This window comes from Clostridium vitabionis (assembly GCF_015351765.1).
GTDB classification, from domain to species: domain Bacteria; phylum Bacillota; class Clostridia; order Lachnospirales; family Lachnospiraceae; genus Clostridium_R; species Clostridium_R vitabionis.
On sequence record NZ_JADKQA010000003.1, the window covers coordinates 57,672 to 173,014 of the forward strand.

Consider the following 115,343-nt stretch of genomic DNA (forward strand, 5'->3'; position numbering starts at 1 on the left):
GCATCGGGCGGCCGGACAGGGAGAAGATCAATTATGATGAAAGATGTGATTGGCGACAATATGGGCCACATCATGGATGTGGTGATGAATGATTATCGGAAGGGACGGGACATCGACCGCATGGATATCGGCAATGTGCCTGACCGGGATGCGGTGATTGATATCCTGCAGAAGATGCTCCGGATTGTCTTCCCGGGGTATTACCGGGAGCACTCCTACCGCAGCTTCAACGCGGAACGCCAGATCTCTGTTGTGGTTGAGGATGTCAGCTACAACCTGGCCAAGCAGATCATCGTTGCCTTGCGCTGCCAGAAGGGCAACGAGGACAGGACGTACGACGAGCTCTCCGACCAGGCGGCAGACATCGTGGTCCGCTTCTTCGACCGCGTGCCGGTGATCCGGGAGTATCTGGACACCGACCTGCAGGCGACCTTCGACGGCGACCCGGCGGCGGACAGCAAGGATGATATCGTCCTCTCCTATCCGGGGCTTCTGGCGATCACGGTGAACCGGATCGCGCATGAGCTGTGGCTGCTGAAGGTGCCGCTGATCCCGCGAATGATGACGGAGTATGTCCATGGGCAGACGGGCATCGACATTCACCCGGGGGCGACGATCGGCAAATATTTCTGCATTGACCACGGCACCGGCATCGTCGTGGGTTCCACCTCGGTGATCGGCAACCATGTGAAGCTCTATCAGGGCGTGACCATCGGCGCCCTGTCCACGAAGCTGGGGCACAAGCTTCACGGACACAAGCGTCACCCCACCATCGAGGACAATGTGACCATCTATTCCAATGCGTCCATTCTCGGCGGGGAGACGGTGATCGGCCACGATTCCGTGATCGGCGGAAGCTCCTTTATCACGGCTTCCGTGGCGCCGAACAGCCGGGTGAGCTTCAAGTGCGCCGGCGGCAGCCTCAGCAGCGATTGAGCGGTCATCAAGCGGAAGGGAGGCGGCCATTCTGACCCCGGGAGAATATCGGGCGCGGGCAGCCCTCGTTTTCGCCAGTCTGTCCGTCCTGACGATCATTTTGTTTCTGTTCAGCGTGGGATCCGGCAGCGTCGCGATTGCCCCCGCGGAGATTATCCGGATCCTGTCCGCGGGCGGGGACAGCACGGAGGCAGGCATCATCTGGAAAATCCGCCTGCCGCGCACGGTCATGGCGCTGATTCTGGGCGGGGGGCTCTCCGTCTCCGGCTTCCTTTTGCAGACGTATTTTGATAATCCCATCGCCGGGCCGTACATTCTCGGCATTTCCTCGGGAGCGAAGCTCGCGGTGGCGCTGGTGCTGATTTTCTATGTGGACCGCTTCCACCGGTCTTCCTCCGCCCTGCTGATTTTCGCTGCCTTTCTGGGGGCACTCTTGGTCACCGGGTTTATCCTCCTGATCTCCCGGAGCATCCGGAGCATGGCGGCACTCCTCGTCGCCGGCGTCATGGCCGGCTATATCAGCTCGGCGCTCACAGAGCTCGTCATCACGTTCGCCGAGGATGCGGAGATCGCCCGCCTGCACGGCTGGTCGCAGGGCAGCTTTTCCGGGGTAACCTGGGAAAATATCCGTGCCGCGGCGATCATCGTGGGCATCTCGATGGTGCTGGCGATGCTGCTCGTGAAGCCGATGGGGGCGATGCGGCTCGGTGAAAACTATGCCCGGAGCATGGGCGTGAATGTCGGGCGTTTCCGGATTTCCCTGATCCTGATCTCCAGCCTCCTCTCCGCCTGCGTCACGGCCTTCGCCGGACCGGTCTCCTTCGTGGGCATTGCCGTGCCGTTCCTGATGCGCCGGCTGTGCGGGACAGACCGGCCGCTCGTCCTCGTGCCCGCCTGCTTTGCCGGCGGGGCGGCTTTCTGCCTGTTCTGCGATATGATCGCGAGAACGCTCTGCGCGCCCACGGAGCTCAGCATCAGCACGGTGACTGCCATGTTCGGCGCGCCTGTGGTGATCTGGATGATGATCCGCCGGAGCGGGAGAGGCGGAAACGATGGCTGATGGGGAGGAGAAAACGATGGCGGATCCGGCCAAAAATGCGTCCCGGGCGCCGGTGGCTGCCGGCAGGGTGGAACTCAGCTTCCGCGGAATGACTTGCGGATACCGGGGTGTGCCCCTGACCTCCGCGCTGACCTGTGATGTCCGGGCGGGGGAGATCACGGTGCTCGCCGGCCCGAACGGGGCAGGGAAATCCACAATCCTCCGGACGGTTATCGGCGGCCTCAGGCCGACCGGGGGAACCATGCTGATCGAGGGCAGGCCGCGGGGGGCGTACTCCCGCCGGGAGCTGGCATGCCGCCTCTCCGCCGTGTTCACCGACCGTGTGCGCCCGGAGATGATGACCTGCCGCGAGGTGGCGGCCGCAGGGCGCTATCCGTACACCGGATTTCTGGGGCGGCTTGACCGGGAGGACGAAAATAAGGTGGATGAGGTGCTTCGGGAGGTGCACGGGGAGGAGATCGCGGACCGCCCCTTCTCCCGGGCAAGCGACGGCGAGCGACAGAGGATCCTGCTCGCGAGAGCCCTCTGCCAGGAGCCGCGGATTCTTGTTCTGGATGAGCCGACCTCATTTCTGGACATCCGGTACAAACTGGAATTTTTGACCATTCTCCGGCGCCTTGCCCGGGAAAAAGGCCTTGCCGTCCTTCTCTCCCTTCACGAGATCGATCTCGCCGGGAAGATCGCAGACCAGGTGATCGCCGTCGGCGCGGATCACCAAGTTACCGTCGGGCCGCCGGAGGAGATTTTCCAGGAGGAAAGGGTGAATGCCCTCTTTTCCATCCGGACCGGGAGCTTTGACCCGCTGCTCGGGAGTGCGGAGTTTGCCAGGGCGGAAGGAAAACCGGAGATCCTGGTCATTTCCTCCGGGGGAGCCGGGATTCCGGTTTACCGGAGCCTCAGCCGGAAGGGGATTCCCTTCGCGGCGGGGATTCTCGCGGACAATGATGTCGATTACCGGGCGGCGCGGAAAATGGCTGCGGTGGTCCTCGGGGCGGAGGCATTTGCCCCCGTGTCCCCGGAGGTCATGGAGAACGCAGTGCAGGTCGAGCGGGAGGTTCGCCGGGTGATCTACGCCGGCGGGCGCCTGCTCCCGGAAAACCGGGAGCTCATGCGAATGGCTGACGGGGAGAGCAAGCTGGAAACTCCGCCGGATGGCGGCGGGGAGAAATAAGCCGCAAACCCCTTCGGATGGCGGCGGGGAGAATAAGCCGCAAACTTCGCCGGATGGCGGCGGAACAGAAAACGAAAGAACACAGGAGGAGGCAAACCATGCAGAGTACTTTTGTACTGGCACAGCTCCATTCGGACGGGATGCCGGAGGTGAACCTGAAAAAAGCTGAGGACGCCGTGGAGAGGGCGGTCTCCCTGTATCATCCCGGGCTCATGTTGTTCCCGGAATGCTTTATGAGCCTCTTCCCGGGAAAGACAGACCGGAAAACCCGGCTGGGGACTGCCCAGGCGCTGGATGGGCCATTTGTCACCGGGATGCGGACGCTCGCGAAAAAGTACGGCATCTGGCTGGTTTTCGGCATGAACGAGAAGGTCGAAGACCCCGCGGACGACAGGAACTACAACTGCTCGGTGATGATTGACGGAAATGGGGAGATCGTCCGCACGTATCGGAAGACCCATCTCTACGATGCCTTCGGCTATCGGGAGTCGGATGAGTATAAGCCGGGGGATGCCCTGTTTGAGCCGATCGACACGCCGTTCGGGCGGGTCGGCCTTTTTGTCTGCTATGAGGTGCGTTTCCCCGAGGTGGCGCGCTTTGAGCGGGCGCGGGGAGCGGACATTCTCCTTGTGCCTACCTCGTGGGTGAAGGGAGACCTCAAGAGCCATCAGTTCCGGACGCTGGTCACCTCCCGCGCGGTGGAGAACGGCGTCTATGTCGCCGCGTGCGACCAGTGCGGCGGTGCGCAGATGGGGGAAAGCGTTGTCGTCGATCCCATGGGGGTTCCCGTGTCCACGGCCGGGGAGGCGGAAATCCTGCTCCCGGCGTACATTGACACGGACCGCATTGCCCAGGTGAGAAAAAAGGTCGCATCCTACGAGGGAAGAAGGCCGGAGCTGTACGGGGAATAACCCGCAGGCTGTCGACGTTTGAACCCAACCGGTCGTCTGACAGGTAAGCATGCCAATTGTTTGGCCGACGATTGATTAACGCTGTCTCTTAAAGGGACAGCGTTTTTATTGGCTTAAAATGAAACGAGGTGGTATGCGTGAAGAAAAAGAAATGAGCAGATCATGAAGCTGCTCACCTGACTGCGGTTTTCTGATGGATAAAAACAGAAAAAAGACCGAAAAGAAACGTAATTGATTTCCTCTCGGCCTTTTTTTGACAGTTAGTTTATTCCCAAGCGCCTTAAGCGCTTAAGGGAGTTCAGATTACAGCTGCGAGAACAGCATATCCTCGTAGGTCGGATACGGCAGGTACTTGTTCGGGATGACTGCCTCGGCGGTGTCCACAGCTGCGCGCAGCGCGGACATATCGGCAAGGACGATGTCGTGATAGAAGCGGGCGCTGGCGAGATCGTCGGTGATCGTCTCCGCCTTCTTCGTGTCCTCGTCGAGCTTGGCAAGATATGTCTCGATGGCATCCGCTGCGCCGGAGAGCTTCTTCACGATATCGGTCTCATAGGAGAGGCTGACGTCGGGCATCAGGGCTTTCTTCGCGGCGGCCTCGTCCTCGACGGACTTCATGTAATCGAAGAGTGCCGGGGTGAAGGCCTTGCGGATCATGTCGGACATGGTCACAGCCTCGATGTGGATGGACTTCGAGTAGTTCTCCAGGCGGATGTAGTAGCGGCTGGTCAGCTCCTCCTTGGAATATACGCCCTGCTTGGCGAAGAGCTCGAAGCTCTTGTCGGAGATCAGGGACGGCAGGGCATCCGGAACGGACTTCAGGTTCGGAAGGCCGCGTTTCTCCGCCTCGACAATCCAGTCGTCGGTGTAGCCGTTGCCGTTGAAGATGACCTTCTTGTGCTTGCGGATCAGATCCTTGATCAGGCCGTGAACCGCATCCGGGAGCTTCTCCTCCGGAACATCCGCGAGGGCATCGTAGATCCGGGTGAAGGACTCGGCAACCGCCGCGTTCAGCGTGATGTTCGGATCCGCCACGGACAGGGAGCTGCCCGGCATACGGAACTCGAACTTGTTGCCGGTGAAGGCGAACGGGCTCGTCCTGTTGCGGTCAGTGTTGTCTCTCACGAAGGTCGGCAGCACGTGGGCGATCTCCATCAGCGTTTTGCCGGAGGTCTTGGCGCTGTCATCGTTCTCGATGGCCTCGAGGACATTTTCCAGCTCATCGCCGACGAAGACGGAGACGATGGCCGGCGGCGCCTCATTGGCGCCAAGACGGTGGTCGTTGCCCGCACTCGCGACGGACACGCGCATCAGGTCGGCGTATTCGTCAACCGCGGCGATCACGCCCATCAGGATGACCAGGAACTGTGTATTTTCCGCCGGTGTGGATCCCGGATCCAGCAGGTTCTCCCCCTCGTTGGTCATCAGGGACCAGTTGTTGTGCTTGCCGGAGCCGTTGACCTTCTCAAACGGCTTTTCATGAAGCAGGCAGGCGAAGCCGTGGCGGTCGGCGACCTTCTTCATCATTTCCATGGTCAGCTGGTTGTGGTCCACGGCGATATTCAGCGTCTCGAAGAGTGGAGCCAGCTCATGCTGCGCAGGGGCGACCTCGTTGTGCTTGGTCTTTGCCGGGACGCCGAGCTTCCAGAGCTCCTCATCCAGATCGTGCATGAAATCGGCGATCCTCGGCTTCAGGACGCCGAAGTAGTGATCCTCCATCTCCTGGCCCTTCGGCGACGGGGCGCCAAAGAGGGTTCTTCCGCAGAACACGAGATCTTTTCTGGCCTTGTACATTTCCTTGTCGATCAGGAAATACTCCTGCTCGGAGCCCATCGTGATGTCCACGCGGCGGACGGTCTTATTGCCCAGAAGATGAAGCAGCTTCACCGTCGCGTTGCTCACCGCCTCCATGGAGCGCAGGAGCGGGGTCTTGTGGTCAAGCGCCTCGCCGCCGTAGGAGCAGAACGCGGTCGGGATGTATAGGGTGTGATCCTTCACAAATGCCGGTGAGCTCGGATCCCAGGCGGTATAGCCTCTCGCCTCAAAGGTGGCGCGCAGGCCGCCGGACGGGAAGCTGGAGGCGTCCGGCTCGCCCTTCACGAGCTCCTTGCCCGAAAAATCCATCAGGACGCCGCCGTCCGGTGCGGGGGAAATGAAGCTATCATGTTTTTCCGCGGTGAGGCCGGTCATCGGCTGGAACCAGTGGGTAAAATGGGTCGCTCCGAGTCCGATCGCCCATTCCTTCATTGCTGCAGCAACGGTATTGGCCACGCTGAGGTCAAGCCCCTTGCCCTCACTGACGGCCTTCTTCAGAGCGTTGTAGGTGCTCTTCGGGAGGCGCTCATGCATGACACGGTCGCTGAATACCATGCTCCCGTAGATTTCGGTAACCGGTAGCTCTTTCGTCTCTGCCATATTTGCACTCCTTTCCTCATACACCGCTGTTTCCGTAGTTCGAGAGAACTCGGGCAGACGGGTCGTTCACATTGCAGCCCACCCAGGACTTGTTGGGCATCCAGAAATCGACAACCATCTGGGACTGTCCAGGGTAGTATTTTTCAAAGAGCTCTCGATAGAGGAGAGATTCTTTGGTAAATGGTTTCGCGTGCGTGTACTTTGCCGCTTTTTCCGCGAATTCCTCGTCGGTGTAGAGGGAGTTTGCGTAATCCTGCAGGTCATCGCGCAGCGAGTGGCCGACGGCGTCGGAGAATGCCGCCTTCTCCCGCATCAGGATGTCCCGGGGGAGAATGTTGTCGGCCTCAAAGGCGTGGCGGAGAAGATATTTTCCGATGCCGTAGCGGTTCATCTTCTTCTCCGGATCGATGTGCATGACGTAATCCACAAAGGCCAGGTCGCCGAAGGGAACCCTGGCCTCAATGCTGTTGACGGCGATGCAGCGGTCGGCGCGGAGAACGTCATACATGTGGAGCTCGCGGACGCGCTTCTCGGCTTCCTTCTGGAATTCCGCGGCGTTCGGGGCAAAATCGGTGTATTTGTAGCCGAAGAGCTCGTCGGAAATCTCCCCGGTCAGGAGGACGCGCACATCGGAGGTCTCATGGATGGACTTGCAGATGAGGTACATGCCGATGGACGCGCGGATCGTGGTGATGTCGTAGGTTCCCAGCGCGGCGACCACCGGCTCCAGGGCACTGATGACATCGTCCCGGTCGATGATGACCTCGTGATGCTCGCTCCCGATGAAGTCAGCGACCTCGCGGGCATACTTGAGGTCGATGGCGTCCTTGTCCATGCCGATGGACCAGGTGCGGATCTTCCTGCCCGGAAGGAGCTTCGCGGAGATGGCGCAGACCAGCGAGGAATCGAGGCCGCCGGAGAGCAGGAAGCCCAGCGGGGCGTCGGCGTCAAGGCGCTTCTCCACGCCCTTTACCAGAAGATCGTGGATATTTCTCGAGATCGCGTCCATGTCGTCCTCGCAGTAGGAGCGGACATCGGACATGTCGCGGTAGGAGACGAACTTGCCGTTCTGATAATAGTGGCCCGGAGGGAATGGATAAACTTTATCGCAGATCCGGATGAGGTTCTTCGGCTCGGAGGCCATGACCATGACGCCGTTCTTGTCCTTACCATAATAGAGCGGGCGGATGCCGATCGGGTCGCGTGCCGCGATGTAGGAATCGGTCTTCTTGTCATAGAGGATCATGGCAAATTCAGCATCGAGCTTGCGGAACATCTCGGTTCCGTATTTCTCCCAGAGGGGAAGAAGCAGCTCGCAGTCACTGTCGCTCGTGAAGGTGTATCCGTCTTCCTCCAGCTCCTTTTTGAGCGGACGGAAGCCGTAGAGCTCACCGTTGCAGACCACATAGCTGCCGTTCCGCTCGAAGGGCTGCATACCGGACGCGGAGAGATCCATGATCGCGAGGCGGTTGAAGCCGACGTAGCCGTTGCCGGTATCGCAGATCCGGGTATCGTCCGGCCCGCGGGAGGTCGTCATCGCGAGCTCCTCCCGGAATGTCTCGTAGGATGCGCTTTTATCGAAGTAACCCATGATTGCACACATAAATTGAACCTCCGTCGGAATATGATCTCTATATTGGAAAGAAAAGGAAAATGTGCAGATTCCCCAGCTTTCGCATAGAACACAAAAAGCGGCAGAGACTCCCTGATTGCTCAGGCGACGTCTTTGCCGCTTTCTTGTTTTATGCAACAAATATAAGCATCTTTTGCCGAATTTGTCAACAGAAATTTCCAAAAAAATTGATTGACAATGCAGAAACATGCCTTTATAAATAGTTCATAGGTAGGAAAATTTGCTTTTTGGCATAGCATGGATTTTGGCATATTTCGCAGATTGAGCAAGGGCGTTCGCTGTCGAGAACCGGGGGGATTTCACCGGCTGTCTCCGGTGAACGTTTTCTTTTGGATACATGTTTTTTTTTCGGACGGCCGGATGCCCCGGAACCTGCCCCGGCGGAGATCTTCCGCCGGCGGGAGCCAGGGCAGCGCGCCGCCCGGACAGAATTACCGCAGCTGGACCTGGAGGAGGGATCATGACTGAACGAACTCTGGAGGATGTGAACGAATTTGTGGAGGAGGAGGACATCAAGTTTCTGAAGCTGACCTTCATTGATGCCTTCGGCGTGCCGAAGAATATCGCGGTGATGCCGGAGGAGCTTCCTCGCGCCTTCCGAGAGGGGATTTCCTTCGATGCCTCAGCGGTTCCCGGCTTCGATGACAGTGTCCGCAGCGACCTGTTTCTCAATCCGGATCCGGATACCCTGACGATTGTGCCGTGGCGCCCGATCGAGGGCCGGGTCGCCCGCATGTTCTGCAGCGTCACCTATCCGGACGGCACGTTGGTGGAGAAAGACAGCAGAAGAATCCTGAAGAATGCTGTTACTGTGGCAGAAAAAGCCGGATTTCACATCAATTTTGGCGCCGAGGTGGAATTCTACCTGTTCAAACGGGATGAGAACGGCAATCCCACCGGCACCCCCCTCGACCACGCGAGATATATGGACACAGCCCCGGATGACCAGGGAGAGAGTATCCGCAGGGATATCTGCTTCGCCCTCATTGATATGGGGATCACGCCGGAGTCATCGCACCATGAGGAGGGGCCGGGGCAGAATGAGGTGGATTTCCGCTACAGCGACCCGCTGACCGCGGCCGACAATACCACCACCTTCAAGTGGATCGTCAAGAGCATTGCCATGCGGGACGGCATGGCGGCGGATTTCTCCCCGAAGCCGATCACGGACGAGCCGGGAAATGGCATGCACATCAATATCTCTGTCCGGAGCGATGACGGGAAGGATTACACCAGGGCGTTCATGGCGGGCATTCTGGGGCGGATCCGCGAGATGACCCTGTTCCTCAACCCGCGCCGGGATTCCTATGACCGGCTCGGGGATATGAAGGCACCGGGGTATGTCAGCTGGTCGGAGCAGAACCGCTCCCAGCTGATCAGGATTCCGGCGGTGAAGAGCGGCGGGACGAGGATCGAGCTCCGCTCCCCGGATCCCATGGCGAATCCGTATCTTGCCTACGCGCTGCTGATTTACGCCGGCCTCGAGGGAATTGAGAAGAAGCTGGAGCCGCCGGCGCCGGTTGATATGAACCTCTACGCGGCAGGCCCCGAGGTGACGGAGAAGATCGACAAGCTTCCGGTCAAGCTGAGCGAGGCGGTGCAGCTGGCGCGGAACAGCGGCTTCCTCCGGGCACATCTTCCGGAACATTTCATCGAGCTCTACGCGCGCCAGGAGGACTGAGCCCGGGCCGGAGCTGCGATTTGCGGGCAAGGATCATGTTCAGCCCCTGCGGCGCTTGACCCCATGCGGAGGGAGAGCCTGCAAGGCCGTCCGGAAGCGGCTGGCTTGCAGGCTCTCCCCCGCATGGGCTGAACAAGAACAGAATGTCAGAAGAATGGCACATTTTCTCCGGAAAAACGGATGCTTCCCGAACAGAATCGCGGTATAATAGACCCATTATGGTGAAAGGAGGCCGGGAGAATGCCGAAAGTGACCACAAGCAGCGTGCTGATTGCGGCACCGGCGGAGAGCATCGCCGCCAAGATACGGACAGCATTTCCCGAGCATATGTCCCCGGTCTCCTTCGCGCCTTCCATGACGGTGGCGAGGCAGAAGCTGGAGAGGGAAAATTATGATCTCCTGCTGATTTACTCGCCGCTGCCGGACGAGAGCGGCGTGCAGACGGCGATCGAGCTGGCCGGGGAGAGGGCCATCGGGATTCTTCTTTTTGTGAAGCCGGAGGTCTATGAGCAGATCAGCTACGCGGCGCGCGATTCTGGAATCTTTGTTCTCAGCCGGCCGGCCAGCCGTACCGTGATCGCGGAGGCGATCCGGATGCTCTGCGCGATGCAGAAGCGGGTGGCCGCGCTCACGGCGATGAACGCCGCGCTGCACCGGAAGCTGGATGACCAGCGCCTGATCAGCCGGGCCAAGTGCCTCCTGATCGAAATCCGCGGCATGAGCGAGACGGAGGCGCACCATTATCTGGAAAAGCTGGCGATGGATGCCTGCATTACCAAGCGGGAGGCTGCCCAGGACATCATCCGGCGGCTTGATGCCGAGACATCGAAAAATGCCGGATAGGCCGGTGCGGGCATTTTCCAGGGAAATACAGAATGAGCACATTGCGGGAGGGCACTATGGCTGCAAAAATCAATGCCAATTTTAACAACATCAGCGAGAGTTATCTTTTCGCCCGGGTAAATCAGCTTGTCCGGGAATTCCAGGAGCAGCATCCGGACCGGGAGATCATCCGGATGGGGATCGGCGACGTCACCCGCCCGCTGGCGGCGAAGGTTGTTGAGGCCCTGAAGGCGGCGTCCGATGAGCAGGGAAAGCAGGAGACCTTCCACGGCTATGGGCCGGAGCAGGGCTATGATTTCCTCAAGGAGGCGGTTCGCGGCTACTATAAGCGCCACGGTGTTGACCTCGAGCTCAATGAAATCTTCATCTCCGACGGCGCGAAGAGCGACTGCGGCAATCTGATGGACCTGTTCAGCATCGACAATACGGTGCTGGTTCCGGATCCGGTTTATCCGGTCTATGTGGACACCAATGTCATGGCGGGGCGGAAGATTATCTACGCGGACGCCAATGAGCAGAATCATTTTCTTCCGCTGCCGGACGAGAGCCAGGATGCGGATATTATCTACATCTGCTCGCCGAACAACCCGACCGGCGCAGCATACAGCCGTGAGCAGCTGAAAGCCTGGGTGGATTACGCGAACCGCCGCGGAAGCATCATTTTCTTCGATGCCGCGTATGAGTGCTTTGTCACCGGCGATATGCCGCGCAGCATCTACGAGATCGAGGGGGCGAAGACCTGCGCGGTCGAGATCTGCTCGTTCTCCAAAAAGGCCGGATTTACCGGAACCCGCTGCGGTTACACGGTGGTTCCGATGGATCTCGTCCGGGACGGCCATGCCATCAACAAGATGTGGCTGCGCCGCCAGACGACGAAGTTCAACGGCACGGCGTATATTATCCAGCGCGGCGCCGCGGCGGTCTTCACCCCGGAGGGCGAGGCCGAGTGCGAGGCTAACCTCGAGTATTACCGCGGCAACGCGAAGGTTATCACGGACACCCTGGACCGGATGGGGATCTTCTACACCGGCGGTGTCTATTCCCCGTATATCTGGCTGAAATGCCCGGGTGACCGCAATTCCTGGGATTTCTTCAGCGATCTCCTCGAGAAGACGGGCGTGGTGGGAACACCGGGCGCGGGCTTCGGAAAGAACGGGGAGAAATTCTTCCGCCTGACCGCATTTTCCACCAGGGAGAACACGGAGAAGGCGATGAAGAAGTTCTACGAGGTTTACGGCAGAAATTGAGCCGATTTTGTGGAAATTCCTTTACTACAGACCGCTTGGGATAGTATTATGGCAGATATTGCCTGAAAGAATAGAACACTGCAGCCTGGCAGAGATGCCGGAAAGGAGAAACAATGGTAAAGTATGTATTCGTCAGCGGAGGCGTGGTATCCGGTCTCGGCAAGGGGATCACGGCAGCGTCTCTCGGCCGTCTGCTCAAGGCAAGAGGGTACAAGGTGACGATGCAGAAATTCGATCCCTATATCAACGTTGACCCGGGGACAATGAACCCGATCCAGCACGGTGAGGTGTTTGTCACGGACGACGGGACGGAGACCGACCTTGACCTCGGCCATTATGAGCGGTTTATTGACGAGAATCTCGGAAAGAATGCCAACGTGACCTCCGGCAAGATCTACTGGTCGGTGATCCAGAAGGAGCGCCACGGGGATTACGGCGGCGGAACGGTCCAGGTTATCCCGCACATCACGAATGAGATCAAGTCGCGCTTCTACCGTCCGGAGGACCCGGAGGACAACCGCATCGCGATCATTGAGATCGGCGGAACGGCCGGCGATATCGAGAGCCAGCCCTTCTTCGAGGCGATCCGCCAATTCCAGCAGGATGTCGGCAGGGAGAACGCGATCATGATCCATGTCACGTTGATCCCCTACCTGCGCGCGTCCCAGGAAATGAAGACAAAGCCCACCCAGGCGAGTGTCCGCGAGCTGATGCGCATGGGAATCCTTCCGGATATCCTGGTCTGCCGCACCGAGGAGGAGCTGACTGACCAGATCCGCGGGAAAATTGCCCTGTTCTGCAATGTTCCGAAGAGCCATGTCCTCCAGAATCTTGACGCGGAATTCCTCTATGAGGTTCCGCTGATGATGGAGAAAGAGCATCTTGCCGAGGTAGTCTGCGAGAGCCTGAATCTCCCCTGCCCGAAGCCGGATCTCGCCGACTGGGAGTCGATGGTGGATGCCCTTCGCCATCCGACCGGTGAGGCGGAGATCGCCATCGTCGGCAAGTATACCCAGCTGCATGACGCCTATCTCAGCGTTGTGGAGGCACTCAAGCACGGCGGCATTGCCAACCACGCGAACGTGAAGATCCGCTGGGTGGATTCCGAGGAGGTTGAGAAGGACGGCGCCGAGAAGTATCTGGGAGGCGTTGACGGCGTCCTGATCCCCGGCGGCTTCGGCAACCGCGGCACAGAGGGCATGATCATGGCGGCGGAGTACGCCAGGGAGAATAAGATCCCGTTCCTCGGCATCTGCCTTGGCATGCAGATGGCGATCGTGGAATTTGCCCGCCACGTACTGCAGTACAGCGATGCCAACAGCTCGGAGCTCGCGCCGGATACGCTTCATCCGGTCATCGACCTGATGCCGGAGCAGCAGGGCGTCGAGAACCTCGGCGGTACGCTTCGTCTGGGCGCTTATCCGTGCGTCCTGGACGAGAACTCCAAGGCTTACCGGCTCTATGGCACGAAGGAGATTTCCGAGCGGCACAGGCACCGCTATGAGGTGAACAACGATTACCGCGATGCCCTCCAGAAGGGCGGCATGGTGCTGTCCGGCATTTCCCCGGATCATCGCATCGTGGAGATGATGGAGCTCCGTGACCACCCGTTCTATCTGGGAACGCAGGCGCATCCGGAACTGAAATCCAGGCCGAACCGCGCTCATCCGCTGTTCAAGGGCCTGATCCGGGCGGCTCTCGATTACCGCGCGGTCAAGACAAACTGATGATGTTCCAGGCAGCTGAATAAGGAAAATGCAATGGCGCATAGTTTTCCCGCGGGAAAAGTATGCGCTGTTCTTTTTCGCAGAGTACGGAAAGAGAACCAGCTGCTTAACGAGGACAAGCGAAGGCGCAGTCCGGGTTTGGTGGAGCGGCTATCCGCAGTGCGGGGCGCCGGGGCAGGAGAAAGGAGATTTGCTATGGGAACAATCTCTGTCTATACTTACGACACGGATAAGAATATCCAGAGGCACCAGCATCCGCACGGCCATATCATCGTGGTGCTGGAAAATGAATTCCAGTTCTCGTTCAGCGGGCGTACCTACCGGATCACCGCGAGCGAGGTGGGCTTCATTCCGCCGGGGGTGCCGCATGAGTATTCCTGCAGCGGGAAAGCGCTGACCCTGAATATTCCCGCGGAGATGATCGAGCCGGGGGATATCGCGCTGCTCAAGGAAAACTGCGTCATGGAGATCACGGAGGATCTGGCGCCGCTCATCGACCTGATCAAGCGCGAGGTCAAGAACAGCGGCCCGCAGGATGACTCGCTGCGCTATCTATTCTACTATCTCTACGACAAATTCGTCAGCTGCCACAGGACGCCGTCCCTGCGCTATATCAACGAGCATTATGCTGAAGACCTCAGCATCGCCCAGCTGGCGGCGATGGAGAATTATAACCCGTCCTATTTCGCGAGCCTTTTCCGGAAGCGCACCGGAACCATGCCGGGCAATTACATCAAGCGGGTCCGGATCGAGAAGGCGAAGGAGATCCTCGGGACCACGCGCTACCGGGTGGTGGACGTGGCGATGCAGGTCGGCTACCGCAACGCGTCCTCATTTACCCGCGCTTTCCGGGCGGTGGTCGGTGTGACGCCGAACCAGTACCGGAGGAATGTCAAGCGGGGGCTGTGAAGCGCTTATGCCCCGGCCGCGGAATTTCGAGAAGTGCAGATCTTCAGAAAAAATTAGCACTCAACGCTTGACAGTGCTAATAATGCATGTTATATTACGCATAGAACAAAAAAGTAAGTTCGCGCCGCACGAAGGGGGGCGTTTTCATGAATATCAGTAAGTTTACACAGAAATCTGTGGAAGCGGTGCAGAAGGCCGAGAAGCTGGCTTATGACTACGGGAACCAGCAGATTGACCAGGAGCACCTGCTTCTTGCGCTGCTTCAGGTGGACGACAGCCTGATCCTGAAGCTGGTCAATATGATGAACATCAACGGGCAGCAGTTCACCGGAGAGGTCGAGGCTGCCATCGAGAAGCTGCCGAAGGTACAGGGCGGCCAGGTCTATGTCTCCCAGGACGCCAATAAGGTTCTGGTGGAGGCTGAGGACGAGGCGAAGGCCATGGGCGACGAGTACGTCTCCGTGGAGCATTTGTTCCTGACGATGCTGAGATACCCGAACCGCGCCGTGAAGGATATTTTCCGCACATATGGCATCACGAGGGAGAAATTCCTGGAAGTCCTGTCCAAGGTGAGAGGCAACCAGCGGGTGGTTTCCGACAACCCGGAGGATACCTACGATACGCTGAACAAATACGGCTATGACCTGGTGGAGAGGGCGCGGGATCACAAGCTCGATCCTGTCATCGGCCGTGACACGGAGATCCGGAACGTGGTCATGATCCTGTCCCGGAAGACCAAGAATAACCCGGTGCTGATCGGCCAGCCCGGCGTCGGCAAAACCGCCGTGGTGGAAGGGCTCGCGGAGCGGATTGTCCGCGGCGATGTTCCGGCCGCGCTGAAGGATAAGAAGATTTTTGCCCTGGATATGGGTGCCCTCATGGCGGGTGCCAAATACCGGGGGGAATTTGAGGAGCGCCTGAAGGCTGTCCTCGATGAGGTGAAAAAGAGCGAGGGGAAGATTATCCTCTTTATCGATGAGCTGCACAATATTGTCGGCGCCGGCAAGGCGGAGGGCTCGATGGATGCGGGCAATATGCTGAAGCCGATGCTGGCGAGAGGCGAGCTGCACTGCATCGGGGCCACGACCCTGGACGAGTACCGGAAGTACATTGAGAAGGATGCCGCCCTGGAGAGACGGTTCCAGCCGGTAATGGTGGATGAGCCGTCGGTGGAGGACACGATCTCCATTCTCCGTGGCTTAAAGGAGCGCTACGAGGTCTTCCATGGGGTGAAAATCACCGACTCTGCCCTTGTATCGGCAGCGGTGCTGTCGAACCGGTACATTTCCGACCGGTTCCTGCCCGATAAGGCCATCGACCTCGTCGATGAGGCCTGCGCGATGATCAAGACCGAGATGGATTCCATGCCGGCCGAGCTCGATGAGCAGCGGCGGAAGATCATGCAGCTGCAGATCGAGGAGACATCGCTTAAGAAGGAGACAGACCGGCTCAGCCAGGAGAGGCTTGCGGATCTGCGCAAAGAGCTCGCTGAACTGAATGATCGGTATGCCGCAGACAAGGCACAGTGGGAAAATGAAAAGGCCCAGGTTCAGAATGTGTCGAAGCTCCGCAGCGAGATTGAGAAGGTCAACGGCGAGATTCAGACCGCGAAGACCAACTACGACCTGAATAAGGCCGCCGAGCTGCAGTACGGCAGGCTGCCGGAGCTGCAGAAACAGCTGGCGTCGGAGGAGCAGAAGGTCAGGGATGAGGATCTCTCCTTTGTCCACGAGAGTGTGACCGAGGATGAAATTGCCAGGGTTGTCTCCAAGTGGACCGGGATTCCGGTGGCCAAGCTGAACGAGAGCGAGCGCGAGAAGACCCTGCATCTGGACGATACGCTGCATAAGCGGGTTGTCGGCCAGGATGAGGCTGTCGAGAAGGTTACCGAGGCCATCATCCGCTCGAAGGCGGGCATCAAGGATCCGACGAAGCCGATCGGCAGCTTCCTGTTCCTCGGCCCCACCGGCGTCGGCAAGACAGAGCTTGCGAAGTCGCTGGCGGCTGCCTTGTTTGACGATGAGAATGCCATGGTGCGTATCGATATGAGCGAGTATATGGAGAAATTCTCCGTGTCGAGACTCATCGGAGCACCTCCGGGGTATGTCGGCTATGATGAGGGCGGCCAGCTGACGGAGGCAGTCCGCCGGAAACCGTACTCGGTTGTCCTCTTCGATGAGGTGGAGAAGGCGCACCCGGATGTGTTCAACATCCTGCTCCAGGTTCTTGATGACGGCCGGATCACGGATTCCATGGGCAAGACCGTGGACTTCAAGAACACGATCCTGATCATGACCTCCAACATCGGCTCCCAGTATCTGCTGGACGGCATCGATGCGGCGGGCAATATCCGCCCGGAGGCCAGAAAACAGGTGATGGACGATCTCCGCGGACACTTCCGTCCGGAGTTCCTGAACCGGCTGGATGAGATCATCATGTTTAAGCCGCTGACGATGGACAATATCGGCCACATCATCGACCTGCAGATGGCTGACCTCAACCGCCGGCTGGAAGACCGCGACCTTCACATTGCCCTGAGCGACGAGGCGAAGAGCTTCATTGTCGAGCACGGCTACGATCCGGTTTACGGCGCAAGACCGCTCAAGCGGTACCTGCAGAAGAACGTTGAGACGATCGCTGCAAAGCTGATCCTGGAAGGCAGCGTCGGTGAGGGCGACACGATCCAGATTGACCTCCTCGGTGGGGAGCTGGTGGCAACCCCGATCCACGCGCAGAGTGAGCCGAAGGCAGTCTGAGCGGACTGCCCGGCAGCGGCCTGGCCGCTGCCGGAAATCATAAAACATATGATTTGTTCAGCACATGGGGGAAAACCGCAAAACGACTGCCTGCAGGCAGTTTAGCGTATTTTCCCCGCATGTGGCCAAGCGCCGCAGGCGCTCAGAACCCCGCATCTTGCGAAGGATCACTTCGTGAGGTGCGGGGTTAAAATTTGCGCGGAATCAATTTCTCTGCCCCGCGGAATCATGTATAATAAAAGCAATAGGAAAACCACGGCTTCTGTAAGCGGAGAAGGAGAGAAAAGCCATGAAGACAGATATCGAGATTGCACAGGAAGCGACACCGCTCAATATCATGGAGATCGCGAAGGCAGAGGGGATTGACCCGAAGTATGTGGAACAGTACGGCAGCAACAAGGCCAAGATCAGCTACAGCCTGCTGAAGGATGAGCCGGACAGGAAAAACGGAAAATTGATCCTGGTGACCGCCATCACCCCGACACCGGCGGGCGAGGGCAAGACGACAACCTCCGTCGGGCTTGCGGACGGCCTGCACCGGATCGGGAAGAAAGTGGCGGCAGCGCTGCGCGAGCCGTCCCTCGGGCCGGTCTTCGGGATCAAGGGCGGCGCGGCCGGCGGGGGCTACGCCCAGGTTATCCCGATGGAGGATATTAACCTTCACTTTACCGGGGATTTCCACGCGATCGGCGCGGCGAACAACCTGCTGGCGGCAATGCTGGACAATCACATTTACCAGGGAAACAAGCTGCGGATCGACCCGAAGAGAATTACCTGGAAGCGCTGCGTGGACATGAATGACCGTCAGCTCCGGAATATCGTGGACGGCCTCGGCCGCCGCGTGGATGGTGTGACGCGCCCGGACGGCTATGATATCACGGTGGCGAGTGAGATCATGGCGGTGTTCTGCCTGGCGACCGACCTCAAGGATCTCAAAGAGCGCCTCTCCCGCATTATTGTCGGCTACAACTATGACAACCTCCCGGTGACTGCCGGCGACCTCAAGGCGGCTGGCGCGATGACAGCCCTGCTGAAGGATGCCCTGAAGCCGAACCTGGTGCAGACCCTGGAGCACACGCCGGCATTTGTCCACGGCGGCCCGTTCGCCAATATCGCGCACGGCTGCAATTCTGTCCTGGCGACGAAGATGGCGCTCAAGCTCAACGATTATGTGGTCACCGAGGCCGGCTTCGGCGCGGATCTCGGTGCCGAGAAGTTCTGCGATATCAAGTGCCGGATGACCGGCCTCAAGCCTGATGCCTGCGTGGTTGTCGCGACGGTGCGCGCGCTCAAGCATCACGGCGGCGTGGCGAAGGCTGATCTCAACACGGAGAACCTCGCGGCGCTCGAGAAGGGGCTTCCGAACCTTCTCCAGCATGTGGAAAATATGACCCAGGTTTACGGCCTGCCCTGCGTGGTCGCGATCAACAAATTCCCGATGGACACCGACGCGGAGCTGAAGCTCATTGAGGATAAGTGCCATGAGCTCGGCGTGAACGTGGTACTCTCCGACGTCTGGGCAAAAGGCGGCGAGGGCGGCGTGGATCTCGCCAATGAGGTGGTCCGCCTCTGTGAATCCGAGAATCATTTCCGCTTCGCGTATGATGCCGGAGAACCGATCGAGCAGAAGATCAATGATATTGTCACGAAGGTCTATCACGGCGACGGCGCGGATTTCAGCGCCGAGGCGAAAAAACAGATCCGCCGCCTCACCGAGCTGGGCTTTGACAACCTTCCGGTCTGCATGGCGAAGACGCAGTACAGCTTCTCCGACGACCAGCACCTTCTCGGGGCTCCGCGGGGATTCCGCGTGACCATCCGCAATGTGAAGGTTTCCGCCGGCGCCGGCTTCATCGTCGCCCTGACCGGGGATATCATGACGATGCCCGGCCTCCCGAAGGTTCCCGCGGCGGAGAATATCGATGTGGACGAGGACGGCAGGATTACCGGGCTCTTCTGATTCTGCTTCCGCGGGACCCCGTTTCCCTGGCTGCGCTGATGGGGAAAACCGCCCGCGGCGGTTGAAAAACGCGCCCTCTGCTGGTATAAATGATAAGTGCAGCCACAGACAGTAGGAGAAGTTCAGGGCATCAGGAGGAGCATCAGATGAAGATTGTCATTGGCAACGATCATGCCGGCGTCGGACTGAAAAATACGATCAAGGCATTTCTGGAGGAAAAAGGATACGAGGTCATCAACGTCGGCACCGATACCACGGAGAGCGTGGATTATCCGGTTTACGGCGAGAAGGTCGGCCGCTGTGTGGCTGACGGGAAGGCGGATCTCGGCATCGCGATCTGCGGGACCGGCCTCGGCATTTCCCTGGCGGCGAACAAGGTGAGGGGAATCCGCGCTTGCGTGTGCAGCGAGCCCTACACCGCGGTGATGTCCCGCCGGCACAACAACTGCAATGTCCTCTGCTTCGGCGCCCGCGTCGTAGGTGAGGATCTGGCGAAAATGATCGTCGAGGAATGGCTGAATGCCAAGTTCGAGGGCGGCCGTCATCAGCGCCGTGTCGACCTCATCATGAAGATTGAGGAGGAAAAAAACTGATGGTCAATGAAGTGATGGACTTTCTCGAGGCGTATGATCCCGAGATTGGCGGGCTGATCAAGAAAGAAGCCGCCCGCCAGAGGAGAAATCTGGAGTTGATTGCTTCGGAGAATATTGTGTCTGAGCAGGTGATGCTTGCCATGGGCACGGTGCTCACCAACAAGTATGCCGAGGGCTACCCGGGCAAACGCTATTACGGCGGCTGCCAGGTGGTGGACGAGATCGAGTCCCTGGCGATTGAGCGCGCGAAGAAGCTGTTCCACTGCACCTACGCGAATGTGCAGCCCCATTCCGGGGCGCAGGCCAATATGGCCGTCTTCATGGCCCTGCTTAAGCCGGGCGATACCGTCATGGGGATGGATCTCTCTGCCGGCGGACATCTTAGCCACGGAAGCCCGGTCAATTTCTCCGGCATGTATTTCCACATCGTTCCCTACGGCGTGGATGACAATGGCTTCATCGATTACAACCAGGTCGAGGAGATCGCGAAGAAGTGCCATCCGAAGATGATCATTGCCGGGGCGAGCGCCTATGCCCGCACGATCGATTTTCAGAAATTCCGTGAGATCGCCGACGAGGTTGGTGCTTATCTGATGGTCGATATGGCGCATATTGCCGGCCTTGTCGCGGCAGGCCTTCATCCGAGCCCGATCCCCTATGCGGATGTGGTAACCACCACGACGCACAAGACGCTGCGCGGCCCGAGGGGCGGCATGATCCTCGCGAGCGAGGAGGCGGCGGAGAAGTTCAAGCTGAACAAGGCGCTCTTCCCGGGAACCCAGGGCGGCCCGCTGGAGCATGTGATCGCGGCCAAGGCGATCTGTCTGGGAGAGGCGCTCAAGCCGTCGTTCATTGCCTACCAGACACAGGTGAAGAATAACGCTGCGGCCCTCGCGAAGGAGCTGATGGGCCAGGGCTTCAAGATCCTGACCGGCGGTACCGACAACCACCTGATGATGGTGGATCTCCGGGGCATGGAGATTTCCGGCAAAGAGTTGCAGAACCGCTGTGATGAGGTGTATATCACCCTGAACAAGAACTCTGTCCCGAACGACCCGAGAAGCATGTTCCAGACTTCCGGCGTCCGCATCGGAACACCGGCGGTAACCTCCCGCGGCCTCACTGAGGCGGAGATGCCGAAGATCGCGGAGTGCATCCGCCTTGCGGCAACCGACTTCGAGAACAGCAGGGAGTACATCCGGGGCGAAGTCACCAAGATCTGCGAAAAGCATCCGATCTACGAATAAACGAAAAGAAACCGCGGAGTGCGGGCACCAGGAAAATGTGCCGGCCTTCGCGGTTTTTCTGTTTTCCATTCCCTGCCTGCGGGACGGGGCCGCAGTTTCTTCGTCGTTGTGATGCGGCTGCAGTTCCTTGACTGCGGGCTGCAGTTACAGCTCCTTCGCCTTCGGGAGGGAGAAGATGAACTCGCTTCCCACACCCTCGGTGCTGATGCAGTCGATATTTTCCCCGTGAGCCTGGATAATCTCCTTCACGATCGCGAGCCCGAGCCCGGTGCCCTTCTTGTCTTTCCCCCGGGAGAGGTCCGTCTTATAGAAGCGCTCCCAAATCTTCGGGATGCTTTTTCTCGGGATGCCGATGCCTGTGTCCTTCACGGAGATAAAGATCTTTTCGCCCTTTTCCTGGGCGGTGATATAGATGACAGACTGGTCGTGGCTGAATTTGATCGCGTTGTCGATCAGGTTGTAGAGAACCTGCTGAATCTTCCCGTAATCCGCCCAGACCATCTGGATTTCCCCGGAGAAGGTCAGGTCAAAGGTGATTCCCCTCGCGCCGCAGGTGCCCTCAAAGGAGGCCGCGGTTTCCTTGATGGTCCGGTTGATGTCAAAATTGGTCCGGTTCAGCGTATTTCTGCCGCTGTCCATGGAGTTCAGCGTCAGCATGCTCTCCGTCAGCTTGGTCAGGCGCTTCGTCTCGGAGATGATGATGCCGAGGTATTTCTGGTAGAGCTCCGGCGGGATCGTGCCGTCCAGGATCGCCTCCAGGTATCCCTTGATCGAGGTCAGCGGGGAGCGGAAATCGTGGGAAATATTGGCGATAAAGTTCTTCTGATACTCCTCCATGTCGTTGATCTCGCCGGACATGTAGTTCAGCGTGCCGGCGAGATAGCCGATCTCATCGTGGCTGTGGATCGGGATATTGTAGGTGAGATTTCCCTCGGCGTACTGCTTTGCCGCATAGTTGATCTCCCGGAGCGGCCGGATGACTGCCCTGGAGACGACCAGCATAATCAGGAAGGAGAGGCCGAACAGCACAAGCCCCGTGATGTAGACCGTGTTGAGATAGCCGTAGGACTGGTCCTCGATGACCGACATCGGCAGATGAATGAGGACGTAGCCGTAGGTATTCATATTTCCGGTGATGGGCGCCGCCACGGTGAGGACATCTCCGGGAAATGTCCCGTAAAAGCGGCTGATCGTGTATAGGCGGTTTCCCCGGTCCGCCGGGTTGAACGCACTGATCGCTGTCCCCGCGCGCGTATGCCCGCTGTCGGCGGAGATCAGCCCGTTCCGGTCAATGATCCACACCTCGGCGCCATGGCAGGAAGCGGCGGTTTCCAGCCTTGGCGTGATCTCCGAGAGATCAGGGCTGGTACCCTGGTAGGCGTCGCTGCACCGGCCGGCGAGGGAGGTGGCCTCGCTGTAGAGCTGGCCGGCATACAGGCTGATCGTGTGCTTCCGCATCATGGCGGAGGAGAACAGGGCAATCACCGCGAACCCCAGGAAAGCAAACAGCAGGTAAGCGGCAATCAATTTCTGGCGAAGGGAATGAAACATGGTGCCTCCCGTTACTGGCGAACCTCAAACTTGTAGCCCACGCCCCAGACCGTGGTCAGAGCCCAGGTAGGATGATCCTTGATCTTTTCCCGCAGGCGTTTGATGTGGACGTCCACGGTCCGGGTATCGCCGGCGTACTCGTAGCCCCAGATGTGGTCGAGGAGCTGTTCCCGGTTGAAGACCTGGTTCGGCTGGGAGGCGAGGAAATAGAGGAGTTCCAGCTCTTTCGGCGGCATGTCCACAGAATGGCCATCATAAATCACCGAGTAGTTGGTCAGGTTGACGACAAGCCCCGGGTATTCGACATATTTTCCGGACTGCCCGGAGGTTCCGGGGAGAGAGGCTGCGGCATTAGCCGCCGCGGTTACCTGGGAGCGCCGGAGGAGCGCCTTGACCCGGGCAACCAGCTCCTTGGAGTCGAACGGCTTGATCATATAGTCGTCTGCGCCGAGCTCCAGGCCGAGCACCTTGTCAAAGACCTCGCCCTTGGCGGAGAGCATGATGATCGGCACCTGGGAGGTGGTCCGGATCGTCCGGCAGACCTGGTAGCCGTCAATGCCCGGGAGCATCAGATCCAGGAGAACCAGGTCCGGCTGGTAAATGGGAAATGCCTTGAGCGCTTCCTCCCCGTCATTCACGATCCGTGTGTCATAGAGCTCTTTCGCCAGATAGAGGGCGATCAGTTCCGCGATATTGTTGTCGTCATCCACGATCAGGATTTTCTGCTTGTCTGCCATTCCATTCACCCCAATTTTCCTGTGCGCTTACTTGAAGGTCAGGGCGGCCGCGCCGTCCCCGCGTTTACTTGAAGGCCAGGGCGGCCGCGCCGTCCCCGTGTTTACTTGAAGGTCACGACGGTCGCGCCGTTTCCGCCCTCGCCGAATTCGCCGTCCCGGAAGCTCTTCACATATTTCAGGCGGCGGAGCTCCCGGTGCACCGCGTTCCGGAGGGCGCCTGTGCCGCGCCCGTGAATCACGCGGACCTCCTCCAGGTGCGCCAGGTACGCGTCATCCAGATATTTGTCCATCGCCGGGATTGCCTCGTCCGTGGTCATTCCGATCAGGTTGACCTCCGGGGAGATGGACATCGACTTTGCCATGCCGATGCTGCCGCCGGAAGAACCGTCCCGGCTGCCGCTGCGGGAGCCGCCGCGGCTTCCCCGCTTTCCGGCGGAGAAACCGCCGGCCTTTTCGCTGTAGCCCGGGCCGGAGACCGTCTGGCTCTGGATGAGCTCGATGTCCTCGATATTGACCCGGGAGCTCAGGATTCCCATCTGGACATCCAGGTCTCCCTTACTGTTCGGGAGAGAGCTCACGGTGCCGGTCATATTCATGGACGGGATCCGCACCGTGTCCCCGAGATGGAGCTCGCCGGCGGCAACCTTCTTCTTCGGCGCTGCCTTCTTCTCCGGGATCGACTTTTCCACATGGTCAATCTTCTCGCGGAGCTTCCCGCGCGCATTTTCCAGCTCCCGGGAAATGCCGGAGTCCTGGGCGATCCGGTTGATGCTGCGGATTGTCCGGTCCGCGGTATCCTTCGCATCCCGCAGGATGTCCCGTGCTTCGGCCTTCGCGGAGGAGAGCATCTGCTCCCGCTGCTTGGCGAGGGAGGATTCCTGCTTCTCCAGGCTGTTCCGGAGCTCCACGATCTCCTTCCGGTAGCGCTCGACCTCCTCCTTCTCCTTTTCCACGATCACGCGGTTTTTCTCCAGCTCGGCGAGCACATCCTCGAACGATTCGTCCTCGGCGCTGATGCGCTTCTTCGCGTCGTCGATAATATAGTCCGGAAGGCCGAGCTTTTTGGAGATCGCGAAGGCGTTGCTCTTGCCGGGAATGCCGATGAGCAGGCGGTAGGTGGGCTGCAGGGTCTCCACGTCGAATTCGCAGCTGGCATTTTCCACGCCCTTTGTCTGCAGGGCGTAGACCTTGAGCTCGCTGTAGTGCGTGGTGGCCATGGTGCGGACCGTCATGTTGTGGAGAAACTGCAGGACGGAGATCGCGAGCGCGGCGCCCTCGGTCGGATCCGTGCCGGCGCCGAGCTCGTCGAACAGGCACAGCGAGTCGGTGTCCGCCCGGTCGAGGATTTCCACGATATTCTTCATGTGGGCGGAAAATGTGCTCAGGTTCTGCTCGATGCTCTGCTCGTCGCCGATGTCGGCGAAAACCTCCCGGAAGACAGCGAGCTCGGAGCCTTCGTCTGCCGGGATATGCAGCCCCGCCTGTCCCATCAGCGTGAACAGCCCGACGGTCTTCAGGGATACGGTCTTGCCGCCGGTGTTCGGCCCGGTGATGATCAGCAGGTCGAAATCCTTCCCCAGGTAAATGTTCGTGGGCACCACCGTTTTCGGGTCCAGAAGGGGATGGCGGCCGCTGCGGATGTTCAGATAGCGGTCGGTATTGAACTTCGGCTCGGTTCCGTGGTACGAGCGGGAGAGCTCCGCCTTGGCGAAGATGAAGTCCAGCTCCGCCAGGAGTTTTTGGTCATTCAGCAGGGTGCCGGACCAGGGAGCAATCTCCGTGGAGAGGGCGGTCAGGACATACTCGATCTCCTTCTTCTCCTTCAGCTGGAGCTCCTTATATTCGTTGTTGAGCCGGATGACGGCCATGGGCTCGATAAACAGGGTGGAGCCGGTGGCGGACTGGTCGTGCACCATCCCGGGCACCTGGGACTTGTATTCGGCGCGGACAGGGAGACAGTAACGCCCCTCGCGCATCGTGATGATCCCGTCCTGCAGCATGGCGCGGTTCCGGTTCAGGATTTCATTGAGCTGGGAGTGGACCTTCCCGTCGATCTGGCGCATTTCCCGGCGAACCTTGGCAAGGCCGGGGCTCGCCTCGTCGGCGACCGTGTCCTCGTCCAGGATGCAGCGGCGGATTTCCTCCGCCAGCGGTTCAATGGGGTCAAGCTCCCGGAACATGGCATCCAGGGAGTCGTCCGGGATTTCCTTGGATTTCTCCCTGGCGCCGTAAGCCCTTGCGCGCCTCGCGACATTGAGGACAGAGCCCACGTTCAGGATCTCCACGATGCCGAGGGAGCCGCCGATCTCCAGCCGCTTCATCGAGGCGGTCAGGTCTTTCAGGCCGGAGAAGGAGAGCGTCCCCTTCATCCGCACCCTGTCCAGGGCATCGGAGGTGTTCGCCTGGTCGCGGCGGATGGTGTCGGGATCCACCGAGGGACGCAGGTTCCGGCAGGCCTTTCTTCCCGGGTCGGTGGTGGCAAATGCCGCGAGCCGGTCGATGATTTTTGTATATTCCAGGGTACGAAGTACTTTTTCGTTCATATTTTCTCCAAAATTCTGTCTTATGATAAAACAGGCAATGCCCGAAGCCCCGTAAGGAGCCGCTTCTATTATAGAGGAAGAAAAGGTTACTGTTCAACCCCCACATCTCGCGAAGCAAAGGGGGTTCCGATCGCCTGCGGCGCTTTGCCGCCTGCTGGGGGCGGGCTTGCATAAAGAGAGCTCGGAAAGTATAATATTCTTTCAGGCATATCATGACTTTTGAACATCGATCAGGAGAACATGGATATGAGTGATCAGAAACAGGAGGACACGCGGGAATTTATCCGGGAGAAGATCGTCCGGCCCCCGCTGACCAGAAGGCAGGTTGCCTGCCATGCCGCGTTTTTTGTCTGTTCCGCGGCGGTTTTCGGCGCCGTGGCGGCAGCGGCATTCGCCGCCGTAAGGCCAGTCGCGGAGCGGCGTTTCTCCGGACAGGCGGAGGAGAGTACCTCCATCGAGTTTGCCGCGGAGGAGACCGATGCCGCCATTTCCCCGGAGGAGAGCCGGGCGGAGGAGACCCAGGAAGCCCAGGTGGAGGCGGAGAAGATTGATGAGGCGGTCAGCCGGGCAATCTCGGACTACACGTTCTCGGCCGCGGATATCGGCAATCTGAACCATGCCCTGTCCGCCGTGGCGGACGGGCTCGACCGTTCGATCGTTACGGTCACCACCGGCGTCCAGCAGACGGATGTCTTCGGCAATGCGGTGGAATCCACCGGGTCGGCGGCGGGATTTGTGATCGCGAAGACGGACAGCGATGCCCTGATCCTGACCTCTGCCCGCTCCGTCCTCGGGGTGGGCAATGTGCAGGTCCAGCTGAAGGACGGCACGAAGACGGAGACCCAGGTGCGCCAAAATGACAGCGTGCTCGGCCTCACGGTGCTGAGTGTCCCGCTGTCGTCACTCTCGGAGAATCAGAACAAAGATCTGGCGGTGATGCCGCTCGGGAGCTCCTACTCGGTGAGCCGGGGCGATCTCCTGGTCGGGGTCGGGGCGCCGGCGGGAAGAACCTGGTCGGTCACCACCGGAAGCGTCGCGATGTCGGATTCCGGCGTCAGCATGCCGGATTTCTCGGGGGTGGTCCTTTACACCGACTGCGGGAGCAGCAGCGCGGGAACCTATTTTGTCAATATGGCCGGCGAACTGATCGGCTGGGCGGACGAGAGCCTGGAAAAGAGCGGGGGGATGACCCCGATCATGGCCATTTCCCCGGTCAAGAAAACCCTCGAGAAGCTGACCAACGGCCAGGAGATCCCCTATTTCGGGGTACGTATGCAGGATGTGACCACGGAGATGAAGAATTCCGGGATCCCGGCGGGCGTCTACGTCGCGGAGGCGGTGGCGGAGAGCCCCGCCTATGCTTCCGGCATACAGAATGGCGACATTATCGTAAAATACGGGGGAGAACCGGTAACCACGGCGTCCGGCCTCCAGGATCAGATCACGGGGAGCCAGCCGGGGACGGCGGTTCCGGTGACGGTCATGCGCGCCGGGAGAAACGGCTATGAGCCCGTCTCCTTCTCCGTGGAGATCCGGAAACGATGAGAAACAGCAAGGACAGGAAGGAAACCAAATGAGATATATTGGACAGTTTACCGAGGGATGCCATGTGGCGGACGTCTACCTCTGCAAGCACAAGCAGTCGGCGATGACCCGCAACGGCAAGGAGTATGTCAATGTCACCCTCCAGGACAAGAGCGGGACGGTGGATTCCAAGATCTGGGATGTCAGCTCCCCGGGCATTATGGATTTCGACGCGCTCGACTATGTCGCTGTCGAGGGCGAGGTGATCACCTACAACGGCAATCTCCAGCTGAATATCCGGCGGATCCGCCGCGCGGACGAGCGGGAGTACAAGCCGGAGGATTATCTCCCGGTCAGCTCGAAGAACCTGAAATCAATGTACCAGGAGATCAAGACCCTGATTGATTCCATCAGCGAGCCGCATTTGAAGAAGCTCTGTGAGAGCTACTACGTGGACGACAAGACATTTCTCCGGAATTTCTGCTACCACTCCGCGGCGAAGAGCGTCCACCACGGTTTTGTCGGCGGCCTGATGGAGCACACGCTCGGCGTCATGAAGCTGTGTGAGTATTTTTCTTCCCAATATCCCCTGATCAACCGGGATCTTCTGCTGACCGCGGCCCTGTTCCACGATATCGGCAAGACCGTGGAGCTCTCGGATTTTCCGGAAAATGACTACACCGACGCGGGCCAGCTTCTTGGCCATATCGTGATCGGCGCGCAGATGGTTCATGACCGGATCCGCGAGATTGACGGCTTCCCGGAGAAGCTGGGACGGGAGCTCGAGCACTGCATCCTTGCCCATCACGGCGAGCTGGAGTACGGCTCCCCGAAGAAGCCGGCGCTTCTCGAGGCTCTCGCGCTCAACCTCGCGGACAATGCGGACGCGAAGCTGGAGACGATGACCGAGGCGCTGAATGGCGGCGGTGCCGGAACCGGACAGGAGGGCTGGCTCGGCTTCAACCGTTTCCTGGACTCCAATATCCGGCGGACGACGGGCAATGAGTACGCGCCGAAGGGGCAGCAGGGCGCTCCGGATGCTGCCGCCCAGGGGAAAGACAGCACGCCGAAGAACAGCCAGAAACCAGCGCCCCGCCGCCGTCCGGAGGGTGACCATTTCGGCAACCGGATCGTGATCCCGGGATTTGAGGGAAATTCCTGACCGCCCGAGGACATTAAGAAGTAATGAAATTGAGCGCCCGGGAACATCAGGGGACGACGGAATTGAGCAGCCCGGGGACATCAGGGATCAAAGGATAGGAAAAGGCAGCCTGCGCGGAAGGACAGGCTGCCTTTTTGTCCCTGTTCAGCACGTGCGGGGTGATCCTCGATTGCATTTCCCGGAGCCGGGCTGCGTCCTGTACGAAAAACGGGATCAGGTGCAGGTACTTTTGGGCTGAGCCGGACCAAGGCTGCCCTGCCATTGCGGCAGGGCATTTTTTCGTGTAGAGTAGTAAGCAGCAATGGGGTAAATCCGGCCAGGAGGGAATTGTGGAGAAGCTGAAAATCTATGCGGAGGATGCGGACATCCTCGTGGTGTATAAGCCGGCGGGCGTGGACGCCCAGGAGAGCCGCGGCCTCGGCGCGGACATGGTGAGCCTATTGAAAAATCATCTGGCGGAGGAAGCCCGCGGTGCCGGAGGAAAGTTATCCACAAAATCCTCCACAGCGGGTGCACCTCCGTATCTGGCAGTTATCCACCGCCTGGACCGCCAGGTTGCCGGCATCATGGTCTACGCGAAGAACCGGAAGGCTGCGGCGGCGCTCTCTGCCGGGCTTTCCGGGGACAGCGCGGGGAAAATCTACCTCGCGGTCCTCTGTGGAAAACCTGTGGATAACTCCGGGGAGCTGGTGGATTTCCTGGTGAAAGACGGGAGGGCAAATCTCACCCGCGCGGTGGATAAAGACACCCCGGGGGCGAAGAAGGCGGTTCTCCGGTTTGAGGTGCTCGGCAGCATCCCGGATCCGGATTCCGGCGTGCTCACCCTTGTCCGGGTTCACCTCGTCACCGGGCGCCATCACCAGATCCGGGTCCAGTTTGCCTCACGCGGGCTTCCTCTCTACGGGGATCCCAAGTACAACCCCGCCTTCCGGGAAAGACGGGGGATCAATCCGGCCCTCTGTGCCGTAGAGCTCACCTTCCGGCATCCCCGGGACGGACGGCAGAGGACATATTCCGCCCGGGCGGAGGGGGAGGCCTTCGACCGCTTCCGGGCGGCAGGAATCCTTAAAGAAAGCGGGGAATGCGGATGATTCGCGAGCATATCTATTTCAGCGGCATGGTGCAGGGCGTCGGTTTCCGCTACCGGGCGAAGTACGCGGCGCGGGATCTGGGGCTGACCGGCTGGGTCACCAACTGCTGGGACGGGCGTGTCGAGATGGAGGTGCAGGGGGAGGAGGAAAATATCCGCCACCTGATCACTGTTCTGGAAAAAGGGACATTTATCCATATCACAAGGGTGGAGCAGAAGAAGATCCCCACCGTCCCGGAAGAGACGGGCTTCCGCGTGGAGGGATACTGAACAGCGGAATATCGGGATATGCCCGGCGCGAATCACCGGATCGGCAGTCATTTTCTGCCGATGGGAGAATTGCGGGAGGCGTCCGGCGCGGAGCCGGTTTGCGGGAAAGGAGCGGGAAAAGCCATGAATAGAGACCTTGTCAGCCGGATGAAGAAAAAGTGGGAGGATCAGCCGTTCCGGCGCATTCCCACTTCGGGAAAGAATGGCGCCGCGGTGATGCTCTGCCTGATTCCCCGCGAGGGGGAATACCGCATTCTCTTCGAGGTTCGGGCGATGGATCTTGACCGGCAGCCCGGGGAGATCTGCTTCCCCGGCGGCGCCATCGAGGACGGGGAGACGCCCCTCATGGCGGCAGTCCGGGAGGCGACAGAGGAGCTCAGGATCACGGAGGGGGAGATCAGCGTGATCGCGCCCCTCTTTGAGATCGAGAGCCCCGGCGGAGGAAATGTCTGGTGCTTCCTCGCGGAGCTCCCGGAGTATGCGGGGACATTTTCCAGGGACGAGGTCGACCATGTGCTGGAAGTGCCGCTCGGCTGGTTCTTTGCCCACCCGGCGAGGCAGGCCGAGACCTTCCTGGTTACCGAGCCGGGAAATGATTACCCCTTTGAGCTCATCCCCGGCGGGCGGAATTACCCGTTCCGGCGGACGAGGCGCATCGGCTATTTCTACGATCTCGCCGAATTCGGGGAGAAGACCTCCCTCTGGGGGATGACCGCCATGCTGGTGCACGCCTTCCTGGTCAGGCTCCGGAGGGACTTCCCGGAATATGCGGAAAATGCCGGTTTCATTGACAAAAACGGCAGTGCAGAGTAAACTCGAACTATTGCAGACAATGCTGAATTTATATAAAGTTAAAGGAGTCTGAGATGGCAAAGGATAAGAAACTCGTGGAAGAGATCACTTCCATGGAGGACGATTTTGCACAGTGGTATACCGACGTCGTCCGCAAGGCGGAGCTGATCGAGTACACCAGCGTCAAGGGATTTATGGCAATCAAGCCTTACGGCTACGCGATCTGGGAGAATATCCAGCGCGAGCTTGACCGCCGCTTCAAGGAGACCGGGGTGGAGAATGTCTACATGCCGCTCCTGATCCCGGAGAGCCTTCTCCAGAAGGAGAAGGATCACGTCGAGGGATTTGCCCCGGAGGTTGCCTGGGTGACCCAGGGAGGGCTTGAGCCGCTGCCGGAGCGCATGTGCATCCGTCCGACGTCGGAGACGCTGTTCTGCGATTTCTATAAGAAGGATGTCCACTCCTACCGGGATCTGCCGAAGGTGTACAACCAGTGGTGCTCTGTCGTCCGCTGGGAGAAGACCACGCGGCCGTTCCTGCGCTCCCGCGAGTTCCTGTGGCAGGAAGGCCACACGGCACACGCGACCTTTGAGGATGCCGAGGCGCGCACACAGCAGATGCTCAATCTCTATGCGGATTTTGCCGAGCAGTTCCTGGCGATCCCCGTTGTCCGCGGACAGAAGACAGACAAGGAAAAATTCGCCGGCGCTGAGGCGACCTACACCATCGAGGCACTCATGCACGACGGCAAGGCCCTGCAGTGCGGCACCAGCCACAACTTCGGCGACGGCTTCGCGAAGGCCTTTGGCGTCCAGTATGTGGATAAGGACAATACCATCAAATATGTGAACCAGACCTCCTGGGGCATGACCACCCGGATGATCGGCGCCATCATCATGGTGCACGGCGACGACGACGGCCTGATTCTCCCGCCGAAGGCCGCTCCGGTTCAGGTGGAGATCGTTCCGATCCAGATGGCCAAGCCGGGCGTCATGGAAGCCGCGGCGAAGATCCAGTCGCTCCTCGCCGGTTACCGGGTGAAGACAGATGATTCCGATCGCACGCCGGGATATAAGTTCGCCGACTGCGAGATGCGCGGCATCCCGCTGAGAGTTGAGATCGGACCGAGAGATGTTGCCGCCGGACAGGCTGTCCTTGTCCGCCGCGATACCCATGAGAAAGTCACGGTGGCTATGGATGAGCTTGCTGCCAAGGTCGGCGGGATGCTGGATCAGATCCAGAAGGATCTCTTTGAGCGCGCCCTGGCCCGCCAGAGGGCGATGACCTTTGACGCCCACAGCCTCGAGGAGCTGAAGGATATTGCCGACAACAAGCCGGGCTTCATCCGCGCGATGTGGTGCGGCTGCCGCGAGTGCGAGGACAAGCTGAAGGAATACGCCGGCGTCACCAGCCGCTGCATCCCGTTCAAGCAGGAGAGCCTCGGAGACCGGTGCGTGGTCTGCGGCAAGCCTGCGAAGAAGATGGTCTACTGGGGCAAGGCGTACTGATCGGAAGCTGCCGCGAAGCGGGCGGTATCCCCGAAATCATACCCTGAGCAAAAAATCGGGCGGTTCTACGTGCACTTCCGGTGAGCGTGGAACCGCCTTTCTGTGTCTTGACCCCACTTTTCAACCGGAGGAACCGGGGATATTTTTCAAAATATTCGCTCAAAAGCCGTCGATATCCCGTATAATAGAAATTGTTCAAGAGCGTTGATGATAGATTGTCCTGATGCCGCCGGCACTTTTCCGAAGACCGGGGCGGGATCAGGGAAAGGAGTATCGTTCTATGAGTTCTGAAACATCGCTGGGCATGAGTATGGAGATGGTTCAGAAGCAGGTTCTCTCCCCGCAGCTGATCCAGTCCGCGCGTATCCTGCAGATGAACGCGCAGGAGCTTTCCGATTACCTGAAGGAGCAGGCGCTCGAAAATCCGGTGATCGACATCCAGGAGAACCCGGCAGCGAAGGACGGGGACGACCGTATTCAGAAGTATGAATGGCTGAACAGCTTCCGCGACCGCGGCTATGTCTCCCTCGCGGACAAGGATCCCGACGATGAGGATTCCCGCGACGCCTTCAATTTCGATGTGAGCCGCGGCGAAAGCCTGGAGGAATATCTGCACGCGCAGCTGATCACCGGGGATTTCACCGACAGGGAGCAGGAGATCCTCCGGTTTATGATCGGGAGCCTGAACTCGGCAGGATATTTTGTGGAAAATACAGACTTTATCGCGAAGCGGTTCGGCGTTCCCGAGACGGAAATCCTCACCATGCTGAAGGTGATCCAGGGGCTTGATCCCGCCGGGGTCGGCGCGCGAAGCCTGAAGGAGTGCCTTACGATCCAGGCGGAGAGAAACGGCTTGCTCACGGACGAGATCCGGCGGGTGATCGAGAACCATCTGGAGGATATCGCCGGGAACCGGCTTCCGGCAATCGGGAAGAGCCTCGGCATTTCCCTGGAGGAAGTGAAGAAGGCCTGTTCCGTGATCCGGCGCCTGAACCCGAAGCCGGGCAACTCTTTTTCCGACCGCCAGCAGCTTCGGTACATCACCCCGGATGTGCTGATCGTGCGCTTTCCTGACCATACGGACATCCTGCTGAACGACAGCCTCTATCCCGGGGTGGGGATCAACAGCTATTACAGCAGTCTTTTCCGGGAGAGCGATGATCCGGAGGTCAGGGGCTACCTGGAAAATAAGATCCGCCAGGCGGAGTGGATCAAGAACAGCATCGCCCGCCGGGATGAGACCCTGCTCCGGATCGCCAGACAGATTTACCTGGAACAGAAAAAATTCTTCACCGTCCCCGGGGCGCCGCTGGTGCCGCTTCGCCTTTCCGACGTGGCGGAAGCGCTGGACATTCATGAGTCCACCGTGAGCCGTGCGGTGCGGGGCAAATATCTCCAGTGCTCCCGCGGCGTCTATCCGCTGCACTATTTCTTCCCCAGCGGGGCAGCTTCCGGACACGCGCCCGGCACAGCTCCGGAAGGGCCGTCCAGCGACGCGGTCAAACAGAAAATCCGCGCGATCATCGGCGGGGAGGACAGAAAGAAACCGCTCAGCGACCAGAAAATCTGCGATCGGCTGGCTGCCGGCGGCATCTGTGTATCCCGCCGGGTGATCGCGAAATACCGGGAGGAGATGGGGATCCCTGCCGCGTCCCGGCGAAAGGAATATTAGTCTATGAAAGAACCGTGGCCTGAGAAAAAAGAAATCGTCATCCAAGTGCCGGAGCCGGTGCGGGAGATCCTGAAAAACCTGGAAAATGCCGGGTTCGAGGCATTTGCCGTCGGCGGCTGCGTCCGGGATTCCCTGCTCGGGCGGACGCCGGAGGACTGGGACATCACGACATCGGCACTGCCTGCCCAGGTGAAAGCCCTGTTCCGACGGACGGTGGACACCGGGATCCAGCATGGAACCGTGACTGTGATGATCGGGAAGACCGGCTATGAGATCACCACCTATCGGGTTGACGGGGATTACGCCGACGGGCGCCATCCGGACAGGGTGTATTTCACCCCGAGCCTCCGGGAAGACCTGAAACGGCGCGATTTCACGATCAATGCCATGGCGTACAGCCCGGCAGCAGGGCTTGTGGATGAGTTTGACGGAATCGGGGACCTGCGGCGGCGGGTGATCCGCTGTGTGGGGGATCCCCGGGAACGGTTCACGGAGGACGCACTCAGGATCCTCCGGGCAATCCGGTTTTCCGCGCAGCTCGGCTTTGCGGTCGAGGAGGAGACCGCGAAAGCACTCGCCGAGATCGCGCCGAACCTCGTCCATGTGAGCCGGGAGCGGATCCAGGTGGAGCTCACCAAAACCCTGCTCTCCGGCCATCCGGACAAAATCCTGGACGTCCACACCTCCGGGATGGACCGGTATATCGGCCCGGAATTTGCCGAGGCCTTCGCCGTCGGGGAGGAGCTCCTCCGGAGCCGCCTCTTTGCGGCGGCAGGCCTTCCCGCGGAAAAATCCCTGCGCTGGTCGGCATTTCTTGCGGGCGCCGGGGCGGAACGCGCCAGGAAGGTTCTCCGCGGGCTGAAAATGGACAATGACACGATACGGGATGTGGAGACGCTCACCGGGGGCTGGACGCTCGGCTTTCTGCCGGAGGAGGCCGGACTTTCGATGGCGTCCGAAACTGTCCGCGGAGCCGCCCCGGGCGGGGCATCAGACCCCGAGGAGGCCGTGGTCCGCCGGGAGATGAGCCGGATGAGCGATGCCCTGTTTGATCGGCTGCTCCTGCTCGGCGGGACCATTTGCCCGGAGCACCGGGACAAGGCGGAACACATCCGGCAGATGGCGGAGGAGATCCGGCGGCGGGGCGACTGCTACCGGATGAAGGACATGGCGGTCACCGGCGGCGACCTGATCCGGGCCGGGCTAAAGCCGGGCAGGAGGATGGGGGAAATCCTTGCCGCCTGCTTTGCGCTCGTCCTCCGTGACCCGGCGGCGAACGAGCGGGGAAAGCTTATGGAATATGCCTTAAATTTCCCCATTCCGTCGGAAAAATGATGTATAATCTTAACTGTAATTCGGAATTTCTCTGCAGGGGGTAAACCATGAAAGATTACAAAAAAATCTATGAGCAGTGGATGAACGACCCGTACTTCGACGAGCAGACGAAGGAGGAACTCCGCTCCATCGCCGGTGATGAAAAAGAGATCGAGGATCGCTTCTACCGCGATCTGGAATTCGGGACCGCCGGGCTCCGCGGCGTGATCGGGGCCGGCATCAACCGCATGAACATCTACACGGTCAGGCGGGCAACCCAGGGCCTTGCCAACTACATCATCAAGCAGGGCGGGCAGGACAAGGGCGTCGCGATCGCCTACGATTCCCGCCATATGTCCCCGGAATTCTCCGATGAGGCGGCAAGAACGCTCGCGGCGAACGGCATCCGGGCATATCGATTTGAGTCCCTCCGCCCGACCCCGGAGCTGTCCTTTGCTGTCCGTGAGCTCGGCTGCATTGCCGGCATCAATGTGACCGCGAGCCACAACCCGGCGAAATATAACGGCTATAAGGTCTACTGGGAGGATGGCGCCCAGTTCACGCCGCCCCACGATGAGGGCGTAACCAGGGAGGTTCTCGCGATCGATGACTGGAACACCGTGAAGACCATGAGCGCGGACGAGGCGAAGGCGAAGGGGCTCTATGTCACGCTCGGCAAGGAGATGGACGACAAGTACATCACCTGCGTTGAAGCCCAGGTGGTCAATAAGGACGCGATCGACAAGATGGCGGATTCCATCACGATCGTCTACACCCCGTTAAACGGCACCGGCAACATCCCTGTCCGCCGTGTGATCACGGATCTCGGCTTCAAGCACCTCTATGTGGTTCCGGAGCAGGAAAATCCGGACGGGGATTTCCCGACCACGCCGTACCCGAACCCGGAGAGCCGCCAGGCCTTTGAGCTCGGCTTAAAGCTCGCGAAGGAGAAGGACGCCGACCTTGTCCTGGCTACCGATCCGGATGCTGACCGCCTCGGTGTCTATGTGAAGGACGCGGAGACTGGGGAATACCACCCGCTGACCGGCAATATGTCCGGATCCCTGATCTGCGAATATGTCCTCAGCCAGAAGCAGAAGAACGGCAAGATCCCGTCCGACGGCGAGGTGGTCAAGTCCATCGTGACGACCAACCTGGTTGATGCGGTCGCGAAGCACTACAACTGCCGTCTCGTGGAAGTCCTGACCGGGTTCAAATGGATCGGCAAGCAGATTCTCCGCGAGGAGCAGACGGGCATCGGCCATTACATGTTCGGCATGGAGGAGAGCTACGGCTGCCTGATCGGCCCGTATGCCCGCGACAAGGATGCCGTCTCCGCCACCGCGGCGCTCTGCGAGGCGGCAGCCTACTACAAGATGCAGGGCAAGACACTCTGGGATGCCATGCTTGACATGTACAGGAAGTACGGGTATTACAAGGATACCGTGAAGTCCCTGGAATTTGACGGCATCGAGGGCGCGGCCAAGATGAAGCGCATCATGGACACGCTCCGGGCAAATGCCCCTGCCGAGTTTGCCGGCCTTAAGGTTCTGTCCGTCCGCGACTACGCGCGGGATACCATCCGCGACGTGAAGACCGGCACAGTCACACCGACCGGCCTCCCGAAGTCCAATGTCCTTTACTATGACCTGGAGGACAATGCCTGGATCTGCGTGAGACCTTCCGGGACAGAGCCGAAGATCAAGTTCTACTACGGGGTCAAGGGAAGCTCCCTGGACGACGCCGACAGAAAATCCGAGGAAGTCGGGAAGGCTGTCGAGAACGCGGTGGAGAGCATCGATTGATCGGCAGTCCGGGTTAGCCTGGACGAGATGCTCCGCCTGTACGGAAAAGCCCCCGGCGAAATGCCGGGGGCTTTTCCAGGGAAATGATTTATGTAAAAGAAAATAATTTTTCAGAGGGGGGGACCGGGCAGTTTTGCCTGCCCGGTTTGAGTATGAAAAAGTTTTCGCTTAAGTATGTTCTCCCGAACAACTTGACTACAGTATACCGGGTAATTGTGTTCCATCTGCGTTGAAAAAATAAAAAAACTGTGAACTTTGTGAATAAAAAAACAAGCTGTAGTACAAGAGAAAGCCTCCGGCGTGCGCCGGAGGCTTTCTCTTTAAAAGGGGAATGGTAGGTATCTAAGGAGCAAACAATAACTTATAAACACAACTAAGAGGGGGGACGGACAGCGTCTGCTGTCCGATAGTTGTTTGAAAAAGTTTTGCCTGCGGTTGATCTATCGATCAACTGTCTATACTATACCGGAAAAATGTGTCTCAAATATGTTACCCCCCTTAAAAAAGTCTAAAATCTCTTAAGAAAAAGGAATGGGTGCCGAAGGAGTCTTTTCGTCAACAATTCCAGATGATACAATGAGCTCGTTACGTTTTTTGGGAGCCTGCTTGATTTTTCCACAATGGGGGTAGAATGTGAAGAGTAATGGATATCCGGTTTTCCGGGCGGAAATAAAATATAATGAGAAAACTGTGCGCCTGCTGGATCAGACGGTAACCAATGTCTTTCACCCGTGGTATCGGCTGGCGTGGTATGCGGTTTCTGTTGCCCTGATTTTGATTGGTATCGCTAACGGGACTTCAACACTCAGCTTTCTGCTGCTTGCTCTGGGGTGTATTCTTTTTGGGATGGCGCCAAAGGCACCAAGCCGCCGCGGCAGCCAGCTGGCGTATGCGATGCGCGGCAAAACATTAGCAATGAATTACTCCTTTTATCCGGAAAAACTGGTATGCAAGACACAGCAGGAGGAAACAGAGTGTGCCTACGAAAAAATTATCCGGCTGGTCAGTTCAAAAAACTATGCGTATCTGTTTGTGGACAAATATCAGGCCTATATGGTTGATTTCGCAACGCTTACACCTGCGGATCAGGAGAAATTCTGTGATTTTATGAATAAAAAAACAGGCCTTGACTGGACACAGCCATTAGGCCTGGGGAGTATCAATATTTATACGATTGTTCGAAATCTTCACAGCGCCGGGAAGAAATAAAAGAGCAAATTCTTCCGCGGAGGCACAGCGTGTGGATAAAGGGTGAACATACCGATCGGTTAATGGTCATCGACATTGCAGAATACATCCGCCAGATTCCCCGCTTCGACCTGGCTGTGGAGGGTGTAATTGATGTTCCGGAAATGCTCAACCAGCATGTCAGACAGACCTTGTTTGTCGTGACGGGTGATGGCGTCGATGATCTTCTGATGCTGCAGGACGATGTTGTGGGTATCATCGAAACGGTGGGTCGAATCATGCTCGATTCCCAGGGCAAATCTTCTTGCGCGGATGTAGTGTACGTCGTAGCGCCCGGTATGTTTCTGGACGAATCCCTTGTCATCGATATGATAGAAAATGTCATGGAAGTCATTGTCCAGCGACGTCAGGTCTTCTAATTCATTAAATTTTATTTTCTCCAGCTGCTGGTGAACCATGGTATTCAGTATCGGGACAAGAGGATCCAGCAGGCCTTTGTCATAATCTTCCAGAACAACATGAGTCTCCAGGATTTCACGCAGATAGCGGGTCTGGGAAACTTGCCGTAAATCGATCCGGGACACAAAGCTTCCCCGCTGCGGATAGACATCCAGAGCCCCCTCCGAGGCCAGCCGTTTAATGGCTTCCCGGACAGGGATGCGGCTGCAGTTCAATTCCCTGGCAATTCCGGCCTCGCTGAGCTTCTCACCGGGCATATATTGCAGTGTGACAATTTTTTCCCACAAGCTGTGATGAATCTTTTCCGAGAGGCTCACCGCGGCTCCTGGATTACTTTGGTTTTCCTTATTCATACTTCCATCCCTCAATTACTGCCATACCAGTGAGATTCACTGCGGACTGGTACAAATATATACGCTTTTATCATACCACAATAAGCAGAGAAATGGAAAACTGACAAAATGCACAATTATGTCAAGAAAATATGTGCATTCACACAAAAATGCCGATGGACGTTTAGAAAGTGTTTATATTTAATTGACAAATTAAAGAGAAGGGACTAACCTAGAATCACAATTACTGGTATACATTTTGCAGATGATCCTGCGGAATGTCATTCATGGGAGGGAGTTATGAACAAAAAGTTAGTTGCAGTCGCAATGTCGGTCATCATGGGCGCTGGCATCCTGGCAGGATGCGGCGGCTCGAGCAGCGCGGGCAAGTCCAGCGGCGCATCCTCTGCCGCTGCTTCTGAAGCAGCGGGTGCCGCGTCCGGATCAACAGCAGCTGCTGCCAGTGACGGCAAGACCTATGAACTCAAGATTTCCACTTCTCAGACCGAGCAGGCGATGATCACCAGGTCTTATCAGAAGCTGGCAGATGAGCTTAATGAGAAGTCGAACGGCAGGCTCAAGGTTACCGTATTCCCGGCAGGACAGCTCGGCGGCGATGAGGATGTTCTGGAGCAGGCGATTCAGGGCGTAAATGTCGCGGTTAACACCGACGCCTCCAGATGCGGCCAGTACGTAAAGGATTTCTCCATCCTGATGATGCCTTACATGTTTGATAACTATGACGAATGCGCGAAGGTGACAGAGACCGATACCTTCAAGGGCTGGGTCGATGAACTGGATAAGAAGCAGGGCATCAAGGTGCTTTCCTTCACGTTCTATGATGGCCCGCGTCATTTCATGACCAACAAAGAGATCAATTCTCCGGACGACCTGAAGGGCCTTCGTATCCGCACCATCGGCCAGGATGTCTGCACAAAGGCGATGAGCTATATGGGCGCTACGCCGGTATCTATGTCCTGGGGCGAAGTATACAACGGAATTCAGTCCAAGGCGCTGGATGGCTGCGAGGTTCAGAACACTTCCTGCTATCCGTCCAGAATCTATGAGGTTTGCAAGAACCAGACCAAGACCGGCCACTTCCAGCTGATGCAGGGCCTGCTCTGCGGATCCCAGTGGTTCAATTCCCTTCCGGAAGACCTGCAGGAGCTCCTGGTAACCACCGCTCAGGAGGTCGGTAAGGAGACCGCGGCAGAAGTTGAGAGTGAGTGCGACAAGGATGAGCAGGAAATGGTAAAGGCCGGCCTGCAGGTGAATACACCTGATCTTCAGCCGTTCAAGGATGCTGTCCAGGGCGAGTATGATGAACTCGGCTTCACAGATCTCAGAGCTCAGCTTTACAAAGAGATCGGCAAGAACTAATCCCTCTTGCGCTGGCCTTTTGCATGCAGACGCGGCTGGATTGATTTGTCAGGACAGACAAATATCTGCATCGTGAAGGACTGTTAAGAAACTTGGAAGGAGGGCTCTGATTTCGTCAGAACCCTCCTTTATCAGATAAGAGGAGAGAAAGTTTATGAAGACACTTTCACACAAGGTTTTGCTGGTAGAGGAAGCGGTGACCAGCTTTTTACTGGTGGTCATTACCACGCTGGTTTTTGCCTCCGCAATTGCCAGGACAATTCATCATCCCATCAACTGGGCGCAGGATGTCTCCCTTCTGGCATTTGGATGGCTTACCTTTATCGGCGCTGACGTTGTCATCCGCAGGGGTGATCTGATCCGGATTGATATGATCGTCAATAAGTTTCCGAAGATTCTCCAGAAGCTGCTGATGGTGGTTTTTGATGTGCTGATGTTGGCATTCCTGGGAATCCTTGTTATCTACGGAGCTACCCTTGTTTCGCAAAGCTGGCTGCGCACCTTTAATACCCTGCCACTGAGTTACGCGTGGTGCACACTGGCTGTGCCGGTGGGCTCATTTTTAATGTTCTTTGGCATTCTTGAGAAATTTATCCATGATATCAAACGGCCGGTTCAGGATTGGGGGGACAAATAAATGTTAAACGCAATAGGATTTTTCCTCGTTTTGCTCTTCCTGGGCATGCCGGTTGCCTTTGCAATCGCGATTTCGGGCTTCGCGTTCTTCTTAATGCGCCCGGAGATCCCGTGGACAATTCTTGTCCAGAAGTCACTTTCCACTACGCAGTCCTTCACGATGCTCGCGATCCCGCTGTTCATCTTCGCGGGCAATCTGATGAATCACACCGGAATCACCTCGAGGCTGGTGCGCCTTTCCAATGTCCTGACCGGGCACATGTGGGGCTCGATCGGCCAGGTTTCGGTTGTTCTTTCCACCCTGATGGGCGGTGTTTCCGGCTCCGCCGTAGCGGATGCCGCGATGGAGTGCCGCATCCTCGGACCGGAAATGACCAAGCGCGGCTATGCCCCCGGATGGGCGGCAGCAGTTAACTGCCTGACCGGCCTTATTGTGGCGACGATCCCACCATCGATGGGCCTGATCCTCTACGGAACCGTCGGGGAGGTCAGTATCGGGCGCCTGTTCTGCGCAGGCTTCGTTCCGGGGTTCATCATGTGCGCGACGATGATGGTGGCAACCTCATGGTCCGCGCATCACTACGGGTATAAGCCGGATCATGATAAGCCGAGCCCGCCAAAGGTTATCCTTGCAGAGTGCGGGCGGAGCATCTGGGCGCTGATGTTCCCGATCCTTCTGATCATCTTCATCCGTTTCGGTGTCATGACACCTTCCGAGTCCGGTGCGTTTGCCTGCTTCTATGCCCTGTTTGTTGGTGTGATTATCTATAAGGAATTGGATTGGCATGAGTTCAAGCAGTGTGTTACCGATTCCGTGAAGGATCTGTCGGTAATCACGATGATCCTTGCCTTTTCTGGCATCTTTTCTTATGGAGTTGTCTATGACCAGCTTCCGCTGACACTGACAGAAATGCTGGTCTCCCTAACCTCCAATAAATATCTCCTGCTTCTGCTGATCATCATCATGCTCACGGTCTTCGGTATGTTCATGGAGACAACGGTCATCACGCTGATTGTCACACCGATTCTGGTTCCGATCATCCAGCGTTATGGCATTGACCCGGTGCACTTCGGCATCATTATGATGACTATCGTCACGATGGGATGCTCGACACCGCCTGTTGGCGTTGCGCTCTATACCTGCTCTGATATCATGCACTGCAAGGTTGAGGAGACCTCCCGGTATGCGGTTCCTTATTTCATCGCGATCGGAATTACGGTTGCAATTACGGTTTTCTTCCCGCAGCTGATTCTTGCAATTCCCAATTTGGTTTACGGCTCCGCGGGAGTTTGATAGACAGACCATTTGATTCCATGAAAACAGCCAGCTCCTTGCTGAGGGGGTGGCTGTTTTTGTAGACAGGTATATGAGAACAGGATAATTGAGGGGGTAGTATGAGAAAAAAACTGATCTTTCTTCCGCCCAACCGGGTTCGCCGGAATTATATGGGCGGCGCGGGAATTGATGCCCTGCATGGCAGGAGAATATGCATGGATAATGATCAGCCTGAGGAATGGATAGGCTCTATGGTGGAAGCGTCTAATCCCGGCCTTCCTCCGGTTCCCCATGAAGGCCTGGTTGCCGTTGAAACACCGGAAGGCAGTCAGTTTCTCCGGAACGTAGTCGATCAGGAGAAAAAATTTTATCTGGGCGATGATCTTCACCCGGACGGATCTTGGCAGCTTAGCTTCCTGTTTAAGATTTTGGATTCCTCCATGCGGCTGCATGTCCAGGCGCACCCATCAACGGAATTTGCCGTCACCAGGCTTCACAAACCCTACGGGAAGCTGGAATGCTACTATATTTTGGGCGTCCGGGAGGGCACCTCGGGATATATCCGGCTGGGATTCCAGCATGCGCCGTCGAAGGATGAGTGGAAAGAGATTATAGAAACCCAGGATATGGCGCGTATGGATGCCTGTTTTGAAAAGATTCCGGTCCATGTGGGAGAGGTCTGGTATATTCCCGGAGGAATGCCTCATGCGATCGGGGAGAATATTACCATGCTGGAAATCATGGAACCGTCGGATCTTGTCGTCCGGTGCGAATTTGAGCGCAACGGCATTGTTGTTCCTCCGGAAGCCAGGTTTATGGGGAGAGGGTTGGATTTTTGCCTGGATCTCTTTGACTATCATCAGTATTCCAGGGAATATATCACCGAACATTGCCAGATTCATCCAAGGACAATGGCAAGCGAAGTGGGATTCTTGCGGCAGGAACTGGTCGGAGAGGACAGAACAAGGTGCTTCTTCGTGCAGAATTTCGAGGTTTCTAAAACGGTGGAAGTACAGCATGACCACAAGTTCACACTGGGTATTGTCTGCGAGGGGAGCTGCAGGATTGAGACGTCCGCAAGCGGCGAGGATGTTTCTCCTGAGTTTATCGCCAGGACACAGAGCAGGCTGTCCGATGCGAATTTGGCGGATCAACGATCTTCTTCTGCTGTCACAGCTGGGATGGATGTTCTACGGCTCACCCGCGGTGATACCTTCGCGATTTCGGCGGATACAGATTCTTACAGGATTGTCCCGGAAGGAAAAGTTAAGCTGGTTGAAGTAGCCCCGGGAGAGGACATGAAACGGAAGCATGTCTGAAGGGAGATGAGAAAGGCCTCCTGGAAGTAGTATACATATTGAGAACTGCTTGTTTGAAAATAATATTCAACAATATCCCCGAAATATGGGCTGATATTTTGTGATGTTCTACATAATCCACAGAAATCGCCGCGAAACACCTTGCTATTTCCGGGTACACATAGTAAGGTAAGGGAGAAAGAACTAGTATACAGTTTATAAGAGGAGAACTTCACTATGGAAATGACACTCCGTTGGTACGGTAAGAACTTTGATACGGTGACTCTGCAGCAGATCCGCCAGATCCCCGGGGTTACCGGCGTGATCACGACGCTGTATGATACGACTCCGGGCGAGGTGTGGAAGCCGGAGAAGATCGCCGCACTGAAGAAGGATGTTGAGGATGCCGGCCTGCATATTTCCGGCATCGAGTCGGTCAATGTCTGCGATTCGATTAAGGTTGCGGATAAGGATCGTGACCACTATATCGACAACTACATCGAGACGCTGGAGAACCTGGGCAAGCAGGACATTCATCTGGTCTGCTACAATTTCATGCCGGTCTTTGACTGGACCAGGACGGAGCTTGCCCGCGTGAAACCGGATGGTTCTACCGGACTTGCGTATAACCAGAAGGCGATCGATGCCATCGACCCGGAGAATCTGGCGGAATCCATGCAGAAAATGTCTAACGGCGCGGTTATGCCCGGATGGGAACCGGAGCGGATGAACCGGATCCAGGAGCTCTTCGCCATGTACAAGGACACCGACGGCGAGAAGCTGTTCCAGAACCTGGTATATTTCCTGAAGGCGATTATGCCGGTCTGCAACAAGTATGACATCAAGATGGCGATCCACCCGGATGATCCGGCATGGTCGGTATTCGGCCTGACCAGAATCATCAATTCCGAGGAAGGCATTCTCCGCCTGATGAAGGCAGTTGATGATCCGCATAACGGCGTGACCTTCTGCTCCGGCTCCTACGGCACCAACATCAATAACGACCTGCCGCACATGATCCGGGTTCTCAAGGGAAGAATCCATTTTGCTCACGTCAGGAACCTGAAGTTCAATGATAAGTCGAGAGAGAACTATGACTTCGAGGAAGCTGCCCATCTTTCCTCGGATGGGAGCTTCGATATGTATGAGATCGTGCGCGCACTCTATGAGACCGGATTTGACGGGCCGATCCGCCCGGATCACGGCAGAATGATCTGGGATGAGGTTGGAAAGCCCGGCGTTATGCCCGGATACGGCCTGTATGACAGAGCCCTCGGCGCTACCTATATCAACGGCCTGTGGGAGGCGATTGACAAGGCGGAGACCCGAGGGGTTCCGTCCGGTGTCCGCGAGGCGAACCTTCATCAGTAATCGAGACACACTGCGATTCTGGAGATGACGACTATGGGCAAAGGCCGCCTGCGGGCTGCGCTTTGCCTGTGATCTGGAAGAAAGAGGAGAGATTATGAAGCTTTCATATGAAGGGTTAAAAGATAAAACCGAGTGGGCAGAAAAGGGCTATCACCTGCCTGCTTATGATGTGCAGAAGGTCGCGGCGGAGACAGCGAAGAATCCTGTCTGGATACATTTCGGCGCCGGCAATATTTTTCGCGCGTTCCAGGCAAACCTTGCGCAGGAGATGCTCGAGAATGGCGACATGACTTCCGGAATCACCGTCTGCGAGGGCTTTGATTACGAAATCATCGAAAAACAGTACCGCCCGCATGACAATCTGTCGGTTCTTGTCACCCTGAAATCCACCGGTGATGTGGAGAAGACGGTTGTGGGCTCGATCGGCGAGTCCGCGATCCTGGACTCCGAGAATACGGCGGAGTTCAAGCGCCTTCAGGAGATCTTCGCGAGCGATACCCTCCAGATGGCTACCTTTACTGTAACTGAGAAGGGTTACAGCCTGGTTAACGGCAGGGGAGAGCAGCTGCCGGCAGTGACTGACGATTTCACAAAAGGGCCGGAGAAGCCGCAGAGCTATATCGGGAAAGTGGCATCCCTCCTGTACAGCCGTTTCAAGGCAGGACAGAAGCCGATCGCCATGGTTTCCACAGACAACTGCTCTCATAATGGCGAGAAACTGTACAATGCCGTGATGGCCTATGCGAAGGCGTGGACGGAAAATGGCCTCGCGGATCAGGGATTTGTCGATTATCTCAATGATGAATCCAAGGTTTCCTTCCCTTGGTCGATGATCGACAAGATCACCCCGAGACCGGATGCCTCCGTGGAGAAGATTCTCCGCGCGGACGGGCTCCAGGATCTGGATCCTGTGGTTACCTCGAAGAAGACCTGGGTTGCCCCGTTCGTCAATGCGGAGGAGACACAGTATCTGGTAATCGAGGATAAGTTCCCGAACGGCAGGCCGGCACTGGAGAAGGTCGGCGTGATCTTCACCGACCGCGACACGGTCAACAAGGTTGAGCGGATGAAGGTGACCACCTGCCTGAACCCGCTGCACACCGCTCTGGCGATCTACGGCTGCCTGCTGGGTTATGAGAGAATTTCCGCGGAGATGAAGGACACCGAGCTGGTAAACATGATCAGGAAGCTTGGCTATCAGGAAGGCCTTCCGGTGGTTACGGATCCGGGTGTTCTTGATCCCAGGGAGTTCATTGACACGGTTGTCGGGGTTCGCCTGCCGAACCCCTTCATGCCGGATACGCCGCAGAGAATTGCCTGCGATACCTCCCAGAAGCTTTCGATCCGGTTTGGCGAGACGATCAAGTCGTATATGGCAGACCCGTCGAGAGACCCTGCTACGCTCAAGATGGTGCCGCTGGTATTTGCCGGCTGGCTCCGCTACCTGATGGCGGTCGATGATTCCGGAAAGGCGTTTGAGCTGTCTCCGGATCCGCTGATCCCCGATGTGCAGAAGTATGTCAAGGATTTCGCCCTGGGCACGGTTCCCTCCGCGGAGGAAGTGAAACAGACGGTTCTTCCATTGCTGACCAACGCGCAGATCTTCGGCGTAGACCTGGAGAAGGTTGGCCTTACTGATACGGTGATCAGCTTCTTCCGCGAGGAGCTTGCGGGAGCAGGCGCGGTGAGAGAGACGCTGAGGAAGTACGCGGATTGAGCAAGGAGAATTCCCGAAAAGCAAATTTGCTAAGTTCGAACTGCGCTCACGCTTGTTCTCACTAAGCAAATTTGCATAGCTCACACTAAACTCGCACTTCGCCCGCTGGGCTCGCGCCCCGCTCCGCGGATAGCCACTCCACTAAACTCGGACTGCGCTTTCGCTTGTCCTCGTTAAGTGGCTGGTTATTGTTAAGTGCTCTGCATAAGCAAATTTGCTAAGTTCGGACTGCGCTTTCGCTTGTCCTCGTTAAGTGGCTGGTTATTGTTAAGTGCTCTGCATAAGCAAATTTGCTAAGTTCGAACTGCGCTCACGCTTGTTCTCACTAAGCAAATTTGCATAGCTCGCACTAAACTCGCACTTCGCCCGCTGGGCTCGCGCGTGTTAAGTGCTCTGCATAAGAAAAGCCCACGGCTTTGCAAAAATAGCAAAGCCGTGGGCTTTCTGCCGCATAACACCCGCGCACGGATCAGGAAGTCTGCCGCAGTTCACACAAAATACTTGATGCAATCCATGATGAATCAGCAGTGGAAATGCATTCCAATAATCCGGTCTGTTCAAATCCGGCAGAACCTTTAGCGGATAAAGTTTGTTTTGCTATATTGTGGCTTGGCCGGCTCTGCGATTCCGGCCATTCTTCCGGCATCGATGCATTTCAGAATCCAGGCCATGTTTTTGCCGAGCTCTTTCATGATGCCGACACCTTCCTCGTCTTTGAGGACATCGTCCGGCGTATTGCCGTGAACCATGGGCCAGTAGGATGAGGAGACAATCGGCATCTCATTGATCGCTGGATATTTTGCCAGAGCGTCCAGCGTGGAAGTGGTCCCTGCCCGTCTCGCGGAGGCGACGACAGCCGCCGGCTTGTGCCGCATCCCGGCCCCTGCTGCGCTGAACAGCCGGTCAAGGATGATCTCGATTTCACCGGTCGGAGAGGCATAATATACCGGTGAGCCGAAGATGAAGCCATCCGCTGATGCAACGCTTGCCTTCAAATTCGCTACGCATGCATCGATATTGCCATTTGTGGCATCTTTTCCAACAAATACAATCTCAGAATCAATTCCCTCCTCCTTGAGAGAATCTGCGACGATCGATAAGGCTGTGTAAGTGCAGCCCTTCTCACGCCGGCTGCCGTTAATCATCAGTACCTTCATGCGTTCTCCTTTCCCAATACTTTTCCGGCCCGTGCTGGCGGAAGCCGCCATCGGGGGCGTCAGATTATTTTGTTTTTCACATGTTTTTTCACCGCTTCGCGGAGCTTTTCTGCCGTTTCCTCATCATGCTCACTTGCACGCTCGTAGCTCAAAATCGCCATGTTGACGATGTTCCGCGAGGATTTCACGAGATGAACCGTCCCCGAGTGCTCCAGAGCGTAGAGAAATTCTCTGGCATTCTGCGCCGTCGGCTCGTTGGCGAGGAGCGTGGCGAAGGACTTGACCAGCACGTGGGGCCGGGAACTTGCCCCGCCGATCACCAGAAAGAGCATGGCAACGGCGGCAAAGATCAGGATGACGGATTTGTATCGGTTTCCGGTCAGCTCATTGATCAGGACGGCGGCAGCAATGCCGGAGATCCCGATTCCCTCGAAAATGTATGCCTGGCGCCGGTACTTATAATAGTAGGTATTTTTGTCGATATTTTTCAGCATATGTCCTGTCCGATCTGCGGTTAACCAAGGCTTTTGACAGATGGAAAACTGCTCTTCCCAGACTGAAGTTAACCTGCGTTTTGTGCAACTGGCAAATTGTTCTGCCTGTCATCCGGATTCCCCAGGGTCGGCCAGATGACGATGACCCGGTAGGCGGCTTCTCTGGAGCGCTGCAGATGGTACATGGCCGCTCTCTCTGCAGACAGCAGATCATCATTGACCAGAGCAATCAGCATGTCGACGTGTTCTTTGTTGGATTCCTTTAAACGTTTCTGTTCCCGCTGCCCGCAGATGGTGGAAATCCTCTCAAACTGATGCTGCAGAGAGGCATAATAGTTGCATAGCAGCCGGTTGTGGGTCTGGGCGACGATTTCCATGTGCATCCGCACGTCAGCTTCATAGAGAACGTCCCGCGTCGTGTCCGGGTGTTGGAACAGTTTCAGGTAATCCAGAAGGTGCTGCTTATTTAACCGGTTTCCGAAATTTTTGATGGCGTAGGGCTCGATCAGCATACGGATGTCATGGATCTCCCGGATGGCCTCCGCATCCAGCGTGGTTACCTGAATTCCCTTCTTGGGAAGAAAGGAGATCAGATTTTCCTGGTTTAAGCGGATGCATGCGGAATGAATCGGGGTCCGGCTGATCCCGAGCTCTGTCACCAGGCCATTTTCATTGAGAATGGTTCCCGGCTCATATTCTATGGAGACAATCCGTTTTAATAGAATCTTATAGGCCTCCGTGCTTAAAGAAGAGTCTTCTGCTGCCATAATGCTCCACCTGAGGAAACTTGTCATGCATACATGATCGGCTCACACTTTGCCGCAGGAAAGTGCGGACGCTATGGTAAAAAAGGGAACGCGGTTGTGTATGCATCTGCCTCAAAACAATGTATGGTTGCTATTTCCTTTACATTATAATTATAGGATATCTGGCAGAAAAAGTAAATATGCCGCCGGGAGAATCCCGGAAAAGCGAGTATAAATGGACGATGCTATGAGCAGAATGCACAAATTTCATGATTGCATTCTGTTGAAATAGTAGAAAATCAAATGGGATGCGGTACTTTTATTGACATCCTTGCTCCTGAAATTATAATCGTAGATGCATGCAATAAGTGAAGGTGCGGTTGTTCCAAACGGGATGCAGCGGGTAATCGCAGCGGCAGGACTGGACGGGAAATACAAAAATTTCCGGCGGAATGCGGAACAATCGGAAAAATGACAATGACGTCAACGAAAATGTATGCAAGATGGAGGAGACATGAAGGCAATTAGAATTGCAAAACCATGCGACTATGATCAGACGAATCCGCGGGTTGTCTCAAAGGGCTATGTGAGCATTGATGAAGTGGAGAAGCCGGTAAGAAAGCCCGGTGAAGCGCTTCTGAAGATCCTTTACGGCGGCATCTGCGGCAGCGACAACGGATCCTTCAAGGGAACATTTGCCTATGCAAATTATCCGCTGATTCCCGGACATGAGTTCTCTGCCCAGGTTGTGGATGTGGATGAGGACAATGCTTACGGCATCAAGAAGGGCATGATTGTCACCTGCAATCCGTATATGAACTGCGGCAAGTGTTATTCGGACAAGCACGGACATGTGAATGCGTGCATGAATAACCAGACGCTGGGCTGCCAGAGAGACGGCGCTTTCCGCGAGTACTTCACCATGCCGGTGGAGAGATGCTATGACGGCAAGGGCATGGATCCGAAGCTGCTTGCAGCCATCGAGCCGTTCTGCATTGCCTATCATGGGGTGAGCCGGGCAAATGTCAAGCCGGGCGAGAAGGTCCTGGTTGTGGGCGCCGGCACCATCGGTGTTCTGGCGGCTACCGCGGCACACGCTCTGGGCGCTGAGGTGTACATCGCTGACACGATGAAGGGCAAGCTTGATCTTGCCAAGAGCATCGGCGTTGTTGATGGAACCATTCTGAACGATATCAAGGATCCGGACAGCTTCATGCGCCAGGTCGGCGAGATCACCGGCTATGAGGATTTTGTTGACGGTGGCGGCAATAAGCAGCATGTGGTCAATGGCTTCGATGTGACTATCGAGGCGGTCGGCCTTCCGTCCACTTTTCAGAACTGCATTGACGCAGCCAGCTTCGGCGGCCGGATGGTTCTGATCGGTGTTGCGAACAAGCCTCTGGATTTCGCGTTCAATATTATTCAGAAGAAAGAGCTCTCCGTGTTCGGTTCCAGAAATGCCCTGAAGAAGGATTTCCTGGAGCTGATTGACCTGGTCAATGCGGGGAAGGCACCGCTGGGCAAGATCATCACGAATTCCTACGAATTTGATGACGCGCCGAAGGCATTCCTGGATTTCGCCAACAATAAGGGCGATATGCTGAAGGTTTCCATCCACATCGGCGATCCGGTGAACCTGGACAGCTTTGATTACGCGAAAGTACAGTAAATCAATCCAGTAAGCATTATGGCGATTGTGCCATATACAGATAGCCACATGAGTGGCGAGGGAGGTATTTATGAGAAGTAAGAAGTTATGGGCAGTTGCTCTTTCGGGCGCTATGGCAGCATCCATGCTGGCTGCTTGCGGCGGTTCCAGCTCCACTAGCACAACCGCGGCTGCTTCCAGTGCTGCGGCAGCACAGGGAGAGACAAAGGCAGCGGCAGCTGACGCACAGAGCGGTGCGGCAGGCTCCTCGAATGCGGATGTGACCGTTCGTGTAGCCTATGAGAACTCCGAGTCTGAGCCTCTGGGCAAGGCCTGGGATGACGCAAAGCAGATCATTTCCGATAAGTCCGGCGGCACCATGGCCATTGAGACCTATCCGGATTCCCAGCTGGGCGATAAGTCCTCCCTGATCGACTCCATGCTCATGGGCGAGAATGTTGTCACCCTGGCAGATGGCGCTTTCTACGCGGATTACGGTCAGAAGGATATGGGAATTCTGTTTGGACCGTTCCTGTTCGATAACTGGGATCAGTGCTGGAAGCTCATCGATTCCGATTGGTACAAGGATCAGTGCAAGCAGCTGGAGTCCCAGGGCCTGCACATCATTGCCTCCAACTGGAAGTACGGAGAGAGAGATATCCTGACCAAGCAGCCGGTACACACGGTTGACGACCTGAAGGGCATGAAGATCCGTGTTCCTTCCAATGAGATTCAGTCCAAGGGCTTTGATGTTCTCGGCGCTACCTCCACAGGTATGGCTCTGAACGATGTATATCAGGCACTGCAGACCGGCACCATCGACGGTGCTGAGAACCCGGTGGCTACCCTGTACGGCAGAAAGCTTCACGAGGTTGCCCCGTATCTGATTCTTGACGGCCATGTGCTGAACTTCACCACCTGGGTATGCTCCAATGATTGGTATCAGGCACTCACCCCGGATCAGCAGCAGTGGCTGACGGAGACCTGCGAGGAAGCCGGCGAGAAGAACAACGGCTATGTCGATTCTTCCTCCGAGGACTATCTGCAGAAGATGAAGGACGAAGGCGTTACGGTTTATGAGCCCACAGATTCCGATCTCCAGACCTTCAAGGACAAGGCTCAGGCCTTCTATGATCTCGGCAGCGATTTCGGCTGGTCCGACGGCCTCTATGATACAGTGAAGAAGGCCATGGGTGACTGATCTGCCAGCCTTTTTGCGGAGAATGTAATTCAGAAGATATGCGGACTGCGGGAATCTCCCACAGTCCGCAGACTGAGGAATTGAATAAGACTATGAAGAATAATAAAGTATTGAAGATTCTTGCCAATCTCGATTTTATTGTTGCTTCCGCTGTCCTGTCGATCCTGATTATCCTCACTTTCCTGGGTGTTATCTGGCGCTATATTTTCAACCAGCCTTTCACCTGGCTTGAGGAAGTGCAGCTGGCCTGCATGGTTTGGATCGTCTTTGCCGGCGGCGGCGCGGCTTTCCGGACAGGCAATCACACTGCCATCGAGATGGTTGTCGATCTTCTGCCGAAAGCGGCACAGAAGGTAGTTCAGGTCCTGATTTCCATCGTTGTCGTGGTGGTTATCGGTTACCTGTTTATCAATACGGTCAGCTTCATTCAGCTGTTCCTGAAGAGCGGGAGATCCACAAGCATGCTGCACATTCCCTATGCCCTGGTCTACGGCATCGCGATCCCTTCTTATATTGATATGATTATCAGCTATTTCTACAGCGTGTATAAGGGCGTCAAATCTGAGGCAAAGGAGGCAATAGCACAAAATGAGTAATGTTCTGGCTATCGCGGCAGTGATTATGCTTGTCCTCCTGTTCTTCAAGGTGCCCGTGTACATCGCTGTCCTGGGCGGCGCCATGGTCTACTTTGTGGCCAACCCGGGAATCAACACAGCGATTTTTGCCCAGCAGGCAATCCGAGGAACAGAGAGTATTTCCCTGATGGCAATTCCGTTCTTCGTCTGCTCCGGTATCGTTATGAACTATACCGGCGTAACAAAGAGAATCATGGATTTCTGCGAGACCATCACCGGCAGACTTCCCGGCGGTCTTGCCCAGGTAAATATCCTTCTTTCGACGATCATGGGCGGCCTCTCCGGTTCCAACATCGCCGATGCGGCCATGGAGTCCAAGATTATGGTTCCCCCGATGGTGGAGAAGGGCTTCTCTTTGGAATTTTCCAGCGTTGTAACCGCAGCCTCGTCCATGATCACTCCGCTGATTCCGCCGGGGATCGCCATGATCCTCTACGGATCCATTGCCAATGTATCCATCGGTAAGCTGTTCGTGTCCGGTATCGGCGTTGGTCTTCTTCTCTGCATTACCATGATGATCCTGACCGGCTATATCTCTTCGAAGAGAGGCTACACCACCCTGACTACGGAGAAGATGACGGGCGCAAAGTTCTGGAAGGCCCTGAAGCCGGCCATTCTCCCGCTTATGCTGCCGATCATCATCATCGGCGGTATCCGCGTGGGTATCTTCACTGCGACGGAGGCCGGTGCCGTGTCCATTATCTACGCCATTTTCCTGGGCGCCATCTTCCGCGAGATTCATATCAGGGATCTGGGAAGATGTCTGAAGGACACCGTGGGAACCACGGCGGCCATCATGCTGATCGTGTCCGCGGCTTCCGTATTCTCCTGGACGCTGACCAATGAGCGGATTCCGCAGATGCTGACCGAGTGGATGATTGCCAGCCTGCACAACAAGTACATTTTCCTGCTGGTTGTCAATATCTTCCTTCTGATCATCGGCATGTTCATTGAGGGAAATGCCTCCATGATCATTCTGGTTCCGCTTCTTGCCCCGATTGCGAAGCAGTTCGGCATCAACGAGATCCAGTTTGCCATGATCTATATCTTCAACAACGCCATTGGCGCGCTTTCTCCGCCGATGGGCACACTGATGTTCGTCACCTGCTCGATCACGAAGTGCAAGACCGCGGCATTTATCAAAGAAGCAGTTCCGTACTATATCCTGCTGGTGATCAACCTCTGCCTGCTGACATGGGTGGAGCCCTTTACCACCTTCCTCGTAAATCTTGTTTATTAAGGTAACTTTTCGGCAGGCCAGTTCCCTGGCCTGCCGAGTTTAAAACGCAGTGTTCTTTTTTTTAATTCGCTATGACGTCTGGGGAGAATAAGAATGGAACAGCTCAATTATGATGTATTAAAGAAAAGTGGTTATCAGGGATATGTTCTTGGCAAGCATGCGGCGCCGGTAAAGGTGCTGCAGTTCGGCGAGGGCAATTTCCTTCGTGCATTTGTGGATTACTGGTTCGATATGGCCAATGAGAAGGCCGGCTGGAACGGCAAGGTCGCCCTTGTGCAGCCGATTCCGCAGGGCCTGACCAAGATGATCAATGAGCAGGAAGGCTTGTACACGCTGTACCTGCGCGGCTCTGAGAACGGGGAGAAGGTCGACAGGAAGAGAGTGATCTCCTCTGTGGATGCCTGCTACAACCCCTATGATGCCGAGGACTGGAAGAAGATCGTCGAGATCGCGAAGAGTGACGATCTCGAGTACATGGCTTCCAATACGACGGAGGCCGGGATTACCTACGATCCCTCCTGCAAGCCAACCGACTGCCCGCCGGTTTCCTTCCCTGCAAAGGCGGCTGTCCTCCTCTATGAGAGATTCAAGGCACACAAGCCGGGCATTGTCTTCCTTTCCTGTGAGCTGATCGACGCTAACGGCCAGGAGCTCAAGAAGGATATTCTTAAGCACATTGAGGACTGGAAACTCGGTGAGGATTTCGCTGATTACATTAAGAATGACTGCCTGTTCTGCTCTACGCTGGTTGACCGCATTGTTCCGGGCCGCATCCGGGATGCCGAGGAGGCAAAAAAGCTCGATGAGGCCAACGGCTATGAGGATAATCTGAAGGACGTCGGCGAGGTCTTCGGCGTATGGTACATCGAGGGGCCGAAGGAGCTGGAGGATAAGCTTCCGTTCAAGAAATGCGGGCTGAATGTCCATGTGGTGCCTGAGGTTGCTCCGTATAAGAAGAGAAAGGTGAGAATCCTGAATGGCGCCCACACCGGCTTCGTTCTTGGCGCCTATCTTGCCGGCAAGGACATTGTCCGTGACTGCATGCACGACGATGTGATCCATGGCTTCATGAACAAGCTGCTGTTTGATGAGGTTATCCCGATCCTTCCGCTTGACAAGAAAGATTGCGAAAACTTTGCCGCGGCAGTGACCGACCGCTTCAATAACCCCTTTGTTGACCATCAGCTGATGAGCATTTCCCTGAATTCTACCTCCAAGTGGAAGGCAAGAGATCTCCCGTCGCTTCTGGAGTATGTGGAGAAGTTCGGTAAGCTTCCGCAGGCGCTGTGCATGGGCTTTGCCGCTTACATCGCCTTTTATTCCACCTGCCTGCAGAGACGCGAGGCGGATGCCCTTGTGGCAAAGAGACCTGCCGGCAATGAGTACAGAATCCAGGACGATGGCTGGGCTCTTGATTTCTATTGGGGACACAAGGATGCCGATGACAAGACTCTGGTTCACGATGTCCTCGCGAACAAGGAGATGTGGGATCAGGATCTGACAAAGGTAGCTGGTCTCGAGGAGACGGTATACAAGGATCTGGAACTCATCCGCAAGGATGGCGCAGAGGCGGCTTTCAAGAGCGTACTCTGATCGATCTTTAAGAGAGAATTACAGGGACAGGCATGCCGCGGGCTAAGACCCCCGACATGCCTGTCGGCAGAATAGGCACAATATTTTTCCAGGATGCGGCGCGCTTGGGCGCGCAGAGGTGAATATGGCGAACATCATTCATATCACAGACAAGGACAATGTCGTCGTTGCGGTAACGCCGATCGCCGAGGGAACACCTGTCGATGTCGACGGAAAAGGCACGACCGTCACAGCCATGCAGGATATCCCCCAGGGGCACAAGATGGCTGTTAAGGATATCGCGAAGGGCAGCCAGATCATCAAGTACGGCTATTCCATCGGGCATGCCATCGAGGATATCCAGGCTGGCCAGTGGGTGCACACCCACAACATGAAGACAAATCTCTCCGGGGAGGTGGAGTATACCTACCACCCGGATTTTGAGGAGCTCCCGAAGAGAGAGCCTGCGGTGTTCAACGGATTCCTCCGGAAGGACGGGAAAGCCGGTGTGCGCAATGAGATCTGGATCATCCCGACGGTCGGCTGCGTGAACGATATCGCGAAGAAGCTGGTGGCTGACAATCAGGATCTGGTTACGGGATCTGTCGAGGGGCTCTACGCCTTCACCCATCCCTTCGGGTGTTCCCAGACGGGCAATGACCATGCGACGACAAGAAAGCTTCTGGCCTCCCTGGTCCGCCATCCGAATGCGGGCGCTGTTCTCGTGCTTAGCCTGGGCTGTGAGAACCTGACCCATGAACAGTTCCTGAACGAGCTTGGGGATTACGATCCGGAGCGGGTGAAGTTCCTGACCTGCCAGGATGTGGAGGACGAATTCCAGGCGGGGCGCGAGCTCCTTAAGGAGTGTGCTGCCTTTGCCGGACAGTTTAAGAGACAGCCGCTCACCGCGGATAAGCTGGTCATCGGTTTAAAGTGCGGCGCATCGGACGGCCTCTCGGGCCTCACTGCCAATCCGACGGTCGGCAGATTTTCCGATCTCCTCGTCTCCCAGGGCGGTACGACGATCCTCACTGAGGTGCCCGAGATGTTCGGCGCGGAGGGGATGCTCATGCACAGATGCCGCTCGAAGGAGGTCTTCGACAAGGCGGTGAAGATGCTGAATGGTTTCAAGGACTATTTCCTCTCCCATCACGAGGTGGTTTACGACAACCCAAGCCCTGGCAACAAGCAGGGCGGCATTACCACCCTCGAGGACAAGAGCTGCGGCTGTGTGCAGAAGGGCGGCACGGCACCGATCTCCGATGTCATCTGGTATGGCGGCCAGGCGGTGACCAAGGGACTCAACATGCTCTACGGCCCCGGCAATGATCTGGTGTCCTCCACGGCCATGACGGCGGCGGGCGCAAATCTGATCCTGTTTACCACGGGCAGAGGGACGCCCTTCGGCGCACCGGCACCGACGGTGAAGATCGCGTCCAACACACAGATTGCGGAGAAGAAGAAAAACTGGATCGACTTCAACGCGGGCACGGTGGCGACAGGCGAATCCCTGGACAGCGCGGGACAGAGGCTGTTCGACTATGTGCTGGAGGTGGCGAGCGGAAAACAGACCAATACGGAGAAGAACGGCTATCGCGAGATCTCGATCTTCAAAGACGGCGTTGTTCTGTGATTTCTCCTTTCGGACCTTTTGACTGATGACGAACCGGGAGTTTCCCGGCTGCAGGGCTGCCCTCTGGCGGGCAGTCCTTTTTGCATTTTCCCGAATCCCCCCTTTAAAAAGCGCCGGGGACTTTGTATAATGTAAAGTGTTTTATTGCGTTCAATGTGCTGATATGCCGCGGCGGAAGCGGTATAGGGGGAGGAATTATCTATGATGATGTCCAATGACATTGGGATCGATCTGGGCACCGCCAGCATCCTTGTCTATATCAAGGGCAAGGGCGTTGTGCTGAAGGAGCCTTCGGTTGTCGCCATTGATCGGGATACCAATAAGATTATGGCCATCGGCGAGGAGGCCAGGCTCATGATTGGCAGGACGCCGGGCAATATTGTCGCTGTCCGTCCGCTCCGCCAGGGTGTCATCTCGGACTATACCGTCACAGAGAAGATGATGAAATACTTCATCAACAAGGCTGTCGGGAAGCGCACGCTCCGGAAGCCGCGCATCTGCGTCTGCATCCCCAGCGGGGCAACCGAGGTGGAGAGAAAGGCCGTCGAGGACGCCACCTTCCAGGCGGGAGCGAGGGATGTCTCTGTCATCGAGGAACCTGTGGCGGCGGCGATCGGCGCGGGCATCGACATCGCGAAGGCATGCGGCAATATGATTGTTGATATCGGCGGCGGCACTTCCGACATCGCGGTCATTTCCCTGGGCGGCACCGTGGTCAGCACATCGATTAAGGTTGCCGGCGATAACTTTGACGAGGCGCTCGTCCGCTACATGCGGAAGAAACACAACCTCCTGATCGGCGAGAGAACCGCCGAGGAGATCAAGATCAATATCGGCGCGGCATCGAAGCGGCCGGAGGTGATCACGATGGAGGTCCGGGGCAGAAATCTGGTGACCGGCCTGCCGAAGACCATCATGGTATCCTCCGACGAGACGCTGGAGGCGCTTCGCGAGCCCGCGATGCAGATCGTGGATGCCGTCCACAATGTCCTTGAGAGGACGCCTCCGGAACTCGCGGCGGATATTTATGAGCGCGGCATCGTGATGACCGGCGGCGGTTCGCTCCTCAGCGGTCTCGATGCGTTGATCCAGGAGAAGACGGGGATCGAGACGGTGATCGCGGACGACCCGCTGACCGCTGTGGCGATTGGAACCGGAAAATATATTGAATTTCTGCACGGGGACGGCCGGCACCAGGAGTTCTAATCCGCCGGCCGCCGGCGCGGCATGACCGGCCGGAGTGAAGCCGGCTGCACGGGAAGCCAGCCGGGCAGCGGGCGGACGCCGGCGCGTGAGAAGGAATTTCTGCCGGATAAGGAAAAAGGTTAATGGCAGTTGTTAAGGGCTATATCGAAAAGATTAAATATCGCAATGAGGAGAACGGTTATACCGTTCTCTCGGTGTCGGGCGCCGAGGACGGCGAGGAATATATCCTGGTGGGGACATTTTCCTGGCTGTCCGAGGGGGAAATGATCGAGGCCGAGGGGCGGGAGACCGTTCATCCTGTCTACGGGGAACAGCTCGCCGTGGAGAAGTATACCCTGAGCGAGCCGGATGACCTGGTCTCCATGGAGCGCTACCTCGGCTCGGGAGCCATCAAGGGCGTCGGCGCGGCGCTCGCCAGGCGGATCATCAAAAAGTTCAAGCAGGATACTTTCCGCGTGATGGAGGAGGAGCCGGAGAAGCTCGCCCAGGTGAAGGGCATCAGCGAGCGGATGGCGATGCAGATTGCCGACCAGGTCGAGGAGAAGCGTGACATGCGCCAGGCAATGATGTTCCTTCAGGGCTATGGGATCTCGATCAGCCTTGCGGTGAAGATTTACAAGGAATACGGGCCGGCGCTCTACTCGATCCTCAAGAAGAACCCCTACCAGCTCGCGGATGACATCAGCGGGATCGGGTTCCGGATGGCGGATGAGATTGCCGCCCGCTCGGGAATCGCCGTGGACTCGGATTTCCGTATCCGCAGCGGAATCTTGTATACGCTTTTCCAGGCGTCTGCGGGGGGCAATACCTGCCTGCCCGGGCTTCTGCTCATCCCCCGGGCAGCCGCCCTGCTCGGCGTGACGGAGGAGGACGTGCAGCGCAACCTGATGAACCTGCAGATTGACGGGAAGATCCAGGTCAGGAAGCGCCCGGACGGGAATAACCTGGTTTATGCTGCGGCATTTTACCATATGGAAGATGCGGTCGCCCACCGTCTTCTCGACCTGAATATCTCCGGCTCCGAGCCGGAGGAGGAAATCCGGAAGAATCTCGATTCCCTCGGTGATGGCGGCATCCGTCTGGATGAGCTGCAGATCCAGGCAGTTGTCCAGGCGGTAAACCGGGGTGTCCTGATCATCACCGGCGGGCCGGGTACCGGCAAGACCACCACGATCAACACGATCATCCGCTACTTTGAGCGCGGGGATCTCAAGATCCTGCTCGCGGCTCCGACCGGACGCGCGGCGAAGCGCATGACGGAGGCCACACACCGGGAGGCGAAGACGATCCACCGCCTTCTGGAGATCAGCGGCATGCCCCGGGAGGACGAGGAGGCGAAGTCAGCCTTCAGCGGCAACGGCGGCGCGGTGTTCGGGAGGAATGAGGACAATCCCCTCGAGGCGGATGTGGTGATTATCGATGAAATGTCCATGGTGGACATTTCCCTGATGAATGCTCTGCTGAAGGCGGTCAGTATCGGCACGCGGCTGATTCTCGTCGGCGATGTGGACCAGCTCCCCAGTGTCGGTCCGGGAAATGTGCTCCGCGACCTGATCCGTTCGGGCTGCTTTCCGGTAGTCCGGCTGACCCGCATTTTCCGGCAGGCGGCGATGAGCGATATCATCGTGAATGCCCACAGGATCAATTCCGGGGAACATCCGGATCTCGCGAAGCCGAGCCGGGATTTCCTTTTTATCCGCCGGGAGGATGCCAACGCGGTGATTAGCTGCATGATTACGCTGGTTTCGAGGAAGCTTCCGGGCTATGTTCACGCGGATCCCTACGATATCCAGATTATGACGCCGATGCGGCGGGGGCCGCTCGGTGTCGAGCGGCTGAACGGAATCCTGCAGCAGTATCTCAACCCGCCGTCTCCGAAACGGCGGGAGAAGGAGCTTTCCGGGCAGATATGGCGCGAGGGCGACAAGGTCATGCAGATCAGGAATAATTACCAGATGCAGTGGACAAAGCAGGGGGCGAAGGGCATCCCCGCGGGGGAAGGCACCGGCGTCTACAACGGGGATATCGGCGTGATCCGGGAGATCAATGATTTCGCGGAGAATGTGACTGTCGAATTTGACGAGGGGCGCCGGGCGGTGTACCCCTTCGACGAGATGGATAACCTCGAGCTTGCCTATGCCATCACGATCCATAAGTCACAGGGGACCGAGTATCCCGCCGTGGTTCTCCCCCTGCTCAGCGGGCCGCGTGTGCTGATGACCCGGAACCTGCTCTACACGGCGGTGACCCGGGCGAAGGCCTGCGTCTGCATAGTCGGCATCGCGGATACGGTTCACCGGATGATTGATAATGAAATGGAGGAGAAGCGGTACTCCGGGCTCGGGGATCTGCTTCGGGAGATTTCCGGAGGCGGGATTTGACGGGGCGCCCTGCACATCCCGCCGGTGAGCGCGCCGTCTCTATCCTGTATCCGCGGCGCTGCCCGGTCTGCGGGGGGATCACGGAGCCGCCCGGGGCGCTGATCTGCGCCAAATGCCGCCCGCTTCTTCGCGAGGTCAGGGAGCCGACCTGCCGGAAGTGCGGCAAGGAGATCGAGGATGAACGGGAGGAATATTGCGCAGACTGCCGCCGTCACAGGAAGAGCTTTGCCGGCGGGGTGTCTCTCTTCAATTATAATGCCGCGGCGTCAGAATCCATGTCAGAGGTCAAGTATAAGAACCGGCGGGAATACCTGGATTTTTATGCTGACGAGGCGGTGCGGCGCCTGGGCGGCCGCCTCCTCGCCATGCATGCAGATGCCCTGGTTCCGGTGCCGGTTCATCCGTCCCGGAGGAGGAAGAGGGGATTTAACCAGGCGGAGATTCTCGCCTGCCGGATCGGGGAGAGGCTTGAGATTCCGGTAGTCAGCGGATTTCTCCAGAGAACCAGGAAGACCGCCCCGCAGAAGGAGCTCGGCCCCGAAGCGCGGCTGAAAAATCTGGAACAGGCATTTACCACTGCGGAGTCTGCGCCGGCTGCCTTCCGGACGGTGATCCTTGTCGATGATATTTACACGACAGGGAGCACGGTCGAGGCCTGCACACGTGTGCTGATGCGGGCGGGCGTGAAAAAAGTCTTCTTTTTTACGGTCTTCATTGGACATGGCATGTGATCTGTGCTATTTTTGTGGGAGACATCGGGGCTGTTCAGAACCCCGCATTTTTGAGATTTTCCATGATTTCTTTCTGCCGGTGCGCCCGGCAGGGGAAATGACCGGAGGGACTTATGAGGGAATACCATTTTGAACTGGTGCCGGATGATTACCACAGCTGGATCCGTTTCCAGATGCGCCGCGGCGGCCAGCAGAAGAAAAAGATGTTCGCCTTTCTTCTCTATGGCGTGCTCGTGGTCATCATGATCTGGCAGCAGCTGAATCCAAAGGGTGGCGCCGCGAGGGATCCTAAGCAGGCGCTGTTCTCCCTCGGGCTGGCGGTGGCTGTCGGCCTGGTGCTGTTCTTCGGGATGTCGGAGAAACATCAGGAGAAGCTCATTTTCCGGAAGAGCGGCGTAGACCGGGCGGCGAGGGAAGGAACGCTTCCGCGGATCACGCTCCAGGTGGATGACGAGTGCCTTAGGGCATCCCAGGAAGGACAGCCGCATGTCCAGCTGATCAGCTACCGGGATATTCTCAGCGTTGAGGATTTCGAGCGGATTCTTCTTTTGTGTTCGGGGAAAGAATACCAGGTGATTCCGAAGTCCGCTTTTCCGGATGAGGATGCCCAGAAGGAGTTCCGGGAGTTTATCGAGGCGAAGATTGCCGATGCGAGGGAGAATCCGGACAAATATAAGACACTCGCCGAGCTGAAAGCCGGGGAGAAGGAAGCCCGGGCGGCGGAGAAGGCCGCGGCGAATGATGCCGTGCAGGATGAGGCTGCGCCGGGGAATGGCGCCTCCACTTCCGGGGCGGATGAGGACGGCGAGATCGGCGCCGATGAGGCGTCGATCACCCGGGTAAATACCAGCGGCATGGGAAAGCTGGGGAAGATCGCCCACATGGTGGCGGCGGACGCCGGGGAGGAACATCAGGAGGCTGCACCGTCAGACGGCGCGCCGCAGGACGGGGAGGAACATCATGGAGAAGATTAAGAGCTTCTGCATCAACCACGACAAGCTGCAGAAGGGCTTCTACGTTTCACGGATCGACGGGGACGTAATCACCTATGACATCCGCATGGTGGTGCCGAACCGCGGGCCGTATCTTGACAATGCCGGCCTGCACACCTTTGAGCATCTCTTCGCGACCTATGTCCGGAGCAGCAGCTATTCCGACAGGATTGTCTATGTCGGGCCGATGGGCTGCCGGACCGGGTTCTACTACCTGACCCGGGATACCATGACAAAGCAGGAGGCGCTTGACCTCTTCCGGGAGACCCTGGACTTTATGATCGGCTATCATGGGCCGGTTCCCGGCGCCGAGGCGCCGAGGGAGTGTGGAAACTGGCTGAACCATGACCTGGAGGAGTGCCGGGAGTACGCGAAGGATATGAAGGAAGTGCTGAAAGACTGGACACCGGAGATGATGGTTTACCCCGAGTGACCGGCAGCAGGATATAGGAGGAAAATGACATGATTGATGGCAAGAAAGTAATTTTCAGCGGGATGCAGCCGTCCGGCGACCTGACCCTGGGCAATTATCTCGGGGCGCTCAAAAACTGGGTGCAGCTGAGTGATGAATATATGACCTTCTTCTGTGTGGTTGACGAGCACGCGATCACTGTCCGCCAGGATCCGGCGACCCTCCGCAAGCGGGTGCGGGAGCTGATGGCGCTCTATATCGCCGCAGGCCTCGATCCGGAGAAAAACTGCATCTATGTGCAGTCCCATGTCTCCTGCCACGCCGAGCTTGCCTGGATTCTCAACTGCTTCACCTATGTCGGTGAGCTCCAGAGAATGACCCAGTTCAAGGATAAGTCCGCGAAGCATGCCGACAATATCAATGCCGGGCTTCTGACCTACCCGGTCCTTATGGCGGCGGACATCCTTCTCTACCAGACAGATGTGGTTCCGGTCGGCATCGACCAGAAGCAGCATCTCGAGATCACCCGCAACATCGCGGAGCGGTTCAACAACATCTATGGCGATGTGTTCACGATACCGGATATTTACCTGGGCAAGGCCGGCACCCGTATCATGAGCCTGCAGGATCCGCTGCACAAGATGAGCAAATCTGACGAGAATGATAACGCCACGATTCACCTGCTGGATGGACGGGATGCCGTGATCCGCAAGTTCAAGCGTGCCATCACGGACAGCGAGGCGCAGATCCGCTATCGCGAGGAGCAGCCGGGCATCCGTAACCTGATCGATATCTACTGCGCATGCACCGGGAAGACCCCGCAGGAGACCGAGAAGGAATTTGACGGCAAGGGCTACGGGGAGTTCAAGATTGCCGTCGGCGAGGCGGTGGCTGACCTGCTGGATCCGCTGCAGAAGCGCTACAAGGAAATCCTGGCGGACAAGAGCTATCTTGAAGGCATCATGAAGACGAACGGCGAGAGGGCTGAGTATTACGCTAGGAAGACCCTGCGGAAAGTGCAGAAGAAGGTTGGCTTCGTCGAGAAAATCCGCTGAGGTTCCCTCGGGGGCTCCGGGAAAATCGGCCAAGATTTCCATTGACGGAAAATACCGGCTATGCTATAATTCACAAGATTTGAAAAGAGGAAGGCTCCGGCCTTCCGCAGCAGATTGACCTGATTGATTTTACTTGCAGATCGGAAAGGAGCGTTCGTGTGTGTCAAAACCATGAACGCTTTATTTTTGGATATCGGCCGCGGCCCGGCAGTTCGCTCGGCCGGGATCACCGTGACGGAAAGGATGGGGAAAATGGCACAGAAGGCATACCTTCTGCTGGAGAATGGAAGATACTTCGAGGGCGTGAATTTCGGGGCTCCGGTTACCGACCATACCGGGGAGCTGGTATTTACCACCGGCGTCGAGGGATATATTGAGACCCTGACCGATCCCAGCTACAGCGGGCAGATTGTTGTCCAGACATTTCCGCTGATCGGCAATTACGGGATCATTCCCGAGGATTTTGAAAGCTCTCGCGTGTGGATGACGGCGTATGTCGTCAAGGAATGGTGTCAGGAGCCCTCGAACTATCGGTGCGCAGGGGATCTTGACACTTTTTTGAAAGCGCAGAATATTCCCGGGATCAGCGGGGTGGACACCCGGACGCTGACGAAGATCATCCGCGAGGCCGGCTCCATGAATGCCATGATCACATCCCGGAAACCGCCCTACACCCCCGCGGAGGTGGAAGCGCTTAGGGAATACCGGGTGACGGGCGCTGTTGAGCGCGTCAGCCCGAAGAAGATGGAGACCTTCCCCGCGGAGGGGGAGAGGAAGTACCGCGTCGCACTCTGGGATTTCGGGGCGAAGACGAACATCCGCCGCGAGCTTCAGAAGAGGGGCTGCGAGGTGATTGACATGCCGGCAGGGACGAAGGCCGAGGAGATCGCCGCGCTCCAGGCGGACGGCCTCATGCTGACCAACGGTCCCGGCGATCCGAGCGACAACGCGGACATTATCCGGGAAATCCGCAAGACGGTGGACACTGGAATCCCGACCTTCGGCATCTGTCTCGGCCACCAGCTGATGGCGCTCGCGATGGGCGGAAAGACCGGAAAGATGAAGTTCGGCCACCGCGGCGGCAACCAGCCAGTGAAGGATCTGAAGACCGGGAGAGTCTATATCTCCAGCCAGAACCACGGCTATGAGGTTTTGGGGGACACGCTGCCGGATACCGCACGGGTTTCCTTTATCAATGTCAACGACGGCACCTGCGAGGGCGTCGATTATCTGGACAGGCCGGCATTTACCGTGCAGTTCCACCCCGAGGCATGCAGCGGACCCCATGATACCCGGTTTATGTTCGGGCGTTTCGCGGACATGATGGACAAACACAAGAGCGGAAAGGAGGACGCGTAATGCCGCTGAACAGGAATCTCAAGAAAGTAATGGTGATTGGCTCCGGACCGATTGTCATCGGCCAGGCGGCGGAGTTCGATTACGCGGGCACGCAGGCCTGCCGCGCGCTGAAGGAGGAGGGCCTGGACGTTGTCCTGGTGAATTCCAACCCGGCGACCATCATGACCGACAGCGCTATCGCGGATCAGGTGTATATTGAGCCCCTGACGCTGGAGACGGCGAAGCGGATCATCCTCAAAGAGAAGCCGGACAGCATCCTGTCCACCCTGGGCGGCCAGACGGGCTTAAACCTCTCGATGGAGCTCGCCAAGAGCGGATTCCTCAGGGAAAACCATGTAACGCTGCTCGGCGCCTCCCCGGAGACGATCGATAAGGCGGAGGACCGCCAGTGCTTCAAGGATACGATGGAGGCCATCGGCGAGCCGGTGGTTCCCTCCGAGGTCGTAACCACGATCGAGGGTGCTGTGAATTTCGCCGCGCGGATCGGATACCCGGTTATCGTCCGCCCTGCCTTCACGCTGGGCGGCACCGGCGGCGGCATTGCCCAGAATGAGGAGGAGCTGCGCCGGATCTCGGAGGCGGGCCTCCGCCTGTCCCCGATTACGCAGATCCTGGTGGAACGCTGCATTTCCGGATGGAAGGAAATCGAGTTTGAGGTGATGCGCGACGGTGTGGGAAATGTTATCACCGTCTGCTCGATGGAGAACCTGGATCCGGTCGGCATCCACACCGGTGATTCCATCGTCATTGCCCCGGCGGTCACGCTGTCGGATAAGGAATACCAGATGCTGCGGACCGCGGCACTCAATATTATTGAGTCGATGGGCATCGAGGGCGGCTGCAACTGCCAGTTCGCCCTGAACGCGGAGAGCAGCGAGTACGCGGTCATCGAGGTCAACCCGAGAGTGTCCCGCTCCTCCGCCCTGGCTTCCAAGGCGACCGGCTACCCGATCGCCCGCGTGGCGACGAAGATCGCCATCGGCTACCGGCTGGACGAGATCCCGAACGAGGTAACCGGGGAGACGAAGGCATGCTTCGAGCCTGCCCTGGACTATGTGGTCGTCAAGTTCCCGAAGTGGCCGTTCGACAAGTTCGTCTACGGGCGCCGGAAGCTCGGCACCCAGATGAAGGCGACCGGCGAGGTGATGGCCATCGGCCGGAACTTCGAGCAGGCGCTTCTCAAGGCCGTGCGGGGCGCGGAGATTTCCCAACACGACATGAACATGAAGTCCGTTCAGAAGATGAACGATGAGGAGCTGAAAAATAAGATCCTTCAGCAGGACGACGAGCGGATCTTCGCGGTCTATGAGGCGCTGAAGCGCGGCACGACGGTGGAGGAGATCCATCGGCTGACCATGATCGACGAGTGGTTCCTGAATAAGCTGCTCCACCTGATCGACATCGAGAACCGCCTCCGCCGCGGGCCGTTCACGGATGAGCTCTACCGCGAGGCGAAGACGTACGGGTTCCCGGACGATGTCATCCGGGAAATTTCCGGAAAGAGCGATTTCCGCCATATCCCCGCCTGCTATCGCATGGTCGATACCTGCGCCGCCGAGTTTGCGGCGAGCACGCCGTACTTCTACAGCACCTTCGGCGAGGAAGACGAGGCGGCGGAATTCATCCGGAAGAAGACGACCGGGAAGCCGGTGGTCATGGTCTTCGGCTCCGGGCCGATCCGCATCGGGCAGGGCATCGAGTTCGATTTTGCCTCGGTGCACTGCGTCTGGTCGCTCAAGAAGGCCGGCTATGAAGTCGTCATTGTCAACAACAACCCGGAGACGGTGTCCACGGACTTCAACGTGGCGGACCGCCTGTATTTTGAACCGCTGACGCCCGAGGACGTGATGGATATCATCCGGATCGAGAAGCCCGTCGGTGCGGTGGTTGCCTTCGGCGGCGGAACCGCCATCAAGCTGACGAAGACGCTGGTGAAATATAACATTCCGGTTCTCGGCACTTCGGCGGATTCGATCGACCTCGCGGAGGACCGCGGCCGCTTCGCGGACCTGTTAAACCGGCTGCACATGAAGCAGGCGCCAGGCGCGACGGTCTTCACCGAGGACGAGGCGATCCAGGCGGCGAACCGGATCGGCTATCCGGTCCTGATGCGCCCGAGCTATGTCCTCGGCGGCCAGAACATGATCATCGCCTACAGCGATTCGGATATCCATGAATACATGAAGATTATCCTTTCCCACAAGATCGAGAACGCGGTACTGATCGACAAGTACCTGATGGGCAAGGAGCTCGAGGTGGACTGCATCAGCGACGGCGAGACGGTCCTGATCCCGGGTATCATGGAGCATGTGGAGCGCGCCGGCGTACACTCCGGCGACTCGATCGCCGTATACCCGAGCTTCCTCCTGACCGAGAGCCAGATCGAGCGGGTGATCGATTATTCCATCCGCCTGGCTTACGCCATGAACACCAAGGGCCTGATCAATATCCAGTATGTGCTTCACAACGACACGGTTTACATCATCGAGGTGAACCCTCGGTCTTCGCGCACCGTGCCCTACATCAGCAAGGTGACCGGCGTCCCGATGGTTGATCTGGCGACCCGCGTCATGATGGGGGAGAAGCTTGCGGATATGGGCTACACAACCGGCCTTTATCCGTACTCCGACTATTACGCGGTCAAGGTTCCGGTCTTCTCCTTCGCGAAGCTGCCGGACGTGGATACGGCGCTCGGCCCGGAAATGAAGTCCACCGGCGAGGTGCTCGGCATTGCCAAGAGCCTCGAGGAGGCTTTCTACAAGGGGCTTGTCGCTGCCGGCTTCAAGATGAAGCACGAGGGCGGCGTCCTGGTTTCTGTCCGGGATGAGGAGAAGAAGGATCTGAAGAACCTGGTGATGGCTTATCTCGCCCTCGGGTTCCGAATCTACGCGACCCGGGGAACAGCATCCTATCTGAACAGCGTCGGCATTTCCTCCAAGGTGGTGGAGAAGATCAGCGAGGCCAAGGAGGGCGAGGAGAGCACGCTGTCCGTCATGGAGGACGGCAAGATCAGCTATGTGATCTCGACCTCCGCCGACGGGCGCCTTCCGCAGCTGGACAGCGTCCGGATGCGCCGGAAGGCGGTCGAGCTGGGCATCCCCTGCCTGACCTCCCTCGACACGGCCGCGGTTCTCGCGCTGGCGCTCGAGGGCAACTATAATGAGGACAATACCGAGCTTGTGGATATCGCGCATATCCGCCACGGGATCGCGGACGCGGAGAGTATGAAGGAGATGGAGGAGCCGAAGATCACCATTCCGGGTTATGTCCTCCAGGAGAGAGATACGTAAAAAGTGCGGGGTTGAACACCTGCAAAAATTTAAAGAAAAAAACTCGTCTTCGGACGAGTTTTTTTCTTTAATATGACGAAAGCCGGAGACCCACGCCCCGGCTTGTCACTCGCCGGCCGGGGCGGTTTCCGCCCCGGAGAGGATCTCCTGCGCGAGGCGGGGGGTCTCCTGCCCGCTCCCGAAATCCGGGTTTTCCGCCTGCGGATTCTCCCGGTACCTGGTGGGGGTGAGCCCGGTGCCCTTCCGGAAAATCCGGGAGAAGTACATGGCATTGCTGATTCCCACGGAGTTCGCGATGGCGCGGATCGAAAGCGGCGTCTCGATGAGGAGTGCCCTGGCCCGGTTCAGGCGGAAGGACTCGAGATATTCCTGCGGCGTCTGGTTCATGTATTTGACGAACTGGCGGTACAGGGTGCTCCGGCTGACGCCGGCGTAGTTGGCGACATCCGTGATGGAGATCTCGTGGGAGTAATTGGCCTTGATGTAGGTGAGCGCCTTGCTGACGCTGTCCCGGAGGGCTTCCTCGGAGGATTTCCGCGGGGCATTGTCCAGCCGTGCGTCGAGAAAGAGGCAGAGGGCGAGGCAGAGCTCGCCGGTCATCCGGATGGAGGCGGCATAGGAGTTGCCGAAGGCGGCTTCGATCCGGCGCAGCTGCACGAGAAGCTCGCTGCCGAAAGGGATCTGCCGCATGACCAGGTTTTTCTTGGAAAATCCGGTCGCGCCCATCATGCTGGCGGCATCCACGCCGGCGAAGCCCACCCACTGATATTCCCAGGGGGTGTCCGTGTCTGCCCGGTAGGTGATCTCCTCCCCGGGGAAGACGCAGAAGACATCTCCTGCCCGGAGCTTCTCGGTGCGCCCCTTAGCTGTGTAGCTCCCTTCGCCAGAGATAATGTAGTGGATCAGGTAGTGGTCCCGGACGCCGGGCCCCCACTGGTAGCCAGGCGGGCATTTCTGCGAACCGACATTATAGACGCTCAGCGACACCAGGGACTTGTCACGCACCTTATTGCTGGACTTGTAAGTTTCTGCCATACAAAACCTCCCAGCATCTGTTCAGCACCCCGCGGGCTGCGGGGCGGCCAGGCGCCTGCACGCCTGGAAAACTTTACCGGCACAGGCGGCAAAAAGCGGCCGGGCTGTGATCATATTGCAACAAAAATCCTGCTTTCTGCGACATTCTTTTATTGATAATTTCTACACTATCAGGCAAAATAAAGTTAGTTACAGAAAACCGTTGTGAACTATCCTGACGATTTTCACGGCGGCATGGCGGAAAAACAGCAGTTTTTCACAGAAATGGGACACCAGGGAAGGCGGGACATTCCTGGCCGGGGAAATGGTCCGGAGAGTATAGTAATGTCAAGAATACTATAGCATATCCGGAACGATTTGTGCAAATTGTCTGTATGGCGGAAGTGACGGAGAGGGCGAAGGCAGGAGAAGGAAGAAAAGGCGCGGATTCTTAAAAGTGACCATATATTTTTCGTTTCCTCTTTCTTCTGTTGAGCATATCCGTCGGATTTGTTATACTGACATTGTTGTTTATGGTGCAAAAACACCAAAATCTTAAGGGAGGTAACAACATGAAGAAACAGATGGCATTACTCATGACTGCAGCGATGGTTGCATCATTAAGTGCATGCGGCGGATCCAGCTCCTCCAGCAGCACGACGGCGGCAGCATCCGGAGAGTCGACGGCAGCGGCCTCCGAGGCAGCCAGCCAGGGTGCCGCAGCAGGCGGCGCTGTGGAGAACAAGGACAAGCCGGTGGTATGGTTTAACCGCCAGCCGTCTAACAGCTCCACCGGTGAGCTGGACATGACCGCACTGAACTTCAACAAGGATACCTACTATGTCGGCTTCGATGCTACCCAGGGTGCTGAGCTGCAGGGCGAGATGGTTAAGGATTACATCGAAAAGAATGCAGACACGATCGACCGCAACGGCGACGGCATCATCGGCTATGTCCTGGCCATCGGCGATGTCGGCCACAACGATTCCGTAGCCCGTACCAGAGGCGTCCGCAAGGCACTCGGGACCGGCGTTGAGAAGGATGGCGCGATTGATTCCTCACCGGCCGGCACAAACGCTGACGGATCCTCCGCCGTTGTCCAGGACGGCACACTTGAGGTTGGCGGCAAGAGCTTCAAGGTTCGTGAGCTTGCTTCCCAGGAGATGAAGAACTCCGCGGGTGCGACCTGGGATGCCGCGACAGCGGGCAATGCCATTGGCACCTGGGCGTCTTCCCTGGGAGACCAGATTGATATTGTTGTTTCCAACAACGACGGCATGGGCATGGCCATGTTTAACGCCTGGTCCGAGTCCGAGAAGGTTCCGACCTTCGGCTATGACGCGAACTCCGACGCGGTTGCCGCAATCGCGAACGGCTACGGCGGCACGATTTCCCAGCACACCGATGTCCAGGCTTACCTGACCCTGCGTGTACTCCGCAATGCCCTGGACGGCGTAGATATCGATACCGGTATCGGCACGGCTGATGATGCCGGAAACAAGCTTCCGGATGATTCCTACAAGTATGTTGCTGACGAGCGCTCCTACTACGCGCTGAATGTTGCCGTAACCGCGGACAACTATCAGGACTTCACGGATGCCACCAAGACCATGGAGGATGTTTCCAAGCAGCTTGATGCTTCCACTCATCCAACAAAGAAGGTATGGCTGGACATCTATAACGCGGCAGACAACTTCCTTGGTTCCACCTATCAGCCGCTGCTCCAGAAGTATGATGACCTGCTGAATCTCGATGTTGAGTACATCGGCGGCGACGGCCAGACCGAGTCCAACATCACCAACAGGCTGGGCAACCCGGGCCAGTATGACGCTTTCGCCATCAACATGGTGAAGACCGACAACGCGGCTTCCTACACTTCCCTTCTTTCCCAGTAATTTCCGGGAAATGGAGAAGTGCTGACAACTTAAGAATGACAGCTTAGTGTTTACATAAGCAGTGGAAAAACGGGATAAGGGAGAAGAAATTCTCCCTTTTCCTTTAAATTTGCGGGACCCGCGGTCATGTGCGGGCAGAATTCCTGTCCGCAGATGAATGCGGGTTCCGGTTTCCGGGCGGCTCCCCCTGGGGCAGCACCGGAAGATAGGATGAATGGAGTACATACATGGCTGAGCAGAAAGATGACATCGTCTTATCGATTCGCGGCATGTGCAAATCCTTCGGGCGCAACCGGGTTCTCGACCACATCAATCTGGATGTGCGCCGGGGAACGGTCATGGGCCTTATGGGGGAGAACGGAGCCGGTAAGTCGACGATGATGAAGTGCCTTTTTGGCACATACCAGAAGGACGAGGGCGAGATTTACCTGAATGGCCGGGACGTCAATTTCTCCGGCCCGAAGGATGCCCTGGAAAATGGTGTGGCCATGGTTCATCAGGAATTGAACCAGTGCCTCGAGAGAAATGTCACCGACAACCTCTTCCTCGGGCGTTATCCGGTCAATCACGGCGTGGTGGACGAGGGAAAGATGAAGAAGGAGGCCCGGGAGCTGTTCCGAAAGCTGGGCATGACCGTTGACCTGGACCAGCCGATGCGGAAGATGTCCGTCTCCCAGCGGCAGATGTGCGAGATCGCCAAGGCAATCTCTTACAATTCCCAGATCATCGTTCTCGACGAGCCGACCTCCTCCCTGACTGTCCGTGAGGTCAGCAAGCTGTTTGACATGATGCGGATGCTCAAGGCACAGGGCATTTCCCTCATCTACATTTCCCACAAGATGGATGAGATATTTGAGATCTGCGATGACGTCGCGGTTCTCCGGGACGGCCACATGGTCATGAGCAAGCCGACGAAGGAGACCAACATGAACGAGCTGGTGGCCGCGATGGTCGGCCGCTCGCTGGACAACCGCTTCCCGCCTGTGGACAATACGCCGGGGGAGCCGATCCTCTCGATCCAGCACCTGTCCACGAAGTTCGCGCCCCATCTGCAGGACATCACCTTCGATGTGAAGAAGGGCGAGATCTTCGGCCTGTACGGGCTGGTCGGCGCCGGGAGGACGGAGCTTCTCGAGACGATCTTCGGCGTGCGCACGAGGGCGTCCGGCCGTGTCTATTTCCGGAACCGGCTGATGAACTTCAACAGCGCGAAGGAAGCGATCGACCACGGCTTCGCCCTGATCACCGAGGAGCGCAAGGCCAACGGCCTCTTCCTCAAGGGCGACCTGACGTTCAACACCACGATTGCCAACATGAACCATTATAAACAGGGCATTGCGCTCTCCGAGCCCAAGATGGTCCGCGCTACGTCCCAGGAGATCAAGACCATGCATACCAAGTGCATGGGGCCGGAAGACATGATTTCCAGCCTTTCCGGCGGAAACCAGCAAAAGGTCATTTTCGGCAAATGGCTGGAGCGCGAACCGGACATTTTCATGATGGATGAGCCGACCCGCGGAATCGACGTCGGCGCAAAGTACGAGATCTATGAGCTGATCATCCAGATGGCGAAGCAGGGCAAGACCATCATCGTCGTCTCCTCGGAGATGCCGGAGATCCTCGGCATCACGAACCGGATCGGCGTCATGTCCAACGGGCGGCTGGCCGGGATTGTCAACACGAAGGAGACCAGCCAGGACGAGCTTCTCCGCCTGAGCGCGAAATACCTGTAAACTGCAGATCTGGAAAAAGGGGAAAAGAAAATGGCTGAACAGATACTGACGACCGAGGAGATGGATGCGCTCCTCAAGCCGATTGACGAGCATGTCGGCGCGATCCAGAAGAAGATTGATGAGCTCCGCAGGGATGGTTCCTCGCAGGCAGCGATCCTCCAGAATGACATCGAGAGAATCAAAAAAGATGCCTTGTTGACGAAGGAGGAAAAGGATCAGGAGATCGGGAAGATTTCCGCGGATCTGGCGAAGGCAAGGGCGGTCGAGGCGAAGAACAAGGGCGAGATCGACAAGCTCATTGGGGAGGCGGAGGCTTACCTCGACCAGCACTACAATAAAGAGTATTTCGACAAGGTCAGGGCGAGCTGCGCTGCCGAGAAGATCCGCGCGAAGCAGAAGTATGACGAGAAAGTTGCCGGGCTGAAAAAGGAAAATGAGAAGAACCTTGCTTCCCTCAAGGATCCGCAGGAGATCAAGGACGAGAAGTACGTCTACAAGAACCGCCTGTTCGATGCCAAGATGGCCTATGACAAGGAAATCTCCGATATTAAGACCAAGGAACACGAGGCATTCACCCATGAGTACCACCTGATTGACCTGCTGCGCAATTCCAGGTTCACTTGGAAGCAGGCGAGGGCGCAGAAGAAGGAAAACCGGAAGTTCACCTTCAACCGCAGGACCTTCCTCCTGCAGAACGGCCTTTATATCGTCATCCTGATCATTTTCGCCATGCTGTGCGTGATCACGCCGGTGGTCAAGGGTGGGCAGCAGCTGCTGACCCCGACGAATATCCTGAACATTCTTCAGCAGGCCTCCCCGCGTATGTTCTTCGCGCTCGGCGTTGCCGGCCTGATCCTGCTCACGGGTACCGACCTTTCCATCGGGCGTATCGTCGGCATGTGCATGACCACGAGCACCATCATCATGCACCAGGGCAAGAACACCGGCGCGGTGTTCGGCAAGGTCTTTGACTTTACCGGCCTTCCGCTCGGGGTCCGCGTAATCATGGCTTTGGTGATTTGCATCATCCTCTGCGTGCTCTTCACCTCCCTGGCCGGCTTCTTCATGGCGAGATTTAAGATGCACCCCTTCATCTCCACGATGTCGAACATGCTGATTATCTTCGGCCTCGTCACCTACGCGACCAAGGGTGTTTCGTTCGGCGCCATCGAGCCGGCCATCCCGAAGATGATCATCCCGAAGCTGAACGGCTTCCCGACCATCATCCTCTGGGCGGTTGTGGCGATCTGCGTGGTATGGTTCATCTGGAACAAGACGACCTTCGGCAAGAACCTCTACGCGGTCGGCGGCAACCCCGAGGCGGCTACGGTTTCCGGTATCTCGGTATTCTGGGTAACGGTCGGCGCATTTGCCATGGCCGGCGTTCTCTACGCCTGCGGCGCGTGGCTTGAGTGCATGCGGATGGTAGGATCCGGCTCCGCCGCTTACGGACAGGGCTGGGATATGGACGCCATCGCTGCCTGCGTTGTCGGCGGCGTATCCTTCACCGGCGGTATCGGTAAGATTTCCGGCGTCGTAGTCGGCGTCCTGATCTTCACCGCCCTGACCTACTCGCTGACGATCCTGGGCATTGATACCAACCTGCAGTTCGTGTTCGAGGGCATCATCATCCTGACCGCCGTAACGCTGGACTGCCTGAAATACGTACAGAAGAAGTAATTGTCCTCGGCAGGATATTCTTAGCGGGGCAGCCGCGCTCTCCTGGAGATCGCGGCTGCCCCATCTGATCATGTCCAGCACATGCTTTGGGAGATCCCGCAGTAACCTCCATGATATTACGCAGAGCGCCCTGTGCGGCCGGATGACCGGTATCGCAGGGCACTTTTGCGTGCCGCCTTTCTTTACGGCCGGCGGGAAATGAATTATAATTTTAACTGTTCAGCATCAACCGTGTGAGGAGCCGCAGGCGCCCGGAACCCCGCATCTCGCGAAGCAAAGCTTTGCGAGGTGTGGAGTCTGAACAGTTATGCTCATTGGACGGCAGCACATACCGGAAAGGGGCCGCAAAACGGCGGAGGATGTGATGATTTCTTCCCAGGTATTCAGGCGCTGGAGGACGGCGCTGGCGATCGGCATGATCGTCGCCTTGTCTTCTGAGATCTATCTTCATTTTTTTGTGGATGACTTCCGGGTATCGCCGGCGGTCATCCTTTTTCCCGTGCTTCTCGTGACGCTTGGCCTGGATACCCCGGTGCTTGCCCAGGCCTCGGTCACCTCCCTCCTGGTGCTGGTGAACCGTTTCCTGGTCCAGAGGATCGGCGGGACAAGCGAGATAGCGCTGATCTTTCCCCGGGTTATTCCCGGGGCGATGTTCTACCTGACCTACGGGCTGGTCTTCCTCGTGCTCGAGGGCGACCGCTGGACGGCAAGGATTCCGCGGACAGCGGCTGCCGCGGCTGCCGCTGACTTTCTCTCCAATGTATTTGAGGTGCTGGTCCGGGAACAGGTTGCCGGCCTGGGCGGGCTGACCCGGGAGACACTGGCCAAGCTGGTGCTGATCGCCGCGGTCCGCGGCGCCCTCGTGGCGGTGATCCTGCTCGCTGAGCGGTGGTACCGCCTCCTGGTGGTCCGGGAAGAACATGAGAAACGCTACCGGCGGCTCTTTATGCTGACCACGAGCCTCAAGGGGGAGATCTACCTGATGCGGAAGAACACCGAGCAGGTGGAGAGCGTGATGGGAAATGCCTATCGGCTGTACGAGGAGCTGAAGAATTACGATCTTCCGCCGGAGGTGAGCGGGAGAAGCCTGGACATTGCCCGCCAGGTGCACGAGATCAAGAAGGATTACTTCCGCATTATCCAGGGCATCGAGGAGGAGATCGGCCAGGATCCGGGGACATTGGAGATGAAGTTCAGCGACCTCACGGAGATTCTCCTCCAGACGGCGAGGACGACGATCGCGGCCAAAAAGCTGGAGATCACCATCCACTGCGAATCTTCCGGGGATTTTCTCGTCACCGAGCACTACGAGCTGATGTCTATCCTGAACAACCTGGTCAATAACGCGATCGAGGCGATCGAGTCCGGCCGGAAGGCGGGGCATATCCTGATCACGGAGGAGATCCGGGACGGAAATCTGCTGCTCAGTGTGCGGGACGACGGGCCGGGCATCTCGGCAAGGCACCTGAAAAATATTTTCCAGATGGGGTATTCCACAAAATTTGACCCGAAGACGGGCAATATCTTCCGGGGGGTCGGCCTCTGCGGGGTGAAAAACCAGGTGGAGGAGCACTTCGGGGGGACGATCACGGTGGAGTCGGAACCGGGGGTGTATACGCTCTTCAGCGTGCGGATTCCGGAAGACCGGATCGTCGCGGGAAAGCAGGACGAGCTTGGAAAGAAGGGAGAAGGGGGATCATGAAAAAGCCGGAGATGGAGATTTATATCGTTGAGGATGACCCGTCGGTCGTCCATGTCCTGGAGGACATTATCGAGGACAATGATCTCGGCACGGTCAGCGGGGTCAGCGGGGAAAATGGCGTGGATGTCGAGGAGATCCTGCTCCGGAGGCCGGATGTGGTGCTGATGGATTTCCTGATGCCGGGCAAGGACGGCGTGCAGGCGGCGGAGGAGCTCCGGGAACGCGGCCTCAGGGCGAAGATCGTCATGATTTCCCAGGTGTCCTCCAAGGAAATGATCGGCAAGGCGTACGCCGCGGGGATCGACTTTTTCATCAGCAAGCCGATCAATCTGCTGGAGGTGAAGACCGTCATCGCCAATGTGGAGAAACAGCTGAAAAATGAGAAAACCATCACGAACCTTAAGCGGATGTTCATGAATGAGATCGACGATATGGCGAAGCCGGAGAAGACGGAGGAGCCGGGAGACAGCGGGTACGAGAGAGAAATCCGCTATGTCCTGAGCCGCGTCGGCATGTCCGGGGAGAAGGGGGCGGACGATATCGTGAAGATCTGCGTGTACCTCCGGAACAGTGGGAAGCGCGCGGGAAATGTCAGCATCGGCCGGCTCTGCGAGATCCTCAGCGATGCCCCGAAGAATATGGAGCAGAGGATCCGCCGGGCGATCGCCGCGGGGATGTCGAACCTGGCGCACCTGGGGGTCGAGGATTATATGAACGAGACCTTCACGGAATACTCCAATACCCTGTTCCCCTTCGAGGAGGTTCGCTGCGAGATGGACTACATCCGGGGAAAACGGCGATACGGCGGCAAGGTGACCATCAAGAAATTTATCGACGCGCTGATGCTGGAGGCGGAGAACCATAGAGAAATTTGATGAAATCGATAAAATTTTCGGATGATATTGTGAGGTATTTCGTAGTATTTTGACGGCCGGGCAGTAGGATAGGATTACAAGAAGACGGAAAATACTGAGCACAAGGAGGTAATCCAGAACATGAGAACTGTGGATTTTAACATGTATCAGGCGCTGGCTGTCGCTGCGGTGATGCTGATTCTCGGGCAGCTGCTGGTCAACCGGATCGATTTTCTCAAGCGATACTGCATCCCCGCCCCGGTGGTCGGCGGCCTGATCTTTGCCATTGCCCACTGCATCCTGCGCAGCGCCGGCATCGTGGAATTTAACATGGACGATACGCTGCAGAAGGTCTTTATGACCGCGTTCTTCTGCTCCGTCGGCTACCAGGCGGCATTCAGCATGTTGAAGAAAGGCGGCATCGGGGTGCTGAAGTTCCTGTTCCTCGCTGTCGCGATGTGCGTGCTCCAGGATCTGGTCGGCGGCTTCGGCGCGAAGCTCTTCGGCCTGGACGCCAGGATGGGCCTCTGCATGGGGTCGATCCCGCTGGTCGGCGGTCACGGGACATCCGGATCCTTTGGACCGTTCCTTGAGGAGAGAGGCGTTGTCGGTGCCACGACGGTTGCCATCGCCTCGGCGACGTACGGCCTGATTTCCGGATGCTTGATCGGCGGCCCGATCGCAGCCGGAAAAATCCGCAAGTATCACCTTCATTCTACCGCGAAGATCACCCAGACCGAGCAGACCGTCGAGAAGGATGAGAACACGGGCATGATCGATTCGAGCAAGATGCTGAACGCGACCCTCTATATCGTCATCGCGGTCGGCCTCGGGACGGTCGTCACCGCGCTCTTTGGCCGTGTGCTGACGGTGCCTGGATATATCGGCGCCATGGTAGTGGCCGCGATTATCCGGAACGTGGCGGATTCGAAGAAGATCGCGGTACCCATGGACGAGATCAACTCCCTGGGAAATGTCTGCCTCTCTCTTTTCCTCGGCATGGCGATGATTTCCCTGAAGCTCTGGCAGCTGATTGACCTGGCGATCCCGATGATCGTCATCCTGCTGATCCAGACCGTCATCATGTACTTTTATGCCTCCTTCGTTGTCTTCGGCGTCATGGGCAGGGATTACGACGCGGCGACCATCGCGTCCGGCTTCTGCGGTTTCGGCATGGGAGCCACGCCGAACGCCATGGCGAATATGCAGGCCGTGACCAGGCAGTTCGGACCCGCGCCGGTCGCCTTCATGATCGTGCCGCTCGTCGGCTCGCTGTTCATCGACTTCTTCAATGCGACGATCATCACGGCATTTGCCAACTTCCTGTGATTTTTCGGCATGATTTCGGCGGATCATGGATATTCGGCGGCGTTATACCTGCTAAGAATTGGCAAAGTATTTTTAAAACTGATGGGCATAAACCGACAATTCGTCAATATAAACAAACTTTAATAACTCATATTCTGGAGTTTCTATTTGATTAGTACAGCACAAAAGGTTATAATGGTTACAGAAGTTGAAAATATTCACAAAAGAAGGAAATGAAATTTATAAAATTTGTGAATGTTTTTCTTCACAACCCAGCACCCTATAAATATTTCATATATTTCAGGAGGTAAGTTTTCATGAACGCGTACATCGAGAGAGTAATCGCTGATGTCAGAAAGAAGAACGCCGGCGAGCCGGAGTTCTGCCAGACCGTTGAGGAGGTTCTTTCTTCCCTCAGCCCGCTCGTTGATGCTCATCCGGAGTACGAAGAGAACGCCATTCTCGAGAGAATGGTTGAGCCGGAGAGAACGGTAATGTTCCGTATTCCGTGGGAGGATGACAAGGGCGTACTTCATGTAAACCGCGGCTACAGAGTTCAGTTCTCGAGTGCGGTTGGCCCGTACAAGGGCGGTATCCGTTTCGCACCGAGCGTAAACATGTCCATCATCAAGTTCCTTGGCTTCGAGCAGACCTTCAAGGATGCCCTGACCACACTGCCGATCGGCGGCGCCAAGGGCGGTTCCGATTTCGACCCGAACGGCAAGTCCGACAAGGAGATTCAGAGATTCTGCCAGTCCTTCATGGAAGGCCTCTACAAGTTCATCGGCCCGGATGTTGACTGCCCGGCAGGCGACCTTGGCTGCGGCGGCCGTGAGATCGGCTACATGTTCGGCGCCTGGAGGAGACTGACCGGCTCCTATGCGAACGGCGCACTCTCCGGCAAGGATCCGCTGTTCGGCGGCTCCGCGTTCCGTCCGGAAGCTACCGGCTTCGGTGCTGTATACTATCTGCAGTCCGTTCTGGAGCATGAGCATGACACGATCGAGGGCAAGAGAGTTGCTCTCGCCGGCTTCGGCAACGTAGCATGGGGCGTATGCACAAAGCTTGCCCAGCTCGGCGCCAAGGCAGTGACGCTGTCCGGCCCGGATGGCTACATCTATGATCCGGATGGCATCTGCACGAAGGAGAAGATCGACTACATGCTCGAGATGAGAGCATCCGGCCGCAACAAGGTTCAGGATTACGCGGACAAGTTCGGCGTACAGTTCTTCCCGGGCCAGAAGCCGTGGGGCCAGAAGGATGTCGATATCATCATGCCGTGCGCGACACAGAATGATGTTGATATGGAGCAGGCAAAGAAGATCGTTGCCAACCACATCAAGTACTATATCGAAGTTGCCAACATGCCGACCACGAACGATGCTCTTCGCTTCCTGATGGAGCAGAAGGACATGATCGTTGCTCCGTCCAAGGCGGTTAACGCCGGCGGCGTATCCGTATCCGCTCTGGAGATGAGCCAGAACTCCGAGAGACTGTTCTGGGACGGCGAGGAAGTTGACAAGTGGCTGCACAAGATCATGAAGGGCATCCACGATGGTTCCGCAGCTGCAGCTGAGAAGTACGGCCTGGGCTACAACCTGGTTGCTGGTGCCAACATCGTCGGCTTCGAGAAGGTTGCCAATGCCATGGTTAAGCAGGGCAGAGCATTCTAATCCGCTTGCTGCAGAATCCGCCTGAAGGTTTCCTGAGAGATCGCAGCTGTTCAGAATCCGCATTTCGCTGGGCTTTGCTTCGGGGATGAGCTGAACAGTTACAGGAATTTTTGAAATCGCTGTGGGGGCTGCCTGAGATCCCAATAGGGGTCTTGGCAGTCCCCATTTTTGAATACTTGCGACTTTACGCCTGTTGTGGTAAAAAGTACAGAGGAGAAAGAGGAGGACAAAGCAATGTCTGAAGAAAATCTGAACAGGAACAACGAGACGGCCGAGGCTCCGGAGAAGCAGGAGTCCATGGCCGATTACGCCGATGAGCTGGAGAAGTCCTTCCGGAAAATCCGTGTCGGCGACATGGTTACCGGCACGGTGGCCGGAGTGACAGACACCCAGGTGATGCTGGATCTCGGCACTTATGTCGGCGGTGTGATCAACAAGGCGGATCTCAGCAATGATCCGGATTTCAATCTGAAGAATGAGGTTCATCCCGGGGACACCATCACCGCGAAGGTCATGGAACGTGACGACGGGAACGGCAATCTCGTGCTTTCCCGCAAGGAGGCCAATGATCAGGAAACGTGGCAGAAGTTCGCGGAGATGATGAGTGAGCGGACGGTGGTTCCCGTGACGGTTCTTGAGGCGGTCAAGGGCGGTGTCACGGCAAAGCTCATGGGCGTCCGTGCCTTTATTCCGGCCTCCCGCATTGCCGCGTCCTATGTGGAGGACACCTCCGAGTGGGTCGGGAAGACGATTGACGCGACCGTGATCGAGGCGGATCCGGACAAGAAGCGCCTTGTCCTTTCGGGCCGCGAAACCGCTCGCGCGAAGGAAGCTGAGGATAAAAAGAAGAGAATCGCGAAGTGCGAGGTCGGCAGCGTGATGTCGGGCACCGTGGAGACCCTGAAGCCCTACGGCGCTTTTATCACCCTGGAAAATGGCCTCTCCGGCCTCTGCCATATCTCCCAGATCAGCCGCAAGCGCATTTCCCATCCGTCGGCGGTCCTGAAGGAAGGCCAGCAGGTCACGGTGAAGATCATCGCCGTCAAGGACGGGAAGCTCAGCCTCTCCATGAAGGATGTGGAGAAGAATGAGGCTCCGGACGATGAGGTTCCGGATTATGAAAACAGCGGCGAGCTGACGACGACCCTGGGCGACCTCTTTAAGGGGCTCAAATTATGAGAGTTGTCCTTCAGGTGGTCCGGAACGCCAGGGTGGATATCGGAGGGGAGACGGTCGGCGCGATCGGGCGAGGCTTTCTCCTGCTGATCGGGATCTGCGAGAGTGATACGGAGGAGACGGTTGACCGGATGGTCGACAAGATCGGCAGGCTGCGCATTTTCCCGGACGAAAATGGCAAGACAAACCTGTCGCTCCAGGCGGTCGGCGGCGAGATCCTCGCGGTCAGCCAGTTCACCCTGTTCGCGGACTGCCGGCACGGCAACCGGCCGAGTTTTATCGGCTCCGGATCACCGGAACATGCGGAGAAGCTCTATCACCGCGCGGTGGAGCGCTGCCGGAGCTATGCGGCGAAGGTGGCGGAAGGACGGTTTGGCGCGGATATGCAGGTGTCGCTCCTGAATGACGGGCCGTTTACCCTCATGCTGGACAGCGACACCCTGTTTCATATGCAGAGCACTTAACGAGGACAAGCGAAAGCGCAGTCCGAGTTTAGTGCGAGCTATGCAAATTTGCTTAGTGAGAACAAGCGCAAGCGCAGTTCGAACTTAGCAAATTTGCTTATGCAGAGCACTTAACAAGCGCGAGCCCAGCGGGCGAAGTGCGAGTTTAGTGCGAGCTATGCAAATTAGCTTAGTGAGAACAAGCGCAAGCGCAGTTCGAACTTAGCAAATTTGCCTGACAGGAGGATGCGAATGACTGCGAAGGAATTGCAGAAAAAACTGACTTTTGACTATGCGGCGGAAGCGCCGGATCCGGAGGAGATGAAGGAGGCGTTTGCCTTTGCCGAGGGGTATAAGAAGTTTCTCGGGGTCTCCAAAACCGAGCGGGAGTTTGTCCACAATTCGATCAATGTCCTGGAGATGGCCGGATATAAGCCGTTTGACGCGTCGAAAACATATCAGGCCGGGGACAAGGTATTCTTCAATAACCGGGGAAAATCGCTAATCATGACGACCTTCGGGAAAAAACCGCTGGAGGAAGGGCTCCGGATGAATGCGGCGCATATCGATTCCCCGCGCCTGGATCTCAAGGCGCACCCGGTTTTTGAGAAGGACGGCCTGGCCTTCTTCAAGCCGCACTATTACGGCGGAATCCGCAAATACCAGTGGACGTCCATCCCGCTGGCGATGCACGGGGTCTTTATCCGTGCCGACGGAACCACGGTTCCGGTGTCGGTGGGCGAGGATGACGCGGATCCGAAGTTCTATATCTCCGACCTGCTTCCGCATCTCTCGGCGAAGCAGGATGAGCGGAAGCTGAAGGACGGGATTCGCGGCGAGGAACTGAACATTATCGCCGGCTCGCTTCCCTACCCGAAGGAGGACGAGGAAAAGCTCTCCGAGGCGGTGAAGCTGAATCTGCTGAACCTTCTCTATGAGAGATTCGGCATCACGGAGAAGGATTTTGTCCGCGCGGAGATAGAGTTTGTTCCGGCGGCAAAGCCCTGCGATGTCGGCTTTGACCGGGCTCTCATCGGCGCCTACGGCCAGGATGACAAGGTTTGCGCTTATCCTGCCCTGCAGGCGGAGATGGATACGAAAAACCCGGAGTACACGACGGTGACCATCTTCGCGGACAAGGAGGAGATCGGCTCCGTGGGCAACACCGGGCTTAACTCGGATTTCCTGCTCCACTATGTGGAGGATCTCGCGGAGATGGCCGGGGCAAATGTCCGGAAGGTCCTGCGCAATTCGATCTGCCTGTCCTCGGATGTCGGGGCGGCGTTTGACCCGACATTTGCCGATGTCTATGAGAAGAACAACAGCTGCTTCCTCGGAAGGGGTGTCGGCCTGTTCAAGTACACCGGTGCCCGGGGCAAATCCGGCAGCAATGACGCCAGCGCCGAGCTGATGGCGAAGGTGGTCGGGATGATGGATCAGGACCGCGTGCACTGGCAGACCGGGGAACTTGGCGCCGTGGATATGGGCGGCGGCGGCACGGTGGCCCTCTTTGTCGCGGGAAAGGACGTCAATGTTGTCGATCTCGGCGTTCCTGTCCTCTCGATGCACTCACCTTTTGAGATTACGTCCAAGCTGGATGTGTACAGCGCCTACTGCGCGTATAAGGCATTTTACAAGAATTGACCCAAATGCTGGGGAGAAGAAAGAAGGATTTTGATGAAAAAGAAGATGATTCGATTAGGCATAGCAGGGGCCGCGGCGGCGGCCATGATCGCCCTCGCCGGCTGCGGCCAGAAGACCGCGGACAGCTCCTCTACGGACAGCAGCGCAGAGTCCACGACGGAGGCCACCCTCGCGGAGACGGAGAGCTATGCTGACGCCAGCAGTGTCACCCTCTGCGATTACAGCAGCATTCCGGTGACCATCTCGAAGCAGGAAGTGACCGACCAGGATGTGGAGGACCAGATCCAGCAGACGCTCGACGCGAACCCGAATTATGTAGAGGTTGACCGTGCGGCACAGAAGGGCGACCGCGTCAACATCGACTACGAGGGGAAGATTGACGGGCAGGATTTCGACGGCGGCAGCGCCACCGGCTATGACCTGGATCTCGGCAGCGGTTCCTTTATCGATGGTTTCGAGGACGGTGTTGTGGGCATGTCCAAGGGCGAGACCAAGGATCTGAACCTGAAATTCCCGGATGACTACAGCAAATCGGATGTTGCCGGCAAGGATGTCGTGTTCACGGTCAAGGTGAACAGCGTGAAGGAGAAGCAGGATGCCGTCCTCGACACCGATTTCCTGAGCCGGATCGGCTCCGATGCCGCTACGGTCGATGAGTACCGCCAGTCTGTCCGCACCTCCCTGGAGCAGCAGGCGGCACAGCAGGAAAAATCCGACACCCAGCAGGCGGTTGTCTCCTATATGGTGAAAAATTCCCAGATTGTCCTCGGCAAGACGGACGTGGACAAGGAGTATAACCTCGGCCTGATCAACCTGACCAATATGGCCGGCAATTACGGCATTGACCTCAATACCTACGCTTCCTATTACGGCACAAGCCTCGCGGGGCTGCACAGCCTGATCCGACAGAACGCGGAGAACACGGTGAAGAGTCGCCTGGTGCTGAACAAGGTTGCGGAGGAGCAGAACCTGACGGTTCAGGACAGCGATCTGGATGCCATTGCCCAGTCCCAGGGCTATGACAGCAAGGACGCGATGATCGACAGCGGAAATGCCACCGAGGATGAACTCCGTGCGGATGCCATCCTGCAGAAGGCCGTGGATTATCTGGTTTCCAAGGCGCAGGTTACCTATAAGGCTGCGGAGACCGAGGCGGACACGACGGCTGAGGAGACCGGCGCCGCGGGGACAAGCGCGGCCGCAGACGCGGAGAGCACGGAAGCTGCCGCTGATGAGAGCCTTGTCAGCGATTCCTCGGCAGCGAACTGATCCCGGGGATCCCGGTGAAGTCCGGTTCTAAGGTTCCGGGCGCCTGTGGCGCCTGGCTACATGCAGAGGGAGAGCCCGCCAAACCGTCCGTGAACGGCCGGTTTGCGGGCTCTCCCTCTGCATGCGCTGAACAGGGATAAAGTTTGCGGCTGTTTTCTGAATAATTAACATTATGCATTCGATTTGTGCTATAATATTTATAAGTATTCGACACGGTTCCGGATTGCCTGCAAAAAGGCAGTTTAAGGGTGGGGTTAAACCAAACAAGGAGGTTATTATGGCAGAGAGCAAAATGATCAAGATCGAGACAGCCGGAATCAACGTTCCCCTGCGCGTCAGGAAGGGGCATTTTGCGACAAATCATGCGCATACGAACTATTATATCGACTTCACGATGATGAAGAGCAGGGCGAGCGAGGCTCATGAGATCGCGGCCAATCTGGCGCAGACCAAGCTGCTCGGCCTGGTGATCGATACGATCGTGTGCATGGAGGGAACCACCGCGATCGGCGCATTCCTCTCGGAGGAGCTGACGAGGAACGGTTATCTGAATGCAAATGCCCACAAGACGATCTATATCGTCCGCCCGGAATTTAACAGCAACAGCCAGATCATTTTCCGGGACAACCTGAAACCGATGATCACCGGCAAGCATGTGCTGATCCTGATGGGGTCGGTGGTGACCGGCAGGTCGCTCAACAAGGCGCTGGAGTCGGTCCAGTATTATGGCGGCGAGCTTGCCGGCGTCGCGGCGCTGTTCAGCGCCCAGGATGAGGTGAACGGCGTTCCGGTGCGCGCGGTGTTCTCCAAGAGGGATCTCCCGGATTACGCCTTCTATGACTACCACAACTGCCAGATGTGCAGGAACGGGGAGAAGATTGATGCCCTGGTCAATGCTTTCGGGATCTCGGCGCTGTGACGCAGGGCAGGAGACATACCGTGCTTTGCCATGTGAGGAAATGAAGAAGGAGCTGCCGGCAATTATCCCGGCAGCTCCCGGAGATAACAAAACCGCCCGGACGACAGGTCCGGGCGGTTTTGTCAGCTGCCGATCGATTATTTCAGATTCAGGGCTTCCTTTACCTTGGCGGTGATCAGTACGCCGATATCGTAGGAGGCGTCAACGCTCTGCGCGCCCAGGTGCGGGGAAACCAGGAAGTTGTCGCAGTCGAACAGCGGGGAGACGAAGGAATTGTCGCCCGGGATGCCGCCGGCAAGCTCATTTTCCATAACGTCGGTGGCATAGCCGCCGATCTCTCCCTTCTGCAGGGCCTCATAAATGTCGTGCTCGTTGACGATGCCGCCGCGGCTCATGTTGAGGACGATGCAGTCGTTCTTCATGTCCGGGATGGACTTCGCGGAGATCAGATCCTTGGTATCCTTGGTCAGCGGAACGTGGATCGTGATGTAATCGGAAACCTTGAGCAGTTCCTCTGTCGAGACACCCTTCGCGTGCTCTTTCTCGAAATCCTCCGGCTTGAGGAACGGGTCGTAAGCGACAACGTTCATCTTGAACGCGCGGGCAAGCTCGCCGACCCTGCGTCCGATGCGTCCGAAGCCCATGATGCCCAGTGTGCGCCCGCGGAGCTCGCGGCCGACGAACTTGTATTTATCCCACTCGTGATTCTTGGTGACATCCAGGTGTGCCGGCACAACGTGGCGGGACATATCCAGCATCTTGGAAATGGTCAGCTCGGCAACAGCGTTGGCGTTCATGCCCGGGGCATTGAAGACCTGGATGCCGGCAGCCTTGGCTGCGTCCATATCGATGTGGTTGAGGCCGACAGAGCATACGCCGATGACTTTCAGGTTCTTTGCGGCATCGATGACTTCCTTGGTAATCTTCGGATCGACGCGCATGATCAGGACGTCATAGTCCGGAATGATCTGTGCCAGCTCCGCTGTGGACGGCAGGAGCTTTGTATCGACAGTCATATACTTGCTGAGTTCCTGACCGATCAGTTCATGAACACGATCAATGATTAAGCATTTCATGATGATAAACCTCCGAATAAATATTAGACAACGCTTTACGTGCTGCTTTGAGTATACCATTTTTCGGGGGCAAATTCTCACTTTCCTCCATGAAAAATATTGATTTTCCATTGATTTTTTGTAATAAGAGTCATAAAGGAAGATAAAAAATTGTGCAAAATAGAGAAAGCTTGCCCTTTTAATGGAAAAGAATTATACTAAATGCATCAATCCTGTTTCCTGCAGGATTCTTTTCGGACGCCGCGGTCGCGGCACTGTCCCGGAGATGATCGGAGTATGTTGACAGAGCAGCATGGGTGCATTCCGCCTTTCGGACGGCGCGTGCGCCCGGGGAGGAGGAGAGATTGAGAAATCAGGTCGCGTGGATGGCGGTACTGGCTGCCGGCATGGCGGTGTGCGCATTTCCGACAGGGCGGGGCATCCCGGACGGGTGCATCCTCACAGCGGAGGCGGCGGAGGAAGGGCAGGAGGATTCCTGGAAAATCTCGCCGGACGGGAAGTCCTGGGAGCTCACGCTGGATCGGGTATTCACGGAGGTTTCGGACGGAAAGATCCCGGAGACCCTGGTCCTGCCGCCGGAGGAGGGAACCCCGGACAGCCCGGGCGGCGGTTCGACAGCTTCGGAAGACAGCGGGCAGGCAGACGGCGCTTCTCCCGGTTCGAGGGGCGGCGGAAGGGCGGGCAGCGCGGAAATCCGCCTCCGGCTCCGCTCCGCCGAGGTTCTCCGCGAGTACTGGAAGGAGGATGTGGAGATCAGCCTGACCCTGCACCGGTACGGGGCAGATTCCTATACCTTCGGCGGCGTTTCCATCCCGGCAGGGGCGGCGGAGCCCGATCCCGCCGGCCTTCTTCCGGCGGCGGGGAAGGCTGTGGGAGCGGATCCGGAGACTCTCCGGCTGCTCACCTGTTCCTGGGCGGGTGAGCCCTATCGGGATGATGAGGGTGTCCTCTGCCGGGATGCCCGCATCCTCGGGGAGAGGAAGCTCACGGATATCCGCGGGGTGTACAGCGGAAACATGAGAAGGGAAAAAGCCGTGGTGGAAACCGCCGCCGCCCCGGAGAGCGTCGAGGCGGAAGAGGAAGCCTCGGCGGAGGAGACAGCGGAGAACGCGGGGCTCTCGCGGGGGGGAACGGAGAGGGGGGCGGCAGCCGGCCCGGCGACGGCGGCTGGGCCGGCGCCCTCGGAGGAAATGACCCAGGATCCTCCGGCGTGCCGGGGATTTCTGGACATGGCCGTGTCGCTCGTGCGGCGCCTTCTGGAGAGCAGGACAGTCCGGGTGAGCCTCTTTGTGCTTTTTCTTGCTGCGGCGGGCACCGTGGTTTTCCTCCGGTGCGGCAGAAAGCTGGGCAGGGCGTGGCATAGGGACAGAAAATAGTGTAAAATGATTATTGTTCAGCACCTGCCGGGAATGTCCCGCAAAATGGCTGCTTGCAGACAGCTTTGCGGGGCGCTCCCGGCAGGCGGCCAAGCGCAGGAGGCGCTCGGAACCCCGCATTGAGCGAAGCGGCGCTTCGCGAGATCAAGGGGGTCTGAACAGCTGCGTAAAATGTATGTAAAATTCAGCAAAACCGCAGAATTTATGAAAAAATCACGCTACAATAGGGAGGTGCCTGATGTCCAGAAGTGTTGTCTTCAAGATGGAGCGCCCCGGCCTGGTGAAGGAGGGGCAGGTTGTCCAGGTGACCGAGTCGGTCACGCCCTTCAATGTCAATTATATCGTCGAGCCGGCGGTCGCCATGTCCGGCCTTTTCCGGCTGAATGACCGGCTGAAAAGTGACCATGGGGTAGTTACAAAGATCGAGCAGAATGACCGCGGCTATTACATCACGGTTGACTTTGACGAGTAAAGGCAGGAGGGCTTCCAGATGTTCAGATTGATTGGGGTACTTATCCTTTTGTTTGGTTTTTTCGCGAAAAATGCGGGAAAACGGAAAATGCTGCAGAAAAAGAATCTCACCGACCCGGCTCTCGCGCAGGGCGAGGCCTGCGACATGGTCAGGGACATTTTCCGGCGCATGCTCAGGGCTGCCGGCGTGGAGGTGACGGTCCGTGGAGCGGAGAATATCCCGCAGGACCAGCCGGTGCTTTTTGTCGGCAATCACCGCAGCTATTTTGATATCCTGGCCGGATACGTTTCCACCCGCGGGCGCCTCGGCTTTGTCGCCAAGATGGAGCTTTCCCGGTTCTCGCTTCTCAAGAACTGGATGGAGCTGATCGACTGCGTCTTTATCGACCGGGAAGACCTCAAGCAGTCCCTGAAAGCAATCCTCGCCGCGATCAAGAACGTGAAGGACGGCATTTCCATGTGGATTTTCCCGGAGGGCACGAGAAATCAGGGCGATATCCTGGACCTTGCCCCCTTCAAGGATGGAAGCTTCAAGATCGCCGAGAAGGCAAAATGCCCGGTCATCCCGGTGGCCATCACCGGGACGGCGGAGATCCTGGAGCAGCATTTCCCATGGATCCGCCCGTCAAAGGTCACCGTTACCTTCGGTAAGCCCGAATACATCGCGGATCTCCCCATCAATGAGCAGAAGCAGCCCGGGGAGCACTTCCGTGAGAGGGTGGCGGCGATGCTCAGGGAGACGGAGGAAAAGGCATGAGGGAGGATTATGAGGAGCGCAGGAGGCGGAAGGCCGGGATGGCTGAGCTGCGGCGCATCGAGGAGCAGGTGGATGCCCTGGATCCCGATATCCGCGAGTTGTTCCTTGCCCGGATGGAGCTTTGCCGCGACGAGGTCGAGGCGAAGAAAAAGATCGGAAAGCCGGTCTACAACCCGGAGCGTGAGGAGAAAAAGCTGGAGCAGCTGACGGACGGCTTGACCAGCGGGGTGTACCGGGAGGCGGTCCGGGAGCTGTTCACCCAGATCGAGACGCTGAGCCGCCGCTACCAGTACCAGTATCTGCGGAATATGCCGGGCACGGACATGTATGACCTGGGCTTCACCCGGGTGGAGGATCTGGACACCCGGGGAAAGAAAATTGCCTACCCGGGGCTTCCGGGCGCTTACAGCCATGCGGCGGCGCTCAGGTTCTTCGGCCGGGACGCGGATCTTCACCACGTCCGCACCTTTGAGAACCTGATGGAGGAACTGGAGAGCGGCGCGGCGGACTATGTGGTCATGCCGATCGAGAATTCCACGGCGGGCACAGTGTCGGGCAATTACGACCTGCTGTGCCGCTACCCGGACAGCATCGTCGCCGAGGTATTTCTCCCCGTGAACCACTGCCTTCTGGCCGTTCCGGGAGCGAAGCTGGAGGATATCCGCCAGGTGAATTCCCACGCCCAGTCGCTCATGCAGTGTGCGGACTATCTCTCCGGGCACCGTTGGAAGCAGAACGCGATGGTGAACAATGCTGTCGCGGCGAAGACGGTCGCGGAGAGCGGCGACAGGACGCAGGCAGCGATCGCCAGCCGGATCGCCGGGGACATCTATCACCTGGACGTCCTGGAGGAGGGCGTCAACGATCAGAAGGACAACACGACCAGATTCCTGATTCTGACGAAATCCCCGATTTTCTGCCGGGATGCGTCGAGAATCAGCCTGTGCTTCGAGGTCGAGCACACGGCGGGTTCCCTCTACAATGCGCTGGGCAACCTGGTCTTCAACAACATCAATATGTCAATGCTCCAGTCCCGGCCGATCCCGGAGATCAGCTGGGAGTACCGGTTTTTCGCTGATATTGACGGCAACCTGGATGATCCGGGCATCCGCTCGGCGCTCGCCGGGCTCTTCCGTGAGGCGAAGAACGTGCGGATTCTCGGCAATTACTGACCGGGGAATCTGCCCGGCAGCCATCCGGTGGCTGCCGGCGGATGGCCGGGGCGTCATGGGGCAGCCGGGAAAGAAGAGGATAGTTTATGGCAGGGAAAATGTTTGCGGCAATCGATGTCGGCTCCTTCGATTCGGAGCTGGTCATTTACGAGATTTCCAGAAAAAACGGCATCCGTGAGGTCGACCATGTCCGCTTCCAGCTGCCGGTCGGCCGGGATACCTATAATACCGGGACAATCAGCCAGGATATGCTCCGGGAGATCTGCGAGCTTCTGGACAAGTTCCGCGGCATCATGGATTCCTACCGCGTTGACGACTACCGCGCCTATGCGTGCAGCGCGCTCCGGGAGGCGCGCAACTGCAGCATTGTCCTTGACCAGATCCGGGTACGGACCGGCCTCCGCGTGCGGACGGCGAACAACTCGGAGCTGCGCCTCCTGAGCCTCAAGGGTGTCGCCTCCCGCGGCGATACCTTCGACAAGATCCTGGCGGAGGATACCGCGGTGCTGGACGTCGGCTTTGGGAGCTCCCAGCTCTCCCTCTACCGCGAGGGGCGGCTGATCTCGACGGAGAACCTCTCCCTCGGTGTTCTCCGGATCAGCGAGATGATGATGCGCTGGAACATCCGCACCGCGGATATCCCGGAGACGATCTGCGAGATGATCAGCAACGAGCTGGGAACCTACAGCAAGATCCATCTGGGACAGGTCCGGATCAGGACACTGATCGCTACCGGCGAGAGCATCAACTATATCATTTTTCGCGGCATGCACGAGAATCCGGATGCCTTCCGGAGGATCACCGTGAGCAGGGACGGCCGGTTCACAGCGTCGGAATTCACTGAACTCTGCGGGAAAATCGGCCACATGACCGCCGAGCAGATGGATGAAATCCTGGATATCTCCAGCACCTACGCGGCGGTTCTCGCGCCGAGTGCCCTGATTTTCGAGAAGGTGATCGCCATGACCGGGGCGGAGAAGGTCTGGACCCCGGGGATCAATCTCTGTGACGGCGTCGCCGCGGATTGGGCGAACGAGAAGAAGCTTGTCCTGATGAACCATGATTTTGAGGAGGATATCCTCTCCACCGCGAGGAACATGGCCATGCGTTACTGCAGCAACATGGATCATGTGCTCCAGGTGGAGCAGATGGCGGCGGCGATTTTCGACGCTTCGAAAGCCTACCACGGGCTTGACCGCAGGACAAGGCTGCTGATCCGGATTGCCGCCATCCTGCACGACTGCGGCAAGTTTGTCAGCATCAGCCGGAGCTCCGAGAATTCCTACCGGCTGATCATGTCCACCGAGCTGATCGGCCTCTCCCACCTGGAGAGGGAGCTGGTGGCCAATGTGGTGCGCTACAACACCCAGCCCTACACCTACGACGATATCCAGTTGGAGTCCTTTGTCAACCGGTGGGCGGCGAAGAGCATTTCCGGCATGGATATCCGGATCACGATCGCCCGCCTGGCGGCGATCCTTCGTGTGGCGAATTCCGCGGACAGGAGCCATTGCCAGAAGCTGAGAAATGCCCATGTCAGCGTCCGCGGAGGGAAGCTCATCATCACCACGGACTATCCGGGCAACCTGATGCTGGAGAAGATTTCCGTGGGGCAGAAGGCGGAGTTTTTCGGGGAGATCTACGGCCTTACGCCGGTTCTCCGGCAGCGAGCGGCAAGACGCTGACGAATAAGCTGGATGACTGGTTTCCAGAATGGGGAGAGGATAGAATCATGGCAGGAAATGCGGAGCAGTACAGTGACCCGTCAAATTTTGAGAACCGCGAGCTCAGCTGGCTGAAATTTAACCAGAGAATTCTCGGCGAGGCGAAGGACAAGACAACGAGGCCGTTCGAGAGGCTGAAATTCCTGAGTATCACCTCGTCCAACCTGGATGAGTTTTTTATGGTTCGGGTGGCTTCGCTCAAGGATATGATCCGCGCGGATGTGAAGAAGCGGGATATCGCCGGCATGACGGCGCAGGAACAGCTGGATGCGGTTGGAAGGGCGACACAGACTTTTGTGAAGGATCAGTACAGTGTCTACAACCGGGCGATCCTGCCGATGCTCAGGCGGCTCGGCCTGGAGGTTGTGACGAAGCATGAGGAACTCACGGCGGCCGAGGCGGCCTGGGCGGACGAATATTTTGACCGGGAGGTCTATCCGGTCCTGACCCCCATGGCTGTGGATGCCACGAGGCCGTTTCCCCTTGTCCGGAACAAGTCGCTAAATATCGCCCTGATTATGCGGAAAAAGCCTAGGAATACCGAAGGCGGGGGAAGCAGCGCCCCGGAGAGCCGCGACATCAAGGACATCATCGACGGCCACCTGCCGGCGAAGAAGACGGACCTGGATTTCGCGATGGTCCGGGTGCCGGACGTGCTCGGCCGCGTCATCGAGATCCCGCAGGAATATGTGGCGGAGGAGGACGGGAGGAAGCCGCGCAGGATCATTTTCCTGGAGGAGGTCATTGAGCGGAACCTGTCGAAGCTCTTCCTGAATTATGATATCGAGTGCAGCGGCATGTTCCGCATCGAGAGGAATGCGGACATGGAGCTGGATGAGGACGAGTCCGAGGACCTGCTCAAGGAGATCCAGCAGAAGCTCAAGGAGAGGCAGTGGGGCGAGGTGATCCGCCTGGAGATCGAGAGCGGCGCCGACGCGCGGCTGCTGACGATTCTCCGGAAGGAATTCCGCGTCGGCGGGGATGAGATTTACCGGATCCCCGGACCGCTCGACCTGACGCTCCTCATGAAGGTGTACAAGCTGGACGGTTTCGAGGCGGAGAAGGCGGATCCCTACACGCCGCAGCCGGTTCCGGCGCTCATGAACGATGACGATCTCTTCACGAATATCCGAAAAGGTGATATTCTATTAAAGCACCCCTATGAAACCTTCGAGCCCGTGGTGAACTTTGTCCGCCTCGCGGCGAGGGATCCCCAGGTTCTGGCGATCAAGCAGACACTCTACCGCGTCAGCGGCGATTCGCCGATCATCAAGGCACTCGCGGAGGCTGCCGATAACGGCAAGCAGGTATCGGTACTGCTTGAGCTGAAGGCGCGCTTCGACGAGGAGAACAACATCGCCTGGGCGAAGATCCTGGAGAAGGCCGGCTGCCACGTCATCTACGGCCTGCAGGGGTTGAAGACCCACTGTAAGATCACCCTGGTCGTGCGCCGGGAGGAGGACGGCATCCGCCGCTATGTCCACCTGGGCACGGGAAATTATAATGATTCGACGGCGCGGCTCTACACGGACAATGGCATCCTGACCTGCAATCCGCAGATCGGGGAGGACGCCACCGCGGTCTTCAACATGCTGTCCGGCTACTCGGAGCCGCTGTTCTGGAACAGCCTCGCCGTGGCGCCGCTCTGGCTGAGGAAGCGGTTCCTCCGCCTGATTGACCGGGAGGCGGAGAACGCGGCTTCGGGGCGGCGCTCGGGGATTGTCGCCAAGATGAACTCGCTCTGCGACAAGGAGATTATCGAGCATCTGTACGCCGCGGGGGCGGCAGGTGTTAAGATTCACCTGATTGTCCGCGGAATCTGCTGCCTTCGGGCTGGTGTCCCGGGGCTTTCGGAAAATATCACCGCCTGTTCCATCGTCGGGAATTTCCTCGAGCACGCCCGCATTTTCCGGTTCGAAAATGACGGCGACCCGCAGTTCTTCATGGGGAGCGCGGACTGGATGCCGCGCAATCTGGACCGGCGCGTGGAGATCCTGTTCCCGGTCTACGATCCGGCAGCCAGAAAAGAGATCCAGCACTATCTGGATGTCCAGATGGCGGACAATGTGAAAGCCCAGTACATGCAGGCGGACGGAACCTATGCGCATCCGGACCGCCGCGGGCGGCAGCCTGTACTGGCGCAGGACGTGTTCTGCGCGGAGGCGGTCCGGGCGGCGAGGGAGATCAGCGACCGGAACGATCCGCAGAAGACGCGCGTATTTGTACCGATGGAAGGAGATACTGATGGCTGAAACCGGCATTCTTGTTGTTGATGATGAGAAAGAGATTGCCGATCTCGTGGAAATTTACCTGGTGAGCGACGGCTATAAGGTGTACAAGGCGTCGAGCGCCGCGGACGGGCTGGACATCCTGTCGAAGGAGAAGATCCACCTGGTCCTCCTCGATATCATGATGCCCGGAATGGACGGCCTGACCATGTGCCGGAAGATCCGGGAGACCAATAATATCCCTATTATCATGCTGAGCGCCAAGTCGACCGATCTGGACAAGATTAAGGGGCTCGGCAACGGCGCGGACGACTATGTGACCAAGCCCTTCAATCCGCTGGAGCTGACGGCCCGGGTGAAGGCGCAGCTGCGCCGGTACACCCAGCTGAATCCGCAGAGCACGGCGGAGAATACCGGCGGCGAGATTTCCCTGCACGGCCTGACCATCAACCGGGAAAACCACCGGGTGACGGTTTACGGGGAGGAAGTCAAGCTGACCCCGATTGAATTCGATATTCTGTACCTGCTCGCGTCCAATCCCGGGCGTGTGTTCAGCACGGACGAGATCTTTGAGCAGGTCTGGCATGAGAAGGTCTATGAGGCCAATAATACCGTCATGGTGCATATCCGGCGCCTCCGCGGAAAGATGAAGGAGGATACCCGGAAAAATAAGATCATTACTACGGTTTGGGGAGTAGGGTACAAGATTGAAAAGTAAACGGGCGGCTCGCCGGAAGGAGAACCGCAGGCGGCAGAGCATGCCGGAAAAAATGAACAGGGAGAATACGGACACAGCCCGGGACCGCCAGAAGGCGGCCCGGGCCGGACGTGTTTCCCGGGAAAATCCCGGAAATCCGGATTCCTCCGGATGGATGCGGCGGGAACCGGAGGATGGGGTAAGAAAGGATCCCGCGGGGCGCTTTCACGACCTTCTCCTCCGGAACATTCTTTTGTGTCTCGCCGCGGCCGGCATCGCGGACACTGCGCTGATGCTTGCGGTTTCCTGCCTGAAAAACTGGCTTCAGGCGAACGCGGACGCCGGCTCGGTGCTGCTCGGGCTTCTGGAAATGGAGACGCTGATGGATCTTTTCTATGTCTTCTTCGGCATCCTCCTTTTTGCCATTTTCTTTGTCCGGCGCCTTTCCGGCGCGGTCAGGAGCCTTGGCGCGATCTCCACGGCGCTGCAGGACATCTCCGAAGGAGACCTTTACACCAGCGTTGAGGTCACCGGCGATGATGAGATCTCTAGGATGGGGGACAGCCTGAACAAGATGGTGAGCGACCTCCGGACGCTGATGGACCGGGAGCGGGAGGCGGAGCGGACAAAAAATGAGCTGATCACTAACGTTGCCCATGATCTCCGCACGCCGCTCACCTCCATCATCGGCTATCTGGAGCTTCTCTCCCAGAATCCGGAGATGCCGGAGGAGACGCGGAAACGGTACGTGGATATCGCATTTTCCAAGGCCAGGCGGCTCCAGCAGCTGATCGAGGATCTGTTCAGCTTCACGAAGCTGGGCAACGGAAAGGTCGCGCTCCGCGTATCCAGGGTGGATGTTGTCCGGCTTCTCAGCCAGCTTCTTGAGGAGTTCTATCCCAGTTTCCTGCAGAACGGAATGACCTATGAGCTGGAGAGCAATGTGCCGGCGAAGGTGATCAGCGCTGACGGGGACCTGCTGGCGCGGCTTTTCGACAACCTGATCAACAACGCGATCAAGTACGGTGCCGACGGGAAGAAGATCTCCGTGGACATCGAGGCGGAGGAGGACTGGGTGACGGTCAGCGTCAGAAACTACGGCTATGTCATCCCGGAGGAGGAGCTGCCGAATATTTTCCGGCGGTTTTACCGGGTGGAACAGTCGAGGTCCAGCAGCACCGGCGGAACCGGCCTCGGCCTTGCCATCGTGAAAAATATTGTGGATATGCACGGCGGCACCGTGGATGTCCGGAGCGACCTGGACGGCACGGTATTCCGGGTGAGGCTCCGCACGGAGCTTCCGGCGGACAGGAAGCCGGAGACGCCTGACGGGGAGAAGGAGAGCTGAGACGGAAAAGCCTGACCGGAATGGGAAAACAAGGCAGGCGCCGGCGGCGGATCCGGCAAGAACCCGGGGAGGCAGCCGGCCGGTTTGGATTTCATGGAGGACAGAGATTTGCGCGGATGGAGACGGTGGAGGAGATATGTCATCACGGCAGCCGCCGCGGTGCTGCTTGCCGCCGCGGGATTAGCTGGCGGCGGGAATGCCCTTGTGGGAGAGGGCACCGCGTGGGGGGCGGCATCGGCCCCGATGCTCGGGCCCGGCGCGGATGCGGATGCCGGGAATCTGAAAATCACCTACGGGTTTGACGGTACAGCCCGGCGGGGGCGGTATCTCTCCGTCCGTGCGGAGACTGCCCTTGGCGCGTCTGCCCTGGGCTCCGGGGACGGGAAAGCGGAGATGCTTTTTCTTGTCCGCGAATCCGGCGGCGAGGCCTGCCGCTACGAGTATCCGATGACCCTCACGGAATCCGGCGGGGAACTCACTGCCTATATCCCCCTTGGGGTCCGGAGCAGCGAGATGCTGGCGGTCCTCCGGGATGACCGGGGGAATATCGCGGCACAGAAGAAAATCGTCTTTCCCCCGGAGGGCGATAAGCCGGCCAGCTACATCGGGATTCTCTCCAACCGTTCCGGAGACCTCTCCTGGCTGGACGGAATATCCGTCGAGGACAACGCATTTACCACGAGGACAGTATCCCTCGACGGTAGTATCCCGGACAATGCCCTCGCCTACGACCAGCTGGATATGATCGTCATCTCCGATTACGACACCGGGAGCCTCACCGATGCTCAGGCGGGAGCGGTCCGGGAGTATGCGGAGAACGGCGGGATCCTGCTTTTTGGCGGCGGCAGCGATTATCTGAAGTCCTTCGGGCCGTTCGCGCAGGAGCTTCTTGAGAAGCCGTATCGGGAGGCCGGGCAGACGCTGGTCAATCTCGGGCCGGAGTATGCTGTCCAGAACCCGGAGGATGCGATGCTGGAGCTCTCCGCGGCGGACATTTCCCTGAAAAATGGCAATACGCTGATCGACGGGGAGCAGTTCCCGCTCGCGGCCGCCGCATCCTGGCACAAGGGGAAGGCGGCGGTTACTGCCTTCTCCCTCTGCGATATCAGCGTATTCTGCGAGGCGCACCCGGATTTCGCGAGCCGCCTGGTCAGCTCTGTGTACGGCAGGCAGAAGGCGGAGGATATCCGGAGCGGCGGTGGCGGGATATCCGGGAGCTACGACAGCGTGGCCGACCTGGTCGGCGCCGGGGATATGAGCCGCCTGCCGGAGCCGTGGCTCTACCTGGCGGTTCTTGCCGCGTATCTCCTTCTCGCGGGGCCGCTGGCTTACCTCTCCCTCCGCCGGCTTGCACGGAGCCGCTATTATCTGGCGGCGGTCAGCCTTCTGTCCTTCCTGTTTCTCGGGGTGATCTATGTCCTGGGCGTGCGCACCCGCTTCCGCGGGCAGTTTTACACGAGTGCGGCGTATGTTGACCTTGCGGATGGGGAGGCGAGGGAGGAGACCTACCTCAATCTCAGGAGCCCATTTTCCCGTGCGAGCCTGGCCAGGCTCTCCGGCGGATATGAGATCTGCCCTGTGACGGATCCGTCCGCGGGAGACGATGGCGCTCCGGTCAGCGGTCCGGAGGACTATCAGATCGCGATCAGTGAGAGCGGGGATCAGCCGGAGATCCGGATCCGGGGAAATGCCCCGTTCACATCGAATTATTTCCGCCTGACGAGAAATCTGCCTGATGCGGGTATCGGAACCCTGGAGGGAAATGTCAGCCTGTTTGAGAATTCCCTTAGCGGGACGCTGACCAGCCGTTTTTCCGAGCCGCTGGAAAACGCGGTGCTCTTTCTCTATGGGAAAATGGTGATTCTCGGCAGGATCGAGCCGGGGGAGAAGCTGGATCTGGCCGGATTCCGGATTCTCAGCATACCGCCGGGCAACGCTTCCGCCGCGGCGGAGGCGGCTGCGGGAGCCTACGAGATGCCGGACGGAAAGGCAAAAATCCAGGCCCAGGAGCGGCTGCGCATGTTCCGGTTCCTTTTGCGGCAGGAACCGCCGGAGGCAGACGGGAGTGTCCGGTTTGCCGCGTTTTTCCCCGGAGAGCAGAATACCGTCTTTCTCCAGGAAGACAGCCGGAACGCGAACCCGGACGGCAGCCCCGTGGTGTCGAACGGCATGACCATGGTTACCACCAGGATGGATGCGGATCAGACGCGCGACGGGGAGATTTACCGATGCTCGCTCGCCACCGAGCCGAGAGTGCTCGCTGGCAACTATGATTTTCCTACCAATACCATGGGATCCGGAAATGGCAGCCAGCTGACACTGGAATATTTCCTGGGGAGTTCCCTGGACATCAGCCGGGTGGACTTCGAGACGCCGGCAGAGCTTTTCTCCGACGGGAGCATTGATGTGGGAACCGATCCGTTCAGCGGAAATCTCTACTTCTATAATTATGATACCGGAACCGAGGACCTGATGCACCGGCAGGATGCCTACAGTGCGGAGGAGCTTGCGCCATACCTGTCGCCCTCGAATACCCTGACCGTCCGCTATGCGGCGGGAGATGCCGGGGACGGGCGCGGCATCAGTCTTCCGGTGCCTTATGCCGTCGGGACGAAGGAGGTGCATCAGGGAAAATGATGATGCTGGAACTCAGAAATCTCCGGAAATCTTACGGCAGCCTGACCGTCCTGGACGGCCTCTGCCTCTCCATTCCCGCCGGCGAGCTCTATGGCTTTATCGGGACGAACGGCGCCGGGAAAACCACGACGCTCCGGATTGCCGCCGGGCTTCTCCGGCCGGACAGCGGCCAGGTGCTGATCGACGGCAGGGATCTGTGGGAGCACAGGAACGATGCGGCCGCCTCATCGGAGACACTCTCCCGGATTGGCTATGTGCCTGACTTTTTCGGCGTCTACGAAAACCTCTATGTCTGGGAATACATGGAATTTTTTGCCGCCTGCTGCGGCATGACCGGGCTTAAGGCGAGGCAGCGGTGCGAGATGCTTCTGGACCAAACCGGCCTCTATGAGCGCCGGGACTATTTTGTCAGCAGTTTGTCCCGCGGCATGAAGCAGCGCCTCTGCCTCGCGCGTGCCCTGATTCATAACCCGAAGCTGCTCATTATGGACGAACCCGCCTCCGGCCTCGACCCGGTCACAAGAAGTGAATATATGCAGATCCTCCGGGAACTCTGCGGCCAGGGCAAGACCATCTTCATCAGCTCCCATATCCTCTCGGAGCTCTCGGACATCTGCACATCGGCGGGGATCATCGAGAGCGGGAAAATGGTTCTCAGCGGCCCGCTCTCGAGCCTCTTTGACAGCGCGCACATTGCCCGCCGCATCCGGATTGTCCTTGCCGGGAGCGCGGAGACCGCGCTCGGCGTCCTGAAGCGGGATCCGAAGGTCAGCAGCATTGCCATCGACGGCCGTGAGATCCGGATTGCGTTCACCGGGCAGGAGGAGGACGCGGAAAAGCTTCTCCGGAACCTGGTGGAGAGCGGTGCCGGCGTGTCCGGCTTCATGCGCGAGAAGGATGACCTGGAAAATGCGTTCATGCAGCTTGCCGGCAGGAAGGGGAGAAAGGCGGTGATTTCCTATGAGATGGAATCCGATTTTCCGGAAGGAGATCGTGACTGACAGCCGGGGCTCCCGGCTTCCGGGCGTGATTTTCCTGTTCAATCTGATTCTCACAATCGCGGCGATGGTGAATCTGTTTCACATGACCGGCCGGGCGCTGGAGACGGCGGAGATCCAGTATTCCTCGATCCTGGAGCTCTATTCGCTGATCAGTTCCCTGGAATTTGTCATGCTGCTCATCATTATGCCGGCGCTGACGGCGTCGGCGGCCTGCGGGGAGAAGGAGAGGCAGACCTTTGACCTGCTGATGACCACGCCGCTCAAGCCGCACAGCTTTATCCTGGGAAAGCTCGCCGCCTCCGAGGCGGAGATCATGGTCCTTCTGTTCTCCGCCCTGCCGGTGCAGTCGCTGGTGTTCATCTTCGGCGGTGTCACCGGGGCGGATTTTCTGCTGCTGTTCCTGGCCTACGCGGCGGCGGTGACCTATATCGGAGCCATCGGCATTTTCTGCTCGGTGATCTTCCGGAGGTCGGTGGCGGCGAACGCGGCGGCCTACGTGGCAACCGCCCTGCTGACGGCCGGGACTGCCGTGCTGTGCCGCTTTCTCAGCGGACTTTCCGGCGGCTCGGCGGGCACGCTTCCCATTCTGCTGCTGAATCCCGCGGTGACCTTCCTCTGCGTGATCAACAGCCTTACCGGCACGGGAAATCCCCAGGCCGTGCTGGCGGTCTTTTTTCCGGCAGTTTCGCAAAGCGTGCTGACCCGGCACTGGGCGCTTCTCAGCATTCTCCTGCAGGGAATCCTGGCCGCGACGCTGATTGCGCTTTCTGTCCGGCTGCTGATCCCGGGAAGGGCAGGGACGCCGGGGCGCGGGAAGCGCAGGCACTGATCCTGCTGCCGGGAACGGTGTGGGATTCGAGCGCGGGAAGCACAGGCAGGTGCCAGGCCAGGGGGAGATCTGTGCGCTATCGCGAGAGATATTCCTTTTGTACCCGGACGAGGGATGCTATAATAGGGGGCAGAATCGGTTCCTGTGCCTTATGCGCGGGAGGCTTATCGAATAAAAAGGGTGAAAAATATGTCCGATAAAGAGAAATGGATATCGGATGAGTGCAGGGAAGGTGCTGACCTCATCTGGAAACAGTGTGACACATCAAAATACGCGGACGGCATCGCCAGGCTGGATGCGGCTGCCCGCGAGGGAGACCGCGAGAGCTGGTATTTTCTCGGGAGATGTTTCAGCCTGGGATACGGCAATGTCAGTGTCAGCCGGGAGAAAGCGTACGACTGCTATCTCCGGGCAGCCCGGGGAGGAAGCAGCATGGCGGTGCTCGGCGCTCTCCAGATGGGGCAGTGGGATTCCTTTTTGCAGAAGGCAGCCGTCCGCACGGTGGCGGAAGCCTGGAAGCGGGTCCGGGAGCTGGCGATCGCCGGGGATCCGTACGCTTCTTTTCAGGCGGCGCAGCTGATTGAGAACGGCGCGTTGCTCCGCGTGCTGCGGGAACAGGAGAGCGGAAAGTACCCGGCAGCCGCGGGTGAGGAACAGCCTGCTGCGGAGGAGGAAAAACCTGCCGCGGGTGAGGAACAGCCTGTTGCGGAGGAGGAAAAACCTGCCGCGGGTGAGGTGCCCCCGGCGGACAGTGCCGAGAAAGACGCGGGGGAAGCCCCGGAGGCGGGGAAAACTGCGGAATCGGAGAACGACACGGAGCCCGAGAAGGCTCCGGAGCCGGAGGAGAGCGCCGCTTCAGGCACCGCCGCGGCACGCGCGGAGGCGAGGAAACAGCAGGCTATGCTGCTCTCGGAGGCGGATGTCCCGCCCGTCGAGATGTGTATCGCCTATTACCAGGCGGCAGCGGCAGGCGGGATCGCCTCTGCGATCGAGAAGCTCGGCCGCTGCTATCAGGAAGGGCAGTACATTCCCGCGGACGAGGAGCAGTATCTCGCCTGCGCGGCGGAGTGCGCGAAGCTCGGAAATGCCTGGGGCCTCTGCGAGCTCGGACAGCGATGCGAGGCGGAGGGCAACGGGGATTTCGCCTTCCAGTATTTCCGCGCCGCGGATATCCAGGGTGACAAGCGGGCTGCCCTGCCGCTCGGCCGCTATTATCTGGCGGGAAAGGTTACCCGCCGCGATGTGAAGGCAGCGGAGGACTGCTTCGAGAAGGCGGCGGAATCCGGCGATCCGGGAAGCTTCCTTGAGCTGGGCAACCTGTTTTACCGGGACGAGCTGGTGGAGCGTGATGACGAGAAGGCGTTCTACTGGTACAGCCTTGCGTACAGCAAGGGTTACCGGGAAGCTGCCCTGCCGCTGGCGAAGCTCTATCTCCGGGATGCGGAGACCAGGAGTGTGCCCAAAGCCGTGAATCTTCTCCAGGAGGCAGCGAAGAGCGGGCAGCAGGAGACAGTCCGGGAGGCAAGCCTTGCGCTCGGCAATATTTACCGGGACGGCATCACCGGGACGGCGGAGCCCATGGAGGCCGTCAGATGGTATGAGAACGGGGCAAAGGCGGGAAGCGCGGAGTGCGCGGAGCTGCTGGGCCTGTTCTATTACCAGGGCGAGGACGGCGTTCCGGCGGACGATGAGAAGGCATTTACCTGGCTTAACCGCTGCTATGAGAAGGGAACCCTGCAGGCGGTCAGCAAGCTGGCAACCCTGTATCTCGAGGGAAGGGGCTGTGATGCCGACGAAAAGAAGGCATTTGCCCTGTTCGAGGAGGCCTCGGGGAAGGAGTACGACGGGTATGCCTTCTATATGCTCGGCGGGCTCTATGAGAAGCGCGGTGGGTCCGACAACCTGGAGAAGGCGGTGGACTGCTATCAGCAGGCCTCGTCGATGGGGTATGAGGGAGCCGCGGCGAAGCTCGGGCATTTCAAAAAGAATCTCTTCGGACGGTGGAAAGTTACCGGCTGATCGGATATACTGGAAAAACCGGAATTTTTCCGGGAGTGACCAAGAAGAGACTGGACCGGCAGGCGGGACGCATATCTCCATCGGGCGGAGCCTGCGGGGCAAAAGGGAAGATCAGGCGGCTGGCGGCCGCGATGCAGGAGGTTAGGATGGATCAGATCAAGTATAACAGCACCAGAGGCGGCGAGAGCGGAATTTCGGCATCCCGGGCGATTCTCGAGGGAATCTCGAAGGACGGCGGCCTGTTCATGCCGGATCATTTTCCGGCGCTGGACAAGAGCCTCAGGGAACTTGCCGATATGGACTACCGCGGCGTCGCCTACGAGGTGATGAAGCTGTTTCTCACGGATTACACGGAGGAGGAGCTGAAAAACTGCATTAACAGCGCCTATGATGAGAAATTCGATACCCCGGAGATCGCGCCTCTCGTTTACGCGGACGGCGTCTACTATCTCGAGCTGTTCCACGGCAGGACGATCGCTTTCAAGGATATGGCACTGTCGATCCTGCCGCATCTCATGACGACAGCCGCAAAGAAGAACGGCGTCACCAACGAGATTGTCATCCTGACGGCGACGAGCGGCGATACGGGGAAGGCGGCTATGGCCGGTTTTGCCGACGTTCCGGGTACCAGGATTATTGTGTTTTATCCGAAGGGCGGCGTCAGCCATGTGCAGGAGCTGCAGATGCTCACCCAGAAGGGGGACAATACCTATGTGGTCGGGGAGACCGGGAATTTTGACGACGCGCAGACCGGGGTCAAAAAAATCTTCGGCGACAGGGCATTTGCCGACAGGCTCGCGAAGGCGGGCTTCCAGCTGTCCTCCGCCAATTCCATCAACATCGGGCGCCTGATTCCCCAGGTGGTTTACTATGTCTACGCATACACGAGGCTTCTCGGAACCCACCGGATCATGCCGGGGGAGAAGGTGAACTTCACCGTTCCGACCGGAAACTTCGGCAATATCCTCGCCGCCTATTTTGCGAAGCGGATCGGGATCCCGGTGAACCGCCTGATCTGCGCCTCCAACGACAACAAGGTTCTCTATGATTTCTTTCAGACCGGGACCTATGACCGGAACCGCGAATTCATCCTCACGACGTCCCCGTCCATGGATATCCTGATTTCCAGCAACCTCGAGAGACTGATCTACCTGGCCTGCGGCGAGGACGCGGAGGAGACGAGGAAGCTGATGGCTGAGCTCGCGGAGACCGGAAAGTATACCGTCACCCCAGAGATGCGGGAGCGGATGAAGGATTTTCTTGGCGGCTATGCTACCCAGGAGGAAAATGCGGCGGAGATCCGCCGGCTCTTCGAGGCTACGCACTACCTGATCGACACCCACACCGGCGTTGCCTCCTGCGTATACCACGCTTACCGGGAAAATACCGGGGATAAGACCGTGACGGTGATTTCCTCCACGGCGAGCCCGTACAAATTCGCCTCCAGCGTCATGAGCGCGATCCGCGGCGACGGGGAGAAAAAGAAGGACGACTTCGCACTGATCGATGAGATGGAGAGAGTTTCCGGCGTCTCGATCCCGCCGGCGATCCGGGAGATCCGGAACGCGGAGATCCGCCACCATCACACCTGCGCGCCGGCGGAGATGGAGAACATGGTGGCAGAGCTTCTTGGCCTCTGAATCTTCAGAGGGCTGTAATCGGTTTGAAAGAAATTTGTGGTATACTGGTTGCAGCATCAGAAGAAGGGAGTTGTCCTATGAAAGCAAAGAATACGATCCGTGCGGCCCTGGCAGCGGCGGCGCTCGGTGTGGTTCTCCTCGGCCCGGCTGGTGGACTTGAGACCCGCGCCGCGCAAACCACGTCGTCAACAACGCTTAAGGAGGGTTGGATCCAGCAGAACGGCCACTGGTACTATCAGAAGAGCGATGGCTTTTTCTACAAGGGCTGGCTGCAGATCGGAGATAAATACTATTACCTCAATACCGACGGGAGCATGAAGACCGGCTGGCTCAAATTTGACAACAGCTGGTATTATCTCGAGGACAGCGGAGTTATGCATACCGGCTGGCTCCAGCTGGACGGCAAGTGGTATTATCTGGGTGCCGACGGCCGCATGTACACCGGCTGGAAGCAGATGAACGGTTCCTGGTATTACTTCCATTCCGCCGGGGATATGCAGACCGGCTGGCGGAAGACCGGGGACACCTGGTACTATCTGAACAGCGACGGCAAGATGGCCGAGGGCTGGAAGCAGATCGATGACAGCTGGCATTATTTCACCAAGGGCGGGGATAAGGCCGGCAAGATGGTTACCGGCTGGCAGACGATCGACAGCCAGGTGTACTACCTCCGCGAGAGTGACGGCGTCATGCTTACCGGCTGGCTCCAGGATTCCAATGGAAAATACTACTATATGAAGACCTCCGGCGCCATGGCCACCGGCTGGCGGCAGATCGATGGTTCCTGGTACTATTTTGCAGATAATGGCCAGATGGCCACCGGCTGGCTCCAGCTGGCCAGCAAGTGGTACTATCTGGATCCGACCTACGGAAAGATGGCGCAGAGCGCGACGCTCACGATCGACGGCAAGAGCTATTCCTTTGACGGAAACGGCGAGTGGACGGGATCGGCGGGAAACTCGTCCGCCTCGGCATCCGCGAAAACATCGTCCGCCCAGACGCCGGCATTTTCCCCGTCAACCTCGTCCTCAGACGGGGCGGGGCCGGGAGGTTCGGATTCTTCGTCCACGTCGACGGAATCTCCGGGCAGTTCCTCCCCGGGAAGTTCCTCCTCTGGCAGTTCCGGCAGCTCGCAGAGCGCCCCGGGAACCGGGTCGTCGAAATGGGGATGACCGGCCGGCAGCCTGCCTTAGACAGCTGCAGGGAGTTCTGCATATTTTGAACCATACAGCAAACGGGACATCCGTTTCCCTCATCGTGAGGGCGGATGTCCCGTTTTTTTAGGCAGAGCACTTAACAATAACCAGCCACTTAACGAGGACAAGCGAAAGCGCAGTTCGAACTTAGCAAATTTGCTTGTTCAGCCCATCTCTTTTGTCCGGAGAAAAGCCTGGTACTGTTCCTTCTCCCGGTCTCCGAGGGAGAAATAGGCGTCGTCGCCGGCCTTTTCGAGAAAACCGGCCATTCTGTCAAATTCGCGGAGCTCCTCTGCGCGGATGAGGCGGGCGATCCCGTGGGTCATCTCCCAGAGCTCGCTCATCGCCCGGGCGGCCTTCTCCCTATCGGAGGATTTCAGGAGGCCGAACCATTTCCGCGAGTAATTCTCACTGTGGCAGGTTTCCAGGTACCGGAGAAAGGTGTTGCGGAGTTCCCAGTAGAGGGCGTCTTCCGCCGCTTCATCCCCTTCGGGAACGACCATAAATCCCAGGAGGTCCAGGCACTCCCGGACTGTCTTCTCCGCCTCGCGCCGGGAGACCAGGGGCTTTTTCCGAAGATCCAGGAGGCGGAGGCAGGCCAGCAGCCCGAGGTCTGCCCGGAAGTGCTTCCCCGCGCGGCGGTAACGATGGTCAAATAGCGCTCTCCTGAGGCTCCTTTCCTCCCCGGAACCGCCATCCGGCAGTCCGCCCAGCAGGGCGAGCCGTTTTGCCGGATCTGTTTCGAGGTAGAAAGGGAGCCATTTTTCGTCAGATGCAAACATTCTGCCCCTCGGTTCCGATTACAGCTCGAACAGCATGTCGCCGTAGCTCGGGAACGGCCACAGATCCTTGTCGCAGAGCATCTCCAGCCGGTCTGCCGGCTCCCGGAGTGCGTGCATTCCCGGAACGACGTGCTGGAGGCAGTAGAAGGCTTTCTGCCGCTCATCGGTGATGGCCGCGGCGATGTCAGTCTGCTTGGCAAGCTCCAGGAGCGCTGCCCGCATATCGGCGAGATTCCGGGAGGTATCCTTCAGCATGTCGGTCTGGGTGGAAATGTCCGCGTCGGGGCAGGCCTCACGAACCGTGTTGATGGATTCGGCGAGCCTTGTCGTGTACTTCACCATCGCCGGGATCAGGCGCTTCCGGGCCAGGTTCATCATTGCCCGGGACTCAATATTGATGGTTTTCGCATAATTCTCATACTCGATCTCCCGGCGGGATTCGAGCTCTGCCCGGGTGTAGACGCCGAGCTCCTCGAACATCCGGACATTTTCCTCACGGACGAGGGCATCGACGGACTCCACGCCGGAGCGGAAGTTCGGAAGGCCGCGCCGTTCCGCCTCCTTCACCCACTCGTCGGAATAGCCGTTGCCGTTGAAGACGATTCTCCGGTGCGCGCTCAGGAGGTTCTTGATCATGTCGTGAACCGCCATCTGGAAGTCGTCCGCCTTCTCCAGCTCGTCCGCGGCGTCGCGGAAGGCCTCAGCCACGATGGTGTTCAGCACCACGTTGGGGGAGGAGATGGAGGCGGAGGAGCCGACCATGCGGAACTCAAATTTATTTCCGGTGAAGGCGAAGGGCGATGTCCGGTTGCGGTCGGTGGCATCCTTGGTGAAATCCGCCAGCGTGGCTACGCCGGTATGCATGGTGCCGCCGCTGCGGGATCCGGTCACCTCGCCGGTGCTGCAGAGTTGTTCGATCACATCCTCCAGCTGGTCGCCGAGGAAGACGGAGACGATCGCCGGCGGCGCCTCCTGCGCGCCGAGGCGGAGGTCATTGCCCGGGACGAAGGCGGACTCCCGGAGAAGGTCAGCGTGCTCATCCACAGCCTTGAGGATCAGGGCAAGGACGAGGAGAAACTGGACATTTTCATGCGGGGTCTTTCCGGGGTCGGTCATGTTGATGCCGTCGTCGGTTGTCAGGGACCAGTTGTTGTGCTTGCCGGACCCGTTGATGCCGTCGAACGGCTTCTCGGCGAGCAGGCACACAAGGTTCTGCTTCTCGGCGGTGCGCCTCATGGTCTCCATGACCAGCTGATTGTGGTCGGCGGCGAGGTTCGCCTCCTCGTATACCTGCGCCAGCTCGTGCTGGGCAGGGGCAACCTCGTTGTGCTGGGTCTTGGCGGGAACGCCGAGCTCCCAGAGGCGCTGGTTCAGCTCATTCATGAACGCGCCGACGCGGGGGCGGATGGCGCCGAAGTAGTGGTCGTCCATCTCCTGGCCCTTCGGCGGCATAGCGCCGAACAGGGTACGCCCGGTGTAGACCAGATCCTTGCGCCTCAGATATTTGTCACGGTCGATGAGGAAATATTCCTGCTCCGGCCCGACCATGGGGATAACCCGGTGGGAGGTTGTGTTGCCGAAGAGGCGGAGAATCCGGAGCGCCTGCTCATTGATGGCCTGCATGGAGCGGAGAAGGGGCGTCTTCTTGTCGAGCGCCTCGCCCTTGTAGGAGCAGAACGCGGTCGGGATGTACAGGGTCACGCCGGTCGAATCCTTCCGGAGAAATGCCGGGGAGGTGCAGTCCCAGGTGGTGTATCCCCTGGCCTCGAAGGTGGAGCGGAGGCCGCCGGAGGGGAAGGAGGAGGCATCGGGCTCGCCCTTGATCAGCTCCTTGCCGGAAAATTCCATGATCACGTGGCCGCGCTCATCCGGCACGGAGATGAAGGAATCGTGCTTTTCCGCGGTAACCTCCGTGAGCGGCTGGAACCAGTGGGAATAGTGGGTGGCGCCGTTCTCGATGGCCCAATCCTTCATGGCGTGCGCGACAGCGTCGGCGATGGAGGGATCCATCTCCTCGCGGTTGTCGATAATCTGGCGGAGCCGGCGGTAGACCGGCTTCGGGAGCCGCTCCCGCATCACGTCGTCGTTAAATACATTTTTGCCAAACATCTCAGGTACATTCATACTGTAGTCTTCCATAACCCTCTTCCCTGCTCTGTCAGGAGCCGTGCGGTGGTTGACAGGTGCCGCGGATCCCGGAGATCCGCAGGCGCTCAGAACTTCCGCGTCCGGCGAAGCGGGGGCGGGGTTCCGAACAGATACCATTATATACGAAAACCGGCGGCCTGTGTGCAGAAAATCGCGTCTCCGGGAAGACGGGTTGGTTATCGCTGTTCGGAACCCCGCATCTTATGAAGCTTTGCTTCCCTCGGTGTGCTGAACAGGGATGAGATTATCAGCACTCACATAAATTGAGTGCTAAATTTTTATTGACTTTGCAATTTCCGGGGATTAGAATATTCTTTGTTGGCAGAACCCCGCCCTGCCGGGCGGGGTTTGCGATAATAGGTATTCTGTCCGCCGCCGGCTCCGAAATTTTCCCGAGGCCGGGCAGCGGGTTACAGGAAAGCACGATAGGATAGAGAGAGACAAGGAGTGAGTGTCATGGAAGAGAAAAAAGGAAATCTCTCAATTAACAGCGAAAATATTTTCCCGATCATCAAGAAGTGGCTGTATTCTGACCACGACATCTTCTACCGTGAGCTGGTCTCCAATGCCTGCGACGCGATCACCAAGCTGAAGAAGCTGGCGCTCATGGGCGAGTACACGGAGCCGGACGACCCGGATTACAAGGTTCTCGTCGAGGTTAATCCGGAGGAGAAGACCATCTCCGTCGAGGATAACGGTGTCGGCATGACCGCGGAGGAGGTGGACAAATATATCAACCAGATCGCCTTCTCCGGCGCGCAGGATTTCCTCACAAAGTACAAGGATAAGGCCAACCAGGACCAGATCATCGGCCATTTCGGCCTGGGCTTCTATTCCGCCTTCATGGTGGCGGACCGCGTGGCCATCGATTCCCTCTCCTGGCAGAAGGATGCGAAGCCGGTGCACTGGGAGTCCGAGTCCGGCATGAGCTATGAGATGAAGGACGGCAGCCGGGACAAGATCGGCACGAAGATTACACTGTGGCTGAATGACGACAGCACGGAGTTCTGCAATGAATACCGGGCGCGGGAAGTCCTCGAGAAATACTGCGGTTTCATGCCGATCCCGATCTTCCTGAAGAATACCGAGGCCAAGCCGGAGTACGAGGAGATCGAGAAAGACCAGCTGACCGCTAAGGATACCGTCATCGAGACGGTGGTCGAGGATGCGAAGACCGAGGAAAAGACGAAGGAGGACGGCACAAAGGAGACCGTGGAGATTTCCCCGCGGAAGGAAAAGTATAAGATCCTGAAGCGGCCGGTTCCCCTGAACGACACAGACCCGCTCTGGAACAAGACGCCGAGCCAGTGCAAGCCGGAGGAATATAAGGAATTTTACCGTAAGACGTTCCACGATTACCGGGAGCCCCTGTTCTGGATCCACCTGAATATGGACTATCCGTTCCGCCTGAAGGGCATCCTCTATTTCCCGAAGATCAACCTGGAGTACGAGAACGCCGAGGGTGTGATCAAGCTGTACAATAACCAGGTCTTCATTGCGGACAATATCAAGGAGGTTATCCCGGAATTCCTGATGCTCTTAAAGGGCGTCATCGACTGCCCGGACCTGCCGCTCAATGTCTCCCGGAGTGCCCTGCAGAACGACGGCTTCGTGAAGAAGATTTCCGACTATATCACGAAGAAGGTGGCCGACAAGCTGACCGGGATGTTCAAGACGGAGCGCGAGGACTACGAGAAGTACTGGGATGACATCGCGCCGTTCATCAAGTACGGCTGCCTGAAGGATGAGAAGTTCGAGGAAAAGATCAGGGACGTGATCATTTTCAAGAACCTGGACGGCAAATACAGGACGCTGGACGACCTGAAGAAGGAGGCCAAGGAGGAGAATCACGAGAACCGGATTTATTACGCCACCGACCTCAGCGAGCAGAGCCAGTATGTGAACATGTTCAAGGCCGCGAAGCAGGAAGCGGTGCTGATGAACCGCAATATCGACGTGCCCTTCATCAGCATGCTGGAGCAGAAGAATGAAAACCTGAAGTTCCAGCGCATCGACGCGGATGTCAACGACACGCTGAAGGGCGAGACCGATGACGCCGAGAAGCGCCTGCTCTCCGCGCAGGAGAGAAAGCTCGGCAAGCTGTTCCAGGATGCCGTCGGCAATAAGCAGCTGCACGTGAAGCTGGAGAAGATGAAGGACAAGAATATCGCATCCATGATCACGGTGTCCGAGGAGACCCGCCGGATGCAGGATATGATGAAGGTGTACAGCCCGAATATGGATCCGTCGATGTTCGGCGGAGACGGCGAGGTTCTCGTCCTCAATTCGGAAAATGCCCTCGTGCAGTTTGTCCTCAATCATTCGAAGAGTGAGCATACTCCGGCGATGTGCGAGCAGCTCTACGATCTGGCGGAGCTCGCGCACGGAAGCCTCACCCCGGAGAGAATGACGAAATTTGTCGCGCGCTCCGGCGAGATCATGGAGGCGATCGCCAAGGCGGATACGACCGAGGCTGACCCGGCGGTTGAGCCGGATCCGGAGCCGGAAAAGAAGGACGAGGCGGCGGAGAAGGCCGGCGAGACTGGCTCGGCGGATGCTGCGGGCAGCGCGGAGAACTTGTCTGCGGATGCTGCCGGCGGCGCGGAGAACCCGTCTGCGGATGCTGCCGGTGATGGGAAGAAAGCATAAGCCGAACAGATACCATAATGCCCCCACATGCCGGGAAGCCATACCCCGCGGCATGTGGGGGTTTTGTCGTTCCGACGCGATTGACGGCGTAGTGGGAAGGGATTATAATAATATCTGGTAATGAAAACTACGTGTTCATTCGGAACACGATGGGAGGCCGTGGATGAAATACAGGATAGTCGGGGACAGCTGCCTTGATCCCACAGAGGAAGTGAAAAGAGATCCGCATTTCCGCGTGGTTCCGCTGACGCTGGAGGTTGGCGAGACCCGTGTGATTGACGATGAGACATTTGACCAGAAAAAGTTCCTGAAACTGGTTGCGGACAGCCCGGCCGGGGCGAAGACCGCCTGCCCGTCTCCGGAGCGCTTTATGCAGGAATTTGATGGAGACGCGGACTGCGTCTTTGTGGTCACCTTGTCCTCCCACCTGAGCGGCTCCTATAATTCTGCCTGCGTCGCGAAGAAAATGTATGAGGAGGAGCACGGCGGGGAGAAGAAGATCGAGGTTATCGATTCCCGTTCTGCCTCCTGCGGCGAGCTGAATATCGCGCTGACGATCCGGGACCTCTGTGAGCGGGAGCTCCCTTTTGAGGAGATCGTGCGGGAGGCCTATGCGTACCGTGACCGGATGCAGACATACTTTGTCCTGGAATCCCTGGATACGCTCCGGAAGAACGGACGCCTGTCCGGCCTTTCCGCGTTTATCGCGACGACCCTGAATATCAAGCCGGTGATGGCCGGGGACAAGGGCGTCATTGTCAAGCTCTCCCAGGAGCGGGGCATCAACAAGGCGCTCACCCGGATGGTGAAGATTGCCCTGGAAAAGGCGGGCGAGACGGCATCCAAGAGGCTGATTATCGCCCATGTGAACAACCCCGCGCGCGCTGAGTTTGTCCGGGATCTGATGTGCCGGGCAAATCAGTTCCGGGAGGTCCTGATCACGAACGCCGCCGGCGTGGCGACCGTGTACGCGGCGGACGGCGGGATTGTCATGACACTGTAAAGATTGGATCCGGAGGGAGGTACGCCATGGAGAAGGGAAATCAGGGATTTACGATCACGATTGAGCGCGAATACGGGAGCGGCGGTCGCATCGTCGGCCGGAAGCTCGGGGAACAGCTGGGGATGCCGTTCTATGACGACGATCTGATCAAAATCGCCTCGGAGAAGAGCGGCGTCGCGGAGCGGTATTTCGGCATGGCCGACGAGAAGGCCGGGAGAAACTGGATTGCCCGGCTCGGCGGGCGCCGGATCGATCTCACCGACCCGGATCCGGACGACGACCTGACTACCCCGGAGAACCTGTTCCGCTTTCAGGCGAAGGTGATCCATGACCTTGCGGTGAAAGAGCCGAGCATCTTTGTCGGGCGGGCGTCGGGCTTCGTTCTGGATCAGTTTGAGGATATGGACCATGTCGTCCGCATTTTCGTCTGCTCGGATTATGTCACGCGCGTTAAGCGGGTGATGGAGGTCGACCAGATCGATGAGGAGAGGGCAAAGAAGCGGATCCGGAAGATTGAGCGGGAGAGGCAGAATTATTACCGCTATTTCACCGACAGCGACTGGTATGATATGCAGAATTATGACCTCACCATCAACACGACCCGTCTTGATCTGGACGAGGCCTGTGCGTTGGTGAAGGATTATCTCGCCCTGCGCTGCGGGGAGAAGTAAGCCCGGCCGGGATCCGGGAAATTCCCGGATATTGGGAAATGTAATATTTGCGGATGAGTTAAAATGCAGACAAAAGATAGGGAACCAGGGAATACGCCTGCAAGGGAGAATGTGCAGGAAAAGGGGAGTGATGTGAAATACCGTCTCGCGAGTGCGATGGGCGAGTGCATGAAAACCTCCCCGGTGGAGGCGATCACGGTCAGGGAAATCACGAATCGCTGCGGTGTGTCGAGACAAACCTTTTACCGCAATTTTCTGGATAAATATGATCTGATCAACTGGTACTTTGACAAACTTCTCACAAGATCCTTTGACCAGATGGGGAAGGGAAGGACAATTACCGAGAGCCTGATTTTGAAATTTAATTATATCCGTGAGGAACGGCTTTTTTTTACAGCAGCTTTCCGGAATGATGATCAGAACAATCTGCGCGAGCACGATTTTGCGATGATTTTTGCCTTTTACAGGAATCTGATCAGGGAAAAAACCGGCGAGTTCCCTGCGCCTGCCATGGAGGAAGTCCTGGAGATGTACTGCTGGGCGCAGATCTACCGCACAGTAAAATGGGTGCTCGGCGGTATGCGGATGAGCTCGCGGGAACTAGCGCAGGTGATGGTCAATGCCATGCCGCAGCCGGTCGAGAGGCTTTTCCGGGCGTTGAACATCTTGGAATGATCCTGGGAGCCATGTGATGTTACTGTTTGGATCCCCGCATCCAGCGAAGCTTTGCTTCACAGGGTGCGGGGATCCGCGTGTCTGCGGCGCTTGGCCCATGTGGGGACAGAACGCGCAAAACTGCCTGCAAGCAGCCATTTTGCGCGTCCTGCCCCCGCATGTGATGAACCGTAAACGCCTGGTCATGCAAGTTACACATCTGGTAAAGTGTAACTTACATTTCCACCTCCGACATGTTATTTTATTAACAGATGGGTAAAGAAATCATTTTCCAGAGGAGGATGGAAACATGGCGAACAGAATTTCCCTTAATGGCACATCATATCATGGAGCCGGTGCAATCCAGGAAATTGTCCCGGAGATGAAAGCGAGAGGCTTTCACAAAGCATTTGTGGCATCTGATCCGGATCTTGTTAAATTTGGCGTCACTGCCAAGGTAACAGATCTTCTGGATGCCGCGCAGATTCCGTTCACGCTGTATTCTGATATTAAGCCAAATCCTACGATCGCTAACGTACAGCACGGTGTGGAAGCATTCAAGGCATCCGGAGCGGACTGCATTATTGCGATCGGCGGCGGATCTTCCATGGATACGTCCAAGGCAATCGGCATTATCATAACCAATCCGGACTTTGCTGATGTGAGAAGCCTGGAGGGCGTCGCGCCGACGAAAAATCCCTGCGTGCCGATTATCGCCGTACCGACAACCGCGGGAACCGCTGCGGAGGTTACCATCAACTATGTCATCACCGATGTCGAAAAAGAGCGGAAGTTTGTCTGCGTAGATACCCACGACATGCCGATTATCGCCGTGGTCGATCCGGAGATGATGTCCTCCATGCCGAAGGGGCTTACCGCCTGCACAGGGATGGATGCCCTGACCCATGCCATCGAGGGCTACACGACGAAGGGCGCCTGGGAAATGACCGATATGTTCCACCTTGAGGCCATCAGGCTGATTGCGGAGAACCTTCGTGATGCTGTAGCCAATACCAAAAAGGGACGTGAAGGCATGGCCCTTGGCCAATATATTGCCGGTATGGGATTTTCCAATGTAGGTCTTGGTATTGACCATTCCATGGCGCATACGCTGTCTGCCCACTATGACACGCCTCATGGTATGGCCTGCGCGATGTTCCTGCCGATCACCATGGAGTTTAACCGGGATTACACCGGCACAAAATACAGAGAGATCGCAAGAGCCATGGGCGTCAAGGGCGTCGACGAGATGACCCAGGAGGAGTATCGCGATGCGGCGATTGCCGCCGTGAAACAGCTCTCCAAGGATGTCGGGATCCCCGAGAAGAATGACCGTATCCGCGAGGAGGATCTCGATCAGCTTGCTACAGATGCCCTGAACGATGCCTGCTATCCGGGAAATCCGCGTGAGGCGACCAAGGAACAGGTCATTGAGATGTTCCGTCAGCTGATGTAATCGACAAAGATACAACAGATAAACATGATTCTC

Annotated in this window: 86 protein-coding genes and 1 pseudogene; 74 read left to right on the top strand and 13 right to left on the bottom strand. The window is 57.8% G+C overall.

The features are described from left to right. The first annotated feature begins 33 nt into the window (after positions 1–33). The 4 genes from ISF27_RS07445 (at position 34) to ISF27_RS07460 (ending at position 4,078) form a co-directional block, all read left to right on the top strand. On the top strand, positions 34–936 hold the full coding sequence (locus ISF27_RS07445) for a serine O-acetyltransferase (RefSeq protein WP_235986103.1): 903 nt from the start codon (positions 34–36) through the stop codon (positions 934–936). A 100-nt stretch (positions 937–1,036) separates the two neighbouring features. Then, positions 1,037–1,996 (top strand): FecCD family ABC transporter permease, encoded by a 960-nt coding sequence (locus ISF27_RS07450; protein WP_235986105.1) that lies wholly within the window; start codon positions 1,037–1,039, stop codon positions 1,994–1,996. Continuing rightward, positions 1,989–3,167 (top strand): ABC transporter ATP-binding protein, encoded by a 1,179-nt coding sequence (locus ISF27_RS07455; protein ID WP_194610743.1) that lies wholly within the window; start codon positions 1,989–1,991, stop codon positions 3,165–3,167. The genes ISF27_RS07450 and ISF27_RS07455 overlap by 8 nt, the downstream gene beginning before the upstream one ends. A gap of 98 nt (positions 3,168–3,265) precedes the next feature. Then, positions 3,266–4,078 carry a carbon-nitrogen hydrolase family protein gene (locus tag ISF27_RS07460; protein WP_194610745.1) on the top strand — a complete coding sequence of 271 codons (813 nt, stop codon included), beginning with the start codon at positions 3,266–3,268 and terminating at the stop codon, positions 4,076–4,078. A gap of 303 nt (positions 4,079–4,381) precedes the next feature. Here ISF27_RS07460 and ISF27_RS07465 read toward each other — a convergent pair whose 3' ends face one another. Both ISF27_RS07465 and asnB read right to left on the bottom strand, forming a co-directional pair. Next, positions 4,382–6,493 (bottom strand): glutamine synthetase III family protein, encoded by a 2,112-nt coding sequence (locus tag ISF27_RS07465; protein ID WP_194610746.1) that lies wholly within the window; start codon positions 6,491–6,493, stop codon positions 4,382–4,384. A 16-nt stretch (positions 6,494–6,509) separates the two neighbouring features. Further along, positions 6,510–8,096: an asparagine synthase B gene (gene asnB / locus ISF27_RS07470; RefSeq protein WP_194610749.1), complete on the bottom strand. Its 1,587-nt coding sequence runs from the start codon at positions 8,094–8,096 to the stop codon at positions 6,510–6,512. Positions 8,097–8,586: 490 nt separating this feature from the next. Between asnB and ISF27_RS07475 the strand changes: the two genes are divergently transcribed. The 9 genes from ISF27_RS07475 (at position 8,587) to ISF27_RS07515 (ending at position 21,089) form a co-directional block, all read left to right on the top strand. Then, a complete protein-coding gene (locus ISF27_RS07475; protein ID WP_194610751.1) occupies positions 8,587–9,807 on the top strand; it encodes a glutamine synthetase family protein in 1,221 nt (406 codons plus the stop codon). A gap of 240 nt (positions 9,808–10,047) precedes the next feature. Next, positions 10,048–10,650 carry an ANTAR domain-containing response regulator gene (locus tag ISF27_RS07480; RefSeq protein ID WP_194610753.1) on the top strand — a complete coding sequence of 201 codons (603 nt, stop codon included), beginning with the start codon at positions 10,048–10,050 and terminating at the stop codon, positions 10,648–10,650. Positions 10,651–10,706: 56 nt separating this feature from the next. Then, positions 10,707–11,897, top strand: a complete 1,191-nt coding sequence (locus ISF27_RS07485; protein ID WP_194610756.1) for an LL-diaminopimelate aminotransferase — start codon at positions 10,707–10,709, stop codon at positions 11,895–11,897. Positions 11,898–12,010: 113 nt separating this feature from the next. Further along, positions 12,011–13,624 carry a CTP synthase gene (locus ISF27_RS07490; RefSeq protein ID WP_194610758.1) on the top strand — a complete coding sequence of 538 codons (1,614 nt, stop codon included), beginning with the start codon at positions 12,011–12,013 and terminating at the stop codon, positions 13,622–13,624. Positions 13,625–13,819: 195 nt separating this feature from the next. After that, the gene (locus ISF27_RS07495; RefSeq protein ID WP_194610760.1) at positions 13,820–14,533 is read left to right on the top strand and encodes a helix-turn-helix domain-containing protein; all 714 of its coding nucleotides are present in this window, start codon (positions 13,820–13,822) and stop codon (positions 14,531–14,533) included. A gap of 146 nt (positions 14,534–14,679) precedes the next feature. Continuing rightward, entirely contained in the window at positions 14,680–17,289 is a 2,610-nt protein-coding gene (gene clpB / locus ISF27_RS07500) for an ATP-dependent chaperone ClpB (RefSeq protein ID WP_194610762.1), read from the top strand. 289 nt (positions 17,290–17,578) lie between these two features. Then, positions 17,579–19,249 carry a formate--tetrahydrofolate ligase gene (locus ISF27_RS07505; protein WP_194610764.1) on the top strand — a complete coding sequence of 557 codons (1,671 nt, stop codon included), beginning with the start codon at positions 17,579–17,581 and terminating at the stop codon, positions 19,247–19,249. 146 nt (positions 19,250–19,395) lie between these two features. Beyond that, positions 19,396–19,842 carry a ribose 5-phosphate isomerase B gene (gene rpiB / locus ISF27_RS07510; protein ID WP_194610766.1) on the top strand — a complete coding sequence of 149 codons (447 nt, stop codon included), beginning with the start codon at positions 19,396–19,398 and terminating at the stop codon, positions 19,840–19,842. Further along, positions 19,842–21,089 (top strand): serine hydroxymethyltransferase, encoded by a 1,248-nt coding sequence (locus ISF27_RS07515; protein WP_194610768.1) that lies wholly within the window; start codon positions 19,842–19,844, stop codon positions 21,087–21,089. Before rpiB ends, ISF27_RS07515 begins: the two co-directional genes overlap by 1 nt. A 144-nt stretch (positions 21,090–21,233) precedes the next feature. On the opposite strand, the gene ISF27_RS07520 is transcribed toward ISF27_RS07515, so the two are convergent. From ISF27_RS07520 to ISF27_RS07530, 3 genes are all read right to left on the bottom strand, one after another. Beyond that, complete coding sequence (locus ISF27_RS07520; protein WP_194610770.1) at positions 21,234–22,640, bottom strand: sensor histidine kinase; 1,407 nt, start codon at positions 22,638–22,640, stop codon at positions 21,234–21,236. Between the two features lie 11 nt (positions 22,641–22,651). Beyond that, positions 22,652–23,377: a response regulator transcription factor gene (locus ISF27_RS07525; protein ID WP_194610773.1), complete on the bottom strand. Its 726-nt coding sequence runs from the start codon at positions 23,375–23,377 to the stop codon at positions 22,652–22,654. 101 nt (positions 23,378–23,478) lie between these two features. Continuing rightward, the gene (locus ISF27_RS07530) at positions 23,479–25,920 is read right to left on the bottom strand and encodes an endonuclease MutS2 (RefSeq protein ID WP_194610775.1); all 2,442 of its coding nucleotides are present in this window, start codon (positions 25,918–25,920) and stop codon (positions 23,479–23,481) included. A 246-nt stretch (positions 25,921–26,166) separates the two neighbouring features. Here ISF27_RS07530 and ISF27_RS07535 point away from each other — a divergent pair, with 246 nt between their 5' ends. From ISF27_RS07535 to ISF27_RS07580, 10 genes and pseudogenes are all read left to right on the top strand, one after another. Next, positions 26,167–27,465, top strand: coding sequence for a S1C family serine protease (locus ISF27_RS07535; protein WP_194610777.1), 1,299 nt, complete (start codon positions 26,167–26,169; stop codon positions 27,463–27,465). Between the two features lie 28 nt (positions 27,466–27,493). Then, positions 27,494–28,441 (top strand): annotated as a pseudogene (locus ISF27_RS07540) (3'-5' exoribonuclease YhaM family protein); the annotation flags it as partial. 494 nt (positions 28,442–28,935) lie between these two features. Next, positions 28,936–29,697, top strand: a complete 762-nt coding sequence (locus ISF27_RS07545; RefSeq protein WP_328701552.1) for an RluA family pseudouridine synthase — start codon at positions 28,936–28,938, stop codon at positions 29,695–29,697. Next, positions 29,688–29,966 (top strand): acylphosphatase, encoded by a 279-nt coding sequence (locus ISF27_RS07550; RefSeq protein ID WP_194610781.1) that lies wholly within the window; start codon positions 29,688–29,690, stop codon positions 29,964–29,966. The genes ISF27_RS07545 and ISF27_RS07550 overlap by 10 nt, the downstream gene beginning before the upstream one ends. A gap of 60 nt (positions 29,967–30,026) precedes the next feature. Beyond that, positions 30,027–30,779 carry an NUDIX hydrolase gene (locus ISF27_RS07555; protein WP_194610783.1) on the top strand — a complete coding sequence of 251 codons (753 nt, stop codon included), beginning with the start codon at positions 30,027–30,029 and terminating at the stop codon, positions 30,777–30,779. Positions 30,780–30,832: 53 nt separating this feature from the next. Beyond that, positions 30,833–32,266 (top strand): proline--tRNA ligase, encoded by a 1,434-nt coding sequence (proS, locus tag ISF27_RS07560; RefSeq protein WP_194610785.1) that lies wholly within the window; start codon positions 30,833–30,835, stop codon positions 32,264–32,266. A gap of 280 nt (positions 32,267–32,546) precedes the next feature. Continuing rightward, entirely contained in the window at positions 32,547–33,938 is a 1,392-nt protein-coding gene (rpoN, locus tag ISF27_RS07565; protein WP_194610787.1) for an RNA polymerase factor sigma-54, read from the top strand. 3 nt (positions 33,939–33,941) lie between these two features. Beyond that, positions 33,942–35,273 (top strand): CCA tRNA nucleotidyltransferase, encoded by a 1,332-nt coding sequence (locus ISF27_RS07570; RefSeq protein ID WP_207727417.1) that lies wholly within the window; start codon positions 33,942–33,944, stop codon positions 35,271–35,273. A 47-nt stretch (positions 35,274–35,320) separates the two neighbouring features. Continuing rightward, on the top strand, positions 35,321–37,057 hold the full coding sequence (locus tag ISF27_RS07575) for a phospho-sugar mutase (RefSeq protein ID WP_194610789.1): 1,737 nt from the start codon (positions 35,321–35,323) through the stop codon (positions 37,055–37,057). Positions 37,058–37,690: 633 nt separating this feature from the next. Then, positions 37,691–38,266, top strand: a complete 576-nt coding sequence (locus ISF27_RS07580; RefSeq protein ID WP_194610791.1) for a YcxB family protein — start codon at positions 37,691–37,693, stop codon at positions 38,264–38,266. Positions 38,267–38,325: 59 nt separating this feature from the next. On the opposite strand, the gene ISF27_RS07585 is transcribed toward ISF27_RS07580, so the two are convergent. Continuing rightward, positions 38,326–39,057, bottom strand: coding sequence for a GntR family transcriptional regulator (locus ISF27_RS07585; protein ID WP_194610793.1), 732 nt, complete (start codon positions 39,055–39,057; stop codon positions 38,326–38,328). Positions 39,058–39,336: 279 nt separating this feature from the next. Here ISF27_RS07585 and ISF27_RS07590 point away from each other — a divergent pair, with 279 nt between their 5' ends. From ISF27_RS07590 to ISF27_RS07615, 6 genes are all read left to right on the top strand, one after another. Then, complete coding sequence (locus ISF27_RS07590) at positions 39,337–40,416, top strand: C4-dicarboxylate TRAP transporter substrate-binding protein (protein ID WP_194610795.1); 1,080 nt, start codon at positions 39,337–39,339, stop codon at positions 40,414–40,416. Positions 40,417–40,570: 154 nt separating this feature from the next. Further along, a complete protein-coding gene (locus ISF27_RS07595; protein ID WP_194610797.1) occupies positions 40,571–41,053 on the top strand; it encodes a TRAP transporter small permease in 483 nt (160 codons plus the stop codon). Next, a complete protein-coding gene (locus ISF27_RS07600; protein WP_194610799.1) occupies positions 41,054–42,346 on the top strand; it encodes a TRAP transporter large permease in 1,293 nt (430 codons plus the stop codon). It begins immediately after the preceding gene. A 101-nt stretch (positions 42,347–42,447) separates the two neighbouring features. Next, positions 42,448–43,647 carry a class I mannose-6-phosphate isomerase gene (locus ISF27_RS07605; protein WP_194610801.1) on the top strand — a complete coding sequence of 400 codons (1,200 nt, stop codon included), beginning with the start codon at positions 42,448–42,450 and terminating at the stop codon, positions 43,645–43,647. Positions 43,648–43,863: 216 nt separating this feature from the next. Then, a complete protein-coding gene (gene uxuA / locus ISF27_RS07610; protein WP_194610804.1) occupies positions 43,864–44,997 on the top strand; it encodes a mannonate dehydratase in 1,134 nt (377 codons plus the stop codon). A gap of 94 nt (positions 44,998–45,091) precedes the next feature. Then, positions 45,092–46,714 (top strand): mannitol dehydrogenase family protein, encoded by a 1,623-nt coding sequence (locus ISF27_RS07615; protein ID WP_194610806.1) that lies wholly within the window; start codon positions 45,092–45,094, stop codon positions 46,712–46,714. Between the two features lie 575 nt (positions 46,715–47,289). Here ISF27_RS07615 and ISF27_RS07620 read toward each other — a convergent pair. The 3 genes from ISF27_RS07620 to ISF27_RS07630 all read right to left on the bottom strand — a co-directional run bounded on the left by ISF27_RS07620 (position 47,290) and on the right by ISF27_RS07630 (position 49,132). Then, positions 47,290–47,871, bottom strand: a complete 582-nt coding sequence (locus ISF27_RS07620) for a flavodoxin family protein (protein ID WP_194610808.1) — start codon at positions 47,869–47,871, stop codon at positions 47,290–47,292. 59 nt (positions 47,872–47,930) lie between these two features. Continuing rightward, positions 47,931–48,365, bottom strand: a complete 435-nt coding sequence (locus ISF27_RS07625) for a hypothetical protein (protein WP_194610810.1) — start codon at positions 48,363–48,365, stop codon at positions 47,931–47,933. A gap of 68 nt (positions 48,366–48,433) precedes the next feature. Next, on the bottom strand, positions 48,434–49,132 hold the full coding sequence (locus tag ISF27_RS07630) for a GntR family transcriptional regulator (protein WP_194610812.1): 699 nt from the start codon (positions 49,130–49,132) through the stop codon (positions 48,434–48,436). Between the two features lie 493 nt (positions 49,133–49,625). On the opposite strand from ISF27_RS07630, the gene ISF27_RS07635 reads away from it, so the two are divergent. From ISF27_RS07635 to carB, 14 genes are all read left to right on the top strand, one after another. Further along, a complete protein-coding gene (locus ISF27_RS07635; RefSeq protein WP_194610815.1) occupies positions 49,626–50,780 on the top strand; it encodes an alcohol dehydrogenase catalytic domain-containing protein in 1,155 nt (384 codons plus the stop codon). A gap of 70 nt (positions 50,781–50,850) precedes the next feature. Then, the gene (locus ISF27_RS07640; protein WP_194610817.1) at positions 50,851–51,960 is read left to right on the top strand and encodes a C4-dicarboxylate TRAP transporter substrate-binding protein; all 1,110 of its coding nucleotides are present in this window, start codon (positions 50,851–50,853) and stop codon (positions 51,958–51,960) included. A gap of 92 nt (positions 51,961–52,052) precedes the next feature. After that, entirely contained in the window at positions 52,053–52,556 is a 504-nt protein-coding gene (locus tag ISF27_RS07645) for a TRAP transporter small permease (protein ID WP_194610819.1), read from the top strand. Then, a complete protein-coding gene (locus tag ISF27_RS07650) occupies positions 52,549–53,835 on the top strand; it encodes a TRAP transporter large permease (protein ID WP_194610821.1) in 1,287 nt (428 codons plus the stop codon). Before ISF27_RS07645 ends, ISF27_RS07650 begins: the two co-directional genes overlap by 8 nt. Before the next feature lie 93 nt (positions 53,836–53,928). Beyond that, entirely contained in the window at positions 53,929–55,428 is a 1,500-nt protein-coding gene (locus ISF27_RS07655) for a tagaturonate reductase (RefSeq protein ID WP_194610823.1), read from the top strand. Positions 55,429–55,552: 124 nt separating this feature from the next. Further along, positions 55,553–57,040, top strand: a complete 1,488-nt coding sequence (locus ISF27_RS07660; protein ID WP_194610824.1) for a UxaA family hydrolase — start codon at positions 55,553–55,555, stop codon at positions 57,038–57,040. Between the two features lie 201 nt (positions 57,041–57,241). Next, positions 57,242–58,246, top strand: coding sequence for a rod shape-determining protein (gene mreB / locus ISF27_RS07665; RefSeq protein ID WP_194610825.1), 1,005 nt, complete (start codon positions 57,242–57,244; stop codon positions 58,244–58,246). 122 nt (positions 58,247–58,368) lie between these two features. Next, on the top strand, positions 58,369–60,627 hold the full coding sequence (gene recD2 / locus ISF27_RS07670; RefSeq protein WP_194610826.1) for an SF1B family DNA helicase RecD2: 2,259 nt from the start codon (positions 58,369–58,371) through the stop codon (positions 60,625–60,627). Beyond that, entirely contained in the window at positions 60,624–61,358 is a 735-nt protein-coding gene (locus ISF27_RS07675; protein WP_194610827.1) for a ComF family protein, read from the top strand. Before recD2 ends, ISF27_RS07675 begins: the two co-directional genes overlap by 4 nt. A gap of 113 nt (positions 61,359–61,471) precedes the next feature. Next, positions 61,472–62,332 (top strand): YcxB family protein, encoded by an 861-nt coding sequence (locus ISF27_RS07680; protein WP_194610828.1) that lies wholly within the window; start codon positions 61,472–61,474, stop codon positions 62,330–62,332. Beyond that, a complete protein-coding gene (locus tag ISF27_RS07685; protein WP_194610829.1) occupies positions 62,319–62,783 on the top strand; it encodes an S-ribosylhomocysteine lyase in 465 nt (154 codons plus the stop codon). The genes ISF27_RS07680 and ISF27_RS07685 overlap by 14 nt, the downstream gene beginning before the upstream one ends. 29 nt (positions 62,784–62,812) lie before the next feature. After that, positions 62,813–63,817, top strand: coding sequence for a tryptophan--tRNA ligase (gene trpS / locus ISF27_RS07690; protein ID WP_194610830.1), 1,005 nt, complete (start codon positions 62,813–62,815; stop codon positions 63,815–63,817). Positions 63,818–64,069: 252 nt separating this feature from the next. Continuing rightward, the gene (locus ISF27_RS07695; RefSeq protein WP_194611073.1) at positions 64,070–65,176 is read left to right on the top strand and encodes a carbamoyl phosphate synthase small subunit; all 1,107 of its coding nucleotides are present in this window, start codon (positions 64,070–64,072) and stop codon (positions 65,174–65,176) included. After that, positions 65,176–68,466 (top strand): carbamoyl-phosphate synthase large subunit, encoded by a 3,291-nt coding sequence (carB, locus tag ISF27_RS07700; RefSeq protein ID WP_194610840.1) that lies wholly within the window; start codon positions 65,176–65,178, stop codon positions 68,464–68,466. Before ISF27_RS07695 ends, carB begins: the two co-directional genes overlap by 1 nt. Before the next feature lie 105 nt (positions 68,467–68,571). On the opposite strand, the gene ISF27_RS07705 is transcribed toward carB, so the two are convergent. Beyond that, on the bottom strand, positions 68,572–69,501 hold the full coding sequence (locus tag ISF27_RS07705) for an AraC family transcriptional regulator (RefSeq protein ID WP_194610842.1): 930 nt from the start codon (positions 69,499–69,501) through the stop codon (positions 68,572–68,574). Positions 69,502–70,052: 551 nt separating this feature from the next. Here ISF27_RS07705 and ISF27_RS07710 point away from each other — a divergent pair. The 12 genes from ISF27_RS07710 (at position 70,053) to ISF27_RS07765 (ending at position 85,776) form a co-directional block, all read left to right on the top strand. Further along, positions 70,053–71,375 (top strand): substrate-binding domain-containing protein, encoded by a 1,323-nt coding sequence (locus ISF27_RS07710; protein ID WP_194610844.1) that lies wholly within the window; start codon positions 70,053–70,055, stop codon positions 71,373–71,375. Between the two features lie 227 nt (positions 71,376–71,602). Then, positions 71,603–73,108, top strand: a complete 1,506-nt coding sequence (locus ISF27_RS07715) for a sugar ABC transporter ATP-binding protein (RefSeq protein ID WP_194610846.1) — start codon at positions 71,603–71,605, stop codon at positions 73,106–73,108. Positions 73,109–73,138: 30 nt separating this feature from the next. Further along, the gene (locus ISF27_RS07720) at positions 73,139–74,788 is read left to right on the top strand and encodes a galactose/methyl galactoside ABC transporter permease MglC (protein ID WP_194610848.1); all 1,650 of its coding nucleotides are present in this window, start codon (positions 73,139–73,141) and stop codon (positions 74,786–74,788) included. Between the two features lie 364 nt (positions 74,789–75,152). Continuing rightward, positions 75,153–76,490 (top strand): ATP-binding protein, encoded by a 1,338-nt coding sequence (locus ISF27_RS07725; protein ID WP_194610850.1) that lies wholly within the window; start codon positions 75,153–75,155, stop codon positions 76,488–76,490. Continuing rightward, positions 76,487–77,365: a DNA-binding domain-containing protein gene (locus tag ISF27_RS07730; RefSeq protein WP_407926075.1), complete on the top strand. Its 879-nt coding sequence runs from the start codon at positions 76,487–76,489 to the stop codon at positions 77,363–77,365. Before ISF27_RS07725 ends, ISF27_RS07730 begins: the two co-directional genes overlap by 4 nt. Before the next feature lie 120 nt (positions 77,366–77,485). After that, entirely contained in the window at positions 77,486–78,673 is a 1,188-nt protein-coding gene (gltS, locus tag ISF27_RS07735; protein ID WP_194610852.1) for a sodium/glutamate symporter, read from the top strand. A 296-nt stretch (positions 78,674–78,969) separates the two neighbouring features. Continuing rightward, positions 78,970–80,325, top strand: coding sequence for an NADP-specific glutamate dehydrogenase (gene gdhA / locus ISF27_RS07740; RefSeq protein WP_194610854.1), 1,356 nt, complete (start codon positions 78,970–78,972; stop codon positions 80,323–80,325). A gap of 234 nt (positions 80,326–80,559) precedes the next feature. Beyond that, positions 80,560–81,504, top strand: a complete 945-nt coding sequence (locus ISF27_RS07745) for a S1 RNA-binding domain-containing protein (protein WP_194610856.1) — start codon at positions 80,560–80,562, stop codon at positions 81,502–81,504. Continuing rightward, positions 81,501–81,965 carry a D-aminoacyl-tRNA deacylase gene (gene dtd / locus ISF27_RS07750; RefSeq protein ID WP_194610858.1) on the top strand — a complete coding sequence of 155 codons (465 nt, stop codon included), beginning with the start codon at positions 81,501–81,503 and terminating at the stop codon, positions 81,963–81,965. Before ISF27_RS07745 ends, dtd begins: the two co-directional genes overlap by 4 nt. Before the next feature lie 231 nt (positions 81,966–82,196). Further along, complete coding sequence (locus ISF27_RS07755) at positions 82,197–83,588, top strand: aminopeptidase (protein ID WP_407926076.1); 1,392 nt, start codon at positions 82,197–82,199, stop codon at positions 83,586–83,588. A gap of 45 nt (positions 83,589–83,633) precedes the next feature. Continuing rightward, the gene (gene tig / locus ISF27_RS07760; RefSeq protein WP_194610861.1) at positions 83,634–84,857 is read left to right on the top strand and encodes a trigger factor; all 1,224 of its coding nucleotides are present in this window, start codon (positions 83,634–83,636) and stop codon (positions 84,855–84,857) included. 277 nt (positions 84,858–85,134) lie between these two features. Then, positions 85,135–85,776 carry a phosphoribosyltransferase gene (locus tag ISF27_RS07765; RefSeq protein ID WP_194610863.1) on the top strand — a complete coding sequence of 214 codons (642 nt, stop codon included), beginning with the start codon at positions 85,135–85,137 and terminating at the stop codon, positions 85,774–85,776. Between the two features lie 137 nt (positions 85,777–85,913). Here ISF27_RS07765 and ISF27_RS07770 read toward each other — a convergent pair whose 3' ends face one another. Then, positions 85,914–86,852: a D-2-hydroxyacid dehydrogenase gene (locus tag ISF27_RS07770; RefSeq protein WP_194610865.1), complete on the bottom strand. Its 939-nt coding sequence runs from the start codon at positions 86,850–86,852 to the stop codon at positions 85,914–85,916. A 344-nt stretch (positions 86,853–87,196) separates the two neighbouring features. Here ISF27_RS07770 and ISF27_RS07775 point away from each other — a divergent pair, with 344 nt between their 5' ends. The 14 genes from ISF27_RS07775 to ISF27_RS13620 all read left to right on the top strand — a co-directional run bounded on the left by ISF27_RS07775 (position 87,197) and on the right by ISF27_RS13620 (position 105,923). Next, positions 87,197–88,228: a hypothetical protein gene (locus ISF27_RS07775; RefSeq protein ID WP_194610867.1), complete on the top strand. Its 1,032-nt coding sequence runs from the start codon at positions 87,197–87,199 to the stop codon at positions 88,226–88,228. Positions 88,229–88,466: 238 nt separating this feature from the next. Then, positions 88,467–88,700, top strand: a complete 234-nt coding sequence (locus ISF27_RS07780; RefSeq protein ID WP_194610869.1) for a hypothetical protein — start codon at positions 88,467–88,469, stop codon at positions 88,698–88,700. 18 nt (positions 88,701–88,718) lie between these two features. After that, positions 88,719–89,456: a lysophospholipid acyltransferase family protein gene (locus ISF27_RS07785; RefSeq protein ID WP_194610871.1), complete on the top strand. Its 738-nt coding sequence runs from the start codon at positions 88,719–88,721 to the stop codon at positions 89,454–89,456. After that, complete coding sequence (locus ISF27_RS07790) at positions 89,453–90,628, top strand: bifunctional chorismate mutase/prephenate dehydratase (RefSeq protein WP_235986108.1); 1,176 nt, start codon at positions 89,453–89,455, stop codon at positions 90,626–90,628. Before ISF27_RS07785 ends, ISF27_RS07790 begins: the two co-directional genes overlap by 4 nt. A gap of 86 nt (positions 90,629–90,714) precedes the next feature. Next, on the top strand, positions 90,715–92,313 hold the full coding sequence (locus ISF27_RS07795; RefSeq protein WP_194610872.1) for a Ppx/GppA phosphatase family protein: 1,599 nt from the start codon (positions 90,715–90,717) through the stop codon (positions 92,311–92,313). A 47-nt stretch (positions 92,314–92,360) separates the two neighbouring features. Continuing rightward, positions 92,361–94,604: an RNA degradosome polyphosphate kinase gene (locus ISF27_RS07800; protein ID WP_194610874.1), complete on the top strand. Its 2,244-nt coding sequence runs from the start codon at positions 92,361–92,363 to the stop codon at positions 94,602–94,604. Then, positions 94,597–95,298 (top strand): response regulator transcription factor, encoded by a 702-nt coding sequence (locus tag ISF27_RS07805; RefSeq protein ID WP_194610876.1) that lies wholly within the window; start codon positions 94,597–94,599, stop codon positions 95,296–95,298. The genes ISF27_RS07800 and ISF27_RS07805 overlap by 8 nt, the downstream gene beginning before the upstream one ends. A 52-nt stretch (positions 95,299–95,350) precedes the next feature. Then, positions 95,351–96,625 (top strand): sensor histidine kinase, encoded by a 1,275-nt coding sequence (locus ISF27_RS07810; protein ID WP_407926077.1) that lies wholly within the window; start codon positions 95,351–95,353, stop codon positions 96,623–96,625. 93 nt (positions 96,626–96,718) lie between these two features. Continuing rightward, positions 96,719–99,262, top strand: a complete 2,544-nt coding sequence (locus ISF27_RS07815; protein ID WP_194610878.1) for a hypothetical protein — start codon at positions 96,719–96,721, stop codon at positions 99,260–99,262. Further along, complete coding sequence (locus ISF27_RS07820) at positions 99,259–100,263, top strand: ABC transporter ATP-binding protein (RefSeq protein WP_407926078.1); 1,005 nt, start codon at positions 99,259–99,261, stop codon at positions 100,261–100,263. The genes ISF27_RS07815 and ISF27_RS07820 overlap by 4 nt, the downstream gene beginning before the upstream one ends. Continuing rightward, a complete protein-coding gene (locus ISF27_RS07825) occupies positions 100,223–101,092 on the top strand; it encodes an ABC transporter permease (protein ID WP_194610880.1) in 870 nt (289 codons plus the stop codon). The genes ISF27_RS07820 and ISF27_RS07825 overlap by 41 nt, the downstream gene beginning before the upstream one ends. Before the next feature lie 189 nt (positions 101,093–101,281). Further along, positions 101,282–103,111, top strand: coding sequence for a tetratricopeptide repeat protein (locus tag ISF27_RS07830; protein WP_194610882.1), 1,830 nt, complete (start codon positions 101,282–101,284; stop codon positions 103,109–103,111). A 146-nt stretch (positions 103,112–103,257) separates the two neighbouring features. Beyond that, a complete protein-coding gene (thrC, locus tag ISF27_RS07835; RefSeq protein WP_194610884.1) occupies positions 103,258–104,751 on the top strand; it encodes a threonine synthase in 1,494 nt (497 codons plus the stop codon). A gap of 77 nt (positions 104,752–104,828) precedes the next feature. Continuing rightward, on the top strand, positions 104,829–105,923 hold the full coding sequence (locus ISF27_RS13620; RefSeq protein WP_194610886.1) for a cell wall-binding protein: 1,095 nt from the start codon (positions 104,829–104,831) through the stop codon (positions 105,921–105,923). Between the two features lie 188 nt (positions 105,924–106,111). Here ISF27_RS13620 and ISF27_RS07845 read toward each other — a convergent pair whose 3' ends face one another. Continuing rightward, complete coding sequence (locus ISF27_RS07845; RefSeq protein WP_194610888.1) at positions 106,112–106,729, bottom strand: DUF6553 family protein; 618 nt, start codon at positions 106,727–106,729, stop codon at positions 106,112–106,114. An 18-nt stretch (positions 106,730–106,747) separates the two neighbouring features. Next, complete coding sequence (locus tag ISF27_RS07850; protein WP_194610890.1) at positions 106,748–108,868, bottom strand: glutamine synthetase III family protein; 2,121 nt, start codon at positions 108,866–108,868, stop codon at positions 106,748–106,750. A gap of 465 nt (positions 108,869–109,333) precedes the next feature. On the opposite strand from ISF27_RS07850, the gene htpG reads away from it, so the two are divergent. The 5 genes from htpG (at position 109,334) to fucO (ending at position 115,310) form a co-directional block, all read left to right on the top strand. Continuing rightward, positions 109,334–111,526 carry a molecular chaperone HtpG gene (htpG, locus tag ISF27_RS07855; protein ID WP_194610892.1) on the top strand — a complete coding sequence of 731 codons (2,193 nt, stop codon included), beginning with the start codon at positions 109,334–109,336 and terminating at the stop codon, positions 111,524–111,526. A gap of 163 nt (positions 111,527–111,689) precedes the next feature. Further along, complete coding sequence (locus tag ISF27_RS07860; RefSeq protein ID WP_194610894.1) at positions 111,690–112,529, top strand: DegV family protein; 840 nt, start codon at positions 111,690–111,692, stop codon at positions 112,527–112,529. A gap of 26 nt (positions 112,530–112,555) precedes the next feature. Continuing rightward, complete coding sequence (locus ISF27_RS07865) at positions 112,556–113,200, top strand: cytidylate kinase-like family protein (RefSeq protein WP_194610895.1); 645 nt, start codon at positions 112,556–112,558, stop codon at positions 113,198–113,200. Positions 113,201–113,263: 63 nt separating this feature from the next. Beyond that, positions 113,264–113,875 carry a TetR/AcrR family transcriptional regulator C-terminal domain-containing protein gene (locus ISF27_RS07870; protein ID WP_194610897.1) on the top strand — a complete coding sequence of 204 codons (612 nt, stop codon included), beginning with the start codon at positions 113,264–113,266 and terminating at the stop codon, positions 113,873–113,875. A gap of 289 nt (positions 113,876–114,164) precedes the next feature. After that, on the top strand, positions 114,165–115,310 hold the full coding sequence (gene fucO / locus ISF27_RS07875; protein ID WP_194610899.1) for a lactaldehyde reductase: 1,146 nt from the start codon (positions 114,165–114,167) through the stop codon (positions 115,308–115,310). Positions 115,311–115,343 lie beyond the last annotated feature (33 nt).

Excerpts from the sequence above, each read along its gene's own strand:
- ISF27_RS07445 (WP_235986103.1), top strand. The coding sequence starts at position 34 with ATGATGAAAGATGTGATTGGCGACAATATGGGCCACATCATGGATGTG.
- ISF27_RS07455 (WP_194610743.1), top strand. The coding sequence starts at position 1,989 with ATGGCTGATGGGGAGGAGAAAACGATGGCGGATCCGGCCAAAAATGCG.
- ISF27_RS07460 (WP_194610745.1), top strand. The coding sequence starts at position 3,266 with ATGCAGAGTACTTTTGTACTGGCACAGCTCCATTCGGACGGGATGCCG.
- ISF27_RS07465 (WP_194610746.1), bottom strand. The coding sequence starts at position 6,493 with ATGGCAGAGACGAAAGAGCTACCGGTTACCGAAATCTACGGGAGCATG.
- asnB (WP_194610749.1), bottom strand. The coding sequence starts at position 8,096 with ATGTGTGCAATCATGGGTTACTTCGATAAAAGCGCATCCTACGAGACA.
- ISF27_RS07475 (WP_194610751.1), top strand. The coding sequence starts at position 8,587 with ATGACTGAACGAACTCTGGAGGATGTGAACGAATTTGTGGAGGAGGAG.
- ISF27_RS07480 (WP_194610753.1), top strand. The coding sequence starts at position 10,048 with ATGCCGAAAGTGACCACAAGCAGCGTGCTGATTGCGGCACCGGCGGAG.
- ISF27_RS07485 (WP_194610756.1), top strand. The coding sequence starts at position 10,707 with ATGGCTGCAAAAATCAATGCCAATTTTAACAACATCAGCGAGAGTTAT.
- ISF27_RS07490 (WP_194610758.1), top strand. The coding sequence starts at position 12,011 with ATGGTAAAGTATGTATTCGTCAGCGGAGGCGTGGTATCCGGTCTCGGC.
- ISF27_RS07495 (WP_194610760.1), top strand. The coding sequence starts at position 13,820 with ATGGGAACAATCTCTGTCTATACTTACGACACGGATAAGAATATCCAG.
- clpB (WP_194610762.1), top strand. The coding sequence starts at position 14,680 with ATGAATATCAGTAAGTTTACACAGAAATCTGTGGAAGCGGTGCAGAAG.
- ISF27_RS07505 (WP_194610764.1), top strand. The coding sequence starts at position 17,579 with ATGAAGACAGATATCGAGATTGCACAGGAAGCGACACCGCTCAATATC.
- rpiB (WP_194610766.1), top strand. The coding sequence starts at position 19,396 with ATGAAGATTGTCATTGGCAACGATCATGCCGGCGTCGGACTGAAAAAT.
- ISF27_RS07515 (WP_194610768.1), top strand. The coding sequence starts at position 19,842 with ATGGTCAATGAAGTGATGGACTTTCTCGAGGCGTATGATCCCGAGATT.
- ISF27_RS07520 (WP_194610770.1), bottom strand. The coding sequence starts at position 22,640 with ATGTTTCATTCCCTTCGCCAGAAATTGATTGCCGCTTACCTGCTGTTT.
- ISF27_RS07525 (WP_194610773.1), bottom strand. The coding sequence starts at position 23,377 with ATGGCAGACAAGCAGAAAATCCTGATCGTGGATGACGACAACAATATC.
- ISF27_RS07530 (WP_194610775.1), bottom strand. The coding sequence starts at position 25,920 with ATGAACGAAAAAGTACTTCGTACCCTGGAATATACAAAAATCATCGAC.
- ISF27_RS07535 (WP_194610777.1), top strand. The coding sequence starts at position 26,167 with ATGAGTGATCAGAAACAGGAGGACACGCGGGAATTTATCCGGGAGAAG.
- ISF27_RS07550 (WP_194610781.1), top strand. The coding sequence starts at position 29,688 with ATGCGGATGATTCGCGAGCATATCTATTTCAGCGGCATGGTGCAGGGC.
- ISF27_RS07555 (WP_194610783.1), top strand. The coding sequence starts at position 30,027 with ATGGGAGAATTGCGGGAGGCGTCCGGCGCGGAGCCGGTTTGCGGGAAA.
- proS (WP_194610785.1), top strand. The coding sequence starts at position 30,833 with ATGGCAAAGGATAAGAAACTCGTGGAAGAGATCACTTCCATGGAGGAC.
- rpoN (WP_194610787.1), top strand. The coding sequence starts at position 32,547 with ATGAGTTCTGAAACATCGCTGGGCATGAGTATGGAGATGGTTCAGAAG.
- ISF27_RS07570 (WP_207727417.1), top strand. The coding sequence starts at position 33,942 with ATGAAAGAACCGTGGCCTGAGAAAAAAGAAATCGTCATCCAAGTGCCG.
- ISF27_RS07575 (WP_194610789.1), top strand. The coding sequence starts at position 35,321 with ATGAAAGATTACAAAAAAATCTATGAGCAGTGGATGAACGACCCGTAC.
- ISF27_RS07585 (WP_194610793.1), bottom strand. The coding sequence starts at position 39,057 with ATGAATAAGGAAAACCAAAGTAATCCAGGAGCCGCGGTGAGCCTCTCG.
- ISF27_RS07590 (WP_194610795.1), top strand. The coding sequence starts at position 39,337 with ATGAACAAAAAGTTAGTTGCAGTCGCAATGTCGGTCATCATGGGCGCT.
- ISF27_RS07595 (WP_194610797.1), top strand. The coding sequence starts at position 40,571 with ATGAAGACACTTTCACACAAGGTTTTGCTGGTAGAGGAAGCGGTGACC.
- ISF27_RS07600 (WP_194610799.1), top strand. The coding sequence starts at position 41,054 with ATGTTAAACGCAATAGGATTTTTCCTCGTTTTGCTCTTCCTGGGCATG.
- ISF27_RS07605 (WP_194610801.1), top strand. The coding sequence starts at position 42,448 with ATGAGAAAAAAACTGATCTTTCTTCCGCCCAACCGGGTTCGCCGGAAT.
- uxuA (WP_194610804.1), top strand. The coding sequence starts at position 43,864 with ATGGAAATGACACTCCGTTGGTACGGTAAGAACTTTGATACGGTGACT.
- ISF27_RS07615 (WP_194610806.1), top strand. The coding sequence starts at position 45,092 with ATGAAGCTTTCATATGAAGGGTTAAAAGATAAAACCGAGTGGGCAGAA.
- ISF27_RS07620 (WP_194610808.1), bottom strand. The coding sequence starts at position 47,871 with ATGAAGGTACTGATGATTAACGGCAGCCGGCGTGAGAAGGGCTGCACT.
- ISF27_RS07625 (WP_194610810.1), bottom strand. The coding sequence starts at position 48,365 with ATGCTGAAAAATATCGACAAAAATACCTACTATTATAAGTACCGGCGC.
- ISF27_RS07630 (WP_194610812.1), bottom strand. The coding sequence starts at position 49,132 with ATGGCAGCAGAAGACTCTTCTTTAAGCACGGAGGCCTATAAGATTCTA.
- ISF27_RS07635 (WP_194610815.1), top strand. The coding sequence starts at position 49,626 with ATGAAGGCAATTAGAATTGCAAAACCATGCGACTATGATCAGACGAAT.
- ISF27_RS07640 (WP_194610817.1), top strand. The coding sequence starts at position 50,851 with ATGAGAAGTAAGAAGTTATGGGCAGTTGCTCTTTCGGGCGCTATGGCA.
- ISF27_RS07645 (WP_194610819.1), top strand. The coding sequence starts at position 52,053 with ATGAAGAATAATAAAGTATTGAAGATTCTTGCCAATCTCGATTTTATT.
- ISF27_RS07650 (WP_194610821.1), top strand. The coding sequence starts at position 52,549 with ATGAGTAATGTTCTGGCTATCGCGGCAGTGATTATGCTTGTCCTCCTG.
- ISF27_RS07655 (WP_194610823.1), top strand. The coding sequence starts at position 53,929 with ATGGAACAGCTCAATTATGATGTATTAAAGAAAAGTGGTTATCAGGGA.
- ISF27_RS07660 (WP_194610824.1), top strand. The coding sequence starts at position 55,553 with ATGGCGAACATCATTCATATCACAGACAAGGACAATGTCGTCGTTGCG.
- mreB (WP_194610825.1), top strand. The coding sequence starts at position 57,242 with ATGATGATGTCCAATGACATTGGGATCGATCTGGGCACCGCCAGCATC.
- recD2 (WP_194610826.1), top strand. The coding sequence starts at position 58,369 with ATGGCAGTTGTTAAGGGCTATATCGAAAAGATTAAATATCGCAATGAG.
- ISF27_RS07680 (WP_194610828.1), top strand. The coding sequence starts at position 61,472 with ATGAGGGAATACCATTTTGAACTGGTGCCGGATGATTACCACAGCTGG.
- ISF27_RS07685 (WP_194610829.1), top strand. The coding sequence starts at position 62,319 with ATGGAGAAGATTAAGAGCTTCTGCATCAACCACGACAAGCTGCAGAAG.
- trpS (WP_194610830.1), top strand. The coding sequence starts at position 62,813 with ATGATTGATGGCAAGAAAGTAATTTTCAGCGGGATGCAGCCGTCCGGC.
- ISF27_RS07695 (WP_194611073.1), top strand. The coding sequence starts at position 64,070 with ATGGCACAGAAGGCATACCTTCTGCTGGAGAATGGAAGATACTTCGAG.
- carB (WP_194610840.1), top strand. The coding sequence starts at position 65,176 with ATGCCGCTGAACAGGAATCTCAAGAAAGTAATGGTGATTGGCTCCGGA.
- ISF27_RS07705 (WP_194610842.1), bottom strand. The coding sequence starts at position 69,501 with ATGGCAGAAACTTACAAGTCCAGCAATAAGGTGCGTGACAAGTCCCTG.
- ISF27_RS07710 (WP_194610844.1), top strand. The coding sequence starts at position 70,053 with ATGAAGAAACAGATGGCATTACTCATGACTGCAGCGATGGTTGCATCA.
- ISF27_RS07715 (WP_194610846.1), top strand. The coding sequence starts at position 71,603 with ATGGCTGAGCAGAAAGATGACATCGTCTTATCGATTCGCGGCATGTGC.
- ISF27_RS07720 (WP_194610848.1), top strand. The coding sequence starts at position 73,139 with ATGGCTGAACAGATACTGACGACCGAGGAGATGGATGCGCTCCTCAAG.
- ISF27_RS07725 (WP_194610850.1), top strand. The coding sequence starts at position 75,153 with ATGATTTCTTCCCAGGTATTCAGGCGCTGGAGGACGGCGCTGGCGATC.
- ISF27_RS07730 (WP_407926075.1), top strand. The coding sequence starts at position 76,487 with ATGAAAAAGCCGGAGATGGAGATTTATATCGTTGAGGATGACCCGTCG.
- gltS (WP_194610852.1), top strand. The coding sequence starts at position 77,486 with ATGAGAACTGTGGATTTTAACATGTATCAGGCGCTGGCTGTCGCTGCG.
- gdhA (WP_194610854.1), top strand. The coding sequence starts at position 78,970 with ATGAACGCGTACATCGAGAGAGTAATCGCTGATGTCAGAAAGAAGAAC.
- ISF27_RS07745 (WP_194610856.1), top strand. The coding sequence starts at position 80,560 with ATGTCTGAAGAAAATCTGAACAGGAACAACGAGACGGCCGAGGCTCCG.
- dtd (WP_194610858.1), top strand. The coding sequence starts at position 81,501 with ATGAGAGTTGTCCTTCAGGTGGTCCGGAACGCCAGGGTGGATATCGGA.
- ISF27_RS07755 (WP_407926076.1), top strand. The coding sequence starts at position 82,197 with ATGACTGCGAAGGAATTGCAGAAAAAACTGACTTTTGACTATGCGGCG.
- tig (WP_194610861.1), top strand. The coding sequence starts at position 83,634 with ATGATTCGATTAGGCATAGCAGGGGCCGCGGCGGCGGCCATGATCGCC.
- ISF27_RS07765 (WP_194610863.1), top strand. The coding sequence starts at position 85,135 with ATGGCAGAGAGCAAAATGATCAAGATCGAGACAGCCGGAATCAACGTT.
- ISF27_RS07770 (WP_194610865.1), bottom strand. The coding sequence starts at position 86,852 with ATGAAATGCTTAATCATTGATCGTGTTCATGAACTGATCGGTCAGGAA.
- ISF27_RS07780 (WP_194610869.1), top strand. The coding sequence starts at position 88,467 with ATGTCCAGAAGTGTTGTCTTCAAGATGGAGCGCCCCGGCCTGGTGAAG.
- ISF27_RS07785 (WP_194610871.1), top strand. The coding sequence starts at position 88,719 with ATGTTCAGATTGATTGGGGTACTTATCCTTTTGTTTGGTTTTTTCGCG.
- ISF27_RS07790 (WP_235986108.1), top strand. The coding sequence starts at position 89,453 with ATGAGGGAGGATTATGAGGAGCGCAGGAGGCGGAAGGCCGGGATGGCT.
- ISF27_RS07795 (WP_194610872.1), top strand. The coding sequence starts at position 90,715 with ATGGCAGGGAAAATGTTTGCGGCAATCGATGTCGGCTCCTTCGATTCG.
- ISF27_RS07800 (WP_194610874.1), top strand. The coding sequence starts at position 92,361 with ATGGCAGGAAATGCGGAGCAGTACAGTGACCCGTCAAATTTTGAGAAC.
- ISF27_RS07805 (WP_194610876.1), top strand. The coding sequence starts at position 94,597 with ATGGCTGAAACCGGCATTCTTGTTGTTGATGATGAGAAAGAGATTGCC.
- ISF27_RS07810 (WP_407926077.1), top strand. The coding sequence starts at position 95,351 with ATGAACAGGGAGAATACGGACACAGCCCGGGACCGCCAGAAGGCGGCC.
- ISF27_RS07815 (WP_194610878.1), top strand. The coding sequence starts at position 96,719 with ATGGAGGACAGAGATTTGCGCGGATGGAGACGGTGGAGGAGATATGTC.
- ISF27_RS07820 (WP_407926078.1), top strand. The coding sequence starts at position 99,259 with ATGATGATGCTGGAACTCAGAAATCTCCGGAAATCTTACGGCAGCCTG.
- ISF27_RS07825 (WP_194610880.1), top strand. The coding sequence starts at position 100,223 with ATGAGATGGAATCCGATTTTCCGGAAGGAGATCGTGACTGACAGCCGG.
- ISF27_RS07830 (WP_194610882.1), top strand. The coding sequence starts at position 101,282 with ATGTCCGATAAAGAGAAATGGATATCGGATGAGTGCAGGGAAGGTGCT.
- thrC (WP_194610884.1), top strand. The coding sequence starts at position 103,258 with ATGGATCAGATCAAGTATAACAGCACCAGAGGCGGCGAGAGCGGAATT.
- ISF27_RS13620 (WP_194610886.1), top strand. The coding sequence starts at position 104,829 with ATGAAAGCAAAGAATACGATCCGTGCGGCCCTGGCAGCGGCGGCGCTC.
- ISF27_RS07845 (WP_194610888.1), bottom strand. The coding sequence starts at position 106,729 with ATGTTTGCATCTGACGAAAAATGGCTCCCTTTCTACCTCGAAACAGAT.
- ISF27_RS07850 (WP_194610890.1), bottom strand. The coding sequence starts at position 108,868 with ATGGAAGACTACAGTATGAATGTACCTGAGATGTTTGGCAAAAATGTA.
- htpG (WP_194610892.1), top strand. The coding sequence starts at position 109,334 with ATGGAAGAGAAAAAAGGAAATCTCTCAATTAACAGCGAAAATATTTTC.
- ISF27_RS07860 (WP_194610894.1), top strand. The coding sequence starts at position 111,690 with ATGAAATACAGGATAGTCGGGGACAGCTGCCTTGATCCCACAGAGGAA.
- ISF27_RS07865 (WP_194610895.1), top strand. The coding sequence starts at position 112,556 with ATGGAGAAGGGAAATCAGGGATTTACGATCACGATTGAGCGCGAATAC.
- ISF27_RS07870 (WP_194610897.1), top strand. The coding sequence starts at position 113,264 with ATGCAGACAAAAGATAGGGAACCAGGGAATACGCCTGCAAGGGAGAAT.
- fucO (WP_194610899.1), top strand. The coding sequence starts at position 114,165 with ATGGCGAACAGAATTTCCCTTAATGGCACATCATATCATGGAGCCGGT.